The 114,614-nt window shown below is 56.3% G+C and carries 112 protein-coding genes (2 of these 112 cut by a window edge); 52 read left to right on the forward strand and 60 right to left on the reverse strand.

The genetic code is table 11. The annotated features are described in order from the left end of the window. A protein-coding gene (locus FEE96_RS02525) for an AEC family transporter (protein ID WP_246079249.1) crosses the window boundary here: on the forward strand, positions 1–165 show its 3' end. The gene continues 771 nt to the left of window position 1, outside the view; only the last 165 of its 936 coding nucleotides appear in the window; its start codon lies off the left edge, out of view; the stop codon is at positions 163–165. A 58-nt stretch (positions 166–223) separates the two neighbouring features. Here FEE96_RS02525 and FEE96_RS02530 read toward each other — a convergent pair whose 3' ends face one another. Beyond that, a complete protein-coding gene (locus tag FEE96_RS02530; RefSeq protein WP_138161413.1) occupies positions 224–532 on the reverse strand; it encodes an EthD family reductase in 309 nt (102 codons plus the stop codon). Between the two features lie 390 nt (positions 533–922). On the opposite strand from FEE96_RS02530, the gene FEE96_RS02535 reads away from it, so the two are divergent. Next, positions 923–1,951, forward strand: coding sequence for a sterol desaturase family protein (locus FEE96_RS02535; protein WP_138161414.1), 1,029 nt, complete (start codon positions 923–925; stop codon positions 1,949–1,951). 101 nt (positions 1,952–2,052) lie between these two features. On the opposite strand, the gene FEE96_RS02540 is transcribed toward FEE96_RS02535, so the two are convergent. The 10 genes from FEE96_RS02540 to FEE96_RS02585 form a co-directional block, all read right to left on the reverse strand. Further along, on the reverse strand, positions 2,053–2,508 hold the full coding sequence (locus FEE96_RS02540) for a rhodanese-like domain-containing protein (RefSeq protein ID WP_138161415.1): 456 nt from the start codon (positions 2,506–2,508) through the stop codon (positions 2,053–2,055). A 146-nt stretch (positions 2,509–2,654) separates the two neighbouring features. Continuing rightward, positions 2,655–4,052 (reverse strand): dihydrolipoyl dehydrogenase, encoded by a 1,398-nt coding sequence (lpdA, locus tag FEE96_RS02545; RefSeq protein WP_138161416.1) that lies wholly within the window; start codon positions 4,050–4,052, stop codon positions 2,655–2,657. A gap of 22 nt (positions 4,053–4,074) precedes the next feature. After that, a complete protein-coding gene (locus FEE96_RS02550) occupies positions 4,075–4,302 on the reverse strand; it encodes a hypothetical protein (RefSeq protein ID WP_138161417.1) in 228 nt (75 codons plus the stop codon). A gap of 104 nt (positions 4,303–4,406) precedes the next feature. Continuing rightward, complete coding sequence (locus tag FEE96_RS02555; RefSeq protein ID WP_138161418.1) at positions 4,407–4,808, reverse strand: hypothetical protein; 402 nt, start codon at positions 4,806–4,808, stop codon at positions 4,407–4,409. A 74-nt stretch (positions 4,809–4,882) separates the two neighbouring features. After that, entirely contained in the window at positions 4,883–6,397 is a 1,515-nt protein-coding gene (odhB, locus tag FEE96_RS02560; protein WP_138161419.1) for a 2-oxoglutarate dehydrogenase complex dihydrolipoyllysine-residue succinyltransferase, read from the reverse strand. Between the two features lie 3 nt (positions 6,398–6,400). After that, positions 6,401–9,361 carry a 2-oxoglutarate dehydrogenase E1 component gene (locus tag FEE96_RS02565; RefSeq protein ID WP_138161420.1) on the reverse strand — a complete coding sequence of 987 codons (2,961 nt, stop codon included), beginning with the start codon at positions 9,359–9,361 and terminating at the stop codon, positions 6,401–6,403. Positions 9,362–9,616: 255 nt separating this feature from the next. Further along, the gene (locus FEE96_RS02570; RefSeq protein ID WP_138161421.1) at positions 9,617–10,456 is read right to left on the reverse strand and encodes a hypothetical protein; all 840 of its coding nucleotides are present in this window, start codon (positions 10,454–10,456) and stop codon (positions 9,617–9,619) included. Between the two features lie 3 nt (positions 10,457–10,459). Continuing rightward, the gene (gene sucD / locus FEE96_RS02575; RefSeq protein WP_138161422.1) at positions 10,460–11,341 is read right to left on the reverse strand and encodes a succinate--CoA ligase subunit alpha; all 882 of its coding nucleotides are present in this window, start codon (positions 11,339–11,341) and stop codon (positions 10,460–10,462) included. A 587-nt stretch (positions 11,342–11,928) separates the two neighbouring features. Continuing rightward, positions 11,929–13,122, reverse strand: coding sequence for an ADP-forming succinate--CoA ligase subunit beta (gene sucC, locus FEE96_RS02580; protein WP_138161423.1), 1,194 nt, complete (start codon positions 13,120–13,122; stop codon positions 11,929–11,931). A 299-nt stretch (positions 13,123–13,421) separates the two neighbouring features. Beyond that, entirely contained in the window at positions 13,422–14,024 is a 603-nt protein-coding gene (locus FEE96_RS02585) for a TetR/AcrR family transcriptional regulator (protein WP_138161424.1), read from the reverse strand. 88 nt (positions 14,025–14,112) lie between these two features. Here FEE96_RS02585 and FEE96_RS02590 point away from each other — a divergent pair, with 88 nt between their 5' ends. Continuing rightward, positions 14,113–14,508 carry a DUF4345 domain-containing protein gene (locus FEE96_RS02590; RefSeq protein WP_138161425.1) on the forward strand — a complete coding sequence of 132 codons (396 nt, stop codon included), beginning with the start codon at positions 14,113–14,115 and terminating at the stop codon, positions 14,506–14,508. A 73-nt stretch (positions 14,509–14,581) separates the two neighbouring features. Here the strand turns inward: FEE96_RS02590 and mdh are convergent, their stop codons facing one another. After that, the gene (gene mdh / locus FEE96_RS02595; protein WP_138161426.1) at positions 14,582–15,544 is read right to left on the reverse strand and encodes a malate dehydrogenase; all 963 of its coding nucleotides are present in this window, start codon (positions 15,542–15,544) and stop codon (positions 14,582–14,584) included. A gap of 405 nt (positions 15,545–15,949) precedes the next feature. Between mdh and FEE96_RS02600 the strand changes: the two genes are divergently transcribed. Further along, the gene (locus tag FEE96_RS02600; protein ID WP_138161427.1) at positions 15,950–16,183 is read left to right on the forward strand and encodes a hypothetical protein; all 234 of its coding nucleotides are present in this window, start codon (positions 15,950–15,952) and stop codon (positions 16,181–16,183) included. A 97-nt stretch (positions 16,184–16,280) separates the two neighbouring features. On the opposite strand, the gene FEE96_RS02605 is transcribed toward FEE96_RS02600, so the two are convergent. Continuing rightward, positions 16,281–16,595: a hypothetical protein gene (locus FEE96_RS02605; protein WP_246079271.1), complete on the reverse strand. Its 315-nt coding sequence runs from the start codon at positions 16,593–16,595 to the stop codon at positions 16,281–16,283. A gap of 348 nt (positions 16,596–16,943) precedes the next feature. Between FEE96_RS02605 and FEE96_RS02610 the strand changes: the two genes are divergently transcribed. The 14 genes from FEE96_RS02610 (at position 16,944) to FEE96_RS02675 (ending at position 29,697) form a co-directional block, all read left to right on the forward strand. After that, positions 16,944–17,798, forward strand: a complete 855-nt coding sequence (locus tag FEE96_RS02610) for an HpcH/HpaI aldolase/citrate lyase family protein (protein ID WP_138161429.1) — start codon at positions 16,944–16,946, stop codon at positions 17,796–17,798. Positions 17,799–17,832: 34 nt separating this feature from the next. Further along, the gene (locus FEE96_RS02615; RefSeq protein ID WP_138161430.1) at positions 17,833–18,381 is read left to right on the forward strand and encodes an NnrU family protein; all 549 of its coding nucleotides are present in this window, start codon (positions 17,833–17,835) and stop codon (positions 18,379–18,381) included. 6 nt (positions 18,382–18,387) lie between these two features. After that, entirely contained in the window at positions 18,388–18,591 is a 204-nt protein-coding gene (locus FEE96_RS02620; RefSeq protein WP_138161431.1) for a DUF1737 domain-containing protein, read from the forward strand. Positions 18,592–18,593: 2 nt separating this feature from the next. Then, the gene (locus FEE96_RS02625; RefSeq protein WP_138161432.1) at positions 18,594–19,640 is read left to right on the forward strand and encodes a MaoC family dehydratase; all 1,047 of its coding nucleotides are present in this window, start codon (positions 18,594–18,596) and stop codon (positions 19,638–19,640) included. Positions 19,641–19,765: 125 nt separating this feature from the next. Then, positions 19,766–20,443 (forward strand): DUF1194 domain-containing protein, encoded by a 678-nt coding sequence (locus tag FEE96_RS02630; protein ID WP_138161433.1) that lies wholly within the window; start codon positions 19,766–19,768, stop codon positions 20,441–20,443. Between the two features lie 194 nt (positions 20,444–20,637). Continuing rightward, a complete protein-coding gene (gene sdhC / locus FEE96_RS02635; RefSeq protein WP_138161434.1) occupies positions 20,638–21,024 on the forward strand; it encodes a succinate dehydrogenase, cytochrome b556 subunit in 387 nt (128 codons plus the stop codon). Between the two features lie 13 nt (positions 21,025–21,037). After that, positions 21,038–21,409 carry a succinate dehydrogenase, hydrophobic membrane anchor protein gene (gene sdhD, locus FEE96_RS02640; protein WP_138161435.1) on the forward strand — a complete coding sequence of 124 codons (372 nt, stop codon included), beginning with the start codon at positions 21,038–21,040 and terminating at the stop codon, positions 21,407–21,409. Between the two features lie 17 nt (positions 21,410–21,426). Continuing rightward, positions 21,427–23,232: a succinate dehydrogenase flavoprotein subunit gene (gene sdhA / locus FEE96_RS02645; RefSeq protein ID WP_138161436.1), complete on the forward strand. Its 1,806-nt coding sequence runs from the start codon at positions 21,427–21,429 to the stop codon at positions 23,230–23,232. Beyond that, the gene (locus tag FEE96_RS02650) at positions 23,232–23,735 is read left to right on the forward strand and encodes a hypothetical protein (protein WP_138161437.1); all 504 of its coding nucleotides are present in this window, start codon (positions 23,232–23,234) and stop codon (positions 23,733–23,735) included. Before sdhA ends, FEE96_RS02650 begins: the two co-directional genes overlap by 1 nt. Next, positions 23,735–24,616: a hypothetical protein gene (locus FEE96_RS02655; protein ID WP_138161438.1), complete on the forward strand. Its 882-nt coding sequence runs from the start codon at positions 23,735–23,737 to the stop codon at positions 24,614–24,616. The genes FEE96_RS02650 and FEE96_RS02655 overlap by 1 nt, the downstream gene beginning before the upstream one ends. A gap of 194 nt (positions 24,617–24,810) precedes the next feature. After that, on the forward strand, positions 24,811–25,590 hold the full coding sequence (locus FEE96_RS02660; protein WP_138161439.1) for a succinate dehydrogenase iron-sulfur subunit: 780 nt from the start codon (positions 24,811–24,813) through the stop codon (positions 25,588–25,590). Between the two features lie 200 nt (positions 25,591–25,790). Further along, a complete protein-coding gene (locus tag FEE96_RS23395) occupies positions 25,791–25,958 on the forward strand; it encodes a hypothetical protein (protein ID WP_171021587.1) in 168 nt (55 codons plus the stop codon). Positions 25,959–26,360: 402 nt separating this feature from the next. After that, a complete protein-coding gene (locus tag FEE96_RS02670) occupies positions 26,361–28,535 on the forward strand; it encodes a DUF255 domain-containing protein (protein ID WP_138161441.1) in 2,175 nt (724 codons plus the stop codon). Between the two features lie 280 nt (positions 28,536–28,815). Then, a complete protein-coding gene (locus FEE96_RS02675) occupies positions 28,816–29,697 on the forward strand; it encodes an urea carboxylase-associated family protein (RefSeq protein WP_138161442.1) in 882 nt (293 codons plus the stop codon). Here the strand turns inward: FEE96_RS02675 and FEE96_RS02680 are convergent. Then, positions 29,694–30,125: a MarR family winged helix-turn-helix transcriptional regulator gene (locus FEE96_RS02680; protein WP_138161443.1), complete on the reverse strand. Its 432-nt coding sequence runs from the start codon at positions 30,123–30,125 to the stop codon at positions 29,694–29,696. The genes FEE96_RS02675 and FEE96_RS02680 overlap by 4 nt on opposite strands. An 81-nt stretch (positions 30,126–30,206) precedes the next feature. On the opposite strand from FEE96_RS02680, the gene FEE96_RS02685 reads away from it, so the two are divergent. Beyond that, positions 30,207–30,875, forward strand: a complete 669-nt coding sequence (locus FEE96_RS02685) for a glutathione S-transferase family protein (protein ID WP_138161444.1) — start codon at positions 30,207–30,209, stop codon at positions 30,873–30,875. Here the strand turns inward: FEE96_RS02685 and deoD are convergent. The 4 genes from deoD to FEE96_RS02705 form a co-directional block, all read right to left on the reverse strand. Next, positions 30,868–31,572: a purine-nucleoside phosphorylase gene (deoD, locus tag FEE96_RS02690; protein WP_138161445.1), complete on the reverse strand. Its 705-nt coding sequence runs from the start codon at positions 31,570–31,572 to the stop codon at positions 30,868–30,870. The genes FEE96_RS02685 and deoD overlap by 8 nt on opposite strands. Positions 31,573–31,594: 22 nt before the next feature. Further along, the gene (locus FEE96_RS02695; protein ID WP_138161446.1) at positions 31,595–31,912 is read right to left on the reverse strand and encodes an H-NS histone family protein; all 318 of its coding nucleotides are present in this window, start codon (positions 31,910–31,912) and stop codon (positions 31,595–31,597) included. Between the two features lie 136 nt (positions 31,913–32,048). After that, positions 32,049–34,013, reverse strand: a complete 1,965-nt coding sequence (locus FEE96_RS02700; protein ID WP_138161447.1) for a protein meaA — start codon at positions 34,011–34,013, stop codon at positions 32,049–32,051. Positions 34,014–34,180: 167 nt separating this feature from the next. Next, complete coding sequence (locus FEE96_RS02705) at positions 34,181–34,516, reverse strand: hypothetical protein (RefSeq protein ID WP_138161448.1); 336 nt, start codon at positions 34,514–34,516, stop codon at positions 34,181–34,183. Between the two features lie 541 nt (positions 34,517–35,057). On the opposite strand from FEE96_RS02705, the gene ccrA reads away from it, so the two are divergent. From ccrA to FEE96_RS02735, 5 genes are all read left to right on the forward strand, one after another. Continuing rightward, positions 35,058–36,344, forward strand: a complete 1,287-nt coding sequence (gene ccrA / locus FEE96_RS02710; protein WP_138161449.1) for a crotonyl-CoA carboxylase/reductase — start codon at positions 35,058–35,060, stop codon at positions 36,342–36,344. 385 nt (positions 36,345–36,729) lie between these two features. Further along, the gene (locus FEE96_RS02720) at positions 36,730–37,449 is read left to right on the forward strand and encodes a helix-turn-helix transcriptional regulator (protein WP_138161451.1); all 720 of its coding nucleotides are present in this window, start codon (positions 36,730–36,732) and stop codon (positions 37,447–37,449) included. Positions 37,450–37,540: 91 nt separating this feature from the next. Continuing rightward, positions 37,541–38,179: an acyl-homoserine-lactone synthase gene (locus FEE96_RS02725; protein WP_138161452.1), complete on the forward strand. Its 639-nt coding sequence runs from the start codon at positions 37,541–37,543 to the stop codon at positions 38,177–38,179. A 64-nt stretch (positions 38,180–38,243) separates the two neighbouring features. Further along, positions 38,244–39,770 carry an ATP-dependent DNA helicase gene (locus tag FEE96_RS02730; protein WP_138161453.1) on the forward strand — a complete coding sequence of 509 codons (1,527 nt, stop codon included), beginning with the start codon at positions 38,244–38,246 and terminating at the stop codon, positions 39,768–39,770. After that, positions 39,767–40,501: an SDR family oxidoreductase gene (locus tag FEE96_RS02735; protein ID WP_138161454.1), complete on the forward strand. Its 735-nt coding sequence runs from the start codon at positions 39,767–39,769 to the stop codon at positions 40,499–40,501. The genes FEE96_RS02730 and FEE96_RS02735 overlap by 4 nt, the downstream gene beginning before the upstream one ends. A 44-nt stretch (positions 40,502–40,545) precedes the next feature. Here FEE96_RS02735 and FEE96_RS02740 read toward each other — a convergent pair whose 3' ends face one another. From FEE96_RS02740 to FEE96_RS02800, 13 genes are all read right to left on the reverse strand, one after another. Then, on the reverse strand, positions 40,546–41,310 hold the full coding sequence (locus FEE96_RS02740; protein ID WP_138161455.1) for a TIGR02186 family protein: 765 nt from the start codon (positions 41,308–41,310) through the stop codon (positions 40,546–40,548). Between the two features lie 2 nt (positions 41,311–41,312). After that, positions 41,313–42,233: a sulfite exporter TauE/SafE family protein gene (locus FEE96_RS02745; protein WP_138161456.1), complete on the reverse strand. Its 921-nt coding sequence runs from the start codon at positions 42,231–42,233 to the stop codon at positions 41,313–41,315. A 321-nt stretch (positions 42,234–42,554) separates the two neighbouring features. Beyond that, positions 42,555–43,529, reverse strand: a complete 975-nt coding sequence (locus FEE96_RS02750) for an ABC transporter permease (RefSeq protein ID WP_138161457.1) — start codon at positions 43,527–43,529, stop codon at positions 42,555–42,557. Then, a complete protein-coding gene (locus FEE96_RS02755) occupies positions 43,529–44,623 on the reverse strand; it encodes an ABC transporter permease (RefSeq protein WP_138161458.1) in 1,095 nt (364 codons plus the stop codon). The genes FEE96_RS02750 and FEE96_RS02755 overlap by 1 nt, the downstream gene beginning before the upstream one ends. 1 nt (position 44,624) lies before the next feature. Then, positions 44,625–46,157 (reverse strand): ABC transporter ATP-binding protein, encoded by a 1,533-nt coding sequence (locus FEE96_RS02760; RefSeq protein WP_138161459.1) that lies wholly within the window; start codon positions 46,155–46,157, stop codon positions 44,625–44,627. Next, entirely contained in the window at positions 46,154–46,510 is a 357-nt protein-coding gene (locus FEE96_RS02765; protein WP_138161460.1) for a nuclear transport factor 2 family protein, read from the reverse strand. The genes FEE96_RS02760 and FEE96_RS02765 overlap by 4 nt, the downstream gene beginning before the upstream one ends. 69 nt (positions 46,511–46,579) lie before the next feature. Then, a complete protein-coding gene (locus FEE96_RS02770; RefSeq protein WP_138161461.1) occupies positions 46,580–47,575 on the reverse strand; it encodes a BMP family lipoprotein in 996 nt (331 codons plus the stop codon). A 167-nt stretch (positions 47,576–47,742) separates the two neighbouring features. Next, a complete protein-coding gene (locus FEE96_RS02775) occupies positions 47,743–48,177 on the reverse strand; it encodes a GNAT family N-acetyltransferase (RefSeq protein ID WP_246079251.1) in 435 nt (144 codons plus the stop codon). Beyond that, a complete protein-coding gene (gene tsaB / locus FEE96_RS02780) occupies positions 48,170–48,766 on the reverse strand; it encodes a tRNA (adenosine(37)-N6)-threonylcarbamoyltransferase complex dimerization subunit type 1 TsaB (protein WP_138161462.1) in 597 nt (198 codons plus the stop codon). The genes FEE96_RS02775 and tsaB overlap by 8 nt, the downstream gene beginning before the upstream one ends. Continuing rightward, on the reverse strand, positions 48,756–49,322 hold the full coding sequence (locus FEE96_RS02785) for a NifU family protein (protein ID WP_138161463.1): 567 nt from the start codon (positions 49,320–49,322) through the stop codon (positions 48,756–48,758). The genes tsaB and FEE96_RS02785 overlap by 11 nt, the downstream gene beginning before the upstream one ends. Positions 49,323–49,496: 174 nt before the next feature. Next, on the reverse strand, positions 49,497–49,952 hold the full coding sequence (locus FEE96_RS02790; RefSeq protein WP_138161464.1) for a universal stress protein: 456 nt from the start codon (positions 49,950–49,952) through the stop codon (positions 49,497–49,499). A gap of 21 nt (positions 49,953–49,973) precedes the next feature. After that, positions 49,974–51,044 carry an AbrB family transcriptional regulator gene (locus tag FEE96_RS02795; RefSeq protein ID WP_138161465.1) on the reverse strand — a complete coding sequence of 357 codons (1,071 nt, stop codon included), beginning with the start codon at positions 51,042–51,044 and terminating at the stop codon, positions 49,974–49,976. Continuing rightward, a complete protein-coding gene (locus FEE96_RS02800) occupies positions 51,037–51,900 on the reverse strand; it encodes a branched-chain amino acid aminotransferase (protein ID WP_138161466.1) in 864 nt (287 codons plus the stop codon). The genes FEE96_RS02795 and FEE96_RS02800 overlap by 8 nt, the downstream gene beginning before the upstream one ends. A gap of 874 nt (positions 51,901–52,774) precedes the next feature. Here FEE96_RS02800 and FEE96_RS02805 point away from each other — a divergent pair. Beyond that, positions 52,775–53,668 carry a DMT family transporter gene (locus FEE96_RS02805; protein ID WP_138161467.1) on the forward strand — a complete coding sequence of 298 codons (894 nt, stop codon included), beginning with the start codon at positions 52,775–52,777 and terminating at the stop codon, positions 53,666–53,668. Between the two features lie 67 nt (positions 53,669–53,735). Here the strand turns inward: FEE96_RS02805 and FEE96_RS02810 are convergent, their stop codons facing one another. The 9 genes from FEE96_RS02810 to FEE96_RS02850 form a co-directional block, all read right to left on the reverse strand. Continuing rightward, positions 53,736–54,497 carry a Phenylacetic acid catabolic protein gene (locus FEE96_RS02810; RefSeq protein WP_138161468.1) on the reverse strand — a complete coding sequence of 254 codons (762 nt, stop codon included), beginning with the start codon at positions 54,495–54,497 and terminating at the stop codon, positions 53,736–53,738. Positions 54,498–54,510: 13 nt separating this feature from the next. Next, positions 54,511–55,584 (reverse strand): 2Fe-2S iron-sulfur cluster-binding protein, encoded by a 1,074-nt coding sequence (locus tag FEE96_RS02815; protein WP_138161469.1) that lies wholly within the window; start codon positions 55,582–55,584, stop codon positions 54,511–54,513. Between the two features lie 10 nt (positions 55,585–55,594). Next, positions 55,595–56,068, reverse strand: a complete 474-nt coding sequence (paaD, locus tag FEE96_RS02820; protein WP_138161470.1) for a 1,2-phenylacetyl-CoA epoxidase subunit PaaD — start codon at positions 56,066–56,068, stop codon at positions 55,595–55,597. An 80-nt stretch (positions 56,069–56,148) separates the two neighbouring features. Continuing rightward, complete coding sequence (paaC, locus tag FEE96_RS02825; protein WP_138161471.1) at positions 56,149–56,910, reverse strand: 1,2-phenylacetyl-CoA epoxidase subunit PaaC; 762 nt, start codon at positions 56,908–56,910, stop codon at positions 56,149–56,151. Beyond that, the gene (paaB, locus tag FEE96_RS02830; protein WP_138161472.1) at positions 56,910–57,194 is read right to left on the reverse strand and encodes a 1,2-phenylacetyl-CoA epoxidase subunit PaaB; all 285 of its coding nucleotides are present in this window, start codon (positions 57,192–57,194) and stop codon (positions 56,910–56,912) included. The genes paaC and paaB overlap by 1 nt, the downstream gene beginning before the upstream one ends. Positions 57,195–57,214: 20 nt before the next feature. Beyond that, entirely contained in the window at positions 57,215–58,192 is a 978-nt protein-coding gene (gene paaA, locus FEE96_RS02835; RefSeq protein WP_138161473.1) for a 1,2-phenylacetyl-CoA epoxidase subunit PaaA, read from the reverse strand. A 13-nt stretch (positions 58,193–58,205) separates the two neighbouring features. Continuing rightward, positions 58,206–59,408, reverse strand: coding sequence for a 3-oxoadipyl-CoA thiolase (pcaF, locus tag FEE96_RS02840; protein ID WP_138161474.1), 1,203 nt, complete (start codon positions 59,406–59,408; stop codon positions 58,206–58,208). Positions 59,409–59,541: 133 nt separating this feature from the next. Then, the gene (locus FEE96_RS02845; RefSeq protein ID WP_138161475.1) at positions 59,542–60,003 is read right to left on the reverse strand and encodes a GNAT family N-acetyltransferase; all 462 of its coding nucleotides are present in this window, start codon (positions 60,001–60,003) and stop codon (positions 59,542–59,544) included. A gap of 36 nt (positions 60,004–60,039) precedes the next feature. Next, a complete protein-coding gene (locus FEE96_RS02850) occupies positions 60,040–60,567 on the reverse strand; it encodes a GNAT family N-acetyltransferase (RefSeq protein ID WP_138161476.1) in 528 nt (175 codons plus the stop codon). 244 nt (positions 60,568–60,811) lie between these two features. Here FEE96_RS02850 and FEE96_RS02855 point away from each other — a divergent pair, with 244 nt between their 5' ends. The 3 genes from FEE96_RS02855 to FEE96_RS02865 all read left to right on the forward strand — a co-directional run bounded on the left by FEE96_RS02855 (position 60,812) and on the right by FEE96_RS02865 (position 63,547). Further along, positions 60,812–62,452, forward strand: a complete 1,641-nt coding sequence (locus tag FEE96_RS02855; protein ID WP_138161477.1) for a sulfatase-like hydrolase/transferase — start codon at positions 60,812–60,814, stop codon at positions 62,450–62,452. 11 nt (positions 62,453–62,463) lie between these two features. Continuing rightward, on the forward strand, positions 62,464–62,766 hold the full coding sequence (locus tag FEE96_RS02860) for a DUF2834 domain-containing protein (protein ID WP_138161478.1): 303 nt from the start codon (positions 62,464–62,466) through the stop codon (positions 62,764–62,766). Between the two features lie 130 nt (positions 62,767–62,896). Next, positions 62,897–63,547 (forward strand): GntR family transcriptional regulator, encoded by a 651-nt coding sequence (locus FEE96_RS02865; protein WP_138161479.1) that lies wholly within the window; start codon positions 62,897–62,899, stop codon positions 63,545–63,547. A gap of 51 nt (positions 63,548–63,598) precedes the next feature. Here FEE96_RS02865 and FEE96_RS02870 read toward each other — a convergent pair whose 3' ends face one another. Beyond that, on the reverse strand, positions 63,599–64,288 hold the full coding sequence (locus FEE96_RS02870) for a type 1 glutamine amidotransferase (RefSeq protein ID WP_246079253.1): 690 nt from the start codon (positions 64,286–64,288) through the stop codon (positions 63,599–63,601). Positions 64,289–64,388: 100 nt separating this feature from the next. On the opposite strand from FEE96_RS02870, the gene FEE96_RS02875 reads away from it, so the two are divergent. The 4 genes from FEE96_RS02875 (at position 64,389) to FEE96_RS02890 (ending at position 67,808) form a co-directional block, all read left to right on the forward strand. Next, complete coding sequence (locus FEE96_RS02875) at positions 64,389–65,648, forward strand: cytochrome P450 (RefSeq protein ID WP_138161481.1); 1,260 nt, start codon at positions 64,389–64,391, stop codon at positions 65,646–65,648. 113 nt (positions 65,649–65,761) lie between these two features. Further along, positions 65,762–67,051 carry a type I glutamate--ammonia ligase gene (locus FEE96_RS02880; RefSeq protein WP_138161482.1) on the forward strand — a complete coding sequence of 430 codons (1,290 nt, stop codon included), beginning with the start codon at positions 65,762–65,764 and terminating at the stop codon, positions 67,049–67,051. A 12-nt stretch (positions 67,052–67,063) separates the two neighbouring features. Next, the gene (locus FEE96_RS02885; protein ID WP_138161483.1) at positions 67,064–67,378 is read left to right on the forward strand and encodes a 2Fe-2S iron-sulfur cluster-binding protein; all 315 of its coding nucleotides are present in this window, start codon (positions 67,064–67,066) and stop codon (positions 67,376–67,378) included. A gap of 34 nt (positions 67,379–67,412) precedes the next feature. Next, positions 67,413–67,808 carry a hypothetical protein gene (locus tag FEE96_RS02890; protein WP_138161484.1) on the forward strand — a complete coding sequence of 132 codons (396 nt, stop codon included), beginning with the start codon at positions 67,413–67,415 and terminating at the stop codon, positions 67,806–67,808. A 144-nt stretch (positions 67,809–67,952) separates the two neighbouring features. Here FEE96_RS02890 and FEE96_RS02895 read toward each other — a convergent pair whose 3' ends face one another. Beyond that, complete coding sequence (locus tag FEE96_RS02895; RefSeq protein WP_138161485.1) at positions 67,953–69,308, reverse strand: aspartate aminotransferase family protein; 1,356 nt, start codon at positions 69,306–69,308, stop codon at positions 67,953–67,955. 61 nt (positions 69,309–69,369) lie between these two features. Then, complete coding sequence (locus tag FEE96_RS02900; RefSeq protein ID WP_138161486.1) at positions 69,370–70,149, reverse strand: IclR family transcriptional regulator; 780 nt, start codon at positions 70,147–70,149, stop codon at positions 69,370–69,372. Between the two features lie 165 nt (positions 70,150–70,314). Here FEE96_RS02900 and FEE96_RS02905 point away from each other — a divergent pair, with 165 nt between their 5' ends. The 13 genes from FEE96_RS02905 (at position 70,315) to FEE96_RS02965 (ending at position 86,128) form a co-directional block, all read left to right on the forward strand. Beyond that, a complete protein-coding gene (locus FEE96_RS02905) occupies positions 70,315–71,259 on the forward strand; it encodes a tripartite tricarboxylate transporter substrate binding protein (RefSeq protein ID WP_138161487.1) in 945 nt (314 codons plus the stop codon). A 61-nt stretch (positions 71,260–71,320) separates the two neighbouring features. Next, complete coding sequence (locus tag FEE96_RS02910; RefSeq protein WP_138161488.1) at positions 71,321–71,851, forward strand: tripartite tricarboxylate transporter TctB family protein; 531 nt, start codon at positions 71,321–71,323, stop codon at positions 71,849–71,851. Next, positions 71,851–73,470: a tripartite tricarboxylate transporter permease gene (locus FEE96_RS02915; protein ID WP_138161489.1), complete on the forward strand. Its 1,620-nt coding sequence runs from the start codon at positions 71,851–71,853 to the stop codon at positions 73,468–73,470. Before FEE96_RS02910 ends, FEE96_RS02915 begins: the two co-directional genes overlap by 1 nt. A 5-nt stretch (positions 73,471–73,475) precedes the next feature. After that, positions 73,476–74,819, forward strand: coding sequence for an aldehyde dehydrogenase family protein (locus FEE96_RS02920; RefSeq protein WP_246079273.1), 1,344 nt, complete (start codon positions 73,476–73,478; stop codon positions 74,817–74,819). Next, positions 74,816–76,045: a Tm-1-like ATP-binding domain-containing protein gene (locus FEE96_RS02925; protein WP_138161490.1), complete on the forward strand. Its 1,230-nt coding sequence runs from the start codon at positions 74,816–74,818 to the stop codon at positions 76,043–76,045. Before FEE96_RS02920 ends, FEE96_RS02925 begins: the two co-directional genes overlap by 4 nt. A gap of 100 nt (positions 76,046–76,145) precedes the next feature. Further along, positions 76,146–77,351 carry an NAD(P)/FAD-dependent oxidoreductase gene (locus FEE96_RS02930; protein ID WP_138161491.1) on the forward strand — a complete coding sequence of 402 codons (1,206 nt, stop codon included), beginning with the start codon at positions 76,146–76,148 and terminating at the stop codon, positions 77,349–77,351. A 155-nt stretch (positions 77,352–77,506) separates the two neighbouring features. Beyond that, positions 77,507–79,600 (forward strand): FAD-dependent oxidoreductase, encoded by a 2,094-nt coding sequence (locus tag FEE96_RS02935; RefSeq protein ID WP_138161492.1) that lies wholly within the window; start codon positions 77,507–77,509, stop codon positions 79,598–79,600. 1 nt (position 79,601) lies between these two features. Beyond that, the gene (locus FEE96_RS02940) at positions 79,602–80,774 is read left to right on the forward strand and encodes an acetyl-CoA C-acyltransferase (protein ID WP_138161493.1); all 1,173 of its coding nucleotides are present in this window, start codon (positions 79,602–79,604) and stop codon (positions 80,772–80,774) included. Between the two features lie 92 nt (positions 80,775–80,866). Continuing rightward, a complete protein-coding gene (locus FEE96_RS02945) occupies positions 80,867–82,066 on the forward strand; it encodes an acyl-CoA dehydrogenase family protein (protein ID WP_138161494.1) in 1,200 nt (399 codons plus the stop codon). Beyond that, positions 82,063–83,196, forward strand: a complete 1,134-nt coding sequence (locus FEE96_RS02950; protein WP_138161495.1) for an acyl-CoA dehydrogenase family protein — start codon at positions 82,063–82,065, stop codon at positions 83,194–83,196. Before FEE96_RS02945 ends, FEE96_RS02950 begins: the two co-directional genes overlap by 4 nt. Further along, positions 83,177–83,593 carry a PaaI family thioesterase gene (locus FEE96_RS02955; protein ID WP_246079255.1) on the forward strand — a complete coding sequence of 139 codons (417 nt, stop codon included), beginning with the start codon at positions 83,177–83,179 and terminating at the stop codon, positions 83,591–83,593. Before FEE96_RS02950 ends, FEE96_RS02955 begins: the two co-directional genes overlap by 20 nt. Positions 83,594–83,676: 83 nt before the next feature. Further along, positions 83,677–84,150: a hypothetical protein gene (locus FEE96_RS02960; RefSeq protein ID WP_138161497.1), complete on the forward strand. Its 474-nt coding sequence runs from the start codon at positions 83,677–83,679 to the stop codon at positions 84,148–84,150. A 361-nt stretch (positions 84,151–84,511) separates the two neighbouring features. Further along, the gene (locus FEE96_RS02965; RefSeq protein ID WP_138161498.1) at positions 84,512–86,128 is read left to right on the forward strand and encodes a class I adenylate-forming enzyme family protein; all 1,617 of its coding nucleotides are present in this window, start codon (positions 84,512–84,514) and stop codon (positions 86,126–86,128) included. Here the strand turns inward: FEE96_RS02965 and rpe are convergent. After that, positions 86,074–86,766 carry a ribulose-phosphate 3-epimerase gene (gene rpe / locus FEE96_RS02970; RefSeq protein WP_138161499.1) on the reverse strand — a complete coding sequence of 231 codons (693 nt, stop codon included), beginning with the start codon at positions 86,764–86,766 and terminating at the stop codon, positions 86,074–86,076. The two genes, FEE96_RS02965 and rpe, sit on opposite strands and share 55 nt — an antisense overlap. A gap of 93 nt (positions 86,767–86,859) precedes the next feature. Then, positions 86,860–87,624, reverse strand: coding sequence for an SDR family oxidoreductase (locus tag FEE96_RS02975; RefSeq protein ID WP_138161500.1), 765 nt, complete (start codon positions 87,622–87,624; stop codon positions 86,860–86,862). A gap of 96 nt (positions 87,625–87,720) precedes the next feature. Between FEE96_RS02975 and FEE96_RS02980 the strand changes: the two genes are divergently transcribed. Then, positions 87,721–88,611: a LysR family transcriptional regulator gene (locus FEE96_RS02980; protein WP_138161501.1), complete on the forward strand. Its 891-nt coding sequence runs from the start codon at positions 87,721–87,723 to the stop codon at positions 88,609–88,611. Position 88,612: 1 nt separating this feature from the next. Here the strand turns inward: FEE96_RS02980 and FEE96_RS23400 are convergent, their stop codons facing one another. The 8 genes from FEE96_RS23400 to FEE96_RS03015 all read right to left on the reverse strand — a co-directional run bounded on the left by FEE96_RS23400 (position 88,613) and on the right by FEE96_RS03015 (position 95,388). After that, a complete protein-coding gene (locus FEE96_RS23400; protein ID WP_171021589.1) occupies positions 88,613–88,789 on the reverse strand; it encodes a hypothetical protein in 177 nt (58 codons plus the stop codon). 92 nt (positions 88,790–88,881) lie between these two features. Continuing rightward, entirely contained in the window at positions 88,882–89,361 is a 480-nt protein-coding gene (locus FEE96_RS02985; RefSeq protein ID WP_138161502.1) for a class I SAM-dependent methyltransferase, read from the reverse strand. Beyond that, on the reverse strand, positions 89,358–90,119 hold the full coding sequence (locus FEE96_RS02990) for a polysaccharide deacetylase family protein (RefSeq protein WP_138161503.1): 762 nt from the start codon (positions 90,117–90,119) through the stop codon (positions 89,358–89,360). Before FEE96_RS02990 ends, FEE96_RS02985 begins: the two co-directional genes overlap by 4 nt. Then, on the reverse strand, positions 90,116–91,252 hold the full coding sequence (locus FEE96_RS02995; RefSeq protein WP_138161504.1) for a glycosyltransferase family protein: 1,137 nt from the start codon (positions 91,250–91,252) through the stop codon (positions 90,116–90,118). Before FEE96_RS02995 ends, FEE96_RS02990 begins: the two co-directional genes overlap by 4 nt. Beyond that, complete coding sequence (locus FEE96_RS03000; RefSeq protein WP_138161505.1) at positions 91,249–91,839, reverse strand: histidine phosphatase family protein; 591 nt, start codon at positions 91,837–91,839, stop codon at positions 91,249–91,251. The genes FEE96_RS02995 and FEE96_RS03000 overlap by 4 nt, the downstream gene beginning before the upstream one ends. Then, positions 91,836–92,924: a glycosyltransferase family 4 protein gene (locus FEE96_RS03005; protein WP_138161506.1), complete on the reverse strand. Its 1,089-nt coding sequence runs from the start codon at positions 92,922–92,924 to the stop codon at positions 91,836–91,838. Before FEE96_RS03005 ends, FEE96_RS03000 begins: the two co-directional genes overlap by 4 nt. Next, positions 92,921–94,165, reverse strand: coding sequence for a glycosyltransferase (locus tag FEE96_RS03010; protein ID WP_138161507.1), 1,245 nt, complete (start codon positions 94,163–94,165; stop codon positions 92,921–92,923). The genes FEE96_RS03005 and FEE96_RS03010 overlap by 4 nt, the downstream gene beginning before the upstream one ends. Continuing rightward, on the reverse strand, positions 94,162–95,388 hold the full coding sequence (locus FEE96_RS03015; protein WP_246079257.1) for a glycosyltransferase family protein: 1,227 nt from the start codon (positions 95,386–95,388) through the stop codon (positions 94,162–94,164). The genes FEE96_RS03010 and FEE96_RS03015 overlap by 4 nt, the downstream gene beginning before the upstream one ends. A gap of 426 nt (positions 95,389–95,814) precedes the next feature. Between FEE96_RS03015 and FEE96_RS03020 the strand changes: the two genes are divergently transcribed. Beyond that, complete coding sequence (locus FEE96_RS03020; RefSeq protein ID WP_138161508.1) at positions 95,815–98,151, forward strand: mechanosensitive ion channel family protein; 2,337 nt, start codon at positions 95,815–95,817, stop codon at positions 98,149–98,151. Between the two features lie 103 nt (positions 98,152–98,254). Here the strand turns inward: FEE96_RS03020 and FEE96_RS03025 are convergent, their stop codons facing one another. The 5 genes from FEE96_RS03025 to FEE96_RS03045 are packed head-to-tail and all read right to left on the reverse strand — an operon-like array spanning position 98,255 to position 105,458. Next, positions 98,255–99,598, reverse strand: a complete 1,344-nt coding sequence (locus FEE96_RS03025) for a CoA transferase (RefSeq protein WP_138161509.1) — start codon at positions 99,596–99,598, stop codon at positions 98,255–98,257. Continuing rightward, complete coding sequence (locus tag FEE96_RS03030; RefSeq protein ID WP_138161510.1) at positions 99,595–100,749, reverse strand: ABC transporter permease; 1,155 nt, start codon at positions 100,747–100,749, stop codon at positions 99,595–99,597. Before FEE96_RS03030 ends, FEE96_RS03025 begins: the two co-directional genes overlap by 4 nt. Further along, the gene (locus FEE96_RS03035) at positions 100,746–101,774 is read right to left on the reverse strand and encodes an ABC transporter permease (RefSeq protein ID WP_138161511.1); all 1,029 of its coding nucleotides are present in this window, start codon (positions 101,772–101,774) and stop codon (positions 100,746–100,748) included. The genes FEE96_RS03030 and FEE96_RS03035 overlap by 4 nt, the downstream gene beginning before the upstream one ends. Continuing rightward, entirely contained in the window at positions 101,774–103,693 is a 1,920-nt protein-coding gene (locus tag FEE96_RS03040) for an ABC transporter substrate-binding protein (protein WP_138161512.1), read from the reverse strand. The genes FEE96_RS03035 and FEE96_RS03040 overlap by 1 nt, the downstream gene beginning before the upstream one ends. Then, positions 103,686–105,458: an ABC transporter ATP-binding protein gene (locus tag FEE96_RS03045; protein ID WP_138161513.1), complete on the reverse strand. Its 1,773-nt coding sequence runs from the start codon at positions 105,456–105,458 to the stop codon at positions 103,686–103,688. The genes FEE96_RS03040 and FEE96_RS03045 overlap by 8 nt, the downstream gene beginning before the upstream one ends. Positions 105,459–105,725: 267 nt before the next feature. Between FEE96_RS03045 and FEE96_RS03050 the strand changes: the two genes are divergently transcribed. The 3 genes from FEE96_RS03050 (at position 105,726) to FEE96_RS03060 (ending at position 107,937) form a co-directional block, all read left to right on the forward strand. Then, positions 105,726–106,214 (forward strand): class I SAM-dependent methyltransferase, encoded by a 489-nt coding sequence (locus FEE96_RS03050; RefSeq protein WP_138161514.1) that lies wholly within the window; start codon positions 105,726–105,728, stop codon positions 106,212–106,214. 380 nt (positions 106,215–106,594) lie between these two features. Further along, positions 106,595–107,224, forward strand: a complete 630-nt coding sequence (locus tag FEE96_RS03055) for a glutathione S-transferase family protein (RefSeq protein ID WP_138161515.1) — start codon at positions 106,595–106,597, stop codon at positions 107,222–107,224. A gap of 47 nt (positions 107,225–107,271) precedes the next feature. Continuing rightward, complete coding sequence (locus FEE96_RS03060) at positions 107,272–107,937, forward strand: TetR/AcrR family transcriptional regulator (protein ID WP_138161516.1); 666 nt, start codon at positions 107,272–107,274, stop codon at positions 107,935–107,937. Positions 107,938–108,002: 65 nt separating this feature from the next. On the opposite strand, the gene FEE96_RS03065 is transcribed toward FEE96_RS03060, so the two are convergent. Next, the gene (locus tag FEE96_RS03065; protein ID WP_138161517.1) at positions 108,003–111,431 is read right to left on the reverse strand and encodes an indolepyruvate ferredoxin oxidoreductase family protein; all 3,429 of its coding nucleotides are present in this window, start codon (positions 111,429–111,431) and stop codon (positions 108,003–108,005) included. 145 nt (positions 111,432–111,576) lie between these two features. Between FEE96_RS03065 and FEE96_RS03070 the strand changes: the two genes are divergently transcribed. After that, positions 111,577–112,035 (forward strand): Lrp/AsnC family transcriptional regulator, encoded by a 459-nt coding sequence (locus FEE96_RS03070; protein WP_138161518.1) that lies wholly within the window; start codon positions 111,577–111,579, stop codon positions 112,033–112,035. Between the two features lie 73 nt (positions 112,036–112,108). On the opposite strand, the gene FEE96_RS03075 is transcribed toward FEE96_RS03070, so the two are convergent. Next, on the reverse strand, positions 112,109–112,501 hold the full coding sequence (locus FEE96_RS03075; RefSeq protein WP_138161519.1) for a DUF3307 domain-containing protein: 393 nt from the start codon (positions 112,499–112,501) through the stop codon (positions 112,109–112,111). Positions 112,502–112,653: 152 nt separating this feature from the next. On the opposite strand from FEE96_RS03075, the gene FEE96_RS03080 reads away from it, so the two are divergent. Next, positions 112,654–114,614: the 5' portion of an ABC transporter transmembrane domain-containing protein gene (locus FEE96_RS03080; RefSeq protein ID WP_171021590.1), read on the forward strand. 1,084 nt of this gene lie beyond the right edge of the window; 1,961 of the gene's 3,045 nt are visible here — the first part of the coding sequence; the start codon lies at positions 112,654–112,656; its stop codon lies off the right edge, out of view.

The raw sequence follows: 114,614 nt of genomic DNA on the forward strand, positions 1-114,614 counted from the left end.
GTTGCCGTGCTGTTCGCGGCTTCGCCTACTGCATCAGCATCTTATACTCTGGCCCGGCAAATGGGGGGCGACGCGCCCCTGATGGCTGCAATCACCACTATTCAAACTGCACTGGCATTCCTTACTCTGCCGGTGTGGCTGTTGCTGGTGGAGCAGCTTTTCTAAGTATCAGTTCGGAAGGTAACCCATGGGTTACCCCCTTTGTTGAGTATTGGTGCTCAGCTTAGCTGATGACTTCGCCAATCAGCATCTGCGGCTGAACATTGGTGAAATTGGCGATGTCGGCCAGTACCGGCGGCGCGGCCGCCATTGAGGCATTCAGCGCATCTTGGTTTTCGAACACCAAAGTTGCCACAGCATAGATCCCTGGTGGAGTATCTGGGCCGCCAGCCAACCCTTTGGTGACAAACATGGTTTCTATGTGTTCGCCCATATGTTCGCCAACTAGGTCGAAATGTGTGGTGGTGTAATAGCTGTAATCAAACGTAGTGCCTTCGCTGATTGGATAAATCACTTGAAGAGAAACGGCCATGGCATGTCCTTCCTGAACGGGTACGAGTTAAGAAACAGAGTCTAACTAGAGCGCAAATAGTGCGTTCGGCCAAATGAAAAAGAACAATCGGAGTTTGGATCTATCTACAGAACGTCCCCCATATTCGCGGTCGAGCAGAGATCGGTGATGGAAAACACACGTTTTCAGGGTTCCATTGCAGGCGGTATTACTGACCAAGATCAGGCCGATTAAACCAATCTACTGCAGTACGGAACTGGACCTAAGGAGGGAATTTCGCCTCCATGCCGTGATTTTGCCGCAGTGATATCCTAGGGAGAGTCTAGCCTGGAGCCAAAACACATAATTCAGGACAATCGACAGTAAAACCATCAGCGGCAGTGCAGACCGAGGCTGCGGAATAGGGATCAGATGCAGGTGATTTTTGACTTTTTATCGTATTACTTAGACTATGCTGCGGGCGTATTTCTGCATTTCGCCGATCCTAAGCAGCGGATTTTCTACGTCTATATCGCAACATCTGTTCTGGCGGCTTTTGCGATCTATCTGGTACATCGCAGGAAAGGCGCAGCGGGCACAGAGGCCGAGGGATCTTTCCTGGCTTTCCTTTTTCCCAAATCAGTCTGGCGTCACCCCTCCGCCTGGTTGGATCTGCGGTACTTCGTTTTTCACAAGCTGATAGGTCACTTCATTTTATTTGGCTTTCTGGCTTTCATGTCGGCCACGTGTTTTCGCTGGGTCACTGGCCAGTCTCTGACGTCGATTCCATCAAATGCCGGGACCTCAGCCAGCCTGCTGCTGACCATTGGCTATATGTTTGTCACCATTATGTTTGGGGATCTGATCGGCTATACAGTGCACTACCTGCAGCACAAAGTCCCAATTCTGTGGGAATTTCACAAGGTTCACCACAGTGCAGAGGTCATGCATCCGATATCGAACTACCGGGAACACCCGGTGGATAACCTGTTTTATACGTTTAGCATTGGTGCGGGATATGGTGTGGTGATCGGGCTATCTTACAACTTGATTGGTTACCTGCCAAATACGCCAACCATTCTGGGCGTTCCGCTGTTGATGTTCCTGTTCAATATCCTGGCCTACAATCTACGCCATTCGCATATCTGGCTACGCTGGCCGGGGCGCTGGTCAATGGTGTTCCCATCTCCAGCACATCACCATGTGCATCATAGCTGCCATCCAGACCACTTTGACAAGAACTTCGCCTTTATCTTCCCAATCTGGGACGTGATTTTTGGCACCTACATCATGCCCGAGGACAACCGGGATGTGAAATTTGGGGTGGCTGGAATGAAATCGATGGAGATGGACAGTTGTTGGAAACTGTATTCGGTTCCCTTTGTCAAAGCGGGGAAGCGACTGCGTAAGTCATTCAGAACCCAAAGCGGCAAACAGGCCAAGACTGGTCAGCAGAAATAAGGAAGGGCGGCGCGTTGAAGCCGCCTTTATTGTCTGGATCACGCACCCACATTGAAATGAGCTAACAAGATGGGTGCGGCGGAAATTGGGGACATCACAGATTAGTCCTGATCATAGTTGTATCCTGACCAGGCAGACCACCCATCTGCAAAGTGATAGACATCGGTGTAGCCCCAGGTCAGTGCTTTGGCGCTGGCGATGGCTGAACGATCACAGGCTGAGTGGTTGCAGTAGAACACGATTTTCTGATTTTGCATGGCGTGCTCAGCCAGGCTTTCCTTGGAAAATTGAGAGTTCAGTTCAAGACCGACTGCGCCTCGGATATGCGCTTGGTCGTATCTCCAGGTGGATCTGAGGTCGATAAACACCGCGCCTTTTTGATAGAGCCCATGCGCCTCCAGATGGTCGATGCGTTTTGCACCATCCACCATATACTCTAGCGTATCCGTCTTTGTAATGAGGGCTTCGTAGTCTGAGTTTGTCTGCGCAAAAACTGGCAGTGTATTGCCAAGAATTATCGCGCAGGTCAGAGACGCAGCAGCTAACAGTTTCTGCATTTCATATCTCCTTTGTACGTATATGAGGCAAACTAGCTGGAAGCGGTCGTAGGCCCAGAAGTTTGTTCGGTAAGGGTGAGCGGGCCGGAAAACAAAAAAGGCAGCCCCGATTGGGACTGCCTTTAGCTCGTGTCTGTCTTAACTGCTTAGCTGTGGATCGCGCCGTCGCCGCAGGCTAGGGCGGCTTCGCGCACAGCTTCCGAATACGTTGGGTGGGCGTGGCAGGTCAGGGCGATGTCTTCGGCTGAGGCGCCGAATTCCATGGCTACACAGATCTCGTGGATCATGTCGCCGGCACCGGGGCCGATGATGGCAGCGCCTAGCACGCGGTCTGTTTCCTTGTCGGTGATCAGCTTCACGAAGCCTTCGCCCTGGTGAACCGCCTTGGCGCGGCCGTTGCCCATGAACATGAACTTGCCGATCTTCAGCTTGCGACCCTCAGCCTTGAGCGCATCCTCAGTCGCACCAACTGTGGCAACCTCAGGGGTTGTGTAGACCACGCCGGGAATGACGCCATAGTTCACGTGACCATGCTTGCCTGCCAATACTTCGGCGACGGCCATGCCTTCGTCTTCGGCTTTGTGGGCCAGCATTGGACCTTCGATCACGTCACCGATGGCATAGATACCGGGCACGTTGGTGGCCCACTTAGCATCCGTGGCGATCTGACCGCGTTCGGTCATTTTTACGTCCAGTGCGTCCAGGCCCAGACCGTCAGAGTACGGCCTGCGGCCAGTGGCAACCAGCACCACGTCGGCGTCGATAACCTGTTCTTCGTCTGGTTTCTTCTTCAGCGCGTATTTCACTTTGGCTTTGGTTTTCGACGCATCAACGCCGGACACCGCAGCACCCATGATGAATTTCAGGCCCTGCTTTTCCAGGATCCGCTTAAAGGCCCGCTGGACGTCTTTGTCCATGCCGGGGCAGACCGCATCCATGTATTCGACCACGGTGACCTCGGCGCCCAGACGGGCATAGACCGAGCCCAGCTCCAGGCCGATGACGCCTGCGCCGATGACGGTCATTTTCTTGGGCACCTTGGGCAGGTCCAGCGCGCCGGTGCTGTCGACCACAACGCCAGCGTCGTTGTCGACGGTGACGCCGGGCAGCGACGAGACAACCGAGCCAGAGGCGATCACGATGTTCTTGGTCTCGTGGGTGTCGTCACCAACCTTGACCTGACCAGCCGCCGGGATCGAGGCCCAGCCCTTCAGCCAGTCGATCTTGTTCTTCTTCATCAGGAATTCAACGCCGACAGTATTCTGGCCGATGACGTCTTCCTTGTAGGCCTTCATCTGTTTCCAGTCGACAGAAGGCGATTTGCCCTTCAGGCCCATCTTGGTGAAGTTATGCTCGGCTTCGTGCAGCATATGGGTGGCGTGCAGCAGCGCCTTGGACGGGATACAGCCCACGTTCAGGCAGGTGCCACCCAGGGTCTCGCGACCTTCGACGATGGCGGTTTTCAGGCCCAGTTGGGCGCAGCGGATGGCCGAGACATAGCCGCCGGGGCCTGCACCGATGATGATGACGTCATAGCTTGCCATTGATGAGATCTCCTTTTGCCCGTCAGGGCCTGGTCAATACGGTTGCGCCACAGGCGGGACAGGTCAAGGTGCCATGCCACGCAGGGGCGGTGTTTGTTGTTTGTTCGAGCCAGGGGCCGGGGTCCAGGATCTGGACATAGGCGACACCCTCGCCGGGTTTGGTGTTTGGGCCTTCACCTACCAACCAGACCAGCTCGGCGCGTTTGGCGCAAGAGGGGCAGGTCAGCTGTTCAGGATCGCGGTAGGCCATATGTGTCTTTCAGTCGCGATCGGGGAGGGGGCGCTGCCCCCGGCCCAAGTGGGCCTCCCCCGGAGTATTTGGGAAAAGATGAAGAGCAAAGTGGCTGGATCAATTTAGGAGCTGATCGATTTGGTGAAACCGCCTAGTATCCCTCCAACCAAGTCGCCGATATTTGAATAGGATTTGGTGCCCGAGCTCACTTCTTTGACGGCCTCTGAGAGTTTTTCTTCATTTTCGCCCACTGTAATCTTATGACCCAGAGCTGCTAAGCCGTAGGATGTCAGAACGGGGCCGGAAACTATGCCGGAGCCACCACCTTCAAGGTATTTAAATACTTTGCCTGTGCGAATTACACCTTCGTCTTTTAGCCATTCAACACATGGAAAAAAATGAGGGGCGTACTCTTCAGAGAGCCCGAGTTCCTTAAACTCAAGTTGCGTCTCTTGAATGCCCCAATCCATTAACAATTCTAGGATTTTGGCTATGACTAATTCACTCTTGAGGAGATCGCTCATCGATTGAACCATTGATTAGAATTCAACTAAATGGAGTTACGCCTCAATCGCAACGACTGAGGCGCAATCACTGTTTACAGATCCATCAGCAAACGACGTGGATCTTCCAGTGCTTCTTTGACCCGCACCAGGAAGGTCACGGCGCCTTTGCCGTCGACAACGCGGTGGTCATAGGACAGCGCCAGATACATCATCGGACGGATCACCACCTCTCCGTTGATCGCCATCGGGCGGTCCTGGATCTTGTGCATGCCAAGGATACCCGACTGTGGTGGGTTCAGGATCGGCGAGGACATCAGCGAGCCGTAGACACCACCGTTGGAGATGGTGAAGGTGCCGCCCTGCATTTCCGCCATCGACAGTTTGCCGTCACGGGCGCGCTTGCCTTTTTCCGAAATCGCTTTTTCGATATCCGCAAATGACATCGCATCAGCATCGCGGATCACCGGAACAACCAAGCCGGTTGGGGTGCCGGCCGCAACGCCCATGTGGACGAAGTTCTTGTAAACGATGTCGGTGCCGTCGATCTCTGCGTTGACCTCGGGCACTTCTTTCAGGGCGTGACAGCAGGCCTTGGTAAAGAAGGACATGAAACCCAGGCGAGCGCCGTGCTTCTTTTCGAACTGGTCTTTGTACTGTTTGCGCAGCTCCATCACCTCGGTCATGTCGACCTCGTTATAGGTGGTTAGCATGGCGGCGGTGTTCTGTGCTTCTTTCAGACGGCGGGCAATGGTCTGGCGCAGACGGGTCATCTTCACCCGTTCCTCGCGGGATGCATCGTCAGCGGCAACTGGTGCACGCATTGCTGCAGCAGGGGCAGGCGCAGCAGCCGGAGCAACGGCGGGAGCAGCAGCTGCGGCGGCTACAGCGCGGCTAACATCGTCTTTCATGATGCGACCGTCGCGGCCGGTGCCAGTGACGGCAGCGGCACTTAGTCCAGCTTCGGCCATCGCCTTTTCTGCCGATGGCGCATTGGCGACGTCCTTGCCTGCGGCGGCCGGAGCAGCCACGGCAGCAGGGGCAGAGGCTGGCGCCGCCGCTACTGCTGAACCAGCACCCGAGATCACGCCCAGTTTGGCAGTGGCATCCACCGTGGAGCCTTCGGCAGCGGTGATTTCAGTCAGGACACCAGCGGCGGGTGCGGGGACTTCGACAGAGACTTTGTCAGTTTCAAGTTCACAGAGCATTTCGTCTTGCGAGACGGTATCGCCGACTTTCTTGAACCAGGTGGCCACGGTGGCTTCGGTCACGGATTCACCCAGGGTTGGCACCATCACATCGGTGCTGCCAGAACCCGCAGCCGGAGCAGCGACCGCTGGTGCGGCTGCGGGCGCTGCTGTTGCAGTTGCACCACCTGCGGACAGGGTGGCCAGCAGTGCATTGACGCCGACGGTTTCCCCTTCAGCGGCGATGATGTCACCCATTGTTCCAGCACTGGGGCTGGGCACTTCTACAGTGACCTTGTCGGTCTCCAGCTCGCAGAGCATCTCGTCGACAGCAACTGCATCGCCGGGCTTTTTGAACCAGGTGGCAACCGTGGCTTCGGTGACCGATTCACCCAGGGTGGGCACACGAATTTCGGTGGTCATGGATCAGTTTCCTTCGATGCTCAGCGCGTCATTCACGAGCGCAGCTTGTTGGGCTTTGTGTTGGCTGGCCAGACCTGTAGCAGGAGAGGCCGATGTGGCGCGTCCGGCATAGACCGGGCGAGTATGTTTGGCGCCGATACGAGTCAGCACCCATTCGATGTTGGGTTCAATAAAGGTCCAGGCACCCTGGTTCTTGGGCTCTTCCTGGCACCAGACCATCTCTGCCTGTTTGAAACGTCCCAGTTCCTTGACCATCGAGATGGCCGGGAATGGATAATACTGTTCGACCCGCATCAGGTAGATGTCGTCGATACCACGGGCGTCACGCTCGGCCAGCAAGTCATAGTAGACCTTGCCTGAACACAGAACCACGCGCTTGATCTTGTCATCGGCCGCCAGTTGGGTGTCAGAATTGCCGTGCTGAGCGTCATCCCACAGTACCCGGTGGAAGCTGGATCCGGTGGTGAATTCCTCGGTCTTGCTGACCGCCATCTTGTGGCGCAGCAGTGATTTTGGGGTCATCAGGATCAGCGGTTTGCGGAAACTCCGGTGCATTTGACGGCGCAGGATGTGGAAGTAGTTCGCGGGTGTTGTGCAGTTGGCGACAATCCAGTTGTCCTGACCACACATCTGCAGGAACCGCTCCAGTCGCGCTGAGGAGTGCTCGGGACCTTGGCCCTCATACCCGTGCGGCAGCAGAACGGTTAGACCGGACATCCGCAGCCACTTGCTTTCACCGGACGAGATGAACTGATCGAACATGATCTGCGCGCCGTTGGCAAAGTCGCCAAACTGGCCTTCCCACAGGGTCAGAGCATTGGGTTCCGCCAGTGAATAACCGTATTCAAAACCCAGCACAGCATATTCCGACAGGGCCGAGTCGATGACTTCGTATTGTGACTGACCTGCGCGGATGTTGTTCAGAGGGAAATACCGCTCTTCGGTGTCTTGATTGACCAGGCCGGAGTGACGTTGAGAGAAGGTGCCACGGGTGGCATCCTGTCCAGACAGGCGCACCGGATAGCCTTCGGTCAGCAACGATCCAAAAGCCAGCGCCTCAGCCGTGGCCCAGTCAAAACCAGCCCCGTCATTCAGCATCTGTTTCTTTGCTTCGAGCAAGCGACCAACGGTCTTGTGTACTGGTACACCTTCCGGAAGCTGCGACAGCGCTGCACCGACCTCGGCAAAGGTCTCTGGGGAAACCGAAGTTTTACCGCGCTGGTAATCTTCATCCTTGGTGTCCATGTGCTTCCAGCGACCATCCAGCCAGTCGGCCTTGTTGGGCTTGTAATCTTTCCCGGCCTCAAACTCGTCGTTCAGTCGCGCCTGAAAAGCGGCCTTCATGTCTTCGATTTCGCCTTCGGGGATCAGACCATCTTTGACCAGGCGCTCAGTATAGAGCGACAGCGTGGTCTTGTGGGTCTTGATCTTCTTGTACATCACCGGGTTGGTGAACATGGGCTCGTCGCCCTCGTTGTGACCAAATCGGCGGTAGCAGAAGATGTCGAGCACGACGTCTTTGTGGAACTTCTGGCGGAATTCTGTGGCCACTTTGGCGGCGTGCACGACCGCTTCGGGGTCGTCACCGTTGACGTGGAAGATCGGCGCTTCGACCACCAGCGCGTTGTCGGTGGGGTAGGGCGAAGAGCGCGAGAAGTGCGGTGCAGTGGTGAAACCAATCTGGTTGTTGACCACGATATGCATAGTGCCGCCGGTTTTGTGACCGCGCAGACCTGACAGGGCGAAACATTCGGCCACAACACCCTGACCAGCAAAGGCGGCATCGCCGTGCAACAGGATTGGCATGACTTGGGTCCGGTCGGCGTCCTTCAACTGGTCCTGCTTGGCGCGGACCTTGCCGATGACAACCGGGTTCACCGCTTCCAGGTGCGAGGGGTTGGCTGTCAGGGACAGGTGGACAATGTTGCCATTGAAATCACGATCCGAGCTGGCACCAAGGTGGTATTTCACATCGCCCGACCCATCCACGTCTTCGGGCTTAAAGCTGCCACCCTGGAATTCGTTGAAAATGGCGCGATAGGGTTTTTGCATCACATTGGCCAGCACCGACAGGCGGCCCCGGTGTGGCATGCCGATCACGATGTCACGCACACCCAGTGCGCCACCGCGCTTGATGATCTGTTCCATCGCCGGGATCAGGCTTTCTCCGCCATCCAGACCAAAACGTTTGGTGCCCATGTATTTCACATGCAGGAACTTTTCGAACCCTTCGGCTTCGACCATCTTGTTGAGGATTGCCTTACGGCCTTCACGGGTGAACTGGATTTCCTTGCCCAGACCCTCGATCCGTTCCTTCAACCACGAGGATTCAGCTGGGTTGGAAATATGCATGTATTGCAGCGCAAAAGTGCCGCAGTAGGTGCGTTTGACGATGTCGACAATCTGGCGCATCGAGGCAAGCGGCAGCCCCAGCACATTATCGATAAAGATCGGGCGATCCATGTCGGCATCGGTAAAGCCATAGGTGCGCGGGTCCAGTTCCGGGTGTGGCACGGTCGAGCGCATGCCCAGCGGATCCAGATCTGCCACCAGGTGCCCCCGGATCCGGTAAGCGCGGATCAGCATCAGCGCGCGGATGCTGTCCAGCACGGCCCGCTTGATCGCATCATCGGACACTTCGACACCAGTTTTGGCAGCTTTTTCGGCGATCTTCTTGCCAGCCGCTTTGGTTTCAACCGGAGCGGCCCATTCACCCGTCAGCGCACCTGTCAGGTCATCGTCAGGAACCGGCGGCCAGTCGTTACGCGCCCACGACGGGCCCTGTGCCTCGGCCTTTACGTCCAGATCGGCATCGCCCATCTGGCGAAAGAACTCACCCCATGCGGCATCAACCGCGTTGGGGTCATTGGCGTAACGGGCATATAGTTGCTCCAGATACTCGGCATTGTGTCCCTGCATGAAAGAGGACGCATGGAAGAGGTCGTTGGGGCTTTGCTCGGTCATTGGGTTACCTCGTGCAGAGTGGGACCGTTGTGTAGGAGACCTAAGGTCATTTGGGGCAGCGTTGCTGCCAGACGTTTCGATTTGGTGAAACGCAAGGCAGATCCTGCGGCAAAAAGGGCTGAAAGGGCCGTTTTAGCAGCAAGATCCGGGGACATATGCGGAAATTTGAGAACAGGGAGCATCCACCCGGCCGCGCCTGGCTGCGCTCGACCTTCGCCGCGGGAGGGCACTGCCATGGAGAAAGGAACTATTAGTTCAAACGGCATCGACATAGCTATGTTTTACCCAAACAAACATAAACGGAAGCGAGGGCCTGCTTCGGTATACCCCACGGTTATCGCCGAAGGCCGCAGCGCTCATCGACACATCGGAATGTTCACGTGCGGCCCCTTTGGTCATACGACCTGCCAGCATTTTTCCCCCGTCATAGGAATGGCCCTCAGCTTGCAAAGAGCAGTGGGCAATAGATTTATTTTCAATGTCTGAGAAGGAAGCGGCCAATCCAAACTCTTCCAGTTTTTCGGCCCGGCTGCGTCCGTTTTCGTCAACATAGTCGTGTAGCGAAATGGCCCAAACAAAAGCCTCACCAGTTACAGTTGAGTTTGTATTCGGCTTGATCAATGCTAGGGTCTTGCCGCTTTGATCGCGCCATAGGCTGCTGGCAGGGTCTTCAAAATTCCGAATGAACGTCTGGGAGGTGAAATTGCCACCTTCAGGGTCGAATCGAAGAGTAGGATCCGCAAGAATTTCGGCCGACGCTGTGACTTTGGGGAGCAATCGACGTTCTTTGAGCAATTGATGGCGAGTGTTCTTCAGCATGAATTCTTCGGCAAAATAGACCGCATCTCGCATAATTAGGCGTAAGTCAGTGTCGTCGTCGCAGGTAAGGCCAACTTCGTGTAATTCGTCTTCAGGAAGTTTACGAAAACATCCCTTAGGGTGAGAATTTGCAATCCTGCGGGCCAAAGATGCAACATACCAAAACGCATCGTCAGTAGTGTTTCGCGCGCGCTTCGCATCAGGCGAAGAAACAGTGGCCGCTTTGGGGCGGTTTCGCTGTAATCGCTTGATAAGTGGGACGCGCGCGAAAGACATTTTTTAGCCGATCGCCTTCAGAACAGCTTCGCCGAGACCGGCGGGGCTGTCGGCGACAACGATACCAGCGGATTTCATCGCTTCGATCTTGTCTTCGGCACCACCTTTGCCACCAGCAACAATCGCACCGGCGTGGCCCATGCGGCGGCCTGGAGGGGCTGTACGACCAGCGATGAAACCAGCAGTTGGCTTCCAGCGGCCCTTCTTTTTCTGCTCGGCCAGGAACTCAGCGGCTTCCTCTTCAGCGGAACCGCCGATTTCACCGATCATGATGATCGACTGAGTCTCGTCGTCGTCCAGGAACATGTCCAGCACGTCGATGTGCTCGGTGCCCTTGATCGGGTCGCCGCCGATGCCCACAGCGGTGGACTGACCCAGACCGATGTCAGACGTCTGCTTGACGGCCTCATATGTCAGGGTGCCGGAGCGTGACACAACACCAACCGAACCACGTTTGTGGATGTGGCCGGGCATGATGCCGATTTTGCAGGCGTCAGGCGTGATCACGCCGGGGCAGTTGGGGCCAACCAGACGGGACTTGGAGCCGTCCAGCGCGCGCTGAACGCGCATCATGTCGAGCACCGGAATGCCTTCGGTGATGCAGATGATCAGTTCCATCTCGGCGTCGATTGCCTCGAGGATTGAGTCAGCGGCGAAGGGAGGAGGCACGTAGATCACGGAAGCGTTGGCTTCGGTGACGTGCTTGGCCTCGTGAACCGAGTTGAAGACGGGCAGGTTCAGGTGGGATTGACCACCTTTGCCGGGTGTTACGCCGCCAACCATCTTGGTGCCATAAGCGATGGCCTGTTCAGAGTGAAAAGTACCCTGCGAGCCGGTCAGGCCCTGACAGATGACTTTGGTGTTTTCGTCGATGAGGATTGCCATTTGGCGTTCTCCTTGGTTTCGGTTGGCAGCGTGTAAACCGCCTTGTTTGTTAGGTATCGTGATTAATCGATACGACGTAGCCAGCGACTGGGCCCTTCGTTGACTGAAAGCGAATTGCTTCGAACTCCACAGTAAGACCTACAGAGCTAAATGTGCTACGCAGTCCCTCTGCTTTTGCGGATGGGTCACCATCTATCGCTGCGCGGCCCATTTCAGGCTTTCCAAAGACACGACTCAGTGTCTTTGATAGCGAATGAAAGTGTTCGACTATTTGCTCAGCGCTCAGGGTCTTGGAAGATACGTGACAAAAGTAACGGCCGCTGCTTTCGTCTTCAGGAAATTTGTACCTCGGACGTCCCACCAGATGGTTTCGATTGGCAAGATTAGAGAAACGCGTCATCTGTTTGTCCGCAGTCTCAGCTGCGGCAATACCGTCTTGTATCGAAGACCCTGATGTGAGGCTCAGTGCGAGCTTGTTCAAGCATGCGCGCTCAAAGATCTTGGCTGCTGCTTTAGCCTCGTCAGCTGCAAAAGCGGCTGACGAAGTGAACAAGCACAGTACTATGACTAGGAACGCGCGCAACTGATCAGCCCTTAACCGCTTTCACGATCTTTTCGGCACCGTCGGACAGGTTGTCGGCTGCGATCACGTCCAGACCAGAGTTGTTGATGATCTCTTTGCCGGCTTCGACATTGGTGCCTTCAAGACGGACAACTAGCGGAACCTGCAGGCCGACCTCTTTGACCGCGGCAACAACACCCTCGGCGATCACATCGCAGCGCATGATACCGCCGAAGATGTTGACCAGGATGCCTTTGACCTTGGCGTCCGAGGTGATGATCTTGAACGCCTCTGTCACTTTCTCTTTGGTGGCGCCGCCGCCAACGTCGAGGAAGTTTGCAGGCTCGGCACCGTACAGTTTGATGATGTCCATGGTGGCCATCGCCAGACCAGCACCGTTCACCATGCAGCCGATTTCGCCGTCTAGAGTGATGTAGTTCAGGTCGTACTTAGACGCTTCCAGCTCGTTGGCGTCTTCTTCGCTCTCGTCGCGCAGCTCAGCAATGTCAGCGTGGCGGTACAGGGCGTTGCCGTCGAACGAGACCTTGGCATCGAGCACTTTCAGATCACCCGAGTCGGTAACGATCAGTGGGTTGATCTCCAGCATCTCCATGTCTTTTTCAAGGAAGGCTGTGTACAGCTGACCCATCAGCTTGACGCACTGCTTGACCTGAACACCCTTGAGGCCCAGCGAGAACGCGATGCGACGACCGTGGAACGCCTGATAGCCAGTGGCCGGATCAACAGAGAACGACAGGATCTTTTCAGGGGTTTCTGCTGCAACCTCTTCGATGTCCATGCCACCCTCGGTGGAGCAGACAAAGGAAACCTGCGATGTCTGGCGATCAACCAGCAGTGCCAGGTACAGTTCGGTTTCAATGCCCGAGCCGTCTTCGATGTAGATGCGGTTCACTTGCTTGCCAGCAGGACCGGTCTGGTGCGTGACCAGGGTGCGGCCCAGCATTTTCTTGGCTTCGTCTGCGGCTTCTTCAACCGACTTGGCCAGGCGAACACCGCCCTTTTCACCAGCGTCGGCCTCTTTGAATGTGCCCTTGCCGCGACCACCTGCGTGGATCTGCGCCTTGACCACCCAAAGCGGGCCGTCCATTTCGCCTGCGGCGGTTTTTGCGTCTTCTGCCTTGAGCACAACGCGACCGTCTGAAACCGGTGCGCCATAGCTGCGAAGGAGGGCCTTGGCCTGGTATTCGTGGATGTTCATCTGAAACTGTCCCGTCTGACTACGATTGTTGTGGTTATACGACGTCATAACCCCAGTGGTTAAAGGGTTATTTTACAAGGGGCAGAGAAATAGCTAAGATTTTTCGATTTTGTGATCACGGCCCAGAATGCTGTGATCACATATTACCAAAACGTTCCTAAAACTGATTCGCACGTAACGTTCTTTGAAAGAAAACGTGGTCTCGTTAAGCGCTGTCGCTGGAATGGCCAACAAGGCAATGAAGCACATTCATTGGGCGCGTTCACGGCAAGTGGCCAAGAGTTGGAAACCCTCTGGGATTATGGTGCCTTAACCGGGTCTGCATAGAATAATTTTTGGGTGGTGAGGGCTAGCATTGTCAAATACTTTTCCTGGCTCCAGCCACAGGCGCCGGTGCTATGCTCCCAGTTGTGGACGGATAACATTGTCCACAGCAAGTCAGTGGCGTCCTCGGTGTTGAAATCGGGTGAGAGCGTGCCATCGGCATTCAGTGCGTCGATGGCTGCTGCACATCCCTCACGCATATCCTGCATACGGGTTTCCCATGCGCTGGCGGCTGCTTCGTCCGTCTCACTCATGGATATGAGGACTTTGGCAATCCGATGGATTTCGGGAATATAGTTGCCCCAGGCCGTTACAAATGCCTGTAGCCGATCTTGCCCGGACTGCGCGGTGCGACTGGCCGCGAGGCGCGCATCGGTGTCCAGTTTTTCGTCGAGAAAATGGGTTGCAGCGATCAGCAAGTCTGCCCGGTTTTTGAAGTGAAGATAAACCGCTTGACGTGACACGCCTGCCTCCGTGGAAACATCTGACATCCGGGTTTTTGCAGGCGGTTCGGAAAACAAGAGATCAAGCATGGCCTGTAAAATCTTGGTTCTGGTGTTGGTGTGTGTGGTTGACATGATGTCAAGTCACCCATATTTCGAGGATTGTCAACTTTACACAATGTAAAGTACGTGAAAATTTTTTTGGCAAGAGGAAAATGACAGAATGAAAAATTCGATGGGCGAAAAATGGGTCCTGGCTGTTGCTGGTGGTATTGCCCTTGGCATCGGTCTGTTGGTGGGGTTTTCGCCAGTGGCTTTTTACGCGTCGTCTGAAATTGAACTGGGCCACAGTGCCAGCCTGTTGAGCGAAATCAGGGCTCCAGCGATGGTGTTAATTGTATTTGGCTTAGCCATGTTGGCTGCCGTCGGAGTACCTAAAATCCGGGCTGCCGTTTTGGTCGCGGCAGCGATGTTATATCTATCGTACGGGATCGGGCGACTGATCAGCCTGGCTATGGATGGGCTGCCACATTCCAATTTGCTGGTCGCGATGGCATTGGAAGTCGGTGTTGGTCTGTTGTGTGCCTTCGCTTATTGGCGCCACGTCAAACCAGCATGATGCCATGGAAAAAGGTTCTGACACAAAAAAAGGCCCGCAGGTGCGGGCCTTTTAGACAAATCTGGATGGGTGATTAGCTCAGTGAGCCGTCAATGCCCTTGCAAGCTTCGACCAAACCTTTGACAGCGTTTACAGAATTGTCGAACATTGCCTGCTCATCAGCACTCATTTGGATGTCGACAACACGCTCGACGCCACCAGCGCCAATAACAGTTGGGACACCAACATACATACCGTTCAGGCCGAGAGCGCCGTCAACGTAGGCTGCACATGGCAGAACGCGCTTCTGGTCTTTCAGGTAGGCTTCGGCCATCTCAATCGCACTGGTAGCCGGAGCGTAGAACGCGGAACCGGTTTTCAGGTGGGCAACGATTTCGGCCCCGCCATCGCGTGTGCGCTGAACGATAGCGTCCAGTTTTTCCTGTGTGGTCCAACCCATGGATACCAGATCAGGCAATGGAATGCCGCCCACAGTGGAGTAGCGTGTCAGCGGAACCATGGTGTCACCGTGGCCGCCAAGCACAAATGCTGTGACATCTTTCATCGAAACGTTGAATTCTTCGGCCAGGAAATGGCGGAAGCGTGCAGAATCCAGAACGCCAGCCATGCCGCAGACTTTGGCGTGAGGCAGGCCGGAAAACTCGCGCAATGCCCAAACCATGGCGTCCAGCGGGTTGGTAATGCAGATCACAAAAGCGTTTGGAGCGTGGTCACGGATGCCTTCGCCAACAGACTTCATGACTTTCAGGTTGATGCCCAGCAGGTCATCACGGCTCATGCCGGGTTTGCGCGGGACGCCAGCGGTGACGATGCAAACGTCGGCGCCTGCAATGTCGGCGTAGGACTGGGTACCCTTTAGCGTGGCGTCAAAACCTTCGGATGGGCCAGACTGTGAAATATCCAGTGCTTTGCCTTCCGGTGTGCCTTCAGCAATATCGAAAAGAACGACGTCGCCGAGTTCTTTCATTGCGGCGAGATGGGCTAAAGTGCCACCAATCTGACCTGCGCCAATGAGGGCGATTTTGGGTCGTGCCATGGGATGTATCTCCGGTCCGGTTGAAATTTGCCGGATGCCTACGGCGTTCTGCGCCCTCGCGCAAGAGTTCTGCGCTGCAGCGCGGCGTTGCAGCATCCGGAGTGGTTTGTGGCTGATAACGTTAAATAACTTGTAAATTAGAGGGTTACGAGGTCTTGGAAAGGACATCGGGCCAAATAATGTTTTTCAGTTTTGTGATCACAGTGTGGAGTTCAAATGGGCAACTTTGTTGGGTGTCGCATGCAGAATTCGGGTCTAAGGCTGTGATTCCCGCGACGATTGTCGCCCTTGGTCGACGGCTGCACCTCAGGGTGTACATGTTGAAAGGGAGAGAAAGAGAAAAGCCGATCTGACGGATCTCAGGAAAAGCTGTCGTAAATATGACGCGACAGGAACCGAATGGGGATGGCAGGTTTCATTGGTACATTTGCATCGCAGACCTTTGCCGACAGAGGCTGCGTTCCAAATGAAGACCACGCCTGCGATAACGTTGGGGGCAGCGCAGTGCGCATGGCAGAAACGGCCATGACAACGACAGTCCTGGACACACCAACAGCGTCGATGGTGACGGGTCCGGAAATGGTAAAGGTGGCGGTTACGGCTAGCTGCGCCGTTACTTTCCCGCACCGATTTGACTGAGGGTGCGGGGGCATCAGGCGCGTGGGGTTTCTGTTAGACCAACCTATCGGTCATGGGGTCGAGCAGAACCCCGCGCGCTGTTCACCAACACTGGCAGTTAAGCGTCGTTGCCCTGTGGGGGCAGTGCTTCGGCCAATTCTTCCCACGACTGTCCGGATGCCACCAGGCATGTCAGTCCATTGGGGGTGGTTACCGTGATCGTCCAGGTGCCAGTATCATCTGACGCAAAAGTTTCGATCACCATGCCCTGTTCGCCTAGGCCGATGCTTTGGCGGCTTTCGCCATAAGTGGTGGCAAGCCGTTCGACGACAGCTTCGCGCGGGGCGCAATTTCTGTTTTGTTGAGCGGTCGCTTGCTGTGCAACCATAACGGTGAGCCCGAGGCTCATGGTCAATTTGATCATCGTCTTCATCATGGGTTTTACCCTTTTTCCGGAGTGGCCTGTAACTACGTGAACTTCATCACGCACTACCCTCGATAGTTCCGTAGCGAGCCGGTTTCTGACGTATGTCGAACCATTGATCCGTTCTAAACCACGATCTACGCCGTTCTGGCTGGAAGGAAGTGGGTCCGACCTCCAAAGTGTGTCAAAGATGTGCTGACAATGTCTTAATATCGCGTCCGGGCTATATTTTTAAGGTCTTAGCCACTGGGAACACTGGTAAAAAAATATCTAATGCTGCGGTGCGGCGGATTTTTTCTTGTAATTTTGTGACCGAATCGTTACCGATTTCGCAACTTTACAACCTGGAGACATGTTATGGACACGCGCTCGCGCCCTTTTCGATCGGTACTTTACATCCCCGGGTCAAAATCGAGGGCGCTGGAAAAAGCCAAAGTCCTGCCGGTTGATGCGGTCATCTTTGATTTGGAAGATGCCGTGTCTGTCAGTGAAAAAGAAGCCGCACGCGAGACACTGGCGCAGGCCTTGGCGGCAGGGGGCTACGGCGCCCGAATGCGGATTGTGCGGATCAATGGGCTGGATTCGCAATGGGGCAAGGACGATGCCAAGGCTGCCGCACAAATGGGGTGTGACGCAATTTTGTTGCCCAAAGTATCGGATCCGGCAGATCTGGATGCGCTGACTGAGATCACCGGCGATGTGCCGTTGTGGGCGATGATGGAAACGCCACGGGGTATGCTAAACGCTGCTGCCATTGCTGCGCACCCGAAATTGCAGGGCATGGTCATGGGCACCAATGATTTGGCGAAAGAGCTGCAAACACGGTTTCGCGCAGACCGCTTGCCTATGATGGCAGGGCTGGGCCTTTGTCTGCTGGCGGCCAAGGCCGAAGGGCTGGTGATTGTTGACGGCGTCTACAACGCGTTCAAGGATGCTGAAGGGTTGGCAGTCGAGTGCAGTCAGGGTCGTGATATGGGGTTCGATGGCAAAACATTGATCCATCCGGCGCAAGTAGATGTGGCCAATACCGCTTTTGCACCCTCGGCGGAGGAAATCGACCTGGCCAGCCGCCAGATCGTAGCTTTTGACAAGGCCGAAGCCGCAGGGCAGGGGGTTGCTGTCGTGGACGGCAAGATCGTCGAAAACCTGCATGTTGCAACCGCGCGGGAGATAATCGCAAAAGCGGATGCAATTGCCGCAGTTTCCGCCTAGCTGTTAGCTCGGTTAACATAATGGGGAAACTGAAATGACGTTGATGGTCATAGGCATCCTGCTCTGGATCGGAGCACATCTGTTCAAGCGGGTTATGCCCGAGGCGCGAGCCTCGCTAGGAAATAAGGGACAAGGGCTGGTTGCACTGGCGCTTCTAGCAAGTGTGGTGCTGATGGTTGTCGGCTATCGCGCTGCACCATTTGTCAATGTGTGGGTGCCACCAAGCTATCTGACGCATGTAAACAACTTGCTGGTATTGGTTGGTATCTGGGCGATGAGCCCGGCAGGCACTAAGGGCATGTTGTTGTCGCGCGTCCGCCATCCAATGCTGATGGGCTTTCGGTTATGGGCGCTGGCCCATTTGCTGGTCAACGGTGACCAAGCGTCGATCGTGCTGTTTGGTGGCCTACTGGCATGGGGTGTGATCGAAGTGGTGGTCATCAACCGGGCTGAACCAGATTGGACCCGTCTCAAGGATGGATCACTGGCAAAAGACGGTATGTTCTTTGCCGCCTCAATCGTTCTGCTGGCCGTGATTGGCTATGTCCATTCGCTTGTCGGGCCTTCGCCCTTTCCAGGATAAGACAACATGAAACTCTATCGATTCCTGAGCGAAGATGACACCTCGGCTTTCTGCCACAAAGTCACAGATGCGTTGAACAAGGGCTGGGAGCTGTATGGCAGTCCCACCGAGGCCTTCGACCCGGTCAAAGGCGTAATGCGCTGTGGCCAGTCGGTGGTGAAAGAGGTTGAGGGCACCTACACCCCCGACACCAAACTGGGAGACCACTAAGTATGACTAAGACCAGTCCGGCGAAAACAAATTCGGGACGCTTTTTTGAGGATTATAACGTTGGCGATGTGCTGCACCACGCAGTGCCGCGCACTGTATCCGGTGGTGAGAGAGCGCTGTACCATGCGCTGTATCCTGCTCGCCATGCGCTGTATTCCTCGGATGAATTTGCCCGCCGGTCTGGTCTGCCAAAGTCGCCAATCGATGATTTGGCGGCATTCCACCTGGTGTTTGGTAAGACAGTCCCTGACGTGTCACTGAACGCGGTTGCGAACCTTGGCTATGCCGAAGGACGCTGGCTGTTGCCTGTTTATGAAGGGGATACTCTGCGGGCCGAGTCCGAAGTGATTGGGATCAAGCAGAATTCAAACGGTAAGACTGGAGTGGTTTGGGTGCGCACCCGCGGGATAAACCAGCGGGACGAGTCTGTGCTGGAATATGTGCGTTGGGTGATGCTGCGCAAATCGGATGTTGATGCGCCAGCACCATCGCCAGTGATCCCTGAGCTAAACAAAGTGCTGAGCGTGGATCAACTGGTGATCCCTCAAGGTCTCGATTTTTCAAACTACGATTTTGCTCAGGCAGGAGAGCTGCACCGCTGGGGCGATTACGCCGTTGGCGAGAAAATCGATCATGTGGATGGCGTCACTATCGAAGAAGCTGAGCATATGCTGGCCACCCGACTGTGGCAGAACACAGCTAAGGTACATTTCGACACCACGGCGCGGCCTGATGGGTCACGCCTGATCTATGGTGGACACGTGATTTCCATGGCAAGGGCCCTGTCTTTCAACGGGCTGGCCAATGCGCAGATGATTGTTGGGTTGAATGGTGGCGCGCATGCCAACCCCTGTACCTCGGGGATGACGGTGCGGGCGTGGTCTGAAGTGCTGGATAAGGCAGAGACATCTGCCCCCGGTGTTGCGGCCATTCGATTGCGCTTGGTTGCGACTGCGGGTGGTGAGCCATTTTCACTTAAGGGCGAAGATGGAAAATATTTGCCAAATGTGCTGCTGGATCTGGATTACTGGGCGTTGATGCCGCTTTAAAATTGGGGGCTCTGCCCCCAAACCCCCGGGATATTTCGGCCTAGATGAAGAGCGGATCTAACGGGCTGGCGCGCAGTGGCGTAAAAGTGATCGGATTTTGGCAACTTACTTGCTAGGGTTGCGGTATGTTCTTTCCACGTGTCTTTTTAATCTCGTCATTGCTAACGGCTCCGGTAGCCAGCGCTGCCTGTGATTTGGCATTGGTGCTGGCGGTGGATATCTCAGGTTCGGTAGATACCAACGAATATCGTATTCAGATGGATGGCCTGGCCGAAGGATTGCGCGATGGGGTTGTTGCAGAAGCTTTGGTGCGGGGGCAGGCAAAAGTTCTGCTGTTGCAATGGTCAGGTACGACCCGACAAGAGGTGAGCATCCCCTGGGTTGAGATTCGCGATTTTGCTGCGCTTGAAGCGCTGGTGACCCGGATCGAGCAGGTGGAGCGCCCTTGGCGAAATTACTCCACAGCGATTGGTGAGGCTCTGCATCTTGCAATGTCCCAATTTGATGCCGTTTCAGACTGCGCCCGGCGCGTGATCGATCTGTCTGGGGATGGCACGTCCAACGAAGGCCGTCACCCCGCAGACCTGCGACCGAAGTTGATCGAGGCAAACATTATGGTCAATGCACTGGCGATTGAGCAGAGCGATGCTGATTTGACCAGCTATTACTATGAGAATGTAATTCAGGGAGATGGCGCATTCGTTGCAACTGCGACGACCTTCGCTGATTATCCCAGCCGGATCCGCATGAAGCTGTTGCGTGAAGTCGCACGTCAGACCGCTGACTTAGGTGATTTGCCCTGATTTGCGGTAAGTCGATTGATTCTGCAAAATAACTCTGCGGCATAGAAAATGTGATCACGTCTCGGAATACTGTGATCACAAGTGTGGGATTTTAGCGCCAACAGCCAAAATATCCGCCTCTGTTTACCAATCCTTCGGGTGACAGCGCGCAAAAATTCGCTAAAACACCGACAGCCAACCGCAAAGGAGCCACCATGGCCGATGTCAATCGGGGCAATCGCCCGCTTTCGCCTCATTTGAGTATCTATCGTCCACAGCTGACTTCGGTCTCCTCGATCCTGACACGGATCACTGGCAATGCATTGCTGGTGTCTGCACTGTTGGTGGTTTGGTGGTTTCTTGCTGCGGCAACCTCGCCTGAGTATTTCGCCATCGCTGATGGCATCCTGACCTCGTTTTTTGGGAAACTGGTCATGCTACTGTCGCTGTGGGGGCTGTGGTATCACAGTCTGGCCGGCGTGCGGCACCTGATCTGGGATGCCGGGCATGGGCTTAAACTGGAAACCGCGACCAAACTGGGGTGGGCGGTCATTGTCGGCTCGTTTGTTCTCACTATTCTGACCGTTCTGGTCATCGCGTAAGAGGAGAGACGAGATGCGTCATCTTACTGACCGTAAACGCGCCGTAGGACTGGGATCCGCCAAGTCCGGCACTGCACATTTCTGGGCCATGAAGGTCAGCGCTGTTGCGCTGCTGATCCTGATCCCGCTGTTTGTCTTCACATTCGGCCCGATGCTGGGCGAAGAGCACGACGAGGTTATCGCCTATTTTGGTCGCCCCTTCCCGGCGATTGTGGCAGCCTTGACGATCGCTGTTACCTTTAAACATTTCAAAGATGGCGCACAGGTGATGATCGAGGACTATGTCCACGGGTTAGCACAGAAAATCGCCATCATTGTGATGATCTGCATCTCTTACGCCGCCGCAGCGACTGGCCTGTTTGCCATCGCCCGCATCGCCCTTTGATATCGGAGCACTGACCAATGGCGTCTTACGAATATGAAACCCATGACTATGATGTAGTAGTGGTTGGCGCCGGCGGCGCTGGGCTACGTGCGACACTGGGCATGGCAGAGCAAGGTCTGCGCACCGCTTGTGTGACCAAAGTTTTCCCAACACGTTCGCACACTGTTGCAGCACAGGGGGGCATTGCGGCCTCGTTGTCGAACATGGGCCCGGACAACTGGCAGTGGCATATGTATGACACCGTCAAGGGATCGGACTGGCTGGGTGACACCGACGCGATGGAATACCTAGCGCGTGAAGCCCCTAAGGCGGTTTACGAGCTGGAGCATTACGGCGTGCCGTTCTCGCGGACCGAAGAAGGCAAGATCTATCAGCGCCCATTTGGTGGCCATACCACTGAATTTGGTGAAGGCCCTGCGGTGCAGCGGACGTGTGCAGCTGCTGACCGGACCGGTCACGCGATCCTGCACACGCTGTATGGTCAGTCTCTGAAGAATAACGCTGAATTCTACGTCGAGTATTTCGCCATCGACCTGATCATGTCTGAAGATGGACAGTGTCAGGGCGTTGTCTGCTGGAAGCTGGACGACGGCACCATGCATGTGTTCAACGCCAAGATGGTGGTTCTGGCCACTGGTGGTTATGGACGCGCCTACTTCTCGGCCACGTCTGCCCACACCTGTACCGGTGATGGTGGCGGCATGGTGGCCCGTGCGGGTCTGGCGCTGCAGGATATGGAATTTGTTCAGTTCCACCCAACCGGCATCTATGGATCAGGCTGTTTGATCACCGAGGGAGCGCGCGGCGAGGGTGGATACCTCACCAACTCCGAAGGCGAAAGGTTCATGGAGCGCTATGCGCCCCAGTATAAAGACCTTGCCCCACGCGATTACGTATCGCGGTCGATGACCATGGAAATTCGTGAAGGACGCGGTGTTGGCGCCGAGGGTGATCACATTCACCTGAACCTGTCACACTTGCCACAAGAAGCTTTGGCAGAACGTCTGCCGGGTATCTCCGAGTCGGCCAAGATCTTTGCTGGTGTCGACGTCACCAAGGAACCGATCCCGGTGATCCCGACGGTGCATTATAACATGGGTGGTATTCCAACCAACTATTGGGGTGAGGTCATGAACCCCACCGCTGAGGATACCAACGCTGTTGTGCCGGGCTTGATGGCCGTAGGTGAAGCGGGCTGTGCCTCGGTGCACGGTGCCAACCGTCTTGGTTCGAACTCGCTGATCGACTTGGTTGTGTTTGGCCGTGCCTCGGCCATTCGGGCCGGTAAAGTGGTGGATGCGGATGCGCCGAACCCAGTGCTGAACCAAGCTTCGGTTGATGCCGCGTTTGATCGCTTTGATGCGCTGCGCCATGCCAAGGGGAATGTCGCCACCGCAGAGCTGCGTCTTGAAATGCAGAAAACCATGCAATCTGATGCTGCTGTTTTCCGGACTTCGAAAACCCTGACCGAAGGCGTCGAAAAGATGACCGCTATTGCGGGTAAACTTGATGACTTGAAAGTCACAGACCGGTCGCTGGTTTGGAACTCGGATCTGATGGAAACGCTGGAGCTGACCAACCTGATGCCGAACGCCTTGGCCACCATCCATGGTGCCGAAGCCCGTAAGGAAAGCCGTGGTGCGCATGCGCATGAAGATTATTCCACACGGGACGACGAAAACTGGCGGGTCCACACCATCAGCCGGGTTGATGGGACCAAAGTTGATCTAAGTCCACGTCCAGTTGTTGTTGATCCGCTGACCACAGAAGAACAGGGCGGCATCAGCCTGAAGAAAATCGCGCCAAAGGCTCGGACATTCTGATGAGTTTCGCGGCAGTCCGTATAGTTTCTTTGACGGTTGCTGCCGCGACGCTGACCGCCTGTTCGGCTGGTCGGGGGCCAGATTATGCCCTGAGCTGCACGTTTGAGGTCAATCCTCCTGGGCAATATGAATACCCAGCGGGAGTAGTGGCTCCGGTTGTGACACCCGGGATTGGGGGAACAGCCGAAGGTGCCGCTTCTATGAATGCCTGCATTCAGCGAATGGCTTCAACCTCAGGATATGCAACAAGCAATCGGGGCCGCGCTACAGTTGAAGCAGAATCCGTCTCGGGCGGAAATTACACTGTTTCTACCTACACCTACGGTAGTCCACCGGCGGCAGCGGCAGGTCCGCGCGGAAAGCTACCTCTGCCCACACAATACCCCCTTATGCCCGGGGATACGCAACTTTGGGCCCAGTTGTCGGAGGCCCAACAGTTACGGGCAATCCAGTTCCTGCAGGGGGGCTCAACCATTCGATCCTCTCTTTCGGGGGATAACTGATGGGAGCCCGGGCGATAGAACAACCCAACGAGTGGGCACGGCTGGGGTTTGCGCCAGGTCAGGCGCTGCGAATGTTTGGGATGCGCCGTTCGGGAAACCACGCGATTGCCAACTGGTTGCAACGGAATGCGACAACGGGGCGTGCTGTGTTCCTGAACAATTGCAAACCCGCTTCAGATCCGCTCAAGAGTTTTCGGGCCATTGAATTAGATGGTGAACTTGTTTCACACCAGATTGCACAAAAAGATCTGGCATCGGTTGCGGGAACAGCCGGGGATGGAGCAATGTTGTTGATTTCCTACGAGGATGTCACCTCTGCCGAGTTTGCACCTAAGCGCGCCGTATCGGGACCGTTCGATGAAACGCTTCTGTCTGGCGACGTGCTGATCTACCGCAGTTTTTTAAACTGGGCGGCGTCACTGCTGAAGAAGATGCAGGCCAACACGGGCTACAGCCTGCTGCGCCGAAATGCGATCCTCTTGCACTCCATCGATATCTATTCCGGCGTATTGCGACAGGTCGAGCAAGCTGAGACGCTGCAACATACCTGTATTTGCTATGACGACTGGGTGCGAGACGAGAGCTATCGGGCTGCGATTTTGAACCAGCTGAATCTGCCTGTGCGAGACAATACGCTGGGCCGGGTGCAACGCTACGGCGGTGGTTCTTCCTTTCAGAAAGAAGCCGATAGTGTGGACAAGCTGCAGACCAGCCGACGTTGGCAGCAGATGGCCGAAGAACCAGAATTTGCCGCAGTGTTACAGCTGTCGGCTCATGACACAGCATTGACTGACCGACTGGAGCGGCTGTTTCCCCGTGATGCGGCGTTATTGGCGCGGATCGCTGGGGCGAATTCTCAATCTGAAAAGGTCGGGAAATGACTGTTTTGTGCCCAGACCGAAATGTGGTCACCAGCTCCGCATCTTTAAGAACAAAACCCACTTGCCATGGTGCAGGTGGAACTCACTCGCTCGGCGTCGTCACAGATTTGGCGCCGGCATCCGACGAAATGAACTGCTGTCAGCAAGGTGCCGCAATGGCTCTGCTGGTGTGCGGCTAAGCAAGGAGACAGATCATGGTCGAACTCGCACTCCCGAAGAATTCAAAAATCACTACGGGAAAGACCTGGCCGAAACCCAGCGGAAGCAACAACATTCGTAAATTCCAGATCTACCGCTGGTCTCCGGATGATGGTGCAAATCCACGGGTGGATACTTATTTCCTGGACATGGACACCTGTGGTCCGATGGTACTGGACGCGCTGATCAAGATCAAAAATGAGATTGACCCCACGCTGACGTTCCGCCGGTCTTGCCGCGAGGGTATCTGTGGATCCTGTGCGATGAATATCGACGGTATCAACACGCTGGCCTGCATTTACGGCATGGATGAGATCAAGGGGGATGTGAAAATCTATCCGCTGCCACATATGCCCGTGGTGCGTGACCTGATCCCGGATCTGACGCATTTTTATGCTCAGCACGCCAGCATCATGCCATGGTTGGAAACCAAGACTAACCGTCCTGCCAAGGAATGGAAGCAGACCATCGAAGACCGCAAGAAGCTGGATGGTCTGTATGAATGTGTGATGTGCGCCAGTTGCTCGACCTCTTGCCCATCTTACTGGTGGAATGGCGACCGCTACCTTGGGCCAGCCGCACTGCTGCATGCCTACCGCTGGATTATCGATAGTCGCGACGAAGCAACAGGTGAGCGGCTGGACGAGCTGGAAGATCCGTTCAAGCTGTACCGCTGTCACACCATCATGAACTGTACTCAGACTTGCCCCAAAGGTTTGAACCCGGCAGAGGCCATCGCCAATATCAAAAAGATGATGCTGGAGCGCACGCTGTAACGCGTCCAACCCATTCATGCACTGCAACGCCACCCTGAATTGGGTGGCGTTTTGCATTTTGCCTTCTCAACCTGGCCCAACAATAGATGCCATGCGGCATTTGCATAGCAACACTGCGATAACATGTGATGTCACCAACGTTGGCTGCGCCTATCTTTTCTGCAAGCGCGAACGTCCTCTTATTACTCGGGAGACATCAGATGCAGACAGTTAAACAGTTGCCCAGCAAACAGGCGCAAGAAGCGCTGAAGATTTTGGACGCGGCCTGGGCCTATTATACGCCTCAAGTGGAGCTGGTGCTGAGGTTGAACCAGCCGAAAGACGACCGGCCGGAGAGTCCTTTTGTACCGTATTACACAGCGGCCTAAGGTTAGAAAATCAGCGGTGTTGCGCGGGACTTGCAACATTCAGCGTAAATGCTGTTGTTCAGGTCTGAGATCACCCGCTAGATAGGCATCATGCCCGTTCTATTACTTCTCTTGTTGGCTGGTGTGTTGGGCTACTTTGTGTGGCGCCACCAAACCTCGACGCTGACCCGCAATTGCCGGTGGCGTCAAGACAAGCGCGTGGGCGAATGGCGCTGCGCCTTTTGCGGAGCACGTGATCCTGGTGAGGACAGTCCCCGGGAATGCCTGCGTGACCAACAGAACAGCTAAAGCAACCTAACCAGTGATATTGACCGGTCATTGCCAATTGGTCGTTCTCCTCGCGGGTTTGTGAGGGAAGAGGCTGGCGCATACGTGTTAGGCAGCTCGAAATAGGAGCCTTTCATGAAATCCATTATTGTTGCGCTATTTCTGCTGGCCAGTCCGGTGCTTGCACAGGACCGGGCCGCCAACCATCTTGTGGGTCAAACCTCGCCCTATCTGAAGCAACATCTGTACAACGTGGTGGATTGGTACCCCTGGGGACCCGAAGCCCTGAACAAGGCCCGGACCGAGGGTAAGCCAATTTTCTTATCCATCGGCTATGCGTCGTGTCACTGGTGCCATGTGATGGAAGAGGAAAGTTTTGAAAACGATGAGATTGGCGCGTTTCTGAACGAGCATTTTGTGGCGATCAAAATCGACCGGGAAGAACGCCCTGATCTGGATGAACAGTTCATGCTGGTTACTCAGACCGTCACCGGTGGAGGTGGCTGGCCAAACTCGGTATTTCTGACCAGTGAGGCGCAGCCGTTCTATGGTGGTACCTACTATCCACCGGATACCTTCCTTTCTATTTTACAACAGCTTAGCACCATGTGGCGCGATGATCGGCCTGACATCGAAGAGAACGCTACGGCGCTTGGGAATGTGGTCCGCGAGTATTTGGGCCGCAAGGCGGCGGCGTATCCGCTGACGGCTGAGATAGCCGCGCAGCTGGCCCAACAATCTCTGGCAACTATGGATGACTTTAATGGTGGGTTTGGGGTGGCCCCTAAATTCCCGCAGGAAAGCAGCTTGCTGTTTTTGTTGGATCAGGCGGAACGGAGCTCTGATGCTGAGCTGTTGGAGGTGGTGCAGATAGCTGCTGTCGGGATGGTCAATGGTGGGCTGCACGACCAGGTTGGTGGAGGGTTTCACCGTTACGCGGTGGATAATGCATGGGCCGTGCCTCACTTTGAGAAGATGTTGTATAATCAGGCGTTGATTGGCCGGGTGCTGCTGCGATTAGATAGCTTGCAGCCGAACCCAAGTTTTGCCCGGGCAGCACAACGAGCGTTTGATTATGTGCTGCGAGATATGACCGCGCCGGATGGCGGTTTCTATGCGGCTGAGGATGCGGATTCCCTGACAACGACCGGCGAGCTGGAAGAGGGGGTATTCTACGTCTGGACGCCCGCTCAGGTTCGCACCCATGCTGGGGCAGAGGCGGAGTTTTTAATCGACGCCTTAACCGTTGAAGAGGACGGTAACTTTGAAGGAGCCAGTACGCTGCAATTGAGTGGCGAAGAGGTGGATGTTGAGCGGCTGGATACAGGGCTTGAACTGCTGCGCCAAGCCCGCATGCTCCGACCCAAGCCCCGCCGGGATGATAAAATCCTGCTAAGCTGGAATGCGGAGATGATTGTCACATTGGTGCAGGCGGCGCGAGCCTTTGATCGACCTGAATATCTGACTGCGGCACAGTCGTCTGCGCGATTTATCCTGGCCAAAATGCGCAATGGCGAAGGCTATTACCGGGTGAATACCGGTGGTATCGCCAGTATCGACGCGCAATTGCCGGACTATGCTGGATTTGGGCGAGCTTTGGTGGCTTTGGCCGATTCTGACCCGGCAGGCAATTGGCTGGCCGAGGCGGAGCGTATCGGGCATTATCTGGTAGAGCATTTTCAGCAGAGCGATGGTCTGTTCCGAATGAATAGTGAGGCGCAGGGATTGGGCGACTATATCCAGCTGGATGATGGCGTGTTGCCGTCAGGGAGTGCGCAGGTACAGTTGCTGTTGAGCGCTTTGGCACGACGCAGTTCGGATGTGTTTTTTAGCCAACAAGCAGATGCGCTGACTGACATTCTATCGGGGCAGGCACTAGCGGCACCAGTGCGACGGATAGCAGCGATAGCGGCCGTGGATGCACAAAACCGAGGGGATGTTGGACCCGTTCGTGCCGTCGCCAATGGTGCGGTGCTGGTTTCGACTGTGATTGACCGAGGTGAGGGGCTGCTAAACTTGAACATCGAGATAGCGGAAGGCTGGCATATCAATGCACATGAACCGCTGGAGGCCTATTTCATTCCGACCACGCTGGAGGTCAATGGAACTGATATTGGATCAGATGCCTATCCTGATCCACTGATTACGACGCTGTCGTTTAACGAGGCATCGCCCTTGGCGCTCTATGAGGGCAGGATAGAGTTGAGCGTACCAATCAAAGTGGGCGCAAACGCAGTTACGCTAACACTGCAATCTTGTAGCGACGAGATATGCCTGGCCCCAGAGAGTCTGAGTTTTAGTTTTTGGTAGCACCCGTCCAAATAAAACATTGATGGTGGATTGCTGATCTGCAGGCCCAGACGCTCCCGCCCGTCGTCTGACATTTAAATGCCTTCCTTCCGTTGGGCGTGGCGCCGCGTAAAACGCGGCGCCACGCCCAATACTGCAAACGAACCGGAGATATCTGATTGGTGCGGACGCGAATGAAAGTGTTTGGTCCAGCGGGCGAAGAGTATTGCCGCTGATGCAATTGGGCTTGCACTGGGATGCATGACAGGTGTTGATGGGCGCGTAAGATGGAGCCTTTGACATGAATAAACCTGCCCCCCAAACTGCCAATTATAATTCTGCAGACGCTCCCGCGGATGCGTCTGCCCGCCGTGCCGTGCCGCCCGTCATTTGCTATCCCAATGACAGCCTGCCTGTGGCGGATTTAGAGACGTACCGCAAGGCACGAGGCACCGCAGTCAAAACGGGTGAGGTGCTGGTTCCAGCCCGCGACGCCGCGTGTTTTGAAGTGCCTGCTGGCCATTTTTTTCGCATTTCGTCTGTCGAAGGGCCCCAGGTTGGGGACTTGAACATGTGGAACAAAAACGATCTGGCAGAGCGTTTCTATTCAGGCAAATCACGAGCCTTGCACGGTACCCACATCACCACAGGGGAGCGCATGTGGACCAGCTTCCCTTACCTGCGGCCAATGGCAACCATCATTCATGATACCTTGGGCTGGTATGGGATCGACGATTTTGGTGGTTCGGTGCACGATGTGATTGGGACGCGTTGCGATCCATACACAGGAAACCTGTTGGCAGGGAACCAGTATCACTATTGCTGCCATTCCAACCTGACCCGAGCACTGGCTGACCATCTGGGTGTCTCTCTGGCAGAGGCGGAACCACATGTGCACGATGTGCTGAATGTGTTCATGTGCACTGGTTTTACACGCGACACAGGACAGTATTTCATGAAGGCTTCGCCGGTTCGTCCCGGTGACTATCTCGAGTTTTTTGCTGAGATCGACCTGTTGGGCGCGCTGAGCGCCTGTCCCGGTGGGGATTGCAGTTCTGAACACTCAAGCGATACTGCCAGCTGTCATCCGCTTCTTGTCGAAATGTTTGCTCCGGAAGCAGGGACGTTAAAGGGTTGGACCAGCCCTCCGGTCAATCAATATGACGGCAATCACGGGCGTTAACCGGTACGACACAGCAGTTGCATCAGCTCTTGGACTTCATCCGGCGCAAGCTTTGCCTGAAAAAATTCGGTGATTATCGGTTGATAGATCTGCCACATGCGCTGTCGCAGCAGCAGTCCGCTGTCCGAAGGCACCAGCCGGAACCCACGTTTATCATCGGGGCAGGGGAGGCGGACCAATAGGTCCTGTTTCACCATCTGGCTGGTCAGCCGCGAAATGCCGTGTTGAGGCAAGAGCACGGCCTGTTCCAACTCGTAGGGTCGTAACCCAAGTGGCATTGCCTGCTCCAGTGCCCAAAGAACGTCGTATTGTTCAAGCGGGGGCAGGTTAGCGGAGTTCAAGGCGTTATCAATCGCAGTGCGGGCACGTTTTTGCGCGCGAAACAATGCGATCCAACTTGCTGTGGCGGGAGAATTGGGATTGGTCATTTTTACTATTTAGATGCAAGTGCATTGACATGCAAGGTGGTGGCGCCATATCGATGCAAGTGCATCTAAATGGAGTGCCCAATGACTGACTACCACCTGATCAGCCACGATCTTTGCCCCTATGTGCAGCGCGCCGTCATTGTGCTGACAGAAAAACAAATACCGCACCGTCGCAGCTATATTGACCTTGCCAACAAGCCTGAGTGGTTCCAGAGGATTTCTCCGCTGGGGCGTGTTCCACTTCTTCAAGCGGAGGGTCGCGTGCTCTTTGAAAGTCAGGTTATTGTCGAGTATCTGGACGAAGTCACCCCAGGTACGCTGCATCCCAGCGATCCACTGGACAAGGCACGACATCGCGCGTGGATCGAATTTGGTTCGGATGTTTTGAAAACAATTGGGACATTTTACAACGCGCCCGACCAGAATTCATTTGCTCAAGCGCGATCTGCGCTATCGACCAAATTGTCGCGGATTGAGGCAGAATTGGATGGCCCACTATTCCAAGGCGAACAATTCCATATGGTCGATGCGGTCTGGGGAACAATTTTTCGATACTTTGATACTTTTGATCTCATTTTAGATCAGGAGATTCTGGCAGCATTCCCCACTTTGAAAGCCTGGCGGTTTGCGCTGACCAATCGCACCTCAATTAAAAATGCCGTGCCAGATGGGTATCCGGCACGGCTAATGTCGTTTTTGGCGCGGCGCCCCGGTCCAATGGGAGAGCGGGCGCGCAGTGGGGTCAGCTAAAGGCAGCTTCCAATGCAATCTCCACCATTTCGGCGAAGCTGCGTTCCCGTTGATCCGAAGGTAGCGCTTCGCCGGTGATCAGATGGTCAGACACTGTCAGTACAGCCAGCGCGCGCCGTCTATGGCGCGCGGCCAGATTATACAGTTCAGCGGCTTCCATTTCGACGCCAAGAATGCCGTGTCGCACCATCTGTTCATTCAGATCAGGGCGTTCATCATAGAACACGTCCGAAGAATAGATACCGCCAACATGAGGTGTAGATCCCTTAGCCTCGGCTGCGTTGACTGCTGCACGCAACAAGGCCCAGTCTGCACAGGGGGCAAAGTTCAGCTCTTTGAAGATCCCACGGGATGGGGTGCTCAGGGTGCTGGCGGTCATAGCTACAATCACGTCACGTAGTTTGATCTTGTCCTGCATGGCCCCACAGGATCCAATTCGGATCAAAGTCTGGGCATCAAAGTCTCGGATCAACTCATTGACGTAAATCGACAGCGACGGCATTCCCATGCCGCTGCCCTGGATGGTGACACGATGTCCCTTCCAGGTTCCCGTAAACCCCAGCATCCCACGCACTTCATTCACCAGACGCACATCTGACAGAAATGTTTCAGCCGCCCATTTTGCGCGATAGGGATCGCCCGGCAATAAGACGGTTTCCGCAATATCTTCCTTTGCGGCGCCAATATGAATCGTCATGTTTTAAATCTCCGCTTCTGGATCAGATTTCCAGATCAGAGATATCAGCGCCAGAAGTCAAGGCAGTATGAATCCAATGCGGCTTGCGACCGCGGCCGGTCCAGGTTTCTTCTGGGTTCGCCGGGTTCCGATATTTGGGAGCAGCTTTTGAACGTTTGCCTGCCGGACGCCCGCCATTAGAAATTTCCTCAAGCGAAAAACCGAATTCTGCGGCAGCCTGTTCCGCAGCCTTTAATGCCGCTAGACGCTCACGTTGTTCGGCGGATTTTAGGGCTTCATCAACATCAGTTTTGAGTTGCAGAAGATCTTTGCGCGACATTTCCGCAAGGTTGAGGGTCATTTGAGTCTCCAATTTGTAGTACCTACGCCAACTAATTAGCGCGTATCAGCTTATGGCCCAATTGGGAGACGTATTTAAGCGCCTTTTTCTCATTTTTTGTGTTGCCGCTTGATTTTTATTATTGCGCTACAACCATTTAGGGCGTCGCCAATATGGCGATGTCACTCATGATTGAATTTAGTTCGAAATCTTTTGGGGTATAAACGCGGGCGACGCCCATTTGTTTTAGAGTATTCGCATCATCGTCAGGAATAATACCACCGACGATCACCGGAATATGTGCAAGACCAGCGGCACGCATGCGGTCTATTGTTTCCTGAACCAATGGCAAGTGGCTCCCCGATAGGATCGATAAGCCAACTACATGGGCCTGATCTTCAATCGCTGCGGCCACAAGTTCGGCGGGCGTCAGGCGGATACCATCATAGGATATATCCATCCCGCAGTCTCGGGCACGAAAGGCAATCTGTTCCGCACCGTTTGAGTGTCCGTCCAGTCCTGGCTTACCCACAAGGAACTTCAAACGGCGCCCCAATTTGTCGCTGACCACGTCTACTTTTTCACGCAGTTCATCCAAGCCTTCGGTTTTGTTGGATACTGACCCTGACACTCCGGTGGGACCTCGATAGGTTCCATGGGCCTTGCGCATTTCTTCTGCCCATTCACCGGTGGTGACACCGGCTTTGGCCGCGGCGATTGACGGTGGCATGATATTGTCACCGGCTTTGGCTGCTGCCCGCAGCGCCACCAAGGCTGCTTGAACCTCAGCGTCATCACGATCTTGCCGCCAATCGTTCAGGCGAGAAATCTGTTCTTGCTCGACGGCAGGATCGACGACCATGATGCCGCCATCTTCCGTTTGTAACGGTGAGGGTTCGCCCTCAGTCCAGCGGTTGACGCCAACCACTATGGTTTCGTTGCGTTCAATCCGGTTCAACCGCTCGGCATTAGAATCCACTAAGCGTGATTTCATGTATTCGATCGATGCCACTGCGCCGCCCATCCCTTCAAGGTTGGCCAGTTCAGCGCGAGCGCCTGTCTTTAATTCTTCGACTTTACGGTCAACTGCCGGGTTGCCCTCGAATAGGTCTTCATATTCCAACAGATCAGTTTCATAGGCTAGAATCTGCTGCATCCGCATCGACCATTGCTGGTCCCATGGCCGTGGTAGTCCTAATGCCTCGTTCCAGGCGGGTAGCTGTACCGCACGGGCGCGGGCCTTCTTTGACAGGGTAACGGCCAGCATTTCGATCAGGATACGGTAAACATTGTTTTCTGGCTGCTGTTCCGTCAGTCCCAGAGAGTTGACCTGCACACCATACCGAAAGCGGCGAAATTTTGGATCGCTAACACCATAACGCGTTTCGCAAATCTCGTCCCACAGGTCGACAAAGGCGCGCATCTTGCACATTTCGGTGACAAAGCGGATGCCAGCATTGACGAAGAAGGAAATCCGCCCAACCAATGCCGGGAAATCTTCGGCTGGAACCCGTGGCTGCAATTCGTCCAGCACGGCCTGCCCGGTGGCCAAAGCAAACGCCAGTTCCTGTTCTGGTGTCGCGCCTGCCTCTTGCAGGTGATAAGAACAGACATTCATCGGATTCCACTTGGGCACGTTACTATAACAGTACTCGGCAACATCCGCGATCATCTTCAGACTGGGCTTAGGTGGGCAAATATAGGTGCCTCGGCTCAAGTATTCTTTGATCAGATCATTCTGCACAGTGCCCTGAAGGCCGCGTATATCCGCGCCTTGCTCTTCAGCCACAGCTATATAAAGCGACAATAGCCAGGGGGCGGTGGCGTTGATCGTCATCGAGGTGTTCATCTGATCCAAAGGGATCTGGTCAAACAAGGCGCGCATGTCGCCCAAGTGACAAACAGGGACCCCCACTTTGCCAACTTCGCCACGAGCCAGCGTGTGGTCGCTGTCATATCCGGTTTGGGTTGGCAGATCAAAAGCCACCGACAACCCGGTTTGGCCCTTAGCAAGGTTACTGCGGTACAACGCGTTTGAAGCGGTGGCGGTTGAATGGCCTGCGTAGGTCCGGATCAACCAGGGGCGATCTGACTTACCTTGCTGGTGGTCTGTATTTGTCATCAGGCGCCCTGCGTCTTGAGTGAAATTTTATTTCGTCTCGAGCTGGATACGTGAAAGAATGCACCTCTGTCAATTCGCTGCGTTGCGGCAATTCAGAATTTTTCCTCAAAAAAGCGCACCTACTTCTGGTAGGTGCGCTTGCTTTTGTTCTAGAGCTACGCGGTGCGTCAGTTATAGGTATAGGTGCCGATTTCACAGATGTTGACATTTTTTCTGATTAACTCGTCGCCGTCGTCGAACACGGCCTTGAAGTCAAATTTGCAATAGCCGGTGCCGTCGTCAAAATTGATCATCACAGATTGACCAGACCCTAATACGTCAGGGCCCAGGATGTCTTCCTCCCAAGAGCGAGACCCTTTGTTGGATCCATAGAATTCGACCAGAACGTAACCCGTTTGATTTACAATTCGCACTCGTCGATCCAGAGCAGCGGCCGGAATTGCCGTTGTTGCTGATATTGCAAATGCGGTTAAAACGGTGAGCAGATGACGTTTGGAAAGCATGGGATTCTTTCTTATCAGAGTTACATTTGGCGTTGCCCTCTGACGAGACCTACGCGGGTTTGACAGTGTTTCTCCATACATATTAGTGTAGATTTTTGATGTGGCAACAATTGGTTGTGACAAGCCCGATCGCACTTTCAGGCAAAGTAGCTTTTGCTTCAACCTTTAGCTGAGTGGGTGTGTGTCGTGTAGAATAGCGGTCTTCGATGTTGTTGAACTGCTATCAGCTCTGTTCGATCATTTGGTCGCGCTGTGAAATTCCACATATCCGAGCAGGGTGAAGCAATCGGTAAGTGTGGCCGTTTTTTCCACTTGAACCCATTCGAGGTAGCTCCACACTTTACTTCAGATTGTCGCGATGGCTGGGTTTTGGAGGCGTGAAGTCGAAAACCGATAGCTGGAAAATGTATAAATGACAGATCAGGGTTATAAAATTTCAAAAAGATGGCAAAAACGGTTGCTTTATTTCTCACCCGTTTCTATTTCCTAGGGAAAGCCACGATTCTGCATCGCGGCATAATGAGGCAAATTGGAGGCTGATATGGCTCTGGACACCAACATTGATACGCTATCGTACGAGGCCGCTGAAAAAGATCTGTATGAGATGGGTGAGATGCCACCGATGGGCTATGTCCCCAAGCAGATGTACGCTTGGGCGATCCGTAAAGAACGCCACGGCAATCCGGACAGCGCGATGTTGCAAGAGGTTGTGGATGTCCCTGCAATAGATAGTCACGATGTGTTGGTTCTGGTGATGGCTGCTGGAGTCAATTACAACGGCGTTTGGGCAGCCTTGGGGCAGCCGATCAGCCCTTTTGATGGCCATAAGCAACCATACCACATTGCCGGATCAGATGCGGCTGGGATAGTTTGGGCTGTTGGTGACAAAGTTAAAAAGTGGAAAGTTGGCGATGAAGTCGTGATCCACTGCAATCAGGATGATGGCGAAGACGAAGAGTGCAACGGTGGCGATCCGATGTTCTCGACCAGCCAACGGATTTGGGGCTACGAGACGCCGGATGGTTCGTTTGCGCAGTTCACACGTGTGCAGGCGCAGCAACTGATGCCACGCCCCAAACATCTGACCTGGGAAGAAAGCGCTTGTTATACACTGACGCTTGCGACTGCGTATCGGATGTTGTTTGGCCACCACCCACACGAGTTGAAACCAGGGCAGAATGTGTTGGTTTGGGGTGCATCAGGTGGTTTGGGCTCCTATGCAATCCAATTGATCAATACCGCTGGCGCCAATGCGATTGGGGTGATTTCAGACGAAGACAAACGTGAGTTTGTTATGGGTCTGGGCGCCAAGGGTGTCTTGAACCGCAAAGATTTCAACTGCTGGGGACAGATGCCAACGGTGAACACCCCAGAATATGGCACCTGGTTCAAAGAGGCCCGCAAATTTGGCGCGGCGATCTGGGAAATTACCGGCAAAGGGAACAATGTCGACATCGTGTTCGAACACCCTGGCGAGGCGACCTTCCCGGTTTCGACATTTGTCTGCAAAAAGGGCGGCATGGTGGTGATCTGCGCAGGAACCACTGGGTTCAACCTGACGCTGGATGTGCGATACATGTGGATGCACCAAAAACGTTTGCAGGGTAGCCATTTTGCCCATTTGAAGCAGGCTGCTTCGGCTAACAAATTGATGCTGGAGCGTCGTTTGGACCCCTGCATGTCTGAAGTATTTTCTTGGTCCGACCTGCCAGACGCCCATATGAAAATGCTCCGCAATGAACATAAACCGGGCAATATGTCGGTATTGGTGCAGGCGCCAAAAACAGGATTGCGCACCCTTGAGGACGTTCTGGAGGCAGGTCAATAACGCCTGTCTCACAGTTGTGGGCTTTGCTTGCAGCCCAATTGTACCTGCGCCCGCGAATCACTTGCTGATTTGCGGGCGTTTTCGCAACCAATGGTCGTGATGTTTGATTTCATAAGCTTGTAATGCGCCGCCTCACCATTTTGGGGGAGTAAGAAACGGTGAGTATTCATGTCGTATGTATGCATGTTATTGCCGGTTGACGATAATTTTGCGGAATAGGGCACTGCAATGACTGAAAATGACTGGTTGCTAGACGTTCTCGTTGACCTTCAAGCTTTTGCCACTGCAAATGGTCTCGGGGCTGTGGCTGAGCACTTGGGTGAAACTCTCAAAGTTGCGCAGGCTGAAATTTCGTCCCAGGAAGAAAAAGCTGGTGCGCAGACGGATGGCGAACAGAGTCAGGTTGGATCAAATTTTAGAGTCGTTGGAGGTGACCAACACTCTTGAGGGTCTTCAGGAGATCATAGAAAGGGTGCGCGATCTCTTTGCTATCGATCACATGATGTATCACTGGGTCGATAGCGCAGGTGATCATTACTATTTTGGAACTTATTCTCAAGCCTGGATCGACCGATACCAAGACAAAAATTATGTGCGTGTTGATCCGGTAATTGCGGGCTGCTTTCAGCGCTTCCACCCTGTAGATTGGAAACGGTTGGACTGGAGTGGTAAACCTGCAAGAGCATTTCTTGATGATGCTCTAAAACATGGTGTTGGGAACCAAGGATACTCGGTGCCAATCCGGGGTCCCAACGGGCAGTTTGCTCTTTTTACAACCAGCCACAATTGTTCCGATGAAATTTGGGAGAAGTTTACAGAAAAGCGCAGCCGCGACTTGATTCTGATGGCTCATTTCTTCAATCGAAAGGCATTGGAGTTTGAGACCGAACGGGCACCAGAACAATCGCGTGCTTTGTCCCCGCGTGAGATCGATGCCATGACACTGTTGGCGATGGGGCACAGTCGCGCGCAAGTGGCAGAGACGCTGGAAATTTCCGAACATACCCTTAGAGTATATATTGAAAGTTCCCGACATAAACTGGGCGCGCAAAATACCACACATGCAATTGCTCAGGCAATGGCACGCGGGCTGATTGTTGTTTAACGGTCTGTTTCCATTTCTTAACGTTAAAATTATGAACCATTAACCATTCTGACCGTAGGTTTTCCCCACTTTAATCCAAAAGGGGACAGCTATGCTGCGCTATATTTACGCTACGGACCTTCATAAATTTTCTGATCTGGCACATTCCATGTTCAAGGATAGGGCTGATCAATTTAAAACCCGGCTTGGCTGGGCAGTAAACGTTGATGAAAACGGCGAAGAACGCGACCAATACGATCATTTGAATCCGCTCTACGTAATTTGGGAGGAGCCGGATGGATCACATGGTGGGTCCATGCGATTTTTGCCAACAACGGGTCCAGTTATGGTTAATGATGTGTTTAGAAATCTTAACGGTGGAACCCAAATTTGTAGCCCATTGATTTGGGAATGCACCAGGTTTTGCCTCTCACGCAAGGCGAGCTCACATGTGGCCGGGGCTTTGACCCTTGGTGGAACAGAGATCATGCGTAACTTTAGTGTTGAGCATCTGACGGGTGTTTTTGACCATAGAATGATCCGGATTTATCGCAGCTTGGGTTTTTCACCTGAGGTGATTGGTAGTGTTGGCGAAGGTCGTGACCGGATTAGTCTTGGCCTGTGGGAGTACTCGCGTGAGATTTACCTAAATGTTGCACAGCGGGCGGGGATTACGCCCGAACAATCGCAGATGTGGTTTGATCGGTCCTTTGGAATGGCAGCTGAACAACCGATGGCATTGAGTGCTTAATAGAATGGGGGGATAGCGGGGTTGGCCTCTGGTGAAGCCAGCCCCACGCCTGTAGGGTCGCGCCATGACATCGCTCCCCATTCAGTTCTCAGAAGATCAAGCCGCTGCCTATGACAGCGTCATTGAAATGTTGCGCCATGCAGGTATCGACTTGGACGATGGCCTGCTGCAGCCCCCCCGCGGCGAAGGAGGCGTGATGGCCTTGATCGGCAAGGCCGGATCGGGCAAGACACTTTTGCTGGCAGAGCTGTACAAAGCTTTAGAACAGGCTGGAGTGGAAGTGGTTTCTGGGGACTATGAGAGCCGCAAAAAAGGTGACCGCCGTACGCTGGCAATTTTGGCGCCCACAAACAAGGCAGCCTCGGTTCTGCGGTTGCGCGGCGTTCCAGCGACTACAATTCACCGTATTCTATATACACCGATGTATGATCCAGAATATGAGCGGTTGGCCGAATGGTTGACCGGCAAAGGCGACCCTCCGGAAATTGAGGGCCTGACCGAAGAGGCGCTGGCCCGTGCGGCAGCGTTTTATGAGCGCAATAAATCAATTCCTGGTGCGATGGCGTCTGCTGGTTTGCGCGGATCAGACTTTATCACTGGATGGAAGCGTCGCGAAGAGCCATTGGACATTGGGTTTGTTGATGAATCCTCGATGCTGGATGAGCGCCAGTTTAATGATCTGAAAGAGATTTTCCCAAACTTGTTGCTGTTTGGAGATCCAGCCCAGCTGGCACCGGTAAACCAATCGGGCTCTATGGTGTTTGACGCGCTACCCGAAGAGCGCAAGTTGGAGTTGCACCGTATTCACCGGCAGGACGCCGACAATCCGATCCTTGATCTCGCTCATGCTCTTGCCGATCCGCAACTGACATTTCAGGATTTTGAGCGGATGATCGAGGACACCGCCAAGCGGGATGAGCGGGTTGTTTGGGGACAGCGGGTCGAGGTTGACCTGATGTCGCGATCTCCGGTTTTGGTTTGGCGCAATGCGACCCGAATTAAGCTGATCAATGCGTTTCGAACCGTACATGGGGCACCCGAAGATGAGTTGATGGAGGGCGAACCGTTGATCTGCGACGGTATCGAACTGCCAATGAAGCACCGCAAGAAGCGCTTGGACCTCGAGGCGCGTGGCCTGATCAAAGGGGCGCAGGTGATCTATCTTGGGCCAGGTCGCAAGCCGGGTTTTTCACGGTTGCATGTGATGGGGGCAGAAGATCCACAAGTATCGGCGGCTTCAATTGTGAAGATTGAAAAACCGGACGAGGAAGAACCCTTTATTCCCTTCGCTGCCCGCATGGGGGCAACCTTTCTGCATGGTGCAGCTGTGACCATACACAAGGCGCAGGGGTCTCAATGGGCAACCACCCAAGTGTTTGCACCTGATCTCTTTGTTGCAGCGCGGATGGGCCGGGTTGAAGCTGGACAACCGCTGTGGAAACGGCTGGCCTATGTCGCCATCACCCGGGCGCAGGAACGTTTGATTTGGGTTGTTCGCAACCGGTTGGCCAAGCCAAGTGCGCCGCTAAGGGTAGATGATTTACGGGCTGCACCTGCAGCGACACTGAAGCTGGAGGCACAGGACGAATGAAGTCGATTTTAATTACGGGGGCCAGTTCAGGCATTGGCCGCGCTGTCGCAGAGCTGTTTTTAGTCGAAGGTTGGCAGGTTGGCCTGTTGGCACGGCGAAAATCCGCACTAGAGGAAGTGGCAGAGGGCCACGCCAACGCGGTTGTTCTATCTGCAGATGTGACCGATCCGGCAGCCGTTGATGGTGCATTTAACCGGTTCGCCATGCAGGCTGGTCGTCTGGATGTCATGTTCAACAATGCGGGTATTTTCACCGCAAGTGGTACGATCGACGAGATTGCGCTCGATGATTGGTTTGCCTCGGTGAACGTGAACCTAAACGGCATGTTCCTGGCAGCGCGTGCAGCGTTCCGGCAGATGCGGCAGCAGTCGCCTCAGGGCGGGCGCATCATCAACAACGGCTCGATTGCGGCCTATGTGCCTCGACCCAATTCGGTGCCCTATGCCACGACCAAAGCGGCGGTCACTGGGTTGACGCGCAGCCTGTCCCTAGATGGGCGTCCTTTTGATATTGCATGTGGACAGATTGATATCGGCAACGCCCGTACACCCATGGTCGAGGATCTGGGCTATCGGTTGCAACAGGATGATCCAGAGGCTGAACCAATGCATAGCTTTGCAGTCGAAGATGCTGCACGGTCGGTGCTGCATATGGCGCAACTGCCGCTTGAGGCAAACGTGCAGTTCATGACAGTGATGGCTACCAAAATGCCCTATATCGGGCGCGGCTAACTCTGCGCGCGACTGCATCCACCTATCGGTGGTGGATGCGGTGTTTAGTTGTTGCGCAACAGTCGGAAGGCTGCAGATGCGCCCCAACCTGCAGCGATAGCAATTGCCAACGACATCAGCCCATAGAGAAACGGTTGTTCGCGTGACATCGTAAACAAGAACCGTTCGAGCCCGACCTTGCGCACGTCGATGGTGGTTTCGTAGCTGGAAACCACCTTGCCGCTACGGGTTAGAAATATACGGGCAGTATAGTCGCCTTCGGTCAAATTGGCAGGCATATCGATGGCGGTCCGAAACAGCGTCTGCTGATCAACGGCTACGGTGTTTTCGCGCACAGCATAAAGCTGTTCGTTCGCCCGTACCCGCATTACTGCGTCAGCAAATTCCTGAGCTCCTCGGATATGCATCGCTGCCCCAACCGAACGGATTGCCCGCTCAATCGAAACGCGATAGCGCAGGTCTTCGATATCCGTCAGCACCTGGTCGAATGGGGCACTGGTGGCTACGACATAAAAGCTGGGTGCAGAATCAACCAAGACCGAGTCGACATTGACCCAGATGCCCAGCTTACGCTCTTTGCGTCGTACAAGTACCGGATGGTCGGGGCCCGATACGGTCACAATGACTTCAAGAGGTTCAGTGTCAGGGATTGGCGTTTCACGCTTCACAGCCCCAAATATCAGGATCTCGGACCCATCAAAGTTTGCAGTGATTGCAACCCGGTCTTGGCTGAGGCCTAGCACAACTTCTTCTTCGGCGGCTTGAACGGGCAAGGCAAATAGCAAAGCGGCGATGAGCAAGCGACGCATGATCAATGTCCTCCGCCAGCGCCAAGCGAGAACAGCTCGGAGGGGGTCAGCAGCAGGTCGAGAGCAAGCTTGCCGCAGACAATAAGGACCATCAGCGCCAGCAGAATTCGCAGTTGCTCAGCCTTCATATAGACACCGATCCGGGTCCCAATCTGGGCGCCAATGACGCCACCGATCAGCAAAAGTACCGCCAGAACAATGTCTACAGTGTAGTTGGTGGTGGCATGCAGCATGGTGGTAAAGGCGGTCACTGTAATGATCTGAAACAGCGAGGTCCCGATCACAACCTTAGTGGGCATGCCCAGAATATAGATCATTGCTGGAACCATGATAAATCCACCACCAACGCCCATGATGGCAGCCAGAATACCGACGCAAATGCCGACCAAGACGGGTGGAATGACTGAGATATACAGGCCTGATGTGCGAAAGCGCATCTTCAATGGTAAGGCGTGAATCCAGCTGCGTTGACGTCGTGCAGCGGGGGCTCCGCCAGCTTTCTTGGACTTGCGGATGGCATTGAGGCTCTCAATAAACATGAGGCCGCCGACGACGCCAAGGAAAACTACGTAGCAAAGTTTAACCAGAAGATCGACCTGTCCCATGGCCTTCAGGTAATTGAAAACCAAGACCCCCAGCGCGGCGCCCACAAGACCACCGGCCTGTAAGACCAACCCCATCTTGATATCAACCGTTCGTCTTCGGAAATGCGCCAGGACCCCCGAAAAAGAAGAGGCTACAATCTGGTTGGCCTCGGTGGCGACAGCCACAGCGGGTGGTATGCCGATAAAGAACAGCAACGGCGTCATCAGAAAGCCACCGCCAACGCCGAACATGCCGGACAATATCCCGACCATGCCCCCCAACCCGAGGAGCAGGAAAGCGTTGACCGAAACTTCGGCGATAGGAAGGTAAATCTGCATAAGGTCTAGTTAGACCGGAGATTTACGTAAAATCAACTGTGGATGCCGCCGTGCAGCACACAGGACTGATCTGCGTGGCAAAACTGGACCTATTGAGGTCGAAAGGTATTCAGTCAAGGAAGTCTCCCGCGGTTGCAGGGTGTACCGGCTTTGCCGGTAAAACCTGAACAAACTTGGGCCTGGCGCCGTGCATAGCACGGCGCCATGCCCAACGGGAGCGGGCATCGCAGATGCGCAAGCGACGGGCGGGAGTTTTGGTCATCAGTAACGACAACGCCCGGCGCAGGACCGGACGTTGTTAGGATTGAAGCGTTTTGTGGGTCAGCGCTCTTTCACATAGGGTTCACCACCGGCCTTTGGCGGAATGGCTTTGCCGACAAAGCCAGCCAGGATCACCACGGTCAAGATATAGGGCAGGGCGTCTAGCAATTGCACCTGAACTTTGAAACCAAGTGCGCTTTCGATGATATCCGGGCGCAGTGCAATGGCTTGCAAGTATCCAAACAGCAATGTCGCAGACAATGCGTGCCATGGTCTCCATTTGGCAAAGATGAGCGCGGCCAAGGCGATAAAGCCCCGCCCTGCCGTCATGTCTTTGACAAAACCAGCTTGCAAGCCCGTTGCCAAGTAAGCCCCGGCAATACCACATAGAACACCACAAATCGCGACAGCCGCAAAGCGTAGTCCGATGACAGATACCCCCGCGGTATCAACCGCCGCCGGGTTTTCACCCACCGCACGCAGTCGCAGCCCAAACCGGGTGCGATAGAGCACCCACCAAGTCAGCGGCACCAGAGCAAAGGCCAGATAGACAAGAATGGAATGGCCAGAGATCACTTCGTAATAGACAGGACCAATCACTGGGACATCCCGAAGGGCCTCGGCAAAGGGAAGCGGTATGCCTTCAAACCTCCCCTCTCCGATCAGAGAAGGAGTACGTCCGCCCTGACGAAACATGTTCTGTGCGATCAGAACCGTCATACCCGCAGCAAGGAAGTTGATGGCGACACCGGAAATCAGCTGATTGCCCCGGAACGTGATCGAGGCAAGGCCATGCAGACCGGCCAGGGCCAAAGACGAAGCAATACCAGCCAAGAGGCCGTACCAGACGTTGCCTGAGGTGGCAGCAATGGCGGCCGAGAAGAACGCGGCAGCCAGCATTTTTCCTTCAAGACCGATGTCAAAGATACCGGCACGTTCGCTGAACAACCCGGCAAGACATGCCAGCAGCAGAGGAGTTGCAAGCCGGACGGTGCTGTCGAGGACGGAAAGGTCCAATAGTGCGAAAATATCCATCAGGCTTTACCCTTCCGCAGTGCAACAAAGATCTTTTCAAGCGGCATCCGAACCATGTTGTCTAATGCGCCAGTAAACAGGATCACCAAGGCCTGAATCACCACAATCAACTCGCGCGGGATTTTTGTCCACAGCGCCAGCTCGGCACCGCCCTGGTACAAAAATCCAAACAGGATAGCGGCCAAGAATACGCCAAAGGGATGCGATCGGCCCATCAAGGCCACGGCGATACCAATAAAGCCCGCGCCTTCAGTAGAGTTCAGTACCAAACGCTCAGCTTCACCCATGACGTTGTTAGTGGCCATCATGCCTGCCAATGCGCCGGAAATCAGCATCGCAATCATGGTGATTTTGACCGGAGAAATCCCGGCATAGAGTGCGCCTTGCTCGGATTTGCCAAACGAGCGGATTTCAAAGCCCAATTTGGTCCGCCAGATCAGCAGCCAGACAAAGATACAGGCCGCAATGGCAAGCAGAAAGCTGATATTGGCCGGTGCACGATTTGAAAACTCTATGCCCAGTGGCGCCAGAATGTCATGCAGCTTGGGAAGGTGGACGGCTTCAGGAAAGCGCGCTGTGGCCGGGTCCATCGATCCCGCAGGGCGCAGCAGATTCACCAAGAAATAGTTCAGCACCGCCGCCGCGATAAAGTTGAACATGATTGTGGTGATCACGATGTGGCTGCCGCGTTTGGCCTGCAGATAGGCCGGAATGGCGGCCCAGGCTGCACCAAAGATAGCTGCACCGGTAGCCGCTGCGATCAGCGCAAGCGACCAATGAGGCCATGGAATGAACAGGCACACCAGTGCGGCCCCTAGGCCCCCCAGCATGGCCTGACCTTCGCCGCCGATATTGAACATGCGGGCGTGAAACGCCACCGAAACGGCGAGGCCGGTAAATAGGAAATTGGTGGCGTAATAGAGCGTATAGCCCCAGCCATAGGTCGACCCCAGTGCGCCATCAACCATCAACTTGACGGCCTCAACTGGGTCTTCACCAATACCCAGGATCACTAGGGCAGAAATAATTGCGGCCAACAGCAAGCTGATCAGCGGGATCAGCACCACATCGGCCCATTTGGGCATCTTGTCCATCTTATGTGGCCTCCCCGGCGACACCGGCCATCAGCAGGCCCAGTTCTTTCTCATCAGTCTCATGCGGCAGACGCTCGCCCATGATGTGACCATCAAACATCACCGCCACACGATCAGACAGTGATAGGATTTCCTCTAACTCGACGCTGACCAGCAAGATCGCTTTGCCTTGATCGCGCAATTCCACAATCTGTTTGTGGATGAACTCAATGGCGCCAATGTCGACGCCACGTGTGGGTTGGCCGATCAGCAGCAGTTCCGGATTGCGCTCAATTTCGCGGGCCACAACAATCTTTTGCTGGTTCCCGCCTGAGAAGTTCTTGGCCGCGAGCCATGGATCTGGAGGACGCACATCGAATTTGGCCATCTTGGCCTCGGTGTCGGCGCGCAGGGCGGCGTTGTTCATCAACAGGCCCGACTGATAAGCTGGATCTCGGTGATAGCCAAAGGCGACGTTTTCCCAGGCGTGAAAGTCCATGATCAGACCTTCGCTCTGGCGGTCTTCGGGTACGTGGGCAATATGGGCGCGACGACGGGCCTGACCATGCGAGCCGGGGCCGTGGAGCGGTAGCTCTTCGCCTTTCATACGGATAGAGCCTGTGCCCCCACGCATGCCGCCTAAAACCTCAAGCAGTTCAGATTGGCCGTTGCCGGCAACGCCTGCGATGCCAAGGATTTCTCCGGCACGGACCTGCAGGTTGATGCCTTTGACCCGTTCAACACCGTCTTCATCGTGAACTGACAGGTTTTCGATTTCCAGAACCGGAGCGCCGGGCTTGGCCGGTACTTTGTCAACTTGCAGCAACACCTTGCGGCCCACCATCAGCTCGGCCAGATGCGCTGGGTTGGTTTCAGCGGTTTTCACGGTGGCTGTCATTTGACCGCGACGCATCACCGACACGGTGTCGGTGGTATCCATGATCTCGCGTAGCTTGTGGGTGATCAGGATGATGGTTTTACCCTCTTCGCGCAGGCGATGAAGGATGCGGAACAGCTGGTCGGCCTCGGCTGGTGTCAGAACCCCGGTGGGTTCGTCCAGAATAAGAATATCGGCCTGACGATACAGCGCCTTAAGGATTTCGACCCGCTGCTGCATGCCAACACCGATTTCGTCGATACGCGCATCCGGGTCGACGTTCAGCTCGTACTCGGCCGCCAGTTCTTTCAGAATTCTGCGCGCCTTGGACAGCGATGGTTTCAGCAGCCCACCGTCTTCGGCACCCAGAATGATGTTTTCCAGAACGGTGAAGTTCTCCACCAATTTGAAATGCTGAAACACCATGCCGATACCAGCGGCGATGGCGGCCTGACTGTCGGGGATGACGGTATTCTTGCCGTTGATCCAGATTTCGCCCTTATCGGCTTTGTAAAAGCCGTAAAGGATGCTCATCAGAGTTGATTTGCCTGCGCCGTTCTCACCAATGATACCATGAATGGTGCCTGGGGCGACGCTGATAGAAATGTCCTTGTTGGCCTGGACCGGGCCAAAGGCTTTGGAAATGCCTTTGAGTTCAATTGCAGGAGCTACTGTCACGCGCCATCTCCTATTCCGATAAATCCGACCATGCGGGTGATGTTTCCTTCGTTGTTCAGGTCAGCAAAATGCTGACCGCGCATTCCCAGTTTGCCATCGGCTATAAAATCAAACGTCGCGGGGGCGTGGCCATTGTGTGTACTCTGGCCCGAGACTTTGATGGTTGAACCTGGACGGCTGGCGGTCATCTTCGCAATGTAATCAACCCGCGAGGGCACACCGTTGAGCGAGGTCGGAGTACTGGGATCAGCGCAATAGACGTCTTCGCTGACAACTGAGATTACAGCTACGGCGCAAGAGGTGGCATCTGTCATGCCCCATGTGTCGAAAAAGCGAGTGATAGAAGATGACATCAAGCTACTCCTGGGAAAAGGGCCGCGCCAGCGTGGCGCGGCCCTTCATTTTGGTTGCAACTAAGTGGCTTAGAAGTTCAGAACCGGGCAGCTGTCGTCGGACATATAGTCGTGAACAGCCAGTTCGCCGCTGGCGATTTTGGCGGATGCCGTATCTACAGCGCTCTGCATGTCTGCATTGACCAGCGAAGCGTTGTTGTCATCCAATGCATAGCCGACGCCGCCATTGGCCAGACCCATGACGTTAAAGCCGGTTTCCATATCAACACCATCTGTGAAGGCTGCAAATACAGCATTGTCGACGCGCTTCATCATCGAGGTCAGAACTTTGCCTGGGTGCAGGTGGTTCTGGTTGCTGTCAACGCCGATCGACAGGATGTTCTCGTCAGCCGCAGTTTGCAGAACGCCTACACCGGTACCACCAGCCGCAGCGTATACAACGTCAGCACCTTGGCTGATCTGGGCTTTGGTCAGTTCGGAACCTTTTACTGGGTCATTCCACGCTGCCGGAGTTGTACCAGTCATGTTGGCAATAACCTTGGCGTCTGGGTTTGCAGCCATAACACCCTGGGCATAGCCACAAGCGAACTTACGGATCAGCGGGATGTCCATGCCGCCAATAAAGCCAACGGTGCCGGACTTCGAAGCCTGCGCCGCCATCATGCCAACCAGGTACGAGCCTTCGTGCTCGTTGAACACAACCGAACGCACGTTTGGCGCATCAACAACCATGTCGATGATGACAAACTTGGTGTCTGGATAATCAGCAGCGACCTGACCAAGTGCATCAGCAAAGGCAAAGCCAGCCATGACGATTGGGTTTGCGCCCACTTCAGCAAAACGGCGCAGAGCCTGCTCACGCTGAGCTTCGGACTGCAGTTCGATCTCACGGAAAGTTTCGCCAGTTTCTTCGGCCCAACGCTGCGCGCCGTTAAAGGCAGCCTCGTTGAAGGATTTGTCGAATTTGCCGCCAAGGTCAAAGATCAGGGCTGGCTCGGCCAGAGCTGCACCAGCGGTCAGTGCCATAGCAGCAGCGGCTCCCATCAGGGATTTCATCAGAGTCATTTGGGTACTCCCGGTTTTGTTTTTGTTTGGGGCATTTAGCAAAGCCAGCCGCCCAAGTCTGAGATGTTTCTCAAAGGGTGCAGCAATTAAGGCCGTAGCCCGGGCAGGGGGTCAACCGCTTTTTGACCATTTGGTGTGATTCCGGCCTCTTGGCCTTAGGTCAAGAGCTATTTGTTCGGCGTTATGGCCCGTCGCATCAGTATCGCATCCACTGATCGACCTGTTTCGCGCGCATAATAAGCGGGGCGATTCCCGCAAGAAGAGTAGCCTGTTGAGCGATAAAGGTGACACGCTGCGTCGTTGTCTGCGGCCACTTCCAGAAAGGCGGTTTGCGCACCGCGTTGTTTTGCGGTGCTTTGCCAATCCAACATCAAAGCGTTCGCTAATCCCTGGTTTTGGTGTTCAGGGTGGGTGGCGATGGTCAGCAGCTCAGCCTCGTCCACTATAACACGCACCAGTGCAAAGCAGCGTGCATCACCCACCACAAACGTAAATGGACTGTCCAGCAAATCTTTAAATTCAGCCTCGGACCATGGGCGGGATTGCGTAAACGCCGCCGCATGGGTGGTGGCCATTGCCAAGGGTGATAATGCTTTAGTCATCAATCAACGTCGGCGGTACATCTCGCGACGGGGCCGCATCTGCTGCGCGCAGGTACAGCGGGGCAGGCGCTTCGGTCACTGTTTCAAAGTGCAATGCTGCGTAACGTGCAATGGCGGCAGCGAGTCCTGGTGGGCTTGCCTCAGGCGCAAAGATCAGCCCGGCATCGCGTGCGGCCTGGGTTGCTTCAGGCGCAGGCATCAGACGCGGTGCTTGGCCCGGTAGGGCAGCATAGACTTGCTCTCTGGGGGCGGGGATCGCAGCAAGTTCGCCCGCTGCCTTGCGGGCGTCGAAACCAGTCACACCAACGGCAGGGATCTCAAGCCCCAGCGCTAGTCCTCTCGCGGCAGAGACTCCAATGCGGATGCCAGTGAAATTGCCGGGGCCAACGCCCACACCAATCGCGGTTAGATCTTGCCAACTGACGCCGCCTTCAGCCAGAACCTCTTCCAGCAGCACCATCAGCCGTTCGGCCTGACCGCGGTTCATCAGTTCCAGTCGTTCAGCAAGGATCCGGTCGCCACGCAGCAAAGCGGCCGCGCAATGCGCGGCCGATGTGTCAAATCCCAATATCAGTGGTTCAGACGGCAACGGGCCGGACCTCGGTCACTTCGGGGATGTAGTGGCGCAGCAGGTTTTCGATGCCCATCTTCAAGGTCAGGGTAGAAGAGGGGCAGCCAGCGCAGGCCCCCTGCATGTGCAGGTATACAACGCCGCGGTCAAAGCCGTGAAAGGTGATATCACCACCGTCCTGTGCCACGGCCGGGCGGACGCGGCTGTCCAGCAGTTCTTTGATCTGGTCGACGATTTCGCCGTCTTCTCCGGAGTGCTCAGCATGACCTGATGCTGGGGCGGTGCCATCGTCGGCCATCACAGGTTGACCGGATTGGTAATGTTCCATTACCGCGCCCAGAATGGCTGGCTTAATGTGATCCCACTCAACACTCTCGGCCTTGGTCACAGTGACAAAGTCATTGCCAAAGAACACGCCAGCAACGCCGCTTACCGCAAAAATGCGTGTTGCCAGAGGTGATTTTCCGCTTGTTTCTGCGGTCGGGAAGTCAGCTGTGCCAACCTCCAACACGGTCTGACCCGGAAGAAATTTCAGCGTCGCCGGGTTCGGCGTGGATTCAGTCTGAATAAACATGTTGGGTCTCCGTAAAGCTGATACCGATATGCGCTCGACGGCAGGGCAAGTCAAGGATTAGAACGATTCTAATCTTTGTGTGTCCTGTTTTCACGCGCAATGCCACCCCATGGGCAGCTGCCACCCCTGCGCGTGACGGCCGACACAGTCTTTGGTTCTAGCGTCGTTCTAGGTTCAGGTGATCGCTTCCAGCTTTTCTTTGGACAGATCGCCCGGCACCACCGTAATCGGGATAGGCAGGCTACCCGACGAGCGGCTGAGTTGGCTCACCAGCGGGCCGGGACCCTTGCGGTCATTGCCTGCACCCAGAACCAGCACCCCAATGTCAGGATCTTCCTCAATCTGGGCGATGATTTCCGGTACGGGTTCGCCTTCGCGGATGACCAAGACCGGGTCAATACCCTGACGATCGCGCATCCATTTGGCAAAAACTTCAAAATGCGCATGAATACGTTCACGGGATTCTTCACGCATCATCTCGCCAACGCCAATCCAGTGATTGAATTCATCCGGTGGAATGACCGACAGGATCTCTACTCCACCGCCAGTACTGGCCGCACGCATAGCGGCAAAGCGCATGGCGTTCAGGCATTCACGGCTGTCATCCAGCACCACAAGAAATTTGCGCATTACGGTCCTCCACAATCTTACTTAATCTGCCCGAGGGTTTGGCCGCTGTCCATTCATTTCCTTAGCGGACTGTTTGTGGATTTTTGTAGCATAAAGCGTCAGAACAATTGCGAGTACGAGAAGGCGAAACACATGAGCGGCAGCAACGAAACTGGGGTCAGCCCCCATCGCTGCCGCGACTATGATCATTGTTTCCAGACCACCCGGTGCGAATCCAAGTAAAACATCGATGATCGGTAGTCCTGAAATATGGGCGGCTGGTAGCGCGAAAAGAATGGCGAGTCCCGAAGTCAGCACGACGATAGTGAGTCCCGCCAACAAGCTGTGGCGCAGCTCTTGCCAGCTCATGCCACTAAACCGGGTGCCGATCAGGCTGCCCATCAAAATCAGCGCACCCTGTGCCAGCCAGTCCGGAAGTGTTCCGGTGGTCAGCGAGGCAAGGTGAGTTGTCGCTGCCACCAGTATTCCGGCCAACAGGGTTGGGGCCGGCAGCTTTAGCCAGTGCAAAATTGGTGACAGAGCCACCGCTCCGGCAATCTGCATAAGGACCCAGACCCAAGACGAGGTGATAAAACCGCGAGGCAAGCCGGGGCCGATATCCATTCCAGCAGCCTGCGCGGCAAGGGGGATCACCAGCGTGAGCGCCATAAGGCGGATAGAGGCTAAAACCACGGGCCGGGTCAAAGACAGGGACAAGCTGTCGGCAAGAGCAATAACCAAGCTCAGGTGGCCCGGAGCAGAGGCAAGGAAGGCTTCGTGCCGGTCGAACGGCAACAGCCGGGGAATAAGCCACTGCCCGATCCACGGCGTGATCAGTGTCAGAACACCCAGTATTGCAAAGGCAATAGGCCAGCGCATCATAGCGTGGATGCTATCTGGACCAATCAGTGATCCGATACTCAACCCGACCAGTAAAAAACCAGTGTTGCGAAGTCCCGAGGCAATCTTTGTCTGAATGCCCCACAGACCGGCCATCGCAACTGCCACGGCGGGCCCGGCCAATAGGGCCATGGGCATGTTTAGGCTAAGCGCCACCAAAGCACCGATCACCCCAATGACAAGGGTCACGATGCCTTGACGGGTGTCAGCCATTGGATTGGGCCCAGTCCCAGTACATCTCGCGCACTTGTTTTGCGACGGGTCCAATTTGGTACTGGCGGTCGTCAAATGCGGTGACCGGGGTGACTTTGCTCATGTTGCCAGACAAGAAGACTTCATCTGCTGCTTCAAAATCAGCATAGCCCAGCACCGTTTCGTGCACGGTGACGCCATTGGCGCGCAGATTGGTGATGTGGCGGGCACGGGTGATACCGGTGAGGAAGGTGCCATTGGCGATCGGTGTGAACACTTCACCATCCCGCACCATAAAGACGTTGGTGGTGGCGGTTTCAGCAACGTTGCCCAGCGCATCCAGTACCAGTGCGTTGGCAAATCCCTTGGCGCGCGCCTCGGTCAGCATCCGGGCGTTGTTGGGGTACAGGCAACCTGCTTTGGCATTGACCACTGAACTGTCCAACACGGGGCGACGGAACCGGGAGCGGGTCAGGGTGGTCGTTGCTGTGGCCGCCGCCATCGGAATTTGCTCCAGGCACAGTGCAAACCCGGTGGTATCCGTTGAGGGTACAATGGCGGTCACATCTCCGTCGATGCCCCAGTACATCGGTCGGATATAGACCGCTGCGCCTTTGTCATACATCGCCAGACCTTCGCGTGCGATCGCAACCATGTCTTTGGTGGTGACGGTAGGGGCCAGCATCAGGGCCTCAGCCGAGCGGTTGACGCGGGCACAGTGCAAATCCAGATCCGGGGTCATGCCATCAAACAGGCGCGCCCCGTCAAACACAGAAGAGCCAAGCCAGGCCGCGTGATCTGCCGCCCGCATGATAGGGACATTGCCGTCCTGCCAGCTGCCGTTGAAATAGGTGCGGATATTGCTGCCGGTTGCCATGGGGGTGCCTCAAGAAAGAAATGGAGTTTTGCGAAGCCTAGGCAGAGATGGGTCAGCCGTCCAGACCTTTATGCATTGCGGTGACCACGTTGCTTTGCACCGCAAACGGCGCGACGGTCTGCCGAAAATTAGTTAGCTGCTGTCGAAAGGCTTTTCATTCAGGCCAAGGCTTGTCGGTTGCGCTGTTCCACATCTTTTCAAATTCCTCTCGGGATGAGGGGGTAAGCGGCTCGGGGGTCTCCGGATTGTTTAAAAAAGGACCATGAACGAGCGATCGAAATTTTGGTTCGCGACAGTCTGGGCCTTCTCGCTCTGCAAGTTTGATACTGTCACGTATTGCCCGTCCGTCGTCAATCAACTCGACGATCCGGTGAACCACGTCTGTGGCTTCGTCGACTTCATAGTAGAGCCAATCAGGATCATCTGAGTGGATTTCGTCTTCTGCCCATGGTACTTTTACATATATAATTGTGCTATCAAGCCTTCGAATTGAACTAAACGATCGTCAGAAAATTCCGTCTTCGATGTTTAGCATAGGTATGGTTTATTGCTGCTAGTTTTTTGAGTTGGCTCGTTGCCGAGTGCGGATAGGGGCTGATGTGGCACGACGTTTGTCAGACCTCGCGCACTATGGGTGGATGCGTACCATCGAGGCCTGTTTCGTTGACAAGATGACTGCACTGCAAGCGCACGTACGCTGAGCCAGTGTTATGCTTGCGCGCTAAAATCATCGGCGGCAGGGAGTGTGATTCCACTGTGGGTTTTGGCGACACAATAGGGCGTCCACAAACTCTGTTCGACTGCTCTGTCTAAGGCTTGCGTAGACCCCGCGTTGTGGACATGGTGGCGCAATTCAGTCTTCTTGGAAAATAGTATGAACAGGCTGCGCGCTTTGACAGTACGATCAGAAGCCGCCAGCGCCGCGTTGGTGTTGGGTGGGGCCTTATGGGGAGTGATCTGGCTGCCGTTGCGGTTTCTAGCCGGGTTTGGCTTGGAAGGCGCTTGGCCGGGCATGCTGATCTATAGCGCCGCGACGCTGTTATTGTTCCCGCTAGCTTGGCTTGTGCGGGCATCGTTGATTGCGCATTGGCGGCAACTGACACTCTGCGGCCTGCTGACCGGTGGGGCATTCAGCCTCTACTCTACCAGCCTGCTGATGACCGACGTGGTGCGTGCTGTGTTGTTGTTTTACCTGACGCCAGTCTGGGGGACAGTGCTGGGGTTGATGTTGCTGAGCGAACGACTGACTTTGGCGCGCGGGTTAGCGTTGGTGTTGGGCCTCATAGGGCTACTGGTGGTGTTGGGCGGCGGTGACAGCCTGCCTCTGCCGCGCAATCTGGGCGATGTGCTTGCGTTGTTTTCAGGGCTGGCCTGGGCCTTTGGCACTTTGCAGCTGTATCGTATGGGCGCGGTGGCTGTGTCCACGCAGGTCTTTGCATTCATTCTGGGCAGTCTGATTGTGTCGATGGTGCTAGTGGCGCTTGGCGGCGCGCAATTCGGTAATGTCCCCTCTGCCGCGATGGTGGGTCTCGCGACGCCCTGGGCCCTGCTGGCCGCATTGTACGTCCTGCCGATGCTGTTTCTGACAATCTGGCCCGCGACCCTGTTGTCTCCGGGCCGCGTTGGCCTGCTCCTGATGAGCGAGGTGGTGGTCGGGGTTGCTTCGGCTGCAATCTGGGCGGGGGAACCGTTTGGCTGGCGCCAAGTCACGGGGAGTCTGCTGATCATTGCAGCAGGTGTAGTGGAGGTTCTGGGTGCGCGCCGCTAGGCGCGCCATGCCCAACGGGGCATGGCATTTATGCCTTTGGCCGGGCGGGAGATCTACCCGCCGATGATCACTGCGCTGGCTTCAACCCATGTTTTATCAGCGCGGCAGAGGCCTCGTCCTGCCAGCGGGTCTTTTGCACGGCATTGCTGGTCTTGCGCAGGCCCATGGCTTTGAGGCCCTCGAACTTCTGCGAGCTCTCATCACCAAAGCTGGCGGCGACGCGGGGCCACCAGTAGTTTACGGAATGTTGCAGCGCGGCGCGATCGTCGTGTTCAGACAGCAGCGCCAAACCCTTGTCAGCAAGTTCGGTATGCGCGGCCTCGATTGGGGCTATAGTGCGAAATACCTCGGCTAGGGGTTGGTAGGAGACATGCGAGAGTTCCGAAAGCTGCACCGCAGCGGCAAGGCCCATCAACAAGTTCATCACAACCGCATCTGCCCAGCCATGAAGTGGGTAGTTGAAAACTGACAAGCGCATATCGTGGTCACTGCGTTGCTGACCGATGTCGGCGTCACGGGGCAGGCGCGTGGTCCAGGGGTGATGGCTGACGTACCGCTCAGTATTGGCGCCAAACTCTCCCATCAGCTCGAGCACACGATTGGCGTTCGCTGTCTTTTCCAACACAATCTGCGCGGCGGCCATGCGATCCCGCACGCCGGGGCCTGCGTTGATCATTTCGGCAAAGCCAGCGGTGCCGGCCAGTTCGCTGTCGACAAAAATCGCCATGATCTTCATCAGTTCTGCCCGGTAACGGGGGGGCGTGTTGCTGGGGCTGGTCAGAACGCCGCCAGCGGCTAGGTAGCTTTCAATGCTCATGTCGTCTGCCATGGTCGCGTCCTCCCTATTGATCGTAATCTACAACAACGGTGTCGGTCACCGGATAGGCCTGACAGGACAGCACATAGCCCTTTTCGACCTCGTAATCCTCAAGTGCGTGGTTGGCGGCCATTTCCACTTCGCCCTCAATCACCTTGCACCGGCAAGTCGAACAAACCCCGGCCTTACAGGCAAAAGGCGCGTCCATCGCGTTTTCAAGTGCCGCATCGAGGATCGACAGATCCTTGCCCATTTCAATGGTGCGGGTCGAGCCATCCAGTGTGATCGCCGCCTTGGTCTGGTTGCCGCCGCTGGCCGCATCTGCTGCACTGACCTTGCGCTTGGCGCGACCGGGCTGCGAGCTGGCGAACAGCTCGAATTTGATTTGGGCGTCGTCCATGCTCGCGGTGCGCAGGGCGGATGCAATGCCCAGCATCATTGGCTCGGGGCCGCAGATAAAGGCAGTGTCGGTGTTCTCGATGTCGATCCAGTGCTCAAACAGCTGGGCGCATTTCTCCTCGGTCACCAGACCGGTGAACAGGTCGATTTCCTGCGCGTCGCTTTCCAGAATATGGATTACGTTCAAGCGTCCCATATAGAGGTTCTTCAGATCCTCCAGCTCCTCGCGGAACATGATCGTGTTCACACCCTTATTTGCATAGACCAGCGTAAAGCGAGAGTTGGGTTCAGCCGTGAGCGTGGTTTTCAGGATCGACAGCACTGGCGTGACGCCCGACCCACCGGCAAAGCCAAGGTATTGTTTTTGTGCACCGTCTTCGAGTGGAGTGAAAAAGCTGCCCATCGGTGGCATCGCTTGCAAGGTATCACCGACCTTCAGATCGGTATTGGCCCAGGTCGAAAAGGCCCCGCCGTCAACACGCTTGATGCCCACCTGCAGGATGCCCTCATCCTTGCCCGCGCAGATCGAGTAAGACCGGCGCAACTCTTCGCCTTCAAAGTCACGGCGAAAGGTTAGGTATTGGCCTTGGGTGAAATCAAACTCTGATGCCGCGCCATTGACGGGTTTCAGTGTCACCACAACAGCGTCGCGGATCGTTTTGTGGATGTCGGTAACAGTCAGGTCATGAAAGCGCGCCATGGGTGTCTCCTCAGATGCACTTGAAATAGTCAAAAGGTTCTAGGCAGTCCTGGCAGCGCCAGTGAGCCTTACACGGGGTCGAGCCAAACTGGCTGACTTTGGTAACGTTATTGCTGCGGCAGTTAGGGCAGCGTTCGGGACCGCCTGCGGGTTGTGGCGGCGCGATGCCATATTCTTCCAGCTTGGCGCGGCCCTTGTCAGAGAGCCAGTCGGTGGTCCAGGCTGGGGAAAGCTGACGTTTCAGCTCCAGCTTTTCGATGCCGTGGTCGCGTAATGCTGTTTCGATATCCAGATTGATGATCGAGGTAGCCGGGCAGCCGGAATAGGTTGGGGTTACTGAGATAGCCAACACATCACCGTTCCACTCGACACCTCGGATGATACCGAGGTCGACCAGAGATATCACGGGGATTTCCGGATCCGGCACGGCGTCCAACCACTCCCAGATCTGACTTGTGCTTGGCTGTGTGGTTGTCTCGGTCATGTGACCAACCTCTTGCTAAAGCTGTCCCGTTCTCCGGCCCAATAAAGGCCGGAGCAATTGTCTTACCTGACTTGCGTTTTCTACCAGTTGGCTCCGGGATAGGCGCGCTGCAGCCATTGCATTTGGGTCAGAAGATGCCCCAGATGTTCGGTGTGCATTTTGCCTGTACGGCCACCTTTGTGACCAAAACTGCTATCCGGAATGGTCAAAGTGGCATTTGCCAGAATGCGCCCGATCAGGGTGTCGTATTCGTCACGCAGCGATGCAGGATCTGGAGCAATTCCAGCTGCTGCCATCTCGGCGTCCACGTCATCCGCTTGGAACATTTCACCCACATAGGGCCACAGATAGTCCAGGGCCTCTTGCATGCGGCGGTGGCTTTCTTCGGTGCCGTCACCCAGGCCTACCACGGTGTCAGCCGAGCGTTCCAGATGATAGGTCACTTCTTTGCTGGCCTTTTCGGCAATGGCTGCGACCCGGTCATCGGATGACTTCATCAACCGACCCAACTGGATGGAATGCCAGGCATCAAACAGGAACTGACGCATCAGGGTCTGGCCAAAATCACCGTTTGGCATTTCGACCAAAAGCAGATTGCGGAAATCCCAGACGTCGCGCAGGAACGCGATGTCATCAGCGCTCTTGCCCTCCCCCTGAACCTCACCGGCCAAGCCCAGCCAAAACTGTGTCTGGCCAATCAGATCCAGCGCCGTGTTGGCCAGCGCGATGTCTTCCTCTAGCACCGGCGAATGGCCACACCATTCGCTGACCCTGTGGCCAAGGACCAGGGTGTTATCGCCCATCCGCAGCAGGAACTGCAGGAATGCCTCGTCGCGAGTCATTACATTGCCCCCACTTCGTCAGGGATGTCGAAAAAGGTCGGGTGGCGATAGACTTTGCTCTCGCTGGGTTCGTACAGCGGGCCTTTGTCGCTGGGAGAGGAGGCGGCGATGTGGTTGGCCTCGACAACCCAGATTGACAGACCTTCGTTGCGGCGAGTGTAGACATCGCGCGCATTCTTGATCGCCATTTCCGCGTCCGGGGCGTGCAGGCTGCCAACGTGGCGGTGGCTCATGCCGTGCTGTCCACGGATGAAAACTTCCCAAAGGGGCCATTCGTTTTTCATGTCATTTCCTCCTTGAGAACTTATTCGGCTGCAATTTTGGCAGCGGCTTTTTTCTTGGCGTGGGCCATCAGACCTTCGCGAACCCATTCGCCGTCATCCCAGGCCTTGTTACGGGCGGCGAGCCGATCAACATTGCAGGGGCCGTTGCCCTTGATCACGTCAAAGAACTCGGACCAGTCAGGGTCGGTGTAATCATAGTGACCGCGTTCTTCGTTCCATTTGGTGCCGGGGTCGGGCAGGTCCAAGCCAAGGAACTCGATCTGTGGCACGGTCTGATCCACGAACTTCTGGCGCAGCTCGTCATTGGTGTTCATCTTGATCTTCCAGGCCATGGACTGCTCTGAATGCACCGAGTCCTTGTCCGAAGGGCCAAACATCATCAGCGCGGGGAACCACAGGCGGTTGACTGAATCCTGCGCCATTTTCTTTTGCTCAGGGGTGCCCTCGGCCATTTTGCGAATGGCATCAAACCCCTGCCGCGCGTGAAAGCTTTCTTCCTTACAGACCCGGATCATTGCCCGGCTGTAAGGGCCAAACGAAGTTCGCTGTAGCGGCACCTGATTGATGATCGCCGCACCATCGACCAGCCAGCCAACTGCGCCGATATCCGACCAGTTCAGAGTGGGATAGTTGAAAATGGATGAGTATTTCATGCGGCCATCCAGCAGCATCTCGGTCAGCTCGTCCCGGCTCACACCCAGCGTTTCAGCAGCACAGTACAGGTACAATCCGTGGCCGGCCTCGTCCTGAACCTTGGCGAGCAGGATCGCCTTGCGCTCCAATGTCGGCGCGCGGGTAATCCAGTTGCCTTCGGGCAGCTGACCCACGATTTCGCTGTGGGCGTGCTGGCCAATCTGACGGATCAGAGTTTTGCGATAGGCCGCAGGCATCCAGTCCTTGGGTTCGATCTTTTCCCCGGCATCAATGCGCGCCTGAAAAGCTGCTAGCTTCTCGGGGTCGTCCTGGGCGGCTTCGGTTTTTACCATCTGTGCATACATAGTCAGATCTCCCTTAAACGCGTTCCAGGATCAGGGCGGTGCCCTGTCCAACGCCAACACACATGGTGCACAGCGCATAGCGCCCGCCCGTGCGTTGCAACTGATAAGCGGCGGTCAGCACCAAACGGGCACCGGACATACCAAGTGGGTGGCCAAGTGCGATTGCGCCGCCATTGGGGTTAACATGGGGTGCGTCGTCGTCTAGTCCAAGTTCCCGTAAGGTGGCCAAGCCCTGAGAGGCAAAGGCTTCGTTCAATTCTATCACATCCATCTGCTCAATGGTCAGCCCTGTGCGGGCCAGCACCTTGCGGGTGGCGGGAACCGGGCCGATGCCCATGATACGCGGCTCAACCCCGGCGGCAGCCATGCCAACAATCCGCGCCATTGGCTTCAGACCATTTTCGGTGGCAGCGGCCTCATTGGCCATCAGGATCGCGGCCGCACCGTCATTTACGCCGGAGGCATTGCCTGCTGTCACGGTCATGTCTGGACCGTTGACGCCACGCAGTTTGGCAAGCTTATCAGCACCTGTGCCGGGACGGGGATGTTCATCCGTATCGACAACAACCGGATCGCCCTTGCGCTGCGGCACATGGACGGGCGTAATTTCATCTCCAAATACACCCGCTTCATGTGCAGCAGCCCACCGGGCTTGTGATCGCGCGGCAAAGGCATCCTGATCTTCGCGGTTGATATTGTAGTCGGCGGCCACATTGTCTGCTGTCTGCGGCATCGAGTCGGTGCCGTACATTTCGTGCATCTTCTTGTTCACGAACCGCCAACCGATAGTGGTGTCATACACCGCGTTGCTGCGGCCAAAGGCTGCGGTCTGCTTGGGCATCACAAAGGGTGCGCGGCTCATGCTTTCAACACCGCCAGCGATGGCCATGTCATAGTCGCCAGCGCGGATCCCGCGAGACGCCATGCCAACCGCATCCATGCCTGATGCACAAAGCCGGTTGATGGTGGTGCCGGGAACATCCGTTGGCAGACCTGCCAAAAGGGCTGCCATGCGGGCCACGTTGCGGTTGCTTTCGCCAGCCTGGTTGGCGTCACCATAGATGACATCATCGATGCTGGCCCAGTCCACTTGTGGATTACGGGCCTTCAGCGCGGCAATTGGAGTAGCAGCAAGATCGTCGGTGCGAACTGAGGATAACGCCCCGCCATATCGTCCAATCGGGGTCCGGGTAGCGTCGCAGATAAATGCATCCATGGTGTTCGCGTCTCCTATTGCGGCATTTAATAAGCCGACCGTTAGGTCAGTAATAGAAAGTAATGCGATTCGCGGCAAGATAAATGTAACAAAAAATTCTAAAGTTTAGATTTCTTGTAACATGTCTGTGAGCTCAGCTGAGATCATAGACCTTGCGGATTGCGCCTTCGTTTGTCTCGTAGGTGCGAAAGCCTACTGACTCATAATAGGCCAAACCGCCGGTATTGTAGTTTTGGATCGTTGCATCGATGTATTTTAAATCGCCTTTCAAGGCTGCACTACGCGTCGCGGTGAATAACTTGCCGCCAATGCCCTGGCGGATTGCCTCCGGATGAATATGGGTGCCAATGACACCCCATCCAGGTGTCACCCCGTATTGGTTCCCCTCAACCGCCATCAAAAGAGCCTGAAAGCCCAAAATAACACCCTCTGGATCAGTCGCCACGCTGCATTCAATCCCGTTTGGGTTTTCGATGTAATTGTTAAGGGCAAAACCGGTGTCACTTGGCGACCGGCGAAGACCTACGGCCGTTAACGCAGTCAAGACGCGACTGATACCCGGTGCATCTGTAGGAAGAGAGGGTCTGATAATCATGATTTTTACCTGTTTGCGTCTAAGGAAGCCAATTGATCATGCGCATACAGCGAAAACCTCGTTGCAATATCGCTGATCCTCGATTTCAAAATGGGTCTGCCCTACAATTGTGAAGCCCTGCCTTTTATAAAACGAAAGTGCATTGGTATTTTCGGAGTTCGTAGCCAACCACGGTGTGTCCCATTCGATCTCTCGGCAGAGATCCAGTCCAGCGCGCAGCAATTCTTGGCCAATGCCTTTTCCATGGTGTCGCGGTTGCACGTATAGGGTTGTGACCTCGGTAGTTGACGGATGGTCGGCGGGGCAGGGCTGGTCGTTGGTGATCCGGATGTAGCCATCAATCCCAATCGAATTTTCGGAAACCAGCACGCGTTCGGCCGGATCTTTCAGAGTCTTGGCGAACTGTTCGACGGTGTAGTGGGCCAAGACATAGTCGGCAAAGAACGCATTTACGCCTTCGCGGATATAGGTGCCGAGCCAGACCTCAATCGAAAGGGCCGCAAGACTGGAACAGTCTGAGGGGCGGGCAGGACGTATGGAGAGTGTAGCTGGAAGGGCTGGCATGAAACAAAACTCGGCAAAATGGGAAATGCAATTTGGGCAGGCTAGGACGGGGATATTGAAAAAGCGAGATCAATTCCATTTTGCGATTTGGGAATGTTTCAACCAGTGCAGGTTAGCGTTGGACCGAGGTTGCGAGAAGAAGTCGCTTTCCATCATAAGGCTCAGTACAGCGTAATCGGGTTTGCGGTCACCGCCTTTTTGCTTCACTTGTTCATCAGATAGACTGCGCCGGGGGAGGGCCAATATGAACATTCTCTACATCATGTTTGACCAGTTGCGGTTCGACTACCTTAGCTGCGCCGGTCATCCGCATCTGCACACCCCGCATATCGATGCACTGGCCGCCAAAGGAGTCCGCTTCACCCGGGCCTATGTACAGTCCCCCACCTGTGGCTCGTCCAGAATGAGCAGCTATACCGGCCGCTATCCTTCCAGCCACGGGGTGCAGTTCAACAGCTACCCGCTGCGGGTGGGGGAGTGGACAATTGGTGATCATCTCCGCAAGGCGGGGATGAGCTGTCACCTGATCGGCAAGACGCACATGGTGGCGGATGCTGAAGGCATGGAACGGCTGGGGCTGGCCCCGGACAGTGTGATCGGGGTGCGCCAAAGCGAGTGTGGCTTTGACCCCTGGGTGCGCGACGATGGGCTCTGGGCTGAAGGGCCGGACGGTTTCTATGACGCAAAACGCAGCCCTTATAATGAGTACCTGAAATCCAAAGGTTATCCTGGCGATAATCCGTGGAATGATTTTGCCAATGCCGGGGTAGAAGGCGATGACATTGCGTCGGGTTGGTTTATGGCCAATGCCGACAAACCTGCCAATATTGCTGAAGAAGACAGTGAAACGCCCTGGCTCACCACCAAAGCGATAGAGTTTATAGAGCAGGCGACAGGTCCGTGGTGCGCGCATCTCAGCTATATCAAACCCCATTGGCCCTATATCGTGCCCGCGCCGTATCACGATATGTATGGCCCGGAACATGTGCTGCCCGTCGTACGCTCGGATGCTGAACGCGAGGATGCGCACCCGGTGTTTGATGGGATGATGAACAACCAGATCGGCAAGGCCTTCTCTCGGGATGAAGTCCGCAAGAAGGTGATCCCGGCCTATATGGGGCTGATCAAACAGGCCGATGATCAGATGGGACGGCTGTTTGCCTATCTGGAACAGAGCGGCCAAATGCAGGACACCATGATTGTAGTGACCTCGGATCATGGCGATTATCTGGGTGATCACTGGCTGGGCGAAAAGAACCTGTTTCATGAGCCGTCGATCAAGGTGCCACTGATCATCTATGACCCACGAAAACAGGCCGACGTCAGCCGCGGCACCACCTGTGATGCACTGGTCGAGGCAATTGATCTGGCACCAACCTTTCTGGAGGTCGCGGGCGGTGCGCCTGTGCCGCATATTCTGGAAGGGCGGTCGTTACAGCCTTGGCTTCACGGCCAAAACCCGGAGTGGCGCGATTATGCGGTTGCTGAATTCGACTATTCCACAATGCCATTGAGCGCAAAACTGGGATTGGCACCCAAAGATGCCCGACTGTTCATGGTGACGGATCATCGCTGGAAGTTGATGCACGCCGAAGGCGGTTTGCGGCCCATGCTGTTTGACCTGGAAACCGATCCCAACGAGCTGGTCGACCTCGGTACCAGTGCAGAACATGCTGACGTCCTTAAGATGATGTACGAAAGGTTGCACCAATGGTCGCTGCGAATGTCTCAACGGATTACACTGTCGGATGAGCAGATCATCTCAGGCCGCGGCAAATCGGGGCTCAAGGGTATTTTGCTTGGGGTCTATGAACCGGACGAAATTGACGCCGGACTGACCGTGAAATACCTCGGTCCTGTGCCCCAGAAGACCTCGGATCAGTGAGAGAGAAAGCTATGCGCAGGTTTTACGCCGCTGCAGCCGCGATTGGGACACTTGTGCCCTGGCTGTTCTTCGGCTCGTTCTTTGCCCTGAATGGATTTGATGTTCGTGCATTTATTCTGGGGCTGTTTGCCAATGGCGCGGCGGCTGGGTTTTCCGCCGATGTGTTGATCTCAATGGTCGTGTTTTGGGTTTGGAGCTGGCAGGACGCCCAACGACGGTGCCTGCAGCATTGGTGGCTGGTCCTGCCTGCAGGTTTTACAGTTGGCCTATCTTTGGCGCTACCCCTGTATTTGTGGATGCGAGAAGACGCCTGACCTTTGGTTTCTTTTTGCTGAAAGCACTGCGGGGGAGCCGAAGGCGGGGGCAGAGCCCCTATGACACTCTCTCTGTTGTTTCAGCATTACAACACGAATAGTCTAGGGAAAACACAAACGGGGCAGAGTTATGGCCGGGCAGACAGAGCAGCTCTTGAACGCAATCCTTGCGGATATTGATTGTGGGCAGTTGAATCCCGGAGATGTCTTGGACGAGGCCGGATTGGCGGCGCGCCATGGTGTGTCCCGTACGCCTGTGCGTGAGGTGTTTATACAGCTGGAAGCCACTGGATTGATCCGGCGTTTGCCCCGCAAAGGTGCGGTTCTGTTCAAGCCAACGCTGGAAGAGTTTCTGGCTATTTTAGAGGTCCACGCCCGCTTGGAAGGCCAGGCCGCGGGTCTTGCGGCTCGCCGATTGTCACCAGCACAAGGTGAGGCACTGGAAGCAGCTGTGGCTGCTTGCGAAGTTCACGCGGCAACCAAGGGAGACGGTGACCCCAATGGCTATTACCAACTGAATCTGAAGTTTCACGAGACCGTGGCACTGGGCGCTGGAAATGCGTTTTTGGTTGAGATGATCAAGACCAATGCCCGTAAATTGATGGCCTACTACCGGGCGCGCTACCGCTACCCCGGTTCAATCGCCCAATCCGCACGGGAGCACCGTCAGATCGCCACCTTGATCTTTGCGCATGATCGTACCGGGGCCGAGGCCGCGATGGTGTCCCATGTTCAATTTGATCAGGTAACCGTCATGGACTTGTTGGCGGCTCTTGGCTGACCTCACGGTTTGAGTGCTTTGGCCGGGGTGCGTGCTTGCACGCACCGTTGATCAGCGACGACCCTGTTCAAAAAAACTGGCAATGCTTTCGGCAAACACCTGTTGATCTGATTGGGCCTGTAAACTTTCTATGGCGCGTTCAAAAACTTCGGGTCCAATAATTGAACGCAATTCTTCGGTTAGGGCAGAGATAAAACCATGGCTCATTTCCGGGTGATGTTGGGTTGTATAAATATGGTTGCCCATCGCAAATCCGGTGATCATCGTATCGGATTCAGCGATCTGCACCGCGCCTTTCGGTAGATCGGTCACGCATTCAATATGTGAGCCATAAAGCCCAACCTGGTCTGGCAGGTCTTGCACCCATTCAGGACGAGCCACCATTGTATTGCGGGTTAACCCATGCACCCAACCTTTTGGGTTTCGCGCCATCGACCCACCCAGCGCCAATGCGATGGCCTGATGGCCAAAGCAGGCCCCAAACAGAGGGTGACGCTTATCATTCATATCGCGGATCAACTGCAACAGTGGCGGAATCCAGTCATGACCACCACGCACAGAGGCTGGGCTGCCAGTAATCATCGCACCATCAAATCCCGCAATATCATCCGGGAATTCACCGTCCTTCACCGAGAAAACCGAAACCTCCCAATCTGGACGTACCATATGGACCAGTTTGGTGAACTTTTCGCCATCTTTGGGATGGCTATCGGCAAAGTCTCCGGAATCGGTATTGGTCATCAGAATGGCCAAGTGCATGGATTCACCTACAAGTTTTTCATTTACATATTTATAGCTGTCATTAATATACACAAAGCAAGTAAATCTGGAAAGGCCCAACATGACCCTTTGGACGCCAACTGACGACGGGTATGCCGATCTCAGTAGCCACGATGCCTTTGCGCAGGGCGCACCGCACAACACCTTTGCTCGGCTGCGCCGCGATGACCCGTTGCACTGGACTGAATATGAAGGTGGTGAAAACTACTGGTCGATCACGCGCCACGCCGACATTGCTGCGATGAACAAAAACACCGCGGTGTTTTCCTCGGCGCGGGGCATCCGCATGGAAGACCAGAGCTACGAAGAATATATGGCCCGGCGCACTTTTCAGGAAACAGACGCGCCTGAGCACAGCAAAACCCGGATGAAACTGCTCAAAGCATTTTCCAAAACCATGATGGCGCAATACGAGCAGGAAATCCGCGACCTCTGCGCTGAAATCCTTGATCCAGCTTTGGAGAAGGGCAGTTTTGATGCGGTCAAAGAGATTGCACGTCAGCTGCCAATGCGGATGCTGGGCCGGGTTGTTGGTTTGCCGCAAGAGGATCTGCCATGGTTGGTGGAAAAGGGCGACGCGCTGATCGCCAATACCGACCCCGACTTTACCAGCCATGTGCTGGACAAAATGCAAACGGATGAGTTCCGGATGATGCCCTTCAACTCTCCGGCTGGGGCAGAACTGTACGTTTACGCCAAGGATCTGATGGCCAAGAAAGAGGCCACCGGAGACACCTCGGGCATTCTCAACATGATCCTGCAACCCGCCAAAGATGGCTCGGTGATATCAGATGCAGAGTTCCGCAACTTCTTCTGTTTGGTGGTGGCGGCAGGAAACGACACCACCCGCTATTCCATTGCGGCCGGCCTTCAAGCCCTGTGCCATCAACCTGAACTGGTGGCGCAGATGCAGGCAGGTGGAGATGTTTGGGACACTGCGGCAGATGAGATCATTCGCTGGGCGACGCCCGCTCTGTATTTCCGGCGCACGGCAACGCAGGATGTCGATATGCATGGCAAGACTATCCGCGCAGGCGATAAGGTGCTGTACTGGTGGTCCTCAGCCAACCGCGACGAAGCGGTATTTGACGATCCGTTCCGGGTCGACTTGATGCGTAGCCCCAATAAGCACCTGGCCTTTGGGCAGGGCGGTCCGCATGTCTGTCTGGGGATGTGGCTGGCCCGGTTGGAGGTAACAGTCCTGTTTCAGGAACTGGCAAAGCGGATTAAATCTATCGAACCCGATGGGCAGCAGCAGTTCCTGCGCTCCAACTTCGTCGGCGGCATTAAATCGCTGCCGGTGCGGGTGACACGCGCTTAACAATCGGGTTGTTTGCCTGGCTGCTAAGCCGGGCGACGCCTGACCTTGGCGGAATTGGTCAGGCGTGACACCTTACTCAGATGCCAATTGGTCCAACTCGAAAGGACACCAATATGAAAACCCGTCTGCGCGCATTATTTTGCGATCATCTCAGCATTATGCGTGGCAAATACCTGCCACATTCGAAAATTGGCGATGACAGCACCCGATTTTGCCGATCTGTTTTTGGTACTCACTACGACCGCGACCTTCTGGACGCGCCGGGATCGCTGGTCAAACAGGGTTTACCAGATATGGAGCTGCGCTGGCGCCATGACGATATCCGCGACAGTTGGCATGCCTCAACCAAAATTGTGTTGGGAGACCTGTATGATGACGAGGGTGCCAAACTACCGTTGTGCCCACGTGGCACGCTGAAACGGGCGGTGGCAGATTGGCAGAAACATGGGCTGACCCCCAAGGTCGGGATTGAGCTCGAGGCTTTTGCGCTGCAGGCCGACGACAACGGGCGGTTGGTGCCCTATGACGCCCCCGGTGGGGTAGTTTATGGGACTGGCCCCTTTGCCGATCCGTTGCGATTCAATGATCGAATTTGGGCCATGGCGGACGAGATGGGGTTCTCGCTCGAAATGATCACAGCTGAATTCGACAGCCCACAGTTTGAATATGTTTTGACCTTTGGCGATGCGGTCAAGGCGGTAGATGATATTGTGCTATTCCGCCTGATGGCGCGCGAAATTGCCCTGGAATATGGCATCGTTCTGACCTTTATGCCCAAACCCATTCCCGAGGCCGGTGGCTCTGGCATGCATGTCAATTTCTCGTTTGCGGATCAGGCGGGCGGCAATGCATTGTCGTCAGGCCCGCGCGGCGGGCCAGAGCATATGAACGACCTGGCTCGCGGTTGCCTGAGTGGGATGATCCACCATCACAAAGGGCTGGCCGGGCTGATTGCCCCCACCGCCAACAGCTATATGCGGCTGCAACCGGGATCGCTGTCGGGCTATTGGCAGAACTGGGGCGGCGATCATCGCAATGTGACCACCCGTATCAGTTCCGAGGGCGGGGCCAAGGCGCGGTTGGAACACCGGATGGCAGATGCTTCGGCCAACCCCTATACCGCCACAGCGGCAGTGCTACAGGCGGCGCGACTGGGGTTTGAAAAAGGCTATGAGCTGCCTCCGATGGAAACCGGTGATGGGTTTGACCGAACAGATGCCCGCGAAGGCACTGCAATCGATTTGAAAGGGGCCGCTGCGGACCTGCAGCGCGACACAGTCCTGACTGAAGCGGTGGGGGCGGAGCTGGTCGCCAACCATGTCTACATGAAGCAAAAAGAAGTGCGTAAAACCCGGGACCTCGAAGGTGATGGGCTGCGCGACTTCTATGTTCATTTTGTTTGAGGAGTAAGCCACATGAAAGTGACCTGGAACCTGCCGGACGGCTCTGCCGTTGCGGCAACAATCGACTATGGCCAAAATCTGATGGAGGCGGCTGTCGCACAAAATGTGCAAGGGGTGGTGGGCGAATGTGGTGGCACGCTTAGCTGCGCCACATGCCATGTTTATGTTGACGATGCATGGGCGGACAAAACCGGTGAGGTTGGTGATTTTGAGGACGCCATGCTGGACATGGCCGACGGAGACCGCCGCAGCAACAGCCGGTTGAGCTGTCAGATTGAGGCCCACCCCGATCTGGACGGGTTGGTTCTGGCTGTGCCAGAGGCCTGACACGAATTACAAACCCTTCAAGGCAATCATCCCCATGAACTCCTCTCTGACACGTATCGCCTTTATGGCAGGTGCTTTGTATTTCTGTTGTATGGCAGCGGCGCATTTCTTTGGGCTGAAATACCCACTGCTGTTCGTGTATTACGACACCCCGTTTTATGGCTACCAGGACAAGATCATCAGCTTCGCGGTGCTGGCTTATGTGGCGCTGTTCTATCAAGCTGCGCGTCGCCGCGACGCGGTGCCAACTGCGCTGGTGGTCATGGGGGTGACGATTCTTGGATTGTCTTCGGTCAACCTTTCCGAAGCCCTGGCTGAGGTTTTAACGCCAGACCAAAGTACGATACCCTATTGGATCCAAGTGGCTCTGTTTGCAGGCTATTGGCTCGCACTTTTCGGGCTGTGGCGCCGCGATGGATCCCACAACTGATGTCCGTCGGGACCTGACAGTCTTTCACCTCTGCGCCGCGCAGCGGCGCTATGAACAGCGCGGGCCCGAAGCATGCTTCGGGCCCGCCATGGTATCTGGTGGCGCCCCTCCTACGGCCGGGCGCGGTTGTGGCCTACTGAAAGGTCAGGCAACAGCGGCAAAGCCGGCGTCCAGCGCTGTGAGAATGACATTGGCGTCACTCTCAGTCAGCACCAAGGGCGGTGACAGGATGATATTGGGCCCCGAAACCCGCACCATTGCACCGGCTTGATAGGTTGCTTCCTGAAGCGCACCGATGGTTTTCTTGTCGATAGGGGTTTTGCTGGCCTGGTCTGAGACCAGTTCCAGGGCGCACATCAATCCACGTCCGCCACGAACATCACCAATCAGGCTGTATTTCTTTTGCAGCTCCAGCAGACCCTGATGCAGCTGAGTACCGCGCGCAGCGGCATTGTCCGGTACATTCAGGCGTTTGGTTTCCTCAAGGCAGGCCAGTGCAGCAGCGGCGCCAACTGGATGGCCGGAGTAAGTATAGCCATGGCCGATTGCGGCCTTGCCTGTGGTATCGTTTTCAAACACCTCTGCCACACCTTCGGCGATCATCACCGCGCCAAAGGGGAAATAGCCATTGGTGATCGCCTTGGCGGTGCACATGAAATCAGGCTGCACGCCCCAGTGACGTGAGCCACTCCAGCTGCCAGTGCGACCAAAAGCGGTGATCACCTCGTCGGCAATCAGTAGGATACCATTGCGGCTACAGATCTCACGCACGCCGGGCATAAAACTGGCATGAGGGGGGATCACACCACCAGCCCCCAGAATAGGTTCCATGATGAAGGCTGCAATAGTGCCGGCGCCCTGAAACGCGATCTCGTCTTCCAGCGCCTGAAGGCACAGTTGCGCCAGTCGCTCCGGGTCGCTCTCTTTAAACGGGTTGCGATAGGTGTAAGGCGCGGGAATATGAAAGCAGCCGGGCAACAGCGGTTCGTACTGGGTGCGGAAGTTGGCGTTCCCATTGACCGAAGCGCCTCCCATGTGGGTGCCGTGGTAGCCCTTTTTCAGGCTCAGAAATTTGGTGCGCCCAGCTTCACCGCGAATCTTGTGGTACTGCCGCGCCAGTCGCAGCGCGGTTTCCACCGAATCCGATCCGCCTGAGGTGAAAAAGGCGCGGGTCAGCCCATCGGGCTCAAAGAAGGTGCGCAGCTCTTCGGCCAGCTGGATCACCTGGTCGTTGGTGGTGCCGCGAAAGGTGGAGTAATAGGGCAAAACATCAAGCTGCGCAGCGATGGCGTCTTTGATCGGCTGGCAAGAAAACCCAAGGTTGACGTTCCACAGCCCGCCAACAGCATCAACGGTTTCATGGCCGTCGATGTCGGTGATGCGCACACCGGCGGCCCCAGTGATGATGGCCGGCGGGTTTGCATGGCTGTCGGCCGGATGCGTCATTGGGTGCCACATCGAGCGGGCGTTCATTTCCTTGAGGAAGTTGGAATCTTTCATCGGGTTTGCTCCTGACTGGACCCCAGCTGTGGTGGGGTTTTGAATATAGGGGGGCGGCGGGTCATTCCGGCGCGTTTTGCGGATAGCTGGCGGGCGAAGACCCACCAATGCGATGGGTTAGGGTCTGACCCGCGCGGTACAGGGCCTCTGGAATCAGCTGCTTTTGCTCTGCACTCATACGGGACACTGGCGCAGCGACGGCAAGTGCGCCAATCGGCTGCTGGTCGGGGCCAAATATCGGCACCGCATGAGAATGCACATCCGCCTCAAATCCCCCAATCGACTGTGCCATGCCGCAGGCCTGCACGGATGCAATCTGGCTGCGGATCCGGTCAGGGTCGGTTTCGGTCTGCGCGGTATGGGTTTGCAAAGGCTGTGCCAGCACTTGGGTGATAAAATCAGGCGCGGCATAGGCCAGCACCGCAAGTCCTGAACCGGTGCCATGATAGGTCAGAACCTCGGCGTCTTCCATCATCACTTTAGTGGCATGGCGTGGTGAGTAGGCATGCGACAGGGAGTTCAGCTGACTGCCCTGTACAAGTGACAGGTGGGTGGTTTCGCCAGTTTCATCACTCAGATCACGCAACACCCGACGTGACACCGACAGGATGGGAACGGCGGCTTCACGCAGCGCAGCAAGACGCAGAACTTGTGGGCCCAGTCGGTAGGATCTGTCACTTCCTGCCTGCTCAACGAATCCTGATTCCGTCAATTCCGTCATCAACCGATAGACAGTTGCCTTGTTCATCGCGGATAGGCGAGTCAGATCACTGAGACCGATTTCGGTCTTGCCGTGATTGAAATATGTCAGCAAAGACAGGGCTTTGGATACTGTTCCCATGTTGCTGTACGGGCTCCGTTTCTGGGTGCTCAGGAGGGCCCATCAGGAAAAAGATGCGCCGTTGATGCAATTTTGTTGACAGATAAGTGGGTAGGCTGTCAATCTAAATTCAAACCAACGGTTCAAATAATGAACCAGCTATTGAAATGTATCTGGGAGGATCACATGAAACTGAGCAACCTGTTCAAGGGCGCATTGGCCACAGCAGCCATCGCACTCACCGCTGGTGCGGCACTGGCCGAATATCCGGAAAAGCCGGTCAACTTCATCGTACCGTGGCCTCCCGGTGATCTGGAAGACGTGCTGACCCGAATGATCGCGGATGACTTCCAAAAGGAATACGGTGTTGCAGCAGCCGTGGTGAACAAACCCGGTGGCGGTGGCGGCCCATTCCCCGGCGCGATCGAAGTCGCCAATGCACCAGCTGATGGGTACACCGTGGGGTCCTTTGTGATCGGCGTGCCAGTTGTCGGCCACCAGATCGACATTCCGCCGCTGACCCCAGCCAAGTTTGATCCGCTTGGGATTTTCCTGACCTACCCATTTGTCATCGCCACCAGCGCCGACGCGCCATACTCGACCATGGCTGAACTGGCCGAGCACGCCAAATCCAACGATGTGGCGCTGGGCCATTTTGGTGATGTGTTGACGCCTACTCAGGTGACTAAGGCTTTTGCCGTGAATGCCGGGTTCCAGTGGGGATCGGACGCAGCCTTTGACGCACTGGATTGCAACACTCTGGCCTCAGGTGATGCGGATGTGATCAATACTACGCTGCAATTGATCCTGCCTTGCCTGGATCAGGTCAAAGTACTGGTCTCGATCACAGACGAACGCATTGCACTGGTGCCGGACGCTCCAACCATTGGCGAGCTGGACGATAGCCTGAACATCGCACTGTGGAATGGTCTGTTCGTGACCAAGGATACCCCACAGGACGTCCGCGAGAAAATCATCGCTGTGGCACAGAAAACCGTGATGAGCGACCGTGCCCAGGCTGTTGCCAAGGAAACCGGCGCGCTGGTCTATTGGCAGGGTGCGGATGAATCGGCAACTCGTGTGGCCGCCGACATCGATACCATCGCCCGTATCGGCGAATTGCTTCAGTAATCAACGGCAGGGCCAGCGGAGCATCCTCTGGCCCGCCCACACTGTACGATAGATCCCTGACATGCCCTCAGAACGTGAACACCGATTTGTCGGACCCCGACGCGGACAGCTGGTTTTTGCCCTTACCTTTGTGGTTATTGCCCTGCTGCTGCTCAGCCAGATCACCGGCCAGACCCGTTGGGTCGAGAAAACAAAGTTTGTAGCCCAGCCCCGATTTTGGCCAGCGGTTGGCTTAGGAGGCATGCTGCTCATGGGTGGCTTGCATCTGTACCTGCTTCCATGGCGCCGGGTCAGCCGCTATGACATGCACGAAGTGCGCAACTGGGGTAAAGTCCTCGAATATGTGCTGTGGTTCATGGTTTATGTTCTGGCAGTGCCACTGCTTGGGTATCTGCCAGTGACACTGGCTTTTGTTCCGGCGCTAAGCTGGCGCATGGGCTATCGCGGCCGGTTGATGATGGGGCTGAGCCTTGGCTTTGCAGTGCTGACCGTGGTGCTGTTCAAGAGCCTGCTGGGCGTCAAAATCCCCGGCGGCGCAATCTATGAGTATCTTCCCGGCGCTCTGCGCAGCTTCTTTATACTGTATCTCTGATGGACCTTATTCTTTCCGCTTTCGAAATTCTCATGCGTTGGGACGTGGCGTTGGCGCTCCTGGCCGGCTCAGTCGGAGGGGTGCTGATTGGCGCCATACCCGGCGTTGGACCGGCGGTGGCCATCGCCATCCTGTTGCCCGCTACGTTTTCGATGGACCCGATTGTTGGTCTGACCGTGCTGCTGGGGATTTATGGATCTTCGATGTATGGCGGAGCGATACCGGCGATCCTGATTAATACGCCCGGTACCGCAGTGAACGCGCTGACCACCTATGATGGCTACCCGATGACCGCACGGGGTGAACCGCGGCGCGCGTTGTCGCTGGCTTACTCGGCCAGCTTCTATGGCGGCGTGTTCTCCGTGGTCTGCCTGATCCTGTTTGCCCCCTTGCTGGCCAAGGTGGCCCCGCTGTTTGGCTCGCGTGAAATCTTCCTCGCGGCCTTGTTGGGTATCATTCTGGTGGTTGTCGCCCACCGTGGCCAGGCATTGATTGCCGGCGCATTGGCGGCCTTTGGTATCTTTATCCAGACCATCGGGCTGGAACCGGTGAAATACTCGCAGCGCTATACCTTTGATCAGGATTTCCTGGGTAGTGGTATTAACCTGATTGTGGTGGTGCTGGGCCTGTTTGCTCTGTCCCAAGCCTTTGTCCTGCTGATGGATGAAGACGAAAAGGTGCACATTACCAAACTGCGTGGCGGCATGTTCCAGGGCATGCGCGAACTGTCTCGTCACCCGCGCATTGCTACTGTGTCGGCCAGTTTTGGTGTGCTGATGGGGATGATCCCGGGCGTGGGAGAATTCACCGCTCAGTTCATGTCCTATACTTACGCTCAAAAAACCTCCAAACGGCCGCAGGATTTTGGCAATGGCTCCTCCGAGGGTCTGATCGCGGCTGAGACGGCCAACAACGCAGTGCCCGCGGCTGCCATGGTACCACTGCTCGCGTTGGGCATTCCGGGCGAGGCGCTGACTGCAATGATGCTGTCGGTGTTCTACGTGCACAACGTGGTGCCGGGTCCGGCCTTGTTCCAGAACCGCATGGATTTTGTGGTGGCGCTGTATCTGGCCCTGCTGATCCTGAATGTGTTGGTGCTGATATTCCTGCTGATGGCGACTAAATCACTGATCAAAGTGGTGAAGATCCCCAACCGTTTCCTTGGCGTCTGTATCCTGACCCTCAGTTTTGTCGGGGTCTATAGCCTGCGTAATTCGGCCACCGACTGCGTTATGGCCGCTGCCTTTGGCATGATTGGCTATATCCTGAAACGGCTGTCCTTGCCTGCGGTGCCGATCATTCTGGGCGTGGTTTTGGGCGGAATCATGGAAGTCAAATTACGGGCTGGCATGGCCCGCGTGAAAGAACCGCTGGACTTCATCGATCGCCCAGTTTCGTTCATCCTGTTTCTCATCATCGTTATCGTTCTGGTGGCCCATACCATCCGCGTGTTGAAGGACCGCAAAGAACGCAAGGAGGCCGAATGGCAGACCAAAACCTCATCAACAAACTTCGGCGGGCTGATGTTGCGCCGCAAAAGCTCTTTCTTGAAGGGAAGGGGCAAGCAGGTTCGGGCGCGCCACTCCAAGTTACTTCGCCGATTGACGGATCTGTTCTAACCACGCTGCAGGGCGCGTCTGCAACAGATGTGGAAAACGCCGTCGCTTCGGCGCGGCGGGCATTCCACGATGGTCGCTGGTCCAAACAGTCCCCCGCCGCACGGAAAAAAGTGCTGCACGCCATCGCCAACCGGATCGAGGGTGAGGCCATCGAGCTGGCGGTCTTGGGCGTACTCGACAACGGCACCGAATTCAACATGGCCCTCAAGGCGGAACCGGGATCGGCAGCTGGCACCTTCCGCTACTATGCCGAGGCACTGGATAAAGTGGGCGGCGAGATCGCCCCGACCGGGCCAGATGTGCTGGGCCTTGTGCACCGCGCACCCGTCGGGGTGGTGGGGGCAATTGTCCCGTGGAATTTCCCCTTGATGATTGGTGCCTGGAAACTCGCCCCGGCGTTGGCAATGGGTAATTCGGTGGTGTTGAAACCGGCCGAAACCGCCTCGTTATCTTTGTTACGGCTGGCTGAGATCTGCTCTGACTGCGGCCTGCCTGACGGGGTTCTGAACGTCGTTACCGGATCAGGTGTGGAAACCGGCGCGGCCCTGTCCAAATCCATGGGCGTTGATGTGCTGACCTTCACCGGGTCAGGCACAACCGGGCGTCGCTTGCTCGAGGCATCGGCCGCCTCAAACCTGAAACGCTGCTATTTGGAGTTGGGCGGCAAATCCCCCAATATCGTCTTTGCAGATGCCCCGGATCTGGCCAAGGCCGCCAAGGTCTCGGCAGCGGGCATATTCCGCAATTCAGGGCAGGTTTGCGTTGCTGGATCGCGCCTGTTGGTCGAGGCCTCCATCCACGACGAATTTGTCGAAATGCTCAAGGCTGAGGCTGAGGCGCTGCGGGTAGGCGATCCGCTGGACCTGAATACCCAAATTGGCGCTGTGAACTCAGAGGACCAGCTGCACCGCAATCTGTCCTTTATGGATATGGCCCGCGCCGAGGGCGGGCAGGTGATCACCGGGGGCACCCGCATCCTGCAAGACACCGGAGGCACCTATATGGCGCCAACCATTGTGACCCATGTGGCGCCAGAACATGCTCTGTTCCAGCGCGAGGTCTTTGGACCGGTGCTCTCTGTGACAAAGTTCGAGAGCGAAGAACAGGCCCTAACATTGGCCAATGCCACTGATTTTGGACTGGCCTCAGGGGTCTGGACCTCGAACCTTAGCCGCGCCCACCGTTTGGTGGCTGGCATTCGCGCAGGGGTGGTACATGTGAACACCTATGGCGGCGCAGATAATACCGTGCCGCTGGGCGGCGTGGGCCAGTCGGGCAACGGCCATGACAAATCGCTGCATGCCCTCGACAAATACGTAGATCTGAAAACCGCGTGGATACAGTTATGAGCAAGACAATTCTGGTTGCCGGAACCTATGACACCAAGGATGAAGAGCTGGGCTATCTGGCGGATGTGATCCGCGGGCAGGGGGGCAAGGTGCTGACCATGGATGTCAGCGTTTTGGGCGATCCAAGCCAGCCAACGGATGTCAGCAAACATCAGGTGGCTGAGGCGGGTGGCAGCTCCATTCAAGAGGCCATCGACTCTGGTGATGAAAACACCGCGATGCAGATCATGGCGCGTGGCTCTGCTGCCAAGGCACTGGAGCTGTACCGCGATGGGCGCATAGATGGCGTGATCGTTCTGGGCGGCACTATGGGTACCGATCTTGCGCTGGATCTTTGCGCGGCGCTGCCGGTTGGGGTGCCAAAATACGTTGTCTCCACAGTATCCTTTTCCTCGCTGATCCCACCCGAACGCCTGCCCAGCGATGTGCAGATGATCCTTTGGGCTGGCGGGCTGTATGGGCTGAACTCCATCTGCAAAGCCTCGCTGTCGCAGGCCGCAGGCGCGGTTCTGGGTGCTGCCCGCGCGGTGGAGCCTCCGAAACGCGACCGCCCGCTGATCGGTATGACATCCTTTGGTAAAACCGTTTTGCGCTACATGGTCGACCTGAAGCCGGCGCTCGAAGAACGCGGATTCGAGGTTGCAGTGTTTCACGCCACCGGCATGGGCGGTCGCGCGTTCGAAAGTCTCGCGGCGGAAGGCGCGTTTGCCGCTGTGTTCGACTTCGCACCTCAAGAAGTGTCAAACCACATGTTTGGTGGGTTGTCCGCCGGGGCTGATCGGATGACCAACGCGGGTAGATCAGGAACGCCACAACTGGTGGCTCCGGGTTGTTACGACCTCATCGACATTGTTGGCTGGCAGCCGACTCCACCGGCGCTCGCTGACCGTCCCACCCATGCCCACAACAGGTTGCTAACCTCGGCCGTGTTGGATGCAGACGAACGCCGACAGGTGGCGCGCACGATCTGTGACAAGCTGTCCAGCGCCACAGCGCCCGTTGCCTTGCTGTTGCCGCAACATGGCTGCAACGAGTGGGACCGCCCCGGTGGAGACCTGCATGACGCTGAAGGGCTGGCCGCTTTCTGTGATGAAATCACTGCGCGATGCCCGAAAAATGTGACTCTGACCAAGCTGGACTGCCACATCAATGATGCGGCTTTCACGGCCCAAGCACTGGACGTTTTTGATGGCTGGCTGGCAGATGGAACGGTCAAATTGAAATAGGACGTCGGGTCGCGATGGGCCGCAGGGTGTTCACAGAGCTTGCCAAACAGCGCCGCATGGATACAGCTGTTGGCAAGACCTCTAACGCCGGATTTTTCCCATGCAAATTGACACTACACCTAAACTGAAATCCTATGACGTTGTCATCATCGGTGGCGCCATGATGGGGGCCTCGGTGGCCTGGTTCCTGGCCAATCGCCCGGACTTTGATGGCACTGTTCTGGTTGTCGAACGCGCGCCCGCTTATGAATTCAGTTCAACAGCCCATAGCAACAGCTGCATCCGCCAGCAATTCACCCAGCCGATCAACGTTCAGGTCAGCCAGTTTGGTGCCGACTATGTGCACAATTTCCGTCAATACATGGGCGGTGACCCGGATGTCCCGGACATTCACATGCAGCCTTTTGGCTATATGTATCTGGCGGCCACCGCCGAGGGCGAGCAGGTGTTGCGGGCAGCGCAACAGATGCAGGCTGCAGAAGGGGCCGGAACCCAAATCCTGACCCGCGACATGCTGGCTGAACAGTTTCCGTTCTATAATCTCGATGGCATTCGGATCGGCAGTCACAACCCGGTAGACGAGGGCTACTTTGATGGCGGCTGCATGTTCGACTGGTGGCGTCGCAAAGCACGCGCTGGTGGTGTTGAATTTATCAACAACGAAGTGACGGGAATTTCACGCTCGGGCAATCAAGTGACGGGTGTTGTGCTGGCTGATGGCACCCAGATTGGGGCGGGTCACGTGGTCAATGCCGCGGGCCCCCGTGCCGGGCAAGTGGCACAGATGGCTGGGCTTGAACTGCCCGTGGAGCCGCGCAAACGCTATACATTTGTGTTCGAAGCGGCCCGACCGCTGGATGTTGATCTGCCACTGACGGTTGACCCATCGGGGGTCCATGTGCGCAGTGAAGGCAAGTATTACATGGCTGGCTGCCCGCCGTTTGAAGACCCGGCAGTCGCACCTGATGATTTCATCGAAGACCACTCTTTGTGGGAAGAGAAAGTCTGGCCCGCCATTGCCGAACGCATTCCGCAGTTTGAGGCGCTGAAACTGATCCAAAGCTGGGTTGGCCACTATGCCTATAACACGCTGGATCAAAACGCGATCATCGGGGCCCATCCGGAGGTCTCGAATTTCATGATGATCAATGGCTTCTCTGGTCACGGCCTGCAGCAGGCTCCGGCGATGGGGCGCGGGCTGGCCGAATGGATCGCAACAGGGCGGTATGAAACGCTGGATCTGTCACCTTTTGCTTTCGATCGGATCCCAGCTGGTCAACCGTTGTTAGAGCAGGCCGTGATCTGATCTGGCCCCGGCAATGAGAGATCGTTAACAAGTGACGTGAGGTATGGGTGCCCTCGCCGGGCTAGGGGCTTGGCGGGGTGCGCTCATCTATGTCTAGATCGAATTAACATAAGGGTGCTGCACATTTGCCGCCCACACGGATAAAGGAACAGCGGATGAGCAACGCAATCAAATACGAAAAAATAGGCGATATTGCGGTGCTGACTGCGCAAAACCCTCCGGTGAATGCACTGGGGTTTGACGTGCGCAAGGGGTTGCTGGCCGGGATCCAACAGGCGGAAGATGACGGGGCCAAGGCGGTGCTGATCTACGGCGATGGGCGCACCTATTTTGCCGGTGCCGACATTCGCGAGTTTGGCAAGCCAATGCTGGATCCGGGTCTGCCGGATCTTTGCAACCGGATCGAAGCTTCACCTCTGATTGTGGTTTCCTCGATGCATGGTACTGCACTGGGGGGCGGTCTAGAGGTCGCCCTCAGCTCACATTACCGCATCGCAGTGCCCAGTGCCAAAATGGGATTGCCCGAGGTGCATCTGGGTATCTTGCCCGGCGCAGGCGGCACGCAGCGTTTGCCCCGCGTCGCAGGCACCGAAGCTGCATTGGACATGATCACCTCTGGTCGTCCAATCAAGGCAGGTGAAGCACTGGAAAAAGGCATCATTGATCGTGTCACCGAAGGCGAGCCACGCGAAATCGGCCTGGCCTATGCGCAGGAGTTACTGGACGCTGGTGCAGCGCGCCGTGCAGTCGGTGATATGCCCGCGCCTGAAGCCATCGATTTTGACGCGCGATATGAGACGCTGCTGAAAAAGGGCCGGGGTCAACTGTCCCCGGCGACAGCCATGCGGGCGGTACAGGCTGCCTGCGAGGCTGATAGTTTTGAAGCAGGCATCAAGCGCGAGCGCGAATTGTTCATGGAGCTGATGAACTCGGATCAGCGGCAGGGCATGGTCCATGCGTTTTTCTCCGAACGCGCGGTTTCCAAACTGCCCGAACTGAAAGGCGTCGCACCCCGGGCGTTGGCGGATATCGGCGTTATTGGTGGTGGCACCATGGGCGCAGGTATCGCCACTGCGGCGCTGTTGTCTGGGCTGAGTGTAACCATGCTGGAAATGACCGACGAGGCTGCCGCAGCTGCCAAAGGCCGGATTGCGGGTAACCTGCAAGGGGCCGTCAAGCGTGGCAAGATCAGCGCAGATCAGTTTGAAGCACTGACCAACCAATCCCTGACACTGGCCACCGACTACACCTCTCTGGCCAATGCAGATCTGGTGATGGAGGCCGTGTTCGAAGAGATGTCGGTCAAGAAAATTGTGTTCACACAACTGGATGAGGTCTGCAAGCCTGGCGCTATTCTCGCCACCAACACTTCCTATCTGGACGTCAATGAGATCGCCGCCTGTACCAAACGACCCGAGGAAGTGATCGGCCTGCACTTCTTCTCACCCGCCCATGTGATGAAACTGCTTGAAGTGGTGGTGGCAGACAAAACATCCATTGATGTGGTCGCCACTGGTTTTGCCTTGGGTAAAATGCTGAACAAGATTTCGGTGCGTGCCGGTGTCTGTGATGGCTTTATCGGCAACCGTATCCTGTCCACCTATCGCGCCTGTGCTGATCATATGATCTTGGATGGCGCCAGCCCTTATCAGATCGACAAGGCCCTGACAGGGTTTGGCTTTGCCATGGGGCCGTTTGCAGTTGCTGATCTGGCGGGTCTGGACATTGGCTGGGCCTCGCGCAAGCGACTGTCACCAACGCGGGATGCTCGCGAACGGGTGCCCAGTTTCCCTGACAAATTGTGCGAAGATGGTCATTTTGGCCAAAAAACCGGCAAGGGCTATTACGTTTACGAGGCTGGCAAACGCGGCGGCACACCAAACCCGGATGTGCCAGCATTGATCGAAGCCAACCGGGCTGAATTGGAGATCGCCCCACGCGACTTTACGGATGAGGAAATCACCCGCCGTTACATGTGCGCCATGGTGAATGAGGCCGCCAAAGTGGTGGGCGAAGGCATCGCCCAGCGACCGCTGGATGTGGATATGACGCTGCTGTTTGGCTACGGCTTCCCGCGCTATCGCGGTGGTCCGTTGAAATGGGCTGACATCGAAGGGCTGGATGGCATTCTGGCGGATATCATGGCCTACGCCAAAGAGGACGACTATTTTTGGCAGCCCGCGCCGCTATTGCAGCAACTGGTGGCCGATGGCAGCACATTTGACGATCTGAATCGGGAGAACTCTTGATATGAAACAGGCAGTTATTGTCTCAACAGCCCGCACCGGTCTGGCCAAATCATTTCGCGGGTCATTCAACATGACCCATGGTGCCACCATGGGCGGTCATGCGGTGCAGGCTGCGGTGGAACGGGCCGGGATCGACCCGGGCATGATCGAAGATTGCGCCATTGGCTGTGGTTTTCCAGAAGGCGAGACAGGTGGCAATATCGCCCGCCAGATCGCGATGCGGGCAGGTCTTCCTATTTCAGCGGCAGGTATGACAGTGAACCGCTTCTGTTCATCCGGCCTGCAGACGGTTGCCCTTGCGGCCAATGCCATCACCGCAGAGGGCGCAGGCCCGATGGTTGCGGGCGGCGTTGAAAGCATTTCGATGGTGCAGCCTAAGTTGCGCCCCGCGAAGGAGGCCTGGATCGCTGAGCACAAGCCAGCAATCTACATGCAGATGATCGAAACTGCAGATGTGGTGGCCGAACGCTATGGCATCACCCGCGCAAAACAGGATGAATACGGGTTGCGCAGCCAACAGCGTATTGCCGCCGCACAAGCGGCTGGTCTGTTTGACGATGAAATTGTCCCAATGCAGACCACCATGGCGGTCAAGGACAAGGAAACCGGTGAAATCTCGATGCACGAGGCAACTGTAGCCCGTGACGACTGCAACCGCCCGAACACGGTGATCGAAGGTCTTCGCGGTTTGAACCCCGTGCGCGAGGGTGGATTTGTCACTGCCGGCAATGCCTCGCAATTGTCTGATGGGGCCGCTGCACTGGTGCTGATGGATAGCAAACAAGCCGAGCAGCAGGGCCTTGAAGCCATGGGGGCCTTCAAAGGCTTCTGTGTTGCGGGTTGTGAACCAGACGAGATGGGCATTGGTCCGGTCTTCGCCGTACCACGTTTATTGGAACGCCATGGGCTCAAGGTAGACGATATCGACATTTGGGAGCTGAACGAGGCCTTTGCCAGCCAGGCGATTTACTGTCGCGACAAGCTGGGCATCGACGATGAGAAATGCAACGTCAACGGTGGCTCAATTGCCATTGGCCACCCGTTTGGCATGACCGGCGCCCGCATGACCGGCCACATCCTGCGTGAAGGCAAGCGGCGTGGCGCCAAGCTGGGTGTTGTCACCATGTGCATCGGCGGCGGCATGGGCGCAGCTGGGTTGTTCGAGATCTACTAAAGTCACGGCAATAAAATTAGGGCGGCGCTCGACCTTTTTTTGGGGGGCTGCCCGGCGTGCCGCCGAGCCAGACAGTGAGAAGAGGAGTATCAATGGACTTGAGTTTCTCTGCCGAAGAGCAGGCCTTTCGCGCCGAGGTGTGCGGGTTTCTTGCTGACAAGCTGCCGCCCGAATTGGCGCAAACCGTTCGCGATGGGCGGGGCCTTAGCAAAGACAACTACGAGCGCTGGCACGCGTTGCTAAATGAACAGGGTTGGCTGGCCCCCAACTGGCCAAAAGAGTTTGGCGGCTGTGAATGGAACGCGGTGCAGAGGCACATATTCGAGGACGAGTGTTGCCGCGCCCATGCGCCGCGTATCGTGCCCTTTGGTCTGTCGATGCTGGCGCCGGTCTTGCAGAAATTCGGCTCTAAACAACAGCAAGATCACTATCTACCCCGAATTCTGTCGAGCCAGGATTGGTGGTGTCAGGGGTATTCCGAACCCGGCGCTGGGTCTGATCTGGCCTCGCTGAAAACCAAGGCGGTGCGGGATGGTGACACCTACGTAGTCAACGGCCAGAAAACCTGGACCACGCTTGGGCAATACGCCAACTGGATATTCTGTCTGGTCCGCACCGACCCTACCGTCAAACAGCAGGCCGGGATTTCGTTCCTGTTGATCGACATGGATACTCCGGGCATCGAAGTCCGCCCGATCATCCTGCTGGATGGTACCCATGAAGTGAACGAGGTCTGGTTCACCGACGTCCGCGTGCCGGTGGAAAATCTGGTTGGCGAGGAAAACATGGGCTGGACCTATGCCAAGTACCTACTGACCCACGAGCGCACCAATATCGCTGGGGTTGGGTTCAGTCAGGCCGGTCTGGCAGCGGTGAAACGGCTGGCCCGCAGCCAGATGCACCGGGGCCGCCCGCTGATTGAAAACCCACATTTTGCCGCTCGCGTAGCGCGGGTCGAAATTGACCTGATGGCCATGTCCACCACCAACCTGCGGATCATTTCGGGGGCCGCCAAAGGTCAAGCGCCGGGGGTGGAAAGCTCCATGCTCAAGGTTAAAGGCACCCAAATCCGACAGGAAATCAACGATCTGGCCCGCCGCGCGGCGGGTGTCTACGCGATGCCCTTCGCCTCGGAAGGGGTCGAAGGCAGTAACGAAGCCCCGATTGGCCCCGAAGGCACAACCCATGTTGCGGCGCAGTACTTCAACAATCGCAAACTGTCGATCTTTGGCGGCAGCAACGAGATCCAGCGCAACATCATTGCCAAGGTTAAACTGGGAGGGGGCGCATGAACTTTGATCTGACGGATGAACGCCAGATGCTGCAAGACAGCCTGCGCCGGTTCCTCACTGACCGCTACACCACCCAAGTGCGCAACGACATCCTGAACAGCGACACCGGATACAGCACCGAAATCTGGGCGCAACTGGCGGAGCTGGGCATCATTGGTGCACTGTTCACCGAGGATCAGGGTGGCTATGGCGGTGCCGGTTTTGACATCGCGGTGGTGTTCGAAGAACTGGGCCGCGCAGGTGTGGTAGAACCGTTTCTGGACAGTGCCGTGCTTGGCGGTGGGCTGATTGCAGCCCTTGGAACAGAGGCTCAGAAAACCCTGCTGGAGCAAGTGATCGACGGCTCTCTGCTTCTTGCCTTTGCCCATGGTGAACCCGCCAGCCGATATGACCTGTCGCATGTGCAAACCACCGCCACGATACAGGATGACAGCATCGTCCTGTCTGGCCGCAAGGCGGTGGCGGTCAATGCCGAGGCCGCCGGTTTTCTGATTGTCTCAGCTCGTGAAAATGGTGCGGTGATGGATCAGGATGGGATCTCTCTGTTCCTAGTTCCTGCCGATACACCCGGCCTGTCTCTGCGCGGCTATCCCTTACTGGCAGGTGGGCGCGCGGCAGAGGTCGAATTGGATCATGTCACTCTACCTGCATCCGCGCGACTGGGTGTTGCCGGGCAGGCCTATCCGGTGATTGCCGAACGTGCCGCCGCCGCCTCGGTTGCTCTGGCCGCTGAAACGCTGGGTGCAATGGAGACCGCAACTGTGCTGACCCGTGACTACCTGCAAACCCGCCAGCAGTTTGGTCGTCCTATCGGCAGCTTCCAAGCGCTGCAACACCGCATGGCCGACCTTTTGATCGAGCTGGAACAAGCGCGTTCTGCCGTCATCAACGCTGCCGGCCATCTAGAGGGTGAACCGCACCAGCGCGACCTGCACATCGCAGCTGCCCGCAATCTGGTCGCCCGCACGGGGCGTTTGGTGTCCGAAGAAACGATCCAGCTGCACGGCGGCATTGCCATGACCCAGGAATACGAGCTCGCCCATATCGCAAAACGTATCACCATGGCTGAACATCGGTTTGGCGATGCCGACCATCACTTGGAGCAGTTTATTGACCTCAGCACCGCCTGATCCCCTCCGTGAGATCAACGATCCCGGTTGCCAGCAATTGGTTGGTTACCGCACCCAAATGGATACCCGGGCAGGGTCGTGTGAGGTTACACTGGACCTGCAGCCACAACACCTGAACCGGATCGGAGTCTTGCACGGTGGCATTGTGGCTACCCTGCTGGATGTGGTCTGCGGCAACACTGCTTCGGCCTTTTTTGACCGTGAAAGCCATCCCAATCTGGTCACTGTTTCGCTGAACATCTCCTATGTCGCCGCCGCGCGGTCTGGGTCAGTGATCGCCAAGGCACAGGCCACCGGCGGAGGCCGCAGTATTGCTTATGTGAATGGAGAGTTGCGAGACGAGGAGGGTGCGTTACTGGCTACAGCAACTGGGATCTTCAAACGCGTACGGGGCTGAGTGAGTGCTCTGTGCTTCCTCAATAGTGGACTTCAAAACCATTCCGCGCAAAGATCAGAGCATTCATGATGTGAGGGATGAGTATGCGTTGGTTATTTGCAATTCTGATCAGTTTTTCCGCCACCGGAGGCTTGGCTGACGGGGTGGATCGCGACGCAATCTGCACCGAACTGGCACAGGACTATGTCGAGAAACACCAGAAAAGCCGCGACTACCGACTGTATCGCATATTTGATTTCTACAGCAGCAAGATCGATGCCTGCATCCATGTCGAGGCCAAGCTGTTTGGCACCAGCGTTCAGGTGCGCGACCTGACAGGCGTGGTGTTCAAGGGACACGAAAACCTGCTGCTGGATTGTGATGCGCGTGGCATTGATGATGTCAGCATTGAAACGGTGCGGGTACATCGTGGTGATGTAGAGGAGCTTCCGGTCAAGGACTGGATGAGTGACGGTTTGGGTGGGCCTGCCAGAACTGTAAAAACGGCTGAAATCCCATTGACGCGACGCGATTGCGAAGCCGCGTTAGAACGCTGGCTGGTTAGGTGGAACGGCTGAGAGTTGTGATTGCCAAAGCCGGGAACTGCCAGAAACTCCATATCCAACAACACCATGCGCTTTGGCGAAGGCGTAAAGTATCGGTCGCGATCCAGCACAATTTGCTGGAAAGACTGGATCGCTGTCACATTCATGGAAGAGATGAAAGGATTAACTAAGTGTACATATTTTAATGAGTCATCACATGGTGGAATACCTTACCAATGGTCAATGTGAGCGTCGACCCGTTGGCTGGCGACCGCAACCAACCCTGCCCATCGGAGACACTGGTGTCGGATGTCAGTGACCTAGAGTGCCTTTCGCTCAATACGCCGAATTTTCTGTTTCAGGGGCCTGAGACAGCCCACTTAAGGAGTGTTTCGTGGATAAATGGCATGGATTTCTGGATGGGCAGTGCGCCCTTCGTCCAAACGCACCGGCGTTTTCTGACACAACAGGAACCCGTTGGAATTACCGCGACCTATCGGTGGCCTGCGAGGCTCTGACGGCTGAGCTTGGATCCCATGGCGTCGAAGCTGGCGATCGCGTGGTTGTGCTGTCGGAAAACTGCTGTGCGGCGGTGGCGGTATTGTTTGCAATCTCGCGCCTTGGGGCCGTAGCGGTGCCGGTGAACGCTCGGATGAGTGCGGCAGAAGTAAACCGAATTCTGGACCACGCACGCCCTGCGGCCTTGTTGGCCACAACCGGAGTTTCAGAGGAGGCGGCAGGTCATGCCCTGCGGTTGAACGCCGTGCCCTGCGACGGAATTTGGGGGCAGTTGCATCTGGCGTTGCCCTATCCCAGCACGCCCCATGATGATCCGGAATTGGCCGTGCTGCTGTATACCACGGGGACCACCGGCGCCCCCAAGGGGGTGATGTTGAGCCATGCCAATATGTGCTTCGGTGGCAAAACCTCGGCCCAGCTGCGCGATATGACGGCGGAAGATGTCATCTATGGCGTGTTGCCGACGACCCATGTGTTCGGATTGGCCTCGGTGGTGACGGCAGCGATCTATATTGGGGCTCAGGTGCGGCTTGAAGCACGGTTCAGTCCTGCGAAACTGTATCTGGCGTTACAGGGTGGGGTAACACTGCTGTCGGCTGTACCTCAGATGCACGCCTTGCTGATGCAATACACCCGCGAGCAGGGTCATGAGAGCCTGCAAGACTGCCCGCTGCGCTATGTTTCTTCTGGGGCCGCGCCACTGGACCCGGACTGGAAACGCCGGGCAGAGGGTTTCTATGGCGTGGCCTTGCAAAACGGGTATGGCATGACCGAGACCACCGCTGGCATCTGTGCGACCCGTAGTTTGATCGGGGATCCTGACATCTCGGTTGGTCCTGCTTTGCCCGGGGTCGAGATTCGCGTGGATCAAGATGTCGAAGGCGGCGGAGCCGGGCTGGGTGAGGTGCTGACACGCGGTCCACATGTCATGCTGGGGTATTATCAGAGTGCCGAGGAAACGGCGAAGGTGCTTGATGGCGACGGGTGGTTACGGACCGGTGATTTGGGACGTCTCGATGACACCGGACTGTTGCATATTGAAGGTCGCGCCAAAGAGCTGATCATCCACGGTGGGTTCAATGTCTTCCCACCTGAAGTGGAGGCAGCGCTGAACGCCCATCCGCAAGTGGTGCAATCGGCTGTAGTTGGACGCAGAGTGCAGGGCGATGAACAGGTGCTTGCCTTTGTGCAGGTGGCCGATGGAGATGAACCCGACGAGGCTGATCTACGCGCTTTTGTAGCTGACCAGCTGGCGGGCTATAAGCGACCCTCGCGGATTGTTATGGCTCTGTCGTTACCCGCCGCGCCAACAGGCAAGATCTTGAAGCATAAACTGTTGGACCACTTTGCCCCGCACCTTGACGCTACAGCGGTGCGCGCTTGCGCGCACCGCTGTAGCGTCAAGGTGCGTGCAAGCACGCACCCTACACCTGACGCCTATGCCCAGACGCCTTCGGCCGCAGCGCGAATGTTGCGGATGTTTTCACCATAGGGGGCAGGGTTGTTGACTGAGCCACCTTTGAAAACTGCTGAGCCAGCCACCAGAACATCTGCCCCCGCAGCGGCAACCAGTGGCGCAGTAACCGGATCCACACCACCGTCAATCTCAATGTGGATGGGACGATCGCCAATCAATGCGCGCAACTGTTTGACCTTTTCGATCTGGCTGTGAATGAACTTTTGGCCGCCAAAACCAGGGTTCACCGTCATCACACAAATCAGGTCCACCATGTCGAGATAGTACTCAACCTCGGACACCGCAGTGCCGGGGTTCAGTGCCAGACCAGCTTTGGCGCCTGCCGCGCGGATGGCCTGCAGGGTGCGGTGGGTATGTGCGCCGGCCTCCACATGGGCGGTGATCACATCTGCACCAGCCTTGGCAAACCCTTCGATGTAGGGATCGACGGGGGCAATCATCAGGTGCACGTCCATTACGCCCTTGATGTGGGGGCGGATGGCGGCGCAGGTTGCTGGACCAAAAGTAATGTTGGGCACAAAATGCCCGTCCATCACATCCACATGCACCCAGTCGGCGCCCTGGGCTTCGATGGCCGTACATTCAGCGCCAAAGTTGGCGAAGTCGGCGGCAAGGATGGAGGGGGCGATTTTGATCTTGCGGTCAAAGGACATCGGGGTGTTCCCTTTAGCATTTGCGTTTGAGGGGCATATAGCCCCTCTTGCTGCAGGGTGATAGAGGCTTTTAGTGTCGCAGACCCGGGATGATTAGCCAGATACAGATGGCAAGCCGACCTCGGCACGACCCTGATCTGATTTCAGTGAGAAGTCTTGGCCGCGCCATGCATCTCCGCCCGGTCCACAAAGATAGGCCAAAGACTTTGCCACCCAATCCGCTGGGATATGAACCGAGGGATCCAGTTTGCTGACAGGATTCAGACCCGAGTCCCGTATGTTGCGTTGCATATCAGTGGCCACGGTACCGGGGCTAAGGCCGATGACGTTCAGGCCCTGGGCCCGGCACTCTTCGTCGCCGCAGCGGGTCAGCGACAGGACTGCAGCCTTGGTTGCACAGTAATGGCTCCAGCCTTCCAGAGCGCCGGTAGCCGCACCAGATGAGATGTTGAGAATGGTTCCGTGACCCTGTGCCACCATAACCGGAATGGCGGCGCGCATCCCGTGATAGACACCTTTGACATTGATGTCGGTGGCAATGCCCCAAGCCGCCGGATCACTGTCTTCAATCCGGGCAATCGGGTCGATCACGCCAGCATTGTTGATCAGCACATCCACCGTTCCAAACTTTGTTTGTGTAGTGCCGATCAGCTCTGAAACCTGTTTCCAATCACTGACATCACAAGGAACCGCAGTTGCATTGGATCCCAGTTCATCGGCCAGGGCTGTGATTGCATCAACGCTGCGTGCAGCCAATACGACATTTGCGCCAAGCCCAGACATGTGGCGGGCTGTGGCCTCGCCAATACCGCGGCTGGCACCTGTGATGATGATGGTTTTTCCTGCTAAGTCACTCATTTCGGTCTCCGTGTAGAAATATGAGTTCCAGATAGACGGTGCAAAATTTGCAAAACATGGTCGATCATTCACTATATTCATGCGCATATTGCACGAATGGATCTATCAACACTCAACACACTGCTGCTCGTTGCCCAACAAGGCAGTCTCGCTGGTGCTGCGCGCGTGCTGGACCTGGATCCGTCTTCGGTTTCGCGAACCTTGGCCACAGCCGAAGCGGAGCTGGGGTTGAGAATTTTCCAACGCAGCACAAGACGTCTGAACCTGACCGAAGAGGGGGAGAGCTATCTGACCCGCATCGCGCCTCTGGTCCAAGAACTGGAGCTGGCCAACGAAGAGGCGCGAGCACAGCGCCAGCACCCGGTTGGGCCGTTGCGGATCTCGGCCTCGGTGGCCTTTGGACAGGTCTGCATGTTGCCGTTGCTGCCACAGTTTCGGGCGGAATTACCCGGTATTCAGCTGGATCTACACCTCAGTGACCTGAATGTGGATCTTGTTGGCGAGGGAATCGACATCGCCATCAGGTTGGCACCCGCCCCCAATGGCGATCTGATCGGAACCCGCCTGAAAGGGGCACGCTATCATGTTTGTGCCGCGCCCGAATATCTGGCTCGTGGCCCTGCACCAAACCATCCCAGCGACTTGGCCCAGGTTGATTGCCTGCGCCTGTCCTTGCCAGTGTACCGCAGTTGCTGGCAGTTTCGCGATCTTCAGGGTGCAGAGGTTGAAGTCGAGGTTGATGGGTCGTTGATCATATCAAACCCACTGGCCCTGCGCGAGGCCGCACGTTTGGGATTGGGCCCAACCCTGCTGGCCGATTGGCTGGTTGCAGATGATCTGGCCACGGGTCAGTTGGTTGATCTGTTCCCCAACTGGCAGGCCACCGCCACAATGTTTGAGACAGGAGTTTGGGCCTTGTATCCCAGTCGTTCCTATCTGCCCGCACGGGTGCGGGCGGGCTTGGATTTCTTCAAAGCCCATTTATAGGTCAGTCGTTGGTACCATCGCCCGGGACAGACACATCATCAATGCCATGGGTAAAGGTACTGCGTGATCTGAGCTTTTTGTGCGGCGTGGGTTTGGAAAACATCCCATACAAGATCGCGGCGACAACGGCACAGCCAAGCAACAGGGCCAATGCGGCGTAAACATACTCCATAAACATCACTGAAACCCTCTGAACACTGATCCTTGAATACAATTTTCGCGCTAGTATACGCGTGATCGCTCAGAGGGCCAGCGCGGGATGATCTGCGATTAGGCTGCCCTGTAGAACAGGTAACGCTCGGGCGGAATGCTCTCAGGTGCCTTCAGGGGTTCAAACCCCACCAGTGGCTGACCTGAAACAATGATCCCACCCGGTGCCATGACGGCAGCGATGGTGGGGGACAGGCGCGCGGCTTCAGCGACGTCCTCTTCCTTCACACCAAAGCCAAAGTCATAATGTGCCAGTGCCATTTTGTGACCCTGTTCTGCCAGTTGTGCCATCATCGGCTCGGCCTCGCCCTGCAAGAAGTTTTCCTTGGGAGGCACGCAGGAGGGGTGGCATTGCAGAACACGGTCGATCACCCAAACGCGACGCTCAGGCAGGACCTCACGCAGGTGGTCATAGGTGCGGCCATTGCCCAGCCCCATATCCAACACATCTCCGTCCTGCGTTGATATCTGTTCGGCAGCCCAATTCAGCCCATCGCGCTGGGCGGTAAAGCGGCGGAGCATAGAATCCAGTCGGCTCATATCAAATTCCTTGTGTCTAAGGTCCAGGGGCAGGCTGGGCCAGCCATCAGGCGCGCGATCAGCGCCTCGGTAACGCGCCAGATCTCGGCGTCATGAACCAGATGATGGGTCAGAATACCATAGGGTTCTGTGTTATCAGCCCGTCCTAAGCGGCGGGCATTCAGCTGTTTGGTTGCCTGATCCAGCAGCTGTTGCGGCGGCACCACCGAGCGGCTGCCTTTCCAGTGGATCGGGTCCAGATGGGTGTTGATCTGCGCCAGCCCTTCGGCAGCGAGCGGAGCTGTGCGCGGGGTAAAGGTCGATAGCGCAGTAAAGCCAAGGCCGGGAAGCTCCTGAACCACTTCGGCGGCGATCCGGTTCCAGGGGGGCACAAACATCGGGACCAGTTCCGGCCCAAACAACTTCTGCAGGTTGCGCAGTCCCTGGCTAGCGTCTTTTATGATCTCATCAACCGGGCGATGCGCCCCAAATTCGGCCTTTTTCTCACCCTTCGGAGCGTGGCTGAGATGGGCCCACCCATGCACCACCGGGATTAGCTGAGTGGTCTCAGTCAGATAGTCAGCAAGCGTTTTGGTTGCGCCCTTCGGGATCACTGCCAAATGTACGGGCAGACCCAGTTTGGTTGAGAGGGCGGTCAGCTGATCCAGTTCTGCGGTGGGAGCAATCGCGTCATCATCGCGCCACCACAGCGGCAATGTCAGACCCTGATCCACCCAAGTCTGCAATTCTTGATCCAACGCGGCCCAGTCAGTACTCATGCGCGGCCCTCAGCCATGCCTATGGCGATCTCAACCGCACGGGCAGCGCCGTCAAACTGCAGCTCATTTGTCGCGCGGCGGGGGGATGTTATGGCGGCGTTAAGGGCTGTGCAGAGGCTCGCTGGTGTCAGATCGCTGCTGCGCAAGACTTCGATGCCGTCCAGAGGGGAAAGGCTCTCAGCGCGCAATCCCTGCTCAACCTCTTTACCCGCATCAAACGGGATCAGAACGGACGGCGTTCCAGCCTGAAGCAGATCCAGCGCCGTATTGTAGCCGCACATACTGACTGAGGCCGCGGCCAGCGGCAGCATCTGGCGGAAGTCAGGGCGGGCGGCTTCGATGACTGCAGGTGATCCTGTGGCGTTTAGGCGTGCGATCCGGTCGGTCGCATCGCTGCCACCAACCAACAGACGCCACGGGATATCCGACATCTGCGCGGCAGCAAGCAATGCGGTTTCAAACAGCGCATCACCGACGCTGCCGCCACCGGCGCTGACCAACACTTCGCCACGCCCAGCATTCAGCGGATGAGGTATCGCAGCGGGTGGGGCAACGTACCCCGTGTATCGCAGCTTGGCGTGCAACATTTCTGAGACCGGCCAGCTGACTTCAAGCCGGGTGGCGACCGGGTCCGAATGGACCAGCACCGCGTCGTAGAACTCGGCGATCATCGCGTCTGCTTGTGTGGCCTTTTTGGGCTTAGAAGGCGGTGCCAGAATATCGCGGATTGATGCCAGCACCACCGGGCGACGGGGCTGCGCATGGGCTGTTCGCAGCAATGCCTGAAACTCGGCAGCGAGACTGCGCCGTCCAAAGGGGTATAATTCAGTGATCAGTATATCCGGCTGCATGTCAGAGAGCGCTGCACAAAGGGCGGTCTGCCGCCGGGCGTAATACGCGGTCTCTGTGATCGTTCCGGTCTCATCCAGCAGTCGGGTGAAGTCCACTCCGTCAGATCGCAGGGGTGGCAGTTGCAACAGCTCAACCCCGTCCGTGTTTAGCTGTGCTGCCGGAAACCCACCCGAGGCCACACGGACCTGATGTCCCGCATCGGCAAAGGCGCGGCCCAGCGTCAGCGCCCGGCTGAGATGGCCGGTGCCTAACAGGTGGGTTACAGCAATCAGAACTTTCATACGGCAGCTGTACGCTTCGTCAGACGCACTGGTTCTGCGAGGGGGGTCAGAGTGTCACCATCGATTTCGACAACAAACAGCCGGTTGCGCTTGATTCTGAAGGGGGCGGGGCCGTCAAAGTTCCAGCCATAGGCACGCGCTAGGATCATCCGCATAATGCCAATGTGGCAAACTGCGACGGTGTCACGTTGCAGGCTGGCAACCCAAGGGGAGATACGCGCCCAGACCTCTCCCGGCGTTTCGCCATTTGGCGGACGATAGTCCCAGCCCCATTGTTCAATATCGCGAAACCCGCTGTTGGGGTCCGCCTTTAGGTCCAGCCCATGGGAGCCTTCCCAGTCTCCCCAAAACATTTCAGTCAAGGCCGGCGCGGTTTGTGGTTCGCGATCTGACACAATGCGGGCGGTTTCCGCTGCGCGCATCAGGGGGCTGGACCACAGGTCCGCGTGATCCCACGGCGCGGGCAGCGCAAAGGCAGCAAGGTCAGCGCGAGCCTCATCATCCAGTGGAATATCACTGCGGCCCTGAATGCGGCCTGCGCGGTTCCAGTGAGTGTGACCATGGCGCAAAAGAGCAAGGCGGATCATGTGGTAGCCTCCAGAAGGGGGGTAACGGCAGACCAAAACCGCGCAGTTGCGGCAGGTGCCAAATGAGTCTTGGATATCATCCTACGCGCGGCTGTGCCAAGGCTGGCACGCAGGGCCGGATCGGTCAGAAGGCCAGTAATTTGATGGGCCAACGCCTTTGGGCCATCCTCGGGTGTTGGGTAGGTGCCGGGCAGTAATACATCCCGCAGGCCCGGCCGATCCTGCGCTACAACCGGCAATCCGTGACCTTGGGCCTCAAGGTAGACCATGCCAAAGGCCTCGTTCACGCCGGGCCATAGGAACAAGCTGGCATTGGCGTAGGCCGCTGCCATTTCGGTACGGTCCAGTTGGCCCAGAAAGGTAACGCGCGGGCCAAACGGGGCCATCAGTGTTTCGACCTCGGCACGAGCAGGCCCGTCGCCGGCAATCTGCAAGGACCAATCCCCGGTTAGATGCGCAAGGGTCTTGGCGATGATCTGGTATGAGGCCAGTTTGTCGCCGCTGCGCATCATGCCTGCGGTCAGCATAGGGCCCGTCAAACGGGCCGCCGACGGAAGCGTCTCTGTTGGCAAGAAGGGGGGGAAATGCACCAGGTTCTGGTTTTCAAAACGCTCACGTTTCAAGGTGATCAGGTCATTGGCTGTCAGATAGAAAATCACATCAGCCGCATCACAGGCCCTATGGGCGGAGGCCGCGAACCCTGCCCATGAGCCGGTTAACCGACTGGTGGCGCGGGTGCTTTCGATCTGTACATAGGGGATGTTGCGGGCATGGGCCACGATTGGACCAATCAGGTCTGGGGCCTTGTAGTAGTTGTGGTAGGTGACCCAGAGATCCATGTCTGGCAGGGTGCGGATCAGACGATCGGCTTCGGTTTTTGCCTGCGCGTGCAGATCCTCTTGCAAGGCGCGGTCCCCTCGCTTGTCATAGATCTTCAGCTCGGAAACCAGATCAACAGATGCGCCACCTGCAGCAATAATGGCCATCAGATTGCGCGCCATTTCCCGGTCACCCGACGGCACCGGGTGGTGCGGCGATTTCAGGGGCGCATAAAAGGCAACCCGTCGACCCGCCCCTGTGATCATTGGCCTGCCAGCATCGCAGTCAGACGTTGGGACAGGCGGGTGATGCCGGGGCTCATACCAAATTCACATTTCAGCCGGGACAATGCCGCCTCAGCCATCTCAGCCGCCTGATCCGGATGCCGTGCAATTTGCAGCATGGCTTCAGCCAGGCATTCGGGCGCATCATCTGACAGCAATCCGTGGGTGCCTGTGGTGATGAATTCTGGGATTGCTGATACTGCGGTGGACAGGATTGGCAGGCGCTGCGAGGCCGCCTCCATCAGCACGTTGGGCAACCCATCGCGATCCCCATCACTGGCGATGCGACTGGGCAGGACAAACAGATCAGCTGCGCGCATGGCGGCAATCACCTCTGGCTGGTCACAGGCGCCGCGCCAGTTGATCCGGTGGTTGATCCCAGCCTTTATGGCCATGTCTTCAAGAGGTGCCTTCAGGTCACCGCCGCCAATATGGGTCCAATGCCAATCCAATCCCTCGGGCAGCAACGCGAGTGCGGCAATTAAGTTGTCAAAGCCCTTCTTCTCAACCAGGCGCCCGACTGACATCAGATGCAGCGGATCACCCGCCTTGCGCCAGACCCGATCCGGCGCGGCGGGAAATCGGCCCAGATCAAGGCCATGGTAAATCAGGTCAACGCGGGTTGGATCGTCCGACATCTCTTGCAGATGTTTGGCGCCAAACCCAGTGCAGGTTGCCCCAAAGGCCGCGCCATGATGGGCACTGGACAGTTTTTCTGAAATCTCCCAATCGGGTGAGGTCCAGATGTCTTTGGCATGGGCTGAGAAGCTCCATGGCAATCCGCGTATGATAGCGGCGTAGCGTGCAACCGATGACGGCGTGTGAAGGAAATGCGCGTACATGCCCAGCACTGCATCCGGCATTTCAGCTGCCAGGACACAGGCCTGCCCAAACCGGCGAATGCGATTATGGGAGGGGTCGCGTTTCAGGTCGGTGCGCCAGATCCTGTAGGCTTCGGCATAGCCGGGCAGGGTCTGCGCTACATTTCGTGCACGCCAGACCCGGTCCGGTTCCTGATACAGATATTCGGGCAGGTAATTTACCTGTGCCTGCAACTGGTCATGTAACGGATGGCGTTTGACGTCGGTGGGATGACGGAGTGACCAGATCTCAAAACTATGTCCGGCTGCTTCCAGCGCGACCAGTTCCTGCGCGATAAATGTTTCGGACAGGCGCGGCCAGCCCTTGACCAAAACCGCTAGCGGCGGAGATGTATTGCTCATTCTGTCGTCTCTTGTTGGGCACTGGCAAGCAGGCTTGCGACACGGTTGGTGACATAGTCCAACCCGTCAAGCAGCCCATCTGATATGGCCGCTGAAGGTGGCTTTTGCTGATCCAGTGCCCGAATGGCGCGGATCATCGAGTCGGCGGTCATGCCATCGCGTTCTTCGTCCAGCATAGCAATCAGGCCCAGCTGCTCAGCACGGCTTGCACGGATCCATTGCTCCAGACGTGGCGTGGTGCGCGGCACTATGACTGCGGGTTTGTCAAACGAGAGCACTTCACAGAAGGTGTTGTACCCCCCCATGCAGACCACACTCTGCGCTCCAGCAAACAGGGTTTCGATCTTGGATTCAAATCCTACGGCAGTGACCCGGCCACTCAGTTGGGCAACACGGGTTTCGAATTGCTCGCGGGTGTCACCGGACAGGAACGGCCCATAGACCAAAACCGCGCGTGGGTTCAGATCTGGGTCGCGTTCATAGGCGGCCAACACCAGATCCACCATTGCAGCGCCATCGCCGCCACCGCCCGGTGTGATCAGAATATAGGGTTGTTCGGGTGGTTCGCCCAAAGTGCCAAGATCGCGGCGCAGATAACCAGTGTAATGAGTGCGAGCCTGAACATCTGCGCTAAGGTCGAGCCCGGATGTTGGGTTATAAATCGAGCGCAGCCCATAGACCCAAAGCTCGTCATAGAAACTTTCGGTGGCTGGGATCGCGCCTTTGCGATGCCACTCGGCGGCGAGGACATCGGGTTCGTCCAGCACGTCGCGCAGTCCTAACACCAGGCGCGCGCGACCACGCGATTTAAGCAGATCCAGCGTTGGCAGTAGCTCTCCGCGAAAGCCGGTTGGTTCTTTGTCAACAATCAGGATGTCGGGGTCATATTGCTCGGCGGTCGAGCGGATCAGTCCAGCACGCAGGTCTGTGGTTTCATCAATGCTCATCCCCATGGTGCGGGAGGCATAAGACCCGTCCGAGCGTTTGATAACGCCGGGCAGGCGCACGTGATCAACGCGGGTGGGAAAGGCAAACCGGCCTGCCACAGGAGACCCGGTCAGGATCAGGGCCGAGGCGGTGGGGTCGGCGGCGGTGATGGCACCGGCCAGCGCACGCGAACGGCGCAGGTGGCCCAGACCAAAGGTGTCATGGCTGTACAACATCACCCGGGGCGGGCGTGAATCGTTGGTCGCGGGCGAAATGGTAGGAGTTTGAACTGTCATGGTCGAGCCTGAGCGGATGGGTCAATAAGTAGGATCGCGACAGGGCTATTTTGACCTGAGGCAAAGCAATAGAAAGCAGTCCGCGCGAGTCGGTGCGCCGCCCATAGCGGCGCCAGATGCGGTGAAGGGAAACCCCTTGTCTGCTCGGCCATTGTTCGCCTCAGGTTGCGCAGCCAGCTCCCAAAATTGGGATCAGGCACGGTCCATGTTTTTTCGCGCGTCCCTGCGGAGCACCCGGTTGCAAATTGCGTTGCAGACGGACCTCCGCGCCCGGAGGCTCGCGAACACAAAATGTATAGCCTGCGCGCAAAAAACATGCAATCAGCCGGGGTTCAACAATGCACAAAGTTGCGTATGGTCGTTGGGTTTGCGCTGCTGCCTCGGCTGGGCTATTTTTGTACAAATCACCCGAGGACCATCTTTCCCATGACGCATTTGTTTTTTCGTTTTCTGTTGAGTGGCTTGCTGGCAGTGATGCTGGCGGTTCCGTTGGCCTCACCCCTGGCTGCACAAAGCGATGACGCCAACAGCGCCGAAGCACTAGCCAAGGCTATCGAACTGGCCGCCGACAGTGGCGTTGGTGTTATTGTTCTGGATGGTCGAGGTCAGTTGGTTGGCGGCAGTGTCGAGGAACCGGGGGCAGGTGAGTCGGCGGATGGGATGGGGGGACCATCTGCGTTGATGCAGGTGCAATCCGAAGTCGACAAGTTTCGGCAAGAGCTGCGCAGCAGGTTGGCAGCCTTACCCTATGCCAAAGTAGAAGTGGCGTATATTCTGAAACAGACCAGCCCGGACGGGCGCATTCAGACCTATCTGGAGATCTTGGGCTGGTCTGTGCTTTTGCTGTTGATTGGTCGTTGGCTCTCCATTGAGATCTACGGCAAACGGATCGCCAAGCGTTTGGTTGTCGGGCGGGTCAAAGCCGACCCTGAAGGCTATCGCGATAAAATGCCATTCTTGGTGTTTCGGTTTGTCATGGGGATGGGAGCCACCATCTTTGCGATGATTTTTGCGGGGCTGGCGGGCTATCTTATTTTTGGACCCGCTGAGGACAGCTCGGTTAAATTTACTGTTACAGCGGTTTACACAGCCTATTTTCTGGCCTGCACCGCGTCAGACCTGTGGCGCATGGTGCTTTCCCCCTATCTTAGCCAGTACCGTATTCCGGTTTTCTCAGACCGGGATGCCAAACGCCTGTATCTTTGGGCCTCCATTTTGGCGACCTATGATATTTGTTCGATCCTGTTTGCCACCTGGGTTGGTGATTTTGGCCTGAACTATAACTTGTATGCCTTGGTGCATGGTGTGCTGACGCTGGTCGCGACCATCGGCAATCTGGCAATGGTTCTTTTCAATGCCCGCGCTATTACCAATGCGATCCGCGCCGGGAAGCCAAAGGCTGAATGTAGCTGGCTGGTGCAGGGGTTAAGCACCATCTGGGCCCCACTTGTGATGGCCTATATGGTGTTTGGCTGGCTGAACCTGGCGTTTGATCTGGTACTGGAACGCGAAGCTCCGATCCCATTGATGGTGGGAACCTATATGGTGCTGACGTTGATCCTGATTGTTTACGGGGTCATAAACTATGTGATCGAACGCTTCTTTGACCGGTCGCGTCAGGTGCAACAGTTGAACGAGGAATTGGCCGAGGCCGAGGGCATGGAAGTGATGCCCATGGATGATGATATGCGGCCAGCCCGTCCGGTGCATCCGATTGCCACGTTTGAGGATCTGGCACGCCGGGTGGCAGGTATTCTGGCTTTTGTGGTCGGGGGCTTTGCGCTGATCCGGGTTTGGAATCCGGATGTAAACTGGATGGCTGACTCGGTTGGTGAAAGAGTGACGGACGTTATCTCTATCCTGTTCATCGGCTATATCATTTATCACCTGTTCCGGATTTGGATCGACAGCAAAATCGCCGAAGAGACGGTTGATACGGAGGATGGTGAACTCGGCGATGAGGGGGGCGAAACAGGAGCCAGCCGGTTGGCAACACTGCTGCCGTTGTTTCGGGGGGCAATTCTGGCGGTTGTTGTGGTCTCCATTGGTCTAATAGTGCTGCTGGAGCTGGGCATCAACGTCAGCCCGCTGTTTGCGGGTGCAGGTGTGGTTGGTCTGGCCATCGGCTTTGGTTCGCAGACTCTGGTGCGTGACATTTTCTCAGGCGCGTTCTTTTTGGTCGATGATGCATTCCGCAAAGGCGAATACATCGACATTGGTGATGTGAAAGGCACGGTTGAAAAGATCTCGGTCCGGTCGTTCCAGTTGCGGCACCATCTTGGCGCGCTGCAGACCATTCCCTTTGGTGAAATCCGGGTGTTGACCAACTATTCCCGCGACTGGGTGATCATGAAACTGCCGTTGCGGGTAACCTATGACACCGATGTCGAAAAAGTACGTAAGCTGATCAAGAACCTGGGCAAAGAGCTGCTGAACGATCCGGTGATTGGCGATAACTTTATCCAACCCCTGAAATCGCAGGGCGTGATTGAAATGCAGGACTCTGCGATGATCATCCGGGTCAAATTTATGACCAAACCGGGTGATCAGTGGCTGGTGCGCAAGAAGGTCTACGAAGAAATCCGTCAATTGTTCGAGCGCGAGGACATCCATTTTGCCCACCGTGAGGTCACTGTACGCCTGGCCGAAGGTAAACCCGAGGATCTGAACCAGAAACAGAAAGAGGCGGTAACCGGTGCGGTGCAGGCTGCGATGGATGGGGATTTGCTGGACGAAGGTGGCGGAGCTGGCGACGATCGCTAGTTGCTAGATGCTTTCAAATACCCAAACGCTCCCGCCGTCGCACTGGGCCGCTGTCGCGGCCCGTTTAACGTTGGGCATGGCGCTGCGGCTAGACCGCAGCGCGTCAGAGCCAGATTGCGCCGGATGTACCAAGTCGGCTGGCGGGAAGGTCCCATGACATCGAGGTTGTGGACAGCGACAGTGGGGCGGTCAGGCGCTGACCAATCCCCCAGCCACTGTGTTCGGGTAGGGTCGCAAAGTCGCTATTCTGCGCGGAGGTGATATCCGGGCCTACCGCATCTTTTGACAGATCAGCCAGCAATGCGGCGGTGCGCGCAAGCGACAGGCGCGCCTGAGGTACTGGGTTTCCCTGAGTGGCAGCTGTCAGGGCAGACAGGACAGTAGCGGCCATCAGATACCCGGTTGCGTGATCCAACGCCTGTACCGGTAGCGGTGTCGGGGTGTCGGAACCGGACCAGCGACGCCCGGCATCCGCAATGCCACTGCTCATCTGGACCAAGCTGTCAAAACCACGTCGGTTTGCCCAAGGCCCACTCCAGCCATAGGCATTCAGGGTGACCTCAATCAGGTTCGGAGCAAGTTGACCGCGGGCTTCCAGATCATAGCCCAACCCATCAAGTGCGCCGGGGCGGTAGCCATGCACCAACACGTCGGCATTGGCCAGAAGGGTTTCAAATGTGCGGCGGTCCTGTGCATGGCGCAGATCAAGATAGGTGCAACGTTTGCCCAGCGAAATATCGGGGATAACGCCCGGTTCATCCCAACCGGGCGGATCAATCCGCAGCACCTCTGCGCCAAACCCAGCCAGAGTTCGGGTTGCAATCGGGCCGGCCAGAACACGAGTCAGGTCAAGCACGCGCAGACCAGCCAATGGTCGTTCTGCGGTGGCTTGCGGTCGGGGGCGCAGAGCAATGGTGCGTGGCGCTACCCAGTCGATCAAGGGGTCTGAGGTGACGGCCTGACCTTGAGCGTGCGCCAGCCAATCAGACTGGGAGCGCATGGCGGCGGCAACACCACCACTGTCGACAATGGCGCCTTCCAATGCGTCCCCTTGCCATTTGCGCACTGCGGTGGTCACGGCATCCCGGGTATTTGCGCAATCAAGCACCCGCAAAGCCGCGGCACGGTGATGGGGCAGGTTGGTGTGTAGGCGTATCCAGCCGTCAGCGCATTGATAGTTCCCGGCGATGGCGTCCCACAGGCTGGGCATGTCCCACCCGCTGGGACGGAAGCTGTAGCCATACCACAGCGATGCGAGGCGCTGATCAACCGTGATCTGCGGTTGCTGTTTGGCAAGGTCCAGAGCCCGTATCAGCCCCGCCAGTTCTGATCCGACTGCAGCCAGCGAGGCCGTGGCCAGCTCTGTCACCGCAAAGGCGCTGGGAAGTTGGCCTGACCCGGTAACCTTGTAGGTCGCAGGGTCAGGTAGGGTGCGCAGCAGGGTCAATGCTGGTACGGGTCAAGACTGTCGCGCAGCCCATCGCCAAGGAAGTTGAAGGCCAAAACCACGATAATGATCGGTAGCATTGGGATGGCGGTCCAGGGGTAGATCTCGATCGAGGCGAGGTTCTGGGCGTCATTCAGCATAACTCCCCAACTTACCGCCGGCGCCCGCAGGCCAAGGCCAAGGAAAGACAGCGCTGTTTCGCCAAGGATCATTGCCGGAATCGACAGGGTCGCTGATGCTATCAGATGTGACATGAAATTGGGCAGCATGTGTTTGCGGATGACCCGACCGGGGCTGGCCCCCATCATTTCGGCGGCGCGGACATATTCCTCTTCGCGCAGGGACAGGAACTTGGCGCGTACGGAACGCGCTAAGCCGGGCCAGTCCAGAATGCCGAGAATCACCGAGATGATGAAGAACACCGCCACTGGTCCCCAGTTTGACGGCACCGCCGCGGATAGGGCTAACCAGAGTGGCAGCTCTGGCAGCGAGCGCAGAATTTCAATCACCCGGTTGATGCACCAATCAATTCGACCGCCGAAGTAGCCGGCAATTGATCCAAAGGTGATGCCCAGCAGGAACGACACGGTGATGCCGATGATGCCCACGGTCAGGGACAATTGTGCGCCGTATAAGATACGGCTGAACACGTCGCGCCCTAACCGGTCAGAGCCCCATAAGAAAATGGTGGCATCACCGGGCGCGCAGAACAGGTGGGTGTCTGTGGGGATAAGCCCGGCCAGATAGTATTCTTTACCCTCACAGAAAAATTCAAGTGAGGCGGGATTATCGGTGTCGGGCACGAACTCCCACTGGAAGGTTTCCAGGTTGGCCTCGGATGTCATCGGATAAACATAGGGGCCGATGAATTCACCCTCGTGGAAAAAATTGATCGATTGTGGCGGCGAGTACAGGTGATCAGGGTGGCGTTCATTGGCGGTGTAAGGCGCGATGAAGCCGGCAACGGGCAGCAACGCGTAGCTGATCAGGAGGAAAATACCTGAGACCAAGCCCAGCTTGTGGGTCTTGAACTGGCGCCAGATCAGTACCCAGTTGGGGGCGTCCAGATCTGTGCGCTCAAGCTGTTGCAGTGAAACGTTGGCGTCATATGGGGCGTCGTCGACATAGCGGCCATCAGGAAGTTGGGTCATGTCTCACGCCCCTCATATCGAATGCGGGGATCGAGCAGCACCAGCAGCACGTCTGAAATCATTGTGCCCATCAGCGTCAGCAAGGCGACGAACATCAGCACAAAGGCCGACAGGAACAGGTCCTGTGTTTTAAGCGCGGTCAGCAGTGTGGGGCCGATGGTTTGCAGGCCCAGCACCACCGAGACCAAAACAGAACCGGAAACCATCGAAGGCAGCAGGTTCCCGATATCGGCGACAAAGGGATTAAAAGCCATGCGCAGCGGGTATTTGGTCAACATTCGGGCCGGAGCCATGCCTTTGGCCACAGCTGTTTCCACATAGGGCTTGCCCAGCTCATCCAGAAGGTTGGCACGCAGGCGTTGCATCATGGCTGCGGCACCGGATGTACCAATGACAAAGGTGGGAACAATCAGGTGGATCAGAATCGACTTGGTTTTGTCCCAGCTAAGCGGTTCGCCCTCGTAGATCGGGTCCATCAAACCGCCAATGGGCAGGTCGAAATACTTGTGCCCATAGTAGAACAGGATCAGCGCCAGAAGAAAGTTGGGGGTCGCAAGCCCAAGATAGCCGACAAAGGCCGAGGTGTAGTCAACCCATGTGCGGGATCGCGCGGCGGCGATGACACCCAGCGGCAATGCGACAAGATAGACAAACAGCACCGCAGCCAGATTGACCAGCACGGTCAGCCACAGGCTGTCACCGACGATTTCGGCGACCGGTTGGTCAAACTCAAACGACCAGCCAAAATTACCCTGGATCAGGCCGGAAAAGCCGTGCGGGCCGGGGATGAAGCCAACCCAGATCAGGTATTGCTGATACAGCGGACGGTCGAGTGCGTATTCTGTGCGCAGAAATTCGGCCTTGGCCACGCCCGCAGATTGGCCTGAGGCCCGCAGTTCTGCGATCTGGTTGCTGAGATAGTCGCCGGGAGGCAGGTTGATGATGGCAAAAACCATCACCGACACCACCAGCAGCGTTAGCAGCATGGTGCCAAACCGGTAGATCGCGTAGCGCAGGATCTCCATCAGCCGTCACCACCCTCAAAGAAAAACTCATCCGGACGGTGGACGCCAAAGTGAGCCCCCGGTTCCCAGGCCCAGATGCCTTTGGTTGGGACGTTGCGCAGATTTTTGTTGACCACGACGGGCTGCGGCGCGCCGGCCAGAATACCGATACCGTAAACCTGTTCCGAGTGGATCTTGAGCATCTCTTCCCAAGCCGCGGTGCGTTCCGCATCCGAAGTGGCGATTTCCCAATTGTGGAACAGCTCCATCAACCGTTGAGCTTCGGGTAAGTCTGGTGTTTCGCCAGCTTCACCACCGGTCTGATAGAACTGACCCCATTTAGGCCATGCCAGAAAGACTTGATCCGTTGGCGCCAGATAGGAGGGAGACGTATAAGACTGCGGTAGCCCGTTGTCCCAGCCGAACCAGACCGAAGCCATGGAGGTGCCAGAGAACACCCGATTGCGCAGAATGTCACGGTCCAGCGGGCGCATGATCAGTTTGACACCGACATCACGCCAGTCATCCGTGATGATCTGCAGGGCGTTTTCAACCTCTTGACGTTCCCCGGCGGTCTCGATCACAAACTCCATTGGGCGTCCATCAGGTAGCTTGCGGATGCCGTATTTGTCTTTTCCGGTCAGGCCGGCCTCGTCCAGCAGGCTGTTGGCCATTTCCGGATCCCAAGAGGCCCAAGCTGCACGCAGGTCGGCATCAAAGAAAGGGCTGCTTTCGAGCACAGACATGGCGCCTGGTTTGGCAAGCTTGAAGTACAGAGCCTTGTTGATGGAGTCGCGGTTGATTGCCAACGACAGGGCGCGGCGGACCCGGACATCGCGGAGCACTGCGCGCCAAGTATCGTCATTTACGTTCAGGTTGGGATAGATGGCGATTTGTGATGCGGTGCCAGTGCCCCAAAGGTAGGTTTCATAGTTGCCACCATCTGCCTCACCTTTGCGCAAGATAGCGATATCGCGAAAGCCCAGGCCGCGCGCCTGCAAGTCAGCCTCGCCTGCGTTGGATTTGGCGGCGACCAGCCCGCCAGACACGATCTCCATTTCGACCACATCAATGTAAGGCAGCTGTACGCCGTTCTTATCGATGCGGTGATAGTAGGGGTTGCGCACGAACATGTGGCGAATTTTTTTGCCCGAGGTGGAGTTCATCCAGGGCTGCAAAGTTGGCAGCTCGTGGTTGTCGAACTTGTACATGTTGTCGCGTCTGTTGTGCAGTGCGGCCCAGCTTTTGACGCGGGCATCATCCACTTCAAACGCCAGCTGCTCCGGATCGGCGTAATCAGCGTGATACTTTTTCAGGAACTCTGACGGGCGGAAAATAAAGGGCGGGCGGGCCTGTGCAAGACTTTGCAGAAAGTTGGGGTTAGGGTTATCCCATTCATAGATAACAGTCTGCGGGTTGGGAAAACTGACGCGGGGAAATTCGCCCTCGATGCGCAGAAAATCAGGCGGCCCGGTGGGGCTGAGCAGGGCATTGTTGGCAACATCATTCCACCAGTATTCAAAATCTGCCGAAGTAAAAGGACTGCCGTCGGACCATCGGTGGCCGGGGCGTAGATTCAAGGTAAAGCGGCGGTTGTCCTCGTTTTCAAACGACATCAACAGATCGGGGCGCAGTTCGTAATTGGTGTCATACCCGACGAGCCGCGCATAACCATAGACCACCATTTGACGGATGTCTTTGGAGCGCGTGATCATGGTATTCAGAGTACCACCCTGTACCCCCGGTGTGCGATCTCGCGCGGCCAAGTCGACCATAAGCGGTACTTCGGGGACGCGATCAGCGGCGGCGGGCAGATTGCCGGCATCTACTTCCTGACGCCAGAAGTCACTTTCTTGTATATCGGGTGCCGCTAAGCTGCTTAGCGGAGTCATCAGCGCCGCAACGGCCAGTGCGCAAATGGATTTTGGGAAATTAAACATGGCAACGTACCTTATGTCCGGGTTCCACCTGTACCAATGACGGTATCTCGGTGTCGGAAAAACGAAAATGATCGGGCCAGCTTTCGGGCGAGCCAGCACCCAGGGCCACCAGCTTGAGATCAATAGGACGGTCAATGTCCGGCTCGGGCTGAGCAGCAATCAATGCTTTGGTATAGGGGTGTTTTGGGTTGTGGAACAATGTGTCCGGCGGTGCTTGTTCAACCACCAATCCGGCCCGCATCACAGCCACTTCGTCCGCTATCCGGGCGACGACAGCGAGATCGTGACTGATGAACAGATAGGACAGATTTTTGCGGTCACGGATGTCTTCCAGCAATTGAAGAATTTGTTCTTGCACAGAGACGTCCAAGGCCGAAGTCGGCTCGTCACAAACCAAAAGCGACGGGTCTAGCATCAGCGCCCGGGCAATTGACAATCTCTGGCGCTGGCCACCGGAAAAGGCATGCGGATAGCGTTGCAGCATGTCTGGATCAAGCCCTACCAACCGCAGCATGTCAGCAGCCTTGTCGCGGCGTTCGGGTTTGGAGCCGATGCCATGGATATCAAGGGGCTCAACCAACGCGTCAAGAATGCGCATCCGTGGTGACAGGGATGAATAGGGATCCTGAAACACCATCTGCGCCTCGCGCTGGAACGCAGTTCGGGCAGCGCGCGACATGTGATGCACACCAATGGGGTTGGAATGTGATGTGGCGCGGAACAGAACCTCACCACCCTCGTCGGGCAGCTCCGCCCCCAATGCGATCCGTGCTGCGGTGGTTTTCCCCGAGCCACTTTCGCCTACAATCGCCAATGTCTTACCGCGTTGTAGCGAAAAGTCGACGCCGCGGCAGGCTCGGATTTTGGCCTCAGCCTTCCAGCTTTTGCCTGCGCGCATTGAATAGGTTTTGGAGACGGATTTCATCTGCAGGATCAGATCGTCCAGTGGCAGCTCTGGAGCGCTCTCCGGATTGGCCGGGATGGCTGGTGCAGCGTCAAATAGTTGCTGAGTGTAGGCATGCGCAGGGGAGCGCAGCAGCGGCTCGGCTGCTCCGGACTCCATCACCTGGCCTTTGTGCATCACCACAACCTGTTCGGCCATATTGGCCACAACGCCCAGATCATGGGTGACCAGGATCATCGCCATACCTGTGTCGCGTTGCAGTTCTTTCATCAGCCCCAGGACTTGGGCCTGCGTCGTGACATCCAGTGCAGTTGTTGGCTCGTCCGCGATCAACAAGTCAGGTTTAGCGACCATGGCCATGGCAATCATTGCGCGCTGACGCATACCACCGGACAGTTCAAACGGATAAGACCTATAGGCGCGTTCTGGGTCCGGGAAACCGACACGCTCAAAACACTCCAGCACTTCTTTACGGGCTGCAGCCTCGCGGGTTCGTCCATGTAGCCACAGCACTTCGGAGACCTGATTGCCAATCCGGTGTAGCGGCGACAGTGATCGCATCGGCTCTTGAAAGATCATCGAGATTGTATTGCCGCGCACGTTTCGCATTTGACGTTCGCTGAGTGTTGACAGTTCTTGCACGCCGTTGCTGCCATTCAACCGGACGGTGCCAGAATGAATACGAGCAGCGCGTGGCAGGATCCGCAAAACGGCCCGGCAGGTCACTGTTTTGCCTGAGCCACTTTCGCCAACCAGCGCCAGCGTCTCACCAGGGTTCACCTGAAAACTGACATCACGGACCACAGGCTCACCAGCGCCAAAGCCAATGCTGAGATTTTCTACTGATAGCAAAGGCTGCATTCAGCCCCACCCAACCATTTGTTGTGCCGCTATCATGATCTTCCCCCTTGTTTTTTGCCACCATCGCGTGCCGGGACCTCACTAGTCAAACCCCATTTGCCCAGAGACGGTGCACAAGCGGGGAATTTCAACCGTTTAGGTGTCAAAAAAACAGATTTCAGCAAGTTGGAGGTCTGGTATTCCATTGCGCTACACATTTGCGTCATTCTCTGGCACACGGGGTGGGATTAACCTGAAGCATATTTTCAGGCCAAAAGGAGTTTGCTCATGTCGTCCCGTCTTGATCTGTTTATTGACCGAATGGTGTCGCAACGCGCCTGTCTGGATTTTGCTATTTCTGAAACGGCGGCAATGACAGGGCCGGTGTTTGAACTGGGGCTGGGTAATGGACGCACGTATCACCACATGCGCCGTTACGTTGAAAATCGCGACATCTATGTTTTTGAACGTGCGGTGGCCTCTCACCCCGACAGCACTCCGCCTGAAGACAAGGTCATTTTAGGTGATGTGCGTGAAACCCTGCCACAATCATTGGAGCGCTTTGGCCCGGTGGCTAGTTTGGTCCACGCAGATCTGGGGGGCCATAACCGCGAAAAGAACGATATCTTTGCCCGGTTCGTTTCGCCATTAATCGAACCGCTGATGGCGCCGAGTGGGTTAATGGTGTCATCTGACCGGATGTATTTCGATACACTGACCGAGGTTGCACTGCCTGAAGGGGCTGTTGAGGAACGCTGCTTTATCTATCGTCGCTGATTGGTCGCCTGTGCTGTTGTTTGCACAGGCGAAGTAGCCCGCCAAGGAGGCATCCTTGGCGGTTGTTCTATATAAGTGATCGTTCAATTCCATAATCTGGTTACGAGCGGCGGTACCGCGCAAGCGGGGTAGGCCGGGGATTTTATCCCCCGTGCGTAGATGCATCTCGTTAGCACCCCGGTCCAACGGGGCCCTGATCCTGTTGCCGGGGACGTTACGCCCAGCGGTAATCGCGATTGCCGCAGAAGGTGACATGTCGATGGAAACATCCCGTAAAGTGACCGTGCGCTGCCAGTATGCTGTCAACGCGATATCTGGTTGCGAGGATGTGGGGTTGCCGCCTAGGCTGTGTCCAACCATGTGTGACAAGGAAGCTGGCAATGATTTTTTACGACTGTTCTACAGCTCCCAACCCGCGCCGGGCACGGATGTTCATCGCCGAAAAGGGGCTGGAGATCGAATGTCATGACATTTCGATCGCTAAGGGCGAGCAGCTGGGCGCGGCTTTTAAAGCCATAAACCCAAACGCCACTGTGCCGGTGCTGATCACCGATGATGGCACCACGCTGACCGAAAATCTTGGGATTGCCGCCTATCTGGAAGCGGCCCATCCCAACCCGCCTTTGATGGGAGACACCGCTGAAGAAAAGGGGCTGGTGCTGATGTGGAATGCGATTGCCGAACAGCAAGGTGGTATGCCAATCGCCGAGGCCTTGCGGAACTCCAACCCATTTTTTGAAGACCGCGCAATTCCCGGACCGGAGGACTACGCGCAGGTGCCAGAACTGGCGGCGCGCGGATTGGATCGTACTGCCAGGTTCTTTGACTTGCTGGAACAACGGTTGCAATCAAGCCGCTACCTGGCCACAGCGGAGTTCACTTTGGCAGACATCAGCGCTTTTGTGTTTGTCGAATTTGCGCGCGTGATCAAAACGCGTATTCCTGAAGGGAATACTGCTACGTTAGCCTGGCACGCAGGGATCAAATCTCGTCCAAGTGCGCAGGTCTAAACGTTCATTCGCCTATTGCTTTTGCTGCTCAATACGAAAGGTAGACCATGTCCCCGAAACCAGTTCTGCGCCGCGATGACCCCGAAGCTGAACCCCTTGTGGGCAATATCAAAGTCACCCGCGATGACTGGTTGAATGTGGCGATGGATGTGTTGATTTCGGATGGGGTTGAGCGGGTCAAAGTGTTGGCTTTGGCCGAACGGATGGCGGTCTCGCGGTCGTCGTTCTACTGGTACTTCAAAACGCGACAAGATTTGCTGGATGCCTTGTTGAAGAGCTGGGAACAGACCAATACCGCTGGTTTGGTGGGGCAAGCAGGCGCACCGGCGAAAACTGTGACTGCCGCTGTTTTGAATGTCTGGCGTTGCACTGCCAATCCTGACTTGTTCAACACATCACTGGATTTTGCTGTGCGGGACTGGGCGCGCCGGTCTGGGCCTGTGCGCAACCTGCTGGATCGATCTGACGCCCGTCGGGTGGAGGCCCTGACTGAGATGTTCCAACGCTATGACTTCCCTGAGGTCGAGGCGCAGGCGCGTGCCAAGGCGTTGTATTACATGCAATTGGGGTATGACATGGCGGGGCTGAACGAAAGTGGCAGCTACCGGTTGGCGATGACCTCTGAGTATTTGAAGGTGTTCACTGGCTGTGAGCCGGAACCTGGTGAGCTGGAAGAGTTTTCCAGCTATTCACTACAGTTCTGGGACCCTTGACGACACTACACGTAGGGTCGATTGGGGGGGACCCCACTCCAAATCTATGGAGTGGGGTGTTGGAGTTAGCCCTTGAGAGACGCAAGTTCCTTGTCTGCGGCGGCTTTTACCGATTTAGCAGCTTCTAGCCGAACGGGACCATAGCCGCGGATTTCCATTGGCGCTGCGAGAATATCCCGGCAGCGATTGTGGGTGTTGGCGTTATAGTTTTGCGCAACCTGATCCAGAGCGGCTTCGAACCATATCAGCAACTCCCGGTGCAGCTTGGCTTCTGCGTGATAGCCGAAGATATTGAGCGAGCTGCCGCGCAAACGTTTGCCTTTGGCCAGTATCGACATGACAGGCCGCAGCCAGGCGCCAAATACGCGCTTCAGCGGGCGTCCGCGACCATCTACCTTACGACTTAGAAGCGGTGGGGCTAGGTGGTATTTGACGGTGAAGTCGCCTTCGAATTCACCTTCGATCTGATGCTTGAAGTCTGGACTGGTTAGCAGTCGGGCCACCTCAAATTCGTCTTTGTAGGCCATCAGTTTGAACAAGGATTTTGCCGCCAGTGGTGCCAGTTCTTCTGCAGCCGCTGCGGGCAGGGACTTGCGGAATTTGGACAGAGAGGTGGTATAGCGTTTGGCGTAGTCGATATCCTGATAGCCGGTCAGGAATGTGGCGCGGCGTTGGATCAAGTCGATCAGCGTTTCCTTAGGCGCGGGCGTTTCGTCGTAGTGGTTGGCGACCAGTTTTGGGTCAACAGCCATGGCCCGACCGACGGCCAGGGCCAGACGGTTCTTCTCAATGGCCACACCGTTCAGAACAATGGCCTGGTCCAGTGCGCCCGCGCCGACGGGTACCAACCCCTGTTGCCAGGCAAAGCCCAGCATCATTACATTCGCCAGCACCGCATCGCCCAACAGGGTCTCTGCAGCTTCGTTGGCGTTGAACCCCGACAGGTTGTCTGTCCCGACAACCGAGGCAATGGCCTGTTCTCGCAGATCTGTCTTCAAATCGGCATCACGCCGCAGTACCAGGTCACCGGTGGGCATTTCTGCCCGGTTCAACACGATGCGCGTGCTGCCGTTGTAATGGGTCGAGGCCTTGGGGGCGGAACTCACCACGATATCGCAGCCGATCACAGCGTCTGCGGCTCCCTGATCGATGCGGACCTGATTGACCGTTTCGGGGGTTGATGAGAGGCGGATATAGCTGAGAACAGTGCCGAATTTCTGAGCAAAACCGGTGAAGTCCAGCACGCTAGAGCCTTTGCCCTCCAGATGCGCAGCCATGGTGATCAAGGCGCCAACAGTCACCACCCCGGTGCCGCCAACTCCGGTGACCAGCAGGTCAAACGGTTTCGTCAGCGCCGGAAGATTTGGAGTGGGCAGGTCGGCAACCAGCTGGGCGGCATCCAAATCAGCGGGCTGTTTCTTGCGACGGATGGCCCCTTCAACGGTGACAAAGCTGGGGCAAAACCCGTTCAGGCAGGAAAAATCTTTGTTGCAACTGGACAGGTTGATCTTGCGCTTGCGACCAAATGGCGTCTCTTTGGGTTCGACGCTCAGGCAGTTGGATTCAATAGAGCAATCGCCACAGCCTTCGCAGACCAGATCGTTGATCACGGCGAACTTCTTGGGGTCTTCCATGGTGCCCCGTTTGCGACGGCGGCGCTTCTCAGTGGCGCAGGTCTGTTCATAGATTAACACAGTGACGCCGGGGATCTCGCGCAGCTCCCGTTGTATAGCATCTAATGCGCTTCGGTCATGGAATGTGGTGCCGGAGGGAAAGTCAGAGATTGAGAACTTGCCAATGTCATCGGACACCAGTGCAATACGCTGCACCCCTTCGGCGCGACAGGTCTGGGCTATCCCCGAAACACTGACCGGGCCATCCACCGGCTGACCGCCGGTCATCGCTACGGCATCGTTATAGAGGATTTTATAGGTGATGTTGGTATTTGCTGCGACGGCCTGCCGGATCGCCAGCGATCCCGAATGATACCATGTGCCCTCGCCAAGGTTTTGAAACACGTGCTTGCCACCGTTGAACAGCGATGCAGCCGACCAGGTGACGCCTTCGCCGCCCATTTGGGCATAGCCTGCAGTGTCGCGGTCCATCCAGCTGGCCATCACGTGGCAGCCAATCCCAGATTTTGCGGTGCTGCCTTCGGGCAGCTTGGTCGAACTGTTATGCGGGCAACCAGAGCAGAAATACGGCGTCCGGTTGGCACCTGAAATATTCAGCAGATTGGGCGGCGTTTCGGTCAGCGCTTTCGCCTTGGCTGGCAGATTTTCACCGGGGAAGAACCGGTCCAGACGCGCGGCGACAATTGGCACCAGCATCAAGGGGCTCAGTTCACCTGTCCAGGGGATCAGAGGCTCACCCTGACTGTCGTATTTTCCGGTCATCTTTTCAGGTTTGTCACCGGGCCAGTCATAGAAATATTCTTTGAATTGTGACTCGATGATGCCGCGCTTTTCTTCGACGACCAGTACTTCCTGTTTGCCGTTTACAAAGCGCAAGGCCTCTGGGCGGGCCAGGGGCCAGACCATGCCGACTTTGTAGACGTCGATACCCAAGCGGCGGCAGGTCTCTTCGTCCAAACCCAGCAAGCGCAGGGCTTCCATCAGATCCAGATGGCCTTTGCCGGTGGTGACAAACCCAAAACTTGCCTTGGGCAGATCGTAAATCCGACGGTCAATTGGATTGGCCTCTGCAAAGGCGCGTACGGCCTTTAGTTTCGCACGAATGCGGGTTTCGATTTCAGGGCTGGGCAAGTCGGAGGGGCGTACATGCAACCCGCCGGGGTACGGGGGCAATTCAGGTAGGGTGAAAGTTCGATCCGGCGCCAGCTCAACCGAGCGGGCACTTTCCACGGTTTCCGACACCGCCTTGAACCCAACCCAAGTGCCGGAATAGCGCGACAGGGCAAAGCCATATTCGCCGTAGGTGAGGAATTCGTCGACCGTTGCAGGATTTAGCACGGGCATGAACCAGGACATAAAGGCGACGTCGGACTGGTGCGGCATCGAAGAGCTGACGCAGCCATGGTCATCACCTGCTACCACCAGAACACCACCTTTGGAGGATGATCCATAGGCATTGCCGTGCTTCAGCGCATCCCCCGAACGGTCAACACCCGGACCTTTGCCATACCACATCGAGAACACACCCTCGACGTCACACTCGGGGTCTAGCACCGCCTGCTGCGCTCCCAGCACTGCCGTGGCGCCCAGATCTTCGTTTACGGCGGGCATAAACGTGATGCGATTGTCTTCCATCCGCTGCTTGGACCGCCAGAACTCCAGATCAACAGCGCCAAGTGGTGAGCCGCGATAGCCCGAAACAAAACCAGCAGTGTCCAACCCTGCTGTTCTATCGCGCCGTGCCTGATCCAGTATGACCCGCGCCAGGGCTTGGGTGCCGGTTAAAAAAACCCGGCCGGTCTCTTGGGCGTAACGGTCATCCAGTTGGTATTGGAGAAATTTGTGGGTCAGCTGGGTCATGGCGGACATCCCTTGCGCGATCTGTTGTGTTATCGAAATGATAAACCAGTATTTATGGATAATGTTTTCATTCTATCTGGCGCATGCTGAATTTTTGGGTAAATTGACCGGGCGTGGGGTGAGTTTCGAATTGAGGTTTCAATTTATGAAAATCGACGACCGAGATCGGCGAATTCTGACGCTTCTGCAACAGGATGCCCGTATGTCGAATGCAGATCTGGCCGAGGCGGTTGGTATGTCAGCCTCCGCGCTATGGCGGCGGGTGCGGGCCCTGGAAGCGGGCGGAGTGATTGAACGTTATGGGGCCATCGTCAACCCGTCAGCGATGGGATTGGGGTTTCAGGCCATTGTGCATGTGCACCTGACCCGGCACGACCCGGAAAAGCTTGTTGAGTTCATCCGCGCGGTTGAGGGCAGCGCCTTGGTGCAAGAGTGTTATGCAACAACAGGCCAGGCCGATTATCACCTGCGAATTTTGGCACCGGACCTGGAGGCCTATAATCTATTTCTGGAGCAGTTTCTGTTTCAGTTGCCCGCTGTGGCCAGCGCCCAAACCAATTTGGTCCTGCGCACTATCAAACACAATAAACCGGTGTCACCCTGATCAGGATCCGCCTTCATCTAGCCAGAAATATCCCGGGGTTTGGGGCAGAGCCCCAAGAGGGCAGCCCTAGGTATTAGGTCGCGACGTATTCAACCCAGGCCCAGACCATTGCCAGATAGGTCAAATGATGCAGCGCCTGATCTGTCCCCATAGCGCACCAGAACATACCCATCGTGGGGGTCAGCTTCTTGACCTCAGAGAAGCGGGCCTTGCAGTAATCGATGTTGAAATGGACAACCCATTCCAAGGCGCAGAGGGTTAAGATGAATGCGGTGGGGGCGCCGAACCAGACCAATACCAGAATTGAGCCAAGGGCATGCACAGCCGCGTGTTGGGCCCGCCCCATGTGCATATATTCACCCCGGCCAGACAGCATTTTGGGAGTTTGCATGTAGAAATCGGCAAACATATGCTTGATCTGAAACAGACACAGCAGCAGCAGTACAGATCCGACATATTCCGGCACGAGACGGTTTCCCTGAACAATGTAAGCTTCAGAAGCTTACGGATTTTTATGGCAATGGCAAACGGGCATTGAATAATGTTCCGCAACGGGATTTCAGTTATGGGAAATGCTCAAAACCATTGCCTGTTCTGGTGAAATCGCGCTAGGCATTAATGAAACATTTTTCTCAGCCACAACGGAGCCGTCCCATCGAGCGCTCGCTTTTCCGTTTCATCTGGAAATACTCCAAACGTGACCAGTTGGTTTTGCTGCTGGTAACTACGACGCTGTTTCCACTGCTATTCCTGACACTCGAACTTCCCAAGCGGATCATCAACGATGCCATTGGTGCGCAGACATCTACCATTGATGTGCTGGGCCGACCGGTTGAGCAGCTGAATTACCTTTGGTTGCTCTGTGGCGGGTTTCTATTGGCGGTGACGGTTCATGGTTTGATGAAAATGCGCATCAACACCATGAAAGGTGTGCTGGCGGAGCGCATGCTGCGGCGGTTTCGGTATCAGTTGATTGCCCGGGTTCTGCGGTTTCCACAGCCTTATTTCGAGCGGATCAGCCAGGGTGAACTGGTGTCGATGATCACCGCCGAAAGTGAGCCGATGGGGGGGCTGATGGGGGATGCCATCAGTCAACCTGTGTTACAGGCCGGGCAGATGATTACCATCTTGTCGTTCCTGTTTTTGCAAAACGTCTGGTTCGGGTTGGCCGCCGTAGCGCTGATCCCGTTGCAGGGCTGGCTGATCCCGATGCTGCAGCGGCGTATCAACCTGTTGAACAAGAAGCGTATCAAACAGGTGCGCGCGCTGGCTGCTGAAATCGGTGAAAGCGCTGCCGGGGCGTCTACGTTGCGGATCAACGGTGGCTGGCGTTACCGGATGGCGGTGATCACCGCGCGTTTGGGGCGGTTGTATGATATCCGCCTTGAGATCTACCAGAAGAAATTCTTTATGAAGTTCCTCAACAACTTCATCACGCAACTGACGCCATTTCTATTCTACGCTATTGGTGGCTATTTGGTGCTGCAAGGATCAGTTTCCTTGGGCGCGCTGGTGGCGGCACTGGCCGCTTACAAAGATCTTGCCTCGCCATGGAAAGAGCTGCTGGCCTATTACAATCAGACTCAGGACATGAGCCTGCGTTGGGATGTGATCATGGAGCGGTTTGCCCCATCCGGCATGGTGGACGAGACGCTGATGGTGGGAGAGCCTGACGACCTGGTGCATCTCAAAGGGGATGTCGTCCTGGACAGCGTCAACGTGCGTGATGCCGATGGCAATCTTGTGCTCGAAGATCTCAGTGCCCGACTGCCGGCGGGTAAAGTGGTGGGCATCGCAGCCCCATCAGAAGAAGACCGTCGCGCGATGGCAGAACTGTTGACCCGGGAGCTGTTGCCTTCGGTTGGAACTGTCTCGGTTGCGGGGCATGATTTGAGCAAGCTTCATCAGGCGGTTATTGCTGCGCGCATTGGGCATGCAACTTCGCGGCCGGTGCTGTTTCAGGGCTCTTTTGGTGACAACGTGATGATGCCGATGCGACCCCGGCCCAGCGGCGCGGCGCGTAACACTGTACAGTTTGAAAAAGCAAAGAAAGCGGGCAACAGCCCTGATCCGCATGATGCCCCATGGCTGGATCCATCCTTGGCCGGATTCACCACAGAGGGCGAGTTGCGCGATTGGTGGTTGAAACTGGTAGAGGGTATCGGTTCGGAGACCGCCCTGTTCAGACGTGGCATGGAGCAACGTTTCGATCCCAAAACACATCCGATTTTGAGCGGTCGGTTGGTAAAAGTGCGTGCGCAGGTGCAACAGGCTGTGCGCGATGCAGGCCTTCGCCAGCACACCTTTTTATTGAAACCTGATCAGTACAATCCGGCCTTGCCTGTGGCAGAGAACCTTCTTTACGCCACGCCACATGCGCCAATTACCGAAACGGTTCTGGCCGAGCAGACCGATTTTCTGGATCTGATCAAAGAGCTGAACCTGGATGAAGATCTGGTGGCATTGACTCAGGACGTGGTCGATATGCTGCGCCAGATTTTTGGCTTGGACGGTACTGACCATCCGCTATTCAGAAAATTGGGTCTAGAGCCATCTGCCTACGAAGCCGCCTTGGCGCT

This window comes from Parasedimentitalea maritima, assembly GCF_005771405.1.
GTDB classification, from domain to species: domain Bacteria; phylum Pseudomonadota; class Alphaproteobacteria; order Rhodobacterales; family Rhodobacteraceae; genus Parasedimentitalea; species Parasedimentitalea maritima.

Coding starts and splice junctions, on each gene's coding strand:
- FEE96_RS02530 (WP_138161413.1), bottom strand. CDS start 532: ATGGCCGTTTCTCTTCAAGTGATTTATCCAATCAGCGAAGGCACTACG.
- FEE96_RS02535 (WP_138161414.1), top strand. CDS start 923: ATGCAGGTGATTTTTGACTTTTTATCGTATTACTTAGACTATGCTGCG.
- FEE96_RS02540 (WP_138161415.1), bottom strand. CDS start 2,508: ATGCAGAAACTGTTAGCTGCTGCGTCTCTGACCTGCGCGATAATTCTT.
- lpdA (WP_138161416.1), bottom strand. CDS start 4,052: ATGGCAAGCTATGACGTCATCATCATCGGTGCAGGCCCCGGCGGCTAT.
- FEE96_RS02550 (WP_138161417.1), bottom strand. CDS start 4,302: ATGGCCTACCGCGATCCTGAACAGCTGACCTGCCCCTCTTGCGCCAAA.
- FEE96_RS02555 (WP_138161418.1), bottom strand. CDS start 4,808: ATGAGCGATCTCCTCAAGAGTGAATTAGTCATAGCCAAAATCCTAGAA.
- odhB (WP_138161419.1), bottom strand. CDS start 6,397: ATGACCACCGAAATTCGTGTGCCCACCCTGGGTGAATCGGTCACCGAA.
- FEE96_RS02565 (WP_138161420.1), bottom strand. CDS start 9,361: ATGACCGAGCAAAGCCCCAACGACCTCTTCCATGCGTCCTCTTTCATG.
- FEE96_RS02570 (WP_138161421.1), bottom strand. CDS start 10,456: ATGTCTTTCGCGCGCGTCCCACTTATCAAGCGATTACAGCGAAACCGC.
- sucD (WP_138161422.1), bottom strand. CDS start 11,341: ATGGCAATCCTCATCGACGAAAACACCAAAGTCATCTGTCAGGGCCTG.
- sucC (WP_138161423.1), bottom strand. CDS start 13,122: ATGAACATCCACGAATACCAGGCCAAGGCCCTCCTTCGCAGCTATGGC.
- FEE96_RS02585 (WP_138161424.1), bottom strand. CDS start 14,024: ATGTCAACCACACACACCAACACCAGAACCAAGATTTTACAGGCCATG.
- FEE96_RS02590 (WP_138161425.1), top strand. CDS start 14,113: ATGAAAAATTCGATGGGCGAAAAATGGGTCCTGGCTGTTGCTGGTGGT.
- mdh (WP_138161426.1), bottom strand. CDS start 15,544: ATGGCACGACCCAAAATCGCCCTCATTGGCGCAGGTCAGATTGGTGGC.
- FEE96_RS02600 (WP_138161427.1), top strand. CDS start 15,950: ATGGCAGGTTTCATTGGTACATTTGCATCGCAGACCTTTGCCGACAGA.
- FEE96_RS02605 (WP_246079271.1), bottom strand. CDS start 16,595: ATGAAGACGATGATCAAATTGACCATGAGCCTCGGGCTCACCGTTATG.
- FEE96_RS02610 (WP_138161429.1), top strand. CDS start 16,944: ATGGACACGCGCTCGCGCCCTTTTCGATCGGTACTTTACATCCCCGGG.
- FEE96_RS02615 (WP_138161430.1), top strand. CDS start 17,833: ATGACGTTGATGGTCATAGGCATCCTGCTCTGGATCGGAGCACATCTG.
- FEE96_RS02620 (WP_138161431.1), top strand. CDS start 18,388: ATGAAACTCTATCGATTCCTGAGCGAAGATGACACCTCGGCTTTCTGC.
- FEE96_RS02625 (WP_138161432.1), top strand. CDS start 18,594: ATGACTAAGACCAGTCCGGCGAAAACAAATTCGGGACGCTTTTTTGAG.
- FEE96_RS02630 (WP_138161433.1), top strand. CDS start 19,766: ATGTTCTTTCCACGTGTCTTTTTAATCTCGTCATTGCTAACGGCTCCG.
- sdhC (WP_138161434.1), top strand. CDS start 20,638: ATGGCCGATGTCAATCGGGGCAATCGCCCGCTTTCGCCTCATTTGAGT.
- sdhD (WP_138161435.1), top strand. CDS start 21,038: ATGCGTCATCTTACTGACCGTAAACGCGCCGTAGGACTGGGATCCGCC.
- sdhA (WP_138161436.1), top strand. CDS start 21,427: ATGGCGTCTTACGAATATGAAACCCATGACTATGATGTAGTAGTGGTT.
- FEE96_RS02650 (WP_138161437.1), top strand. CDS start 23,232: ATGAGTTTCGCGGCAGTCCGTATAGTTTCTTTGACGGTTGCTGCCGCG.
- FEE96_RS02655 (WP_138161438.1), top strand. CDS start 23,735: ATGGGAGCCCGGGCGATAGAACAACCCAACGAGTGGGCACGGCTGGGG.
- FEE96_RS02660 (WP_138161439.1), top strand. CDS start 24,811: ATGGTCGAACTCGCACTCCCGAAGAATTCAAAAATCACTACGGGAAAG.
- FEE96_RS23395 (WP_171021587.1), top strand. CDS start 25,791: ATGCAGACAGTTAAACAGTTGCCCAGCAAACAGGCGCAAGAAGCGCTG.
- FEE96_RS02670 (WP_138161441.1), top strand. CDS start 26,361: ATGAAATCCATTATTGTTGCGCTATTTCTGCTGGCCAGTCCGGTGCTT.
- FEE96_RS02675 (WP_138161442.1), top strand. CDS start 28,816: ATGAATAAACCTGCCCCCCAAACTGCCAATTATAATTCTGCAGACGCT.
- FEE96_RS02680 (WP_138161443.1), bottom strand. CDS start 30,125: ATGACCAATCCCAATTCTCCCGCCACAGCAAGTTGGATCGCATTGTTT.
- FEE96_RS02685 (WP_138161444.1), top strand. CDS start 30,207: ATGACTGACTACCACCTGATCAGCCACGATCTTTGCCCCTATGTGCAG.
- deoD (WP_138161445.1), bottom strand. CDS start 31,572: ATGACGATTCATATTGGCGCCGCAAAGGAAGATATTGCGGAAACCGTC.
- FEE96_RS02695 (WP_138161446.1), bottom strand. CDS start 31,912: ATGACCCTCAACCTTGCGGAAATGTCGCGCAAAGATCTTCTGCAACTC.
- FEE96_RS02700 (WP_138161447.1), bottom strand. CDS start 34,013: ATGACAAATACAGACCACCAGCAAGGTAAGTCAGATCGCCCCTGGTTG.
- FEE96_RS02705 (WP_138161448.1), bottom strand. CDS start 34,516: ATGCTTTCCAAACGTCATCTGCTCACCGTTTTAACCGCATTTGCAATA.
- ccrA (WP_138161449.1), top strand. CDS start 35,058: ATGGCTCTGGACACCAACATTGATACGCTATCGTACGAGGCCGCTGAA.
- FEE96_RS02720 (WP_138161451.1), top strand. CDS start 36,730: ATGGCGAACAGAGTCAGGTTGGATCAAATTTTAGAGTCGTTGGAGGTG.
- FEE96_RS02725 (WP_138161452.1), top strand. CDS start 37,541: ATGCTGCGCTATATTTACGCTACGGACCTTCATAAATTTTCTGATCTG.
- FEE96_RS02730 (WP_138161453.1), top strand. CDS start 38,244: ATGACATCGCTCCCCATTCAGTTCTCAGAAGATCAAGCCGCTGCCTAT.
- FEE96_RS02735 (WP_138161454.1), top strand. CDS start 39,767: ATGAAGTCGATTTTAATTACGGGGGCCAGTTCAGGCATTGGCCGCGCT.
- FEE96_RS02740 (WP_138161455.1), bottom strand. CDS start 41,310: ATGCGTCGCTTGCTCATCGCCGCTTTGCTATTTGCCTTGCCCGTTCAA.
- FEE96_RS02745 (WP_138161456.1), bottom strand. CDS start 42,233: ATGCAGATTTACCTTCCTATCGCCGAAGTTTCGGTCAACGCTTTCCTG.
- FEE96_RS02750 (WP_138161457.1), bottom strand. CDS start 43,529: ATGGATATTTTCGCACTATTGGACCTTTCCGTCCTCGACAGCACCGTC.
- FEE96_RS02755 (WP_138161458.1), bottom strand. CDS start 44,623: ATGGACAAGATGCCCAAATGGGCCGATGTGGTGCTGATCCCGCTGATC.
- FEE96_RS02765 (WP_138161460.1), bottom strand. CDS start 46,510: ATGTCATCTTCTATCACTCGCTTTTTCGACACATGGGGCATGACAGAT.
- FEE96_RS02770 (WP_138161461.1), bottom strand. CDS start 47,575: ATGACTCTGATGAAATCCCTGATGGGAGCCGCTGCTGCTATGGCACTG.
- FEE96_RS02775 (WP_246079251.1), bottom strand. CDS start 48,177: ATGACTAAAGCATTATCACCCTTGGCAATGGCCACCACCCATGCGGCG.
- FEE96_RS02785 (WP_138161463.1), bottom strand. CDS start 49,322: ATGTTTATTCAGACTGAATCCACGCCGAACCCGGCGACGCTGAAATTT.
- FEE96_RS02790 (WP_138161464.1), bottom strand. CDS start 49,952: ATGCGCAAATTTCTTGTGGTGCTGGATGACAGCCGTGAATGCCTGAAC.
- FEE96_RS02795 (WP_138161465.1), bottom strand. CDS start 51,044: ATGGCTGACACCCGTCAAGGCATCGTGACCCTTGTCATTGGGGTGATC.
- FEE96_RS02800 (WP_138161466.1), bottom strand. CDS start 51,900: ATGGCAACCGGCAGCAATATCCGCACCTATTTCAACGGCAGCTGGCAG.
- FEE96_RS02805 (WP_138161467.1), top strand. CDS start 52,775: ATGAACAGGCTGCGCGCTTTGACAGTACGATCAGAAGCCGCCAGCGCC.
- FEE96_RS02810 (WP_138161468.1), bottom strand. CDS start 54,497: ATGGCAGACGACATGAGCATTGAAAGCTACCTAGCCGCTGGCGGCGTT.
- FEE96_RS02815 (WP_138161469.1), bottom strand. CDS start 55,584: ATGGCGCGCTTTCATGACCTGACTGTTACCGACATCCACAAAACGATC.
- paaD (WP_138161470.1), bottom strand. CDS start 56,068: ATGACCGAGACAACCACACAGCCAAGCACAAGTCAGATCTGGGAGTGG.
- paaC (WP_138161471.1), bottom strand. CDS start 56,910: ATGACTCGCGACGAGGCATTCCTGCAGTTCCTGCTGCGGATGGGCGAT.
- paaB (WP_138161472.1), bottom strand. CDS start 57,194: ATGAAAAACGAATGGCCCCTTTGGGAAGTTTTCATCCGTGGACAGCAC.
- paaA (WP_138161473.1), bottom strand. CDS start 58,192: ATGTATGCACAGATGGTAAAAACCGAAGCCGCCCAGGACGACCCCGAG.
- pcaF (WP_138161474.1), bottom strand. CDS start 59,408: ATGGATGCATTTATCTGCGACGCTACCCGGACCCCGATTGGACGATAT.
- FEE96_RS02845 (WP_138161475.1), bottom strand. CDS start 60,003: ATGATTATCAGACCCTCTCTTCCTACAGATGCACCGGGTATCAGTCGC.
- FEE96_RS02850 (WP_138161476.1), bottom strand. CDS start 60,567: ATGCCAGCCCTTCCAGCTACACTCTCCATACGTCCTGCCCGCCCCTCA.
- FEE96_RS02855 (WP_138161477.1), top strand. CDS start 60,812: ATGAACATTCTCTACATCATGTTTGACCAGTTGCGGTTCGACTACCTT.
- FEE96_RS02860 (WP_138161478.1), top strand. CDS start 62,464: ATGCGCAGGTTTTACGCCGCTGCAGCCGCGATTGGGACACTTGTGCCC.
- FEE96_RS02865 (WP_138161479.1), top strand. CDS start 62,897: ATGGCCGGGCAGACAGAGCAGCTCTTGAACGCAATCCTTGCGGATATT.
- FEE96_RS02870 (WP_246079253.1), bottom strand. CDS start 64,288: ATGACCAATACCGATTCCGGAGACTTTGCCGATAGCCATCCCAAAGAT.
- FEE96_RS02875 (WP_138161481.1), top strand. CDS start 64,389: ATGACCCTTTGGACGCCAACTGACGACGGGTATGCCGATCTCAGTAGC.
- FEE96_RS02880 (WP_138161482.1), top strand. CDS start 65,762: ATGAAAACCCGTCTGCGCGCATTATTTTGCGATCATCTCAGCATTATG.
- FEE96_RS02885 (WP_138161483.1), top strand. CDS start 67,064: ATGAAAGTGACCTGGAACCTGCCGGACGGCTCTGCCGTTGCGGCAACA.
- FEE96_RS02890 (WP_138161484.1), top strand. CDS start 67,413: ATGAACTCCTCTCTGACACGTATCGCCTTTATGGCAGGTGCTTTGTAT.
- FEE96_RS02895 (WP_138161485.1), bottom strand. CDS start 69,308: ATGAAAGATTCCAACTTCCTCAAGGAAATGAACGCCCGCTCGATGTGG.
- FEE96_RS02900 (WP_138161486.1), bottom strand. CDS start 70,149: ATGGGAACAGTATCCAAAGCCCTGTCTTTGCTGACATATTTCAATCAC.
- FEE96_RS02905 (WP_138161487.1), top strand. CDS start 70,315: ATGAAACTGAGCAACCTGTTCAAGGGCGCATTGGCCACAGCAGCCATC.
- FEE96_RS02910 (WP_138161488.1), top strand. CDS start 71,321: ATGCCCTCAGAACGTGAACACCGATTTGTCGGACCCCGACGCGGACAG.
- FEE96_RS02915 (WP_138161489.1), top strand. CDS start 71,851: ATGGACCTTATTCTTTCCGCTTTCGAAATTCTCATGCGTTGGGACGTG.
- FEE96_RS02925 (WP_138161490.1), top strand. CDS start 74,816: ATGAGCAAGACAATTCTGGTTGCCGGAACCTATGACACCAAGGATGAA.
- FEE96_RS02930 (WP_138161491.1), top strand. CDS start 76,146: ATGCAAATTGACACTACACCTAAACTGAAATCCTATGACGTTGTCATC.
- FEE96_RS02935 (WP_138161492.1), top strand. CDS start 77,507: ATGAGCAACGCAATCAAATACGAAAAAATAGGCGATATTGCGGTGCTG.
- FEE96_RS02940 (WP_138161493.1), top strand. CDS start 79,602: ATGAAACAGGCAGTTATTGTCTCAACAGCCCGCACCGGTCTGGCCAAA.
- FEE96_RS02945 (WP_138161494.1), top strand. CDS start 80,867: ATGGACTTGAGTTTCTCTGCCGAAGAGCAGGCCTTTCGCGCCGAGGTG.
- FEE96_RS02950 (WP_138161495.1), top strand. CDS start 82,063: ATGAACTTTGATCTGACGGATGAACGCCAGATGCTGCAAGACAGCCTG.
- FEE96_RS02960 (WP_138161497.1), top strand. CDS start 83,677: ATGCGTTGGTTATTTGCAATTCTGATCAGTTTTTCCGCCACCGGAGGC.
- rpe (WP_138161499.1), bottom strand. CDS start 86,766: ATGTCCTTTGACCGCAAGATCAAAATCGCCCCCTCCATCCTTGCCGCC.
- FEE96_RS02975 (WP_138161500.1), bottom strand. CDS start 87,624: ATGAGTGACTTAGCAGGAAAAACCATCATCATCACAGGTGCCAGCCGC.
- FEE96_RS02980 (WP_138161501.1), top strand. CDS start 87,721: ATGGATCTATCAACACTCAACACACTGCTGCTCGTTGCCCAACAAGGC.
- FEE96_RS23400 (WP_171021589.1), bottom strand. CDS start 88,789: ATGTTTATGGAGTATGTTTACGCCGCATTGGCCCTGTTGCTTGGCTGT.
- FEE96_RS02985 (WP_138161502.1), bottom strand. CDS start 89,361: ATGAGCCGACTGGATTCTATGCTCCGCCGCTTTACCGCCCAGCGCGAT.
- FEE96_RS02990 (WP_138161503.1), bottom strand. CDS start 90,119: ATGAGTACTGACTGGGCCGCGTTGGATCAAGAATTGCAGACTTGGGTG.
- FEE96_RS02995 (WP_138161504.1), bottom strand. CDS start 91,252: ATGAAAGTTCTGATTGCTGTAACCCACCTGTTAGGCACCGGCCATCTC.
- FEE96_RS03000 (WP_138161505.1), bottom strand. CDS start 91,839: ATGATCCGCCTTGCTCTTTTGCGCCATGGTCACACTCACTGGAACCGC.
- FEE96_RS03005 (WP_138161506.1), bottom strand. CDS start 92,924: ATGATCACAGGGGCGGGTCGACGGGTTGCCTTTTATGCGCCCCTGAAA.
- FEE96_RS03010 (WP_138161507.1), bottom strand. CDS start 94,165: ATGAGCAATACATCTCCGCCGCTAGCGGTTTTGGTCAAGGGCTGGCCG.
- FEE96_RS03015 (WP_246079257.1), bottom strand. CDS start 95,388: ATGACAGTTCAAACTCCTACCATTTCGCCCGCGACCAACGATTCACGC.
- FEE96_RS03020 (WP_138161508.1), top strand. CDS start 95,815: ATGACGCATTTGTTTTTTCGTTTTCTGTTGAGTGGCTTGCTGGCAGTG.
- FEE96_RS03030 (WP_138161510.1), bottom strand. CDS start 100,749: ATGACCCAACTTCCTGATGGCCGCTATGTCGACGACGCCCCATATGAC.
- FEE96_RS03035 (WP_138161511.1), bottom strand. CDS start 101,774: ATGGAGATCCTGCGCTACGCGATCTACCGGTTTGGCACCATGCTGCTA.
- FEE96_RS03040 (WP_138161512.1), bottom strand. CDS start 103,693: ATGTTTAATTTCCCAAAATCCATTTGCGCACTGGCCGTTGCGGCGCTG.
- FEE96_RS03045 (WP_138161513.1), bottom strand. CDS start 105,458: ATGCAGCCTTTGCTATCAGTAGAAAATCTCAGCATTGGCTTTGGCGCT.
- FEE96_RS03050 (WP_138161514.1), top strand. CDS start 105,726: ATGTCGTCCCGTCTTGATCTGTTTATTGACCGAATGGTGTCGCAACGC.
- FEE96_RS03055 (WP_138161515.1), top strand. CDS start 106,595: ATGATTTTTTACGACTGTTCTACAGCTCCCAACCCGCGCCGGGCACGG.
- FEE96_RS03060 (WP_138161516.1), top strand. CDS start 107,272: ATGTCCCCGAAACCAGTTCTGCGCCGCGATGACCCCGAAGCTGAACCC.
- FEE96_RS03065 (WP_138161517.1), bottom strand. CDS start 111,431: ATGACCCAGCTGACCCACAAATTTCTCCAATACCAACTGGATGACCGT.
- FEE96_RS03070 (WP_138161518.1), top strand. CDS start 111,577: ATGAAAATCGACGACCGAGATCGGCGAATTCTGACGCTTCTGCAACAG.